General features: G+C 72.0%; 108 protein-coding genes, 1 tRNA gene, 1 other RNA gene and 1 pseudogene (2 of these 111 running past the window's edge). 30 read left to right on the top strand and 81 right to left on the bottom strand.

Annotated features, from left to right (window positions below; all coding sequences use genetic code 11):
• From ACQP04_RS07445 to ACQP04_RS07415, 7 genes are all read right to left on the bottom strand, one after another.
• Positions 1–254: the start of an MFS transporter gene (locus tag ACQP04_RS07445; protein WP_433506316.1), read on the bottom strand. Its footprint begins 1,102 nt before the window's first position; 254 of the gene's 1,356 nt are visible here — the first part of the coding sequence; the start codon lies at positions 252–254; its stop codon lies off the left edge, out of view.
• A gap of 41 nt (positions 255–295) precedes the next feature.
• Complete coding sequence (locus tag ACQP04_RS07440) at positions 296–757, bottom strand: cupin domain-containing protein (protein ID WP_433506315.1); 462 nt, start codon at positions 755–757, stop codon at positions 296–298.
• A gap of 8 nt (positions 758–765) precedes the next feature.
• Positions 766–1,953 (bottom strand): thiolase C-terminal domain-containing protein, encoded by a 1,188-nt coding sequence (locus ACQP04_RS07435; RefSeq protein WP_433506314.1) that lies wholly within the window; start codon positions 1,951–1,953, stop codon positions 766–768.
• On the bottom strand, positions 1,935–2,369 hold the full coding sequence (locus ACQP04_RS07430) for a Zn-ribbon domain-containing OB-fold protein (RefSeq protein ID WP_433506313.1): 435 nt from the start codon (positions 2,367–2,369) through the stop codon (positions 1,935–1,937). The genes ACQP04_RS07435 and ACQP04_RS07430 overlap by 19 nt, the downstream gene beginning before the upstream one ends.
• Before the next feature lie 10 nt (positions 2,370–2,379).
• Entirely contained in the window at positions 2,380–3,570 is a 1,191-nt protein-coding gene (locus ACQP04_RS07425; protein WP_433506312.1) for an aromatic ring-hydroxylating oxygenase subunit alpha, read from the bottom strand.
• Between the two features lie 238 nt (positions 3,571–3,808).
• Positions 3,809–5,224, bottom strand: coding sequence for an aldehyde dehydrogenase family protein (locus ACQP04_RS07420; protein ID WP_433506311.1), 1,416 nt, complete (start codon positions 5,222–5,224; stop codon positions 3,809–3,811).
• Between the two features lie 133 nt (positions 5,225–5,357).
• Entirely contained in the window at positions 5,358–6,110 is a 753-nt protein-coding gene (locus ACQP04_RS07415; protein WP_345384321.1) for an SDR family NAD(P)-dependent oxidoreductase, read from the bottom strand.
• 114 nt (positions 6,111–6,224) lie between these two features.
• On the opposite strand from ACQP04_RS07415, the gene ACQP04_RS07410 reads away from it, so the two are divergent.
• The 6 genes from ACQP04_RS07410 to ACQP04_RS07385 all read left to right on the top strand — a co-directional run bounded on the left by ACQP04_RS07410 (position 6,225) and on the right by ACQP04_RS07385 (position 13,180).
• The gene (locus ACQP04_RS07410; RefSeq protein ID WP_433506310.1) at positions 6,225–6,857 is read left to right on the top strand and encodes a TetR family transcriptional regulator; all 633 of its coding nucleotides are present in this window, start codon (positions 6,225–6,227) and stop codon (positions 6,855–6,857) included.
• Between the two features lie 183 nt (positions 6,858–7,040).
• On the top strand, positions 7,041–8,552 hold the full coding sequence (locus tag ACQP04_RS07405; protein WP_433506309.1) for a class I adenylate-forming enzyme family protein: 1,512 nt from the start codon (positions 7,041–7,043) through the stop codon (positions 8,550–8,552).
• Positions 8,549–9,610, top strand: coding sequence for a hypothetical protein (locus tag ACQP04_RS07400; protein WP_433506308.1), 1,062 nt, complete (start codon positions 8,549–8,551; stop codon positions 9,608–9,610). Before ACQP04_RS07405 ends, ACQP04_RS07400 begins: the two co-directional genes overlap by 4 nt.
• A 10-nt stretch (positions 9,611–9,620) precedes the next feature.
• Positions 9,621–10,736, top strand: a complete 1,116-nt coding sequence (locus tag ACQP04_RS07395) for an NDMA-dependent alcohol dehydrogenase (protein ID WP_433506307.1) — start codon at positions 9,621–9,623, stop codon at positions 10,734–10,736.
• Between the two features lie 16 nt (positions 10,737–10,752).
• Positions 10,753–11,919, top strand: coding sequence for an LLM class flavin-dependent oxidoreductase (locus ACQP04_RS07390; protein WP_433506306.1), 1,167 nt, complete (start codon positions 10,753–10,755; stop codon positions 11,917–11,919).
• A 34-nt stretch (positions 11,920–11,953) separates the two neighbouring features.
• The gene (locus ACQP04_RS07385) at positions 11,954–13,180 is read left to right on the top strand and encodes a cytochrome P450 (protein ID WP_433506305.1); all 1,227 of its coding nucleotides are present in this window, start codon (positions 11,954–11,956) and stop codon (positions 13,178–13,180) included.
• A 3-nt stretch (positions 13,181–13,183) separates the two neighbouring features.
• On the opposite strand, the gene ACQP04_RS07380 is transcribed toward ACQP04_RS07385, so the two are convergent.
• The 6 genes from ACQP04_RS07380 to ACQP04_RS07355 all read right to left on the bottom strand — a co-directional run bounded on the left by ACQP04_RS07380 (position 13,184) and on the right by ACQP04_RS07355 (position 18,469).
• A complete protein-coding gene (locus ACQP04_RS07380; RefSeq protein ID WP_433506304.1) occupies positions 13,184–14,536 on the bottom strand; it encodes an LLM class flavin-dependent oxidoreductase in 1,353 nt (450 codons plus the stop codon).
• Positions 14,533–15,468 carry an HpcH/HpaI aldolase/citrate lyase family protein gene (locus tag ACQP04_RS07375; protein WP_433506303.1) on the bottom strand — a complete coding sequence of 312 codons (936 nt, stop codon included), beginning with the start codon at positions 15,466–15,468 and terminating at the stop codon, positions 14,533–14,535. The genes ACQP04_RS07380 and ACQP04_RS07375 overlap by 4 nt, the downstream gene beginning before the upstream one ends.
• A complete protein-coding gene (locus ACQP04_RS07370) occupies positions 15,468–16,664 on the bottom strand; it encodes a CaiB/BaiF CoA transferase family protein (protein ID WP_433506302.1) in 1,197 nt (398 codons plus the stop codon). Before ACQP04_RS07370 ends, ACQP04_RS07375 begins: the two co-directional genes overlap by 1 nt.
• Positions 16,661–16,957, bottom strand: a complete 297-nt coding sequence (locus ACQP04_RS07365) for a hypothetical protein (RefSeq protein ID WP_433506301.1) — start codon at positions 16,955–16,957, stop codon at positions 16,661–16,663. The genes ACQP04_RS07370 and ACQP04_RS07365 overlap by 4 nt, the downstream gene beginning before the upstream one ends.
• Before the next feature lie 46 nt (positions 16,958–17,003).
• On the bottom strand, positions 17,004–17,990 hold the full coding sequence (locus tag ACQP04_RS07360) for a LacI family DNA-binding transcriptional regulator (protein ID WP_433506300.1): 987 nt from the start codon (positions 17,988–17,990) through the stop codon (positions 17,004–17,006).
• A 185-nt stretch (positions 17,991–18,175) separates the two neighbouring features.
• Entirely contained in the window at positions 18,176–18,469 is a 294-nt protein-coding gene (locus ACQP04_RS07355) for a hypothetical protein (RefSeq protein WP_433506299.1), read from the bottom strand.
• Between the two features lie 399 nt (positions 18,470–18,868).
• On the opposite strand from ACQP04_RS07355, the gene ACQP04_RS07350 reads away from it, so the two are divergent.
• A complete protein-coding gene (locus tag ACQP04_RS07350) occupies positions 18,869–19,072 on the top strand; it encodes a hypothetical protein (protein ID WP_433506298.1) in 204 nt (67 codons plus the stop codon).
• 391 nt (positions 19,073–19,463) lie between these two features.
• Here the strand turns inward: ACQP04_RS07350 and ACQP04_RS07345 are convergent, their stop codons facing one another.
• From ACQP04_RS07345 to ACQP04_RS07320, 6 genes are all read right to left on the bottom strand, one after another.
• Entirely contained in the window at positions 19,464–20,867 is a 1,404-nt protein-coding gene (locus tag ACQP04_RS07345) for an MFS transporter (protein WP_433506297.1), read from the bottom strand.
• 102 nt (positions 20,868–20,969) lie between these two features.
• Positions 20,970–21,902, bottom strand: a complete 933-nt coding sequence (locus ACQP04_RS07340) for an LLM class F420-dependent oxidoreductase (RefSeq protein WP_433506296.1) — start codon at positions 21,900–21,902, stop codon at positions 20,970–20,972.
• The gene (locus tag ACQP04_RS07335) at positions 21,899–22,657 is read right to left on the bottom strand and encodes an SDR family NAD(P)-dependent oxidoreductase (protein ID WP_433506295.1); all 759 of its coding nucleotides are present in this window, start codon (positions 22,655–22,657) and stop codon (positions 21,899–21,901) included. Before ACQP04_RS07335 ends, ACQP04_RS07340 begins: the two co-directional genes overlap by 4 nt.
• A gap of 265 nt (positions 22,658–22,922) precedes the next feature.
• Positions 22,923–24,068 carry an aromatic ring-hydroxylating oxygenase subunit alpha gene (locus tag ACQP04_RS07330; RefSeq protein WP_433506294.1) on the bottom strand — a complete coding sequence of 382 codons (1,146 nt, stop codon included), beginning with the start codon at positions 24,066–24,068 and terminating at the stop codon, positions 22,923–22,925.
• Positions 24,065–25,618 (bottom strand): class I adenylate-forming enzyme family protein, encoded by a 1,554-nt coding sequence (locus ACQP04_RS07325; RefSeq protein ID WP_433506293.1) that lies wholly within the window; start codon positions 25,616–25,618, stop codon positions 24,065–24,067. The genes ACQP04_RS07330 and ACQP04_RS07325 overlap by 4 nt, the downstream gene beginning before the upstream one ends.
• Positions 25,615–26,787, bottom strand: a complete 1,173-nt coding sequence (locus tag ACQP04_RS07320; protein ID WP_433506292.1) for a CaiB/BaiF CoA transferase family protein — start codon at positions 26,785–26,787, stop codon at positions 25,615–25,617. The genes ACQP04_RS07325 and ACQP04_RS07320 overlap by 4 nt, the downstream gene beginning before the upstream one ends.
• A 110-nt stretch (positions 26,788–26,897) precedes the next feature.
• Between ACQP04_RS07320 and ACQP04_RS07315 the strand changes: the two genes are divergently transcribed.
• Positions 26,898–27,497: a TetR/AcrR family transcriptional regulator gene (locus ACQP04_RS07315; RefSeq protein WP_433506291.1), complete on the top strand. Its 600-nt coding sequence runs from the start codon at positions 26,898–26,900 to the stop codon at positions 27,495–27,497.
• A gap of 3 nt (positions 27,498–27,500) precedes the next feature.
• Here ACQP04_RS07315 and ACQP04_RS07310 read toward each other — a convergent pair whose 3' ends face one another.
• Positions 27,501–28,661, bottom strand: a complete 1,161-nt coding sequence (locus ACQP04_RS07310; protein WP_433506290.1) for an aromatic ring-hydroxylating oxygenase subunit alpha — start codon at positions 28,659–28,661, stop codon at positions 27,501–27,503.
• Positions 28,662–28,700: 39 nt separating this feature from the next.
• The gene (locus ACQP04_RS07305) at positions 28,701–30,974 is read right to left on the bottom strand and encodes a molybdopterin-containing oxidoreductase family protein (protein WP_433506289.1); all 2,274 of its coding nucleotides are present in this window, start codon (positions 30,972–30,974) and stop codon (positions 28,701–28,703) included.
• Between ACQP04_RS07305 and ACQP04_RS07300 the strand changes: the two genes are divergently transcribed.
• Both ACQP04_RS07300 and ACQP04_RS07295 read left to right on the top strand, forming a co-directional pair.
• Positions 30,949–31,596 carry a TetR/AcrR family transcriptional regulator gene (locus tag ACQP04_RS07300; protein ID WP_433506288.1) on the top strand — a complete coding sequence of 216 codons (648 nt, stop codon included), beginning with the start codon at positions 30,949–30,951 and terminating at the stop codon, positions 31,594–31,596. The genes ACQP04_RS07305 and ACQP04_RS07300 overlap by 26 nt on opposite strands.
• 22 nt (positions 31,597–31,618) lie before the next feature.
• Positions 31,619–32,536 (top strand): TIGR03621 family F420-dependent LLM class oxidoreductase, encoded by a 918-nt coding sequence (locus ACQP04_RS07295; protein WP_433506287.1) that lies wholly within the window; start codon positions 31,619–31,621, stop codon positions 32,534–32,536.
• Positions 32,537–32,566: 30 nt separating this feature from the next.
• On the opposite strand, the gene ACQP04_RS07290 is transcribed toward ACQP04_RS07295, so the two are convergent.
• The 14 genes from ACQP04_RS07290 to ACQP04_RS07225 all read right to left on the bottom strand — a co-directional run bounded on the left by ACQP04_RS07290 (position 32,567) and on the right by ACQP04_RS07225 (position 47,264).
• The gene (locus tag ACQP04_RS07290; RefSeq protein ID WP_433506286.1) at positions 32,567–33,193 is read right to left on the bottom strand and encodes a TetR/AcrR family transcriptional regulator; all 627 of its coding nucleotides are present in this window, start codon (positions 33,191–33,193) and stop codon (positions 32,567–32,569) included.
• A 9-nt stretch (positions 33,194–33,202) separates the two neighbouring features.
• Entirely contained in the window at positions 33,203–33,799 is a 597-nt protein-coding gene (locus ACQP04_RS07285) for a metallophosphoesterase family protein (protein WP_433506285.1), read from the bottom strand.
• 13 nt (positions 33,800–33,812) lie between these two features.
• Positions 33,813–35,333 (bottom strand): class I adenylate-forming enzyme family protein, encoded by a 1,521-nt coding sequence (locus tag ACQP04_RS07280; RefSeq protein WP_433506284.1) that lies wholly within the window; start codon positions 35,331–35,333, stop codon positions 33,813–33,815.
• A 48-nt stretch (positions 35,334–35,381) separates the two neighbouring features.
• Entirely contained in the window at positions 35,382–36,617 is a 1,236-nt protein-coding gene (locus ACQP04_RS07275) for a cytochrome P450 (protein ID WP_433506283.1), read from the bottom strand.
• A 122-nt stretch (positions 36,618–36,739) separates the two neighbouring features.
• Positions 36,740–37,708: an aldehyde dehydrogenase family protein gene (locus ACQP04_RS07270; protein WP_433506282.1), complete on the bottom strand. Its 969-nt coding sequence runs from the start codon at positions 37,706–37,708 to the stop codon at positions 36,740–36,742.
• 119 nt (positions 37,709–37,827) lie between these two features.
• Positions 37,828–39,345, bottom strand: coding sequence for a class I adenylate-forming enzyme family protein (locus tag ACQP04_RS07265; protein WP_433506281.1), 1,518 nt, complete (start codon positions 39,343–39,345; stop codon positions 37,828–37,830).
• 48 nt (positions 39,346–39,393) lie between these two features.
• On the bottom strand, positions 39,394–40,572 hold the full coding sequence (locus ACQP04_RS07260) for a thiolase C-terminal domain-containing protein (protein ID WP_433506280.1): 1,179 nt from the start codon (positions 40,570–40,572) through the stop codon (positions 39,394–39,396).
• Positions 40,573–40,581: 9 nt separating this feature from the next.
• Entirely contained in the window at positions 40,582–41,322 is a 741-nt protein-coding gene (locus tag ACQP04_RS07255) for a Zn-ribbon domain-containing OB-fold protein (protein WP_433506279.1), read from the bottom strand.
• Between the two features lie 13 nt (positions 41,323–41,335).
• Positions 41,336–42,319 carry a hypothetical protein gene (locus tag ACQP04_RS07250; RefSeq protein ID WP_433506278.1) on the bottom strand — a complete coding sequence of 328 codons (984 nt, stop codon included), beginning with the start codon at positions 42,317–42,319 and terminating at the stop codon, positions 41,336–41,338.
• On the bottom strand, positions 42,316–43,530 hold the full coding sequence (locus ACQP04_RS07245; protein ID WP_433506277.1) for an aromatic ring-hydroxylating oxygenase subunit alpha: 1,215 nt from the start codon (positions 43,528–43,530) through the stop codon (positions 42,316–42,318). The genes ACQP04_RS07250 and ACQP04_RS07245 overlap by 4 nt, the downstream gene beginning before the upstream one ends.
• Positions 43,531–43,651: 121 nt before the next feature.
• The gene (locus ACQP04_RS07240) at positions 43,652–44,620 is read right to left on the bottom strand and encodes a PDR/VanB family oxidoreductase (protein WP_433506276.1); all 969 of its coding nucleotides are present in this window, start codon (positions 44,618–44,620) and stop codon (positions 43,652–43,654) included.
• An 84-nt stretch (positions 44,621–44,704) separates the two neighbouring features.
• A complete protein-coding gene (locus ACQP04_RS07235) occupies positions 44,705–44,926 on the bottom strand; it encodes a ferredoxin (RefSeq protein WP_433506275.1) in 222 nt (73 codons plus the stop codon).
• Positions 44,927–44,971: 45 nt separating this feature from the next.
• On the bottom strand, positions 44,972–45,832 hold the full coding sequence (locus ACQP04_RS07230; RefSeq protein WP_433506274.1) for an SDR family NAD(P)-dependent oxidoreductase: 861 nt from the start codon (positions 45,830–45,832) through the stop codon (positions 44,972–44,974).
• Positions 45,833–46,010: 178 nt separating this feature from the next.
• On the bottom strand, positions 46,011–47,264 hold the full coding sequence (locus ACQP04_RS07225) for a cytochrome P450 (RefSeq protein WP_433506273.1): 1,254 nt from the start codon (positions 47,262–47,264) through the stop codon (positions 46,011–46,013).
• Positions 47,265–47,375: 111 nt separating this feature from the next.
• Here ACQP04_RS07225 and ACQP04_RS07220 point away from each other — a divergent pair.
• Together ACQP04_RS07220 and ACQP04_RS07215 are read left to right on the top strand one after the other, a co-directional pair.
• Positions 47,376–47,912: pseudogene (locus ACQP04_RS07220) on the top strand (SDR family NAD(P)-dependent oxidoreductase); the annotation flags it as partial.
• A 67-nt stretch (positions 47,913–47,979) separates the two neighbouring features.
• Positions 47,980–48,165 carry an SDR family oxidoreductase gene (locus ACQP04_RS07215; protein WP_433506272.1) on the top strand — a complete coding sequence of 62 codons (186 nt, stop codon included), beginning with the start codon at positions 47,980–47,982 and terminating at the stop codon, positions 48,163–48,165.
• A 53-nt stretch (positions 48,166–48,218) separates the two neighbouring features.
• Here ACQP04_RS07215 and ACQP04_RS07210 read toward each other — a convergent pair whose 3' ends face one another.
• The gene (locus tag ACQP04_RS07210; RefSeq protein WP_433506271.1) at positions 48,219–50,639 is read right to left on the bottom strand and encodes a CaiB/BaiF CoA transferase family protein; all 2,421 of its coding nucleotides are present in this window, start codon (positions 50,637–50,639) and stop codon (positions 48,219–48,221) included.
• A 59-nt stretch (positions 50,640–50,698) separates the two neighbouring features.
• Positions 50,699–50,839: a hypothetical protein gene (locus ACQP04_RS07205; protein WP_433506270.1), complete on the bottom strand. Its 141-nt coding sequence runs from the start codon at positions 50,837–50,839 to the stop codon at positions 50,699–50,701.
• A gap of 148 nt (positions 50,840–50,987) precedes the next feature.
• Between ACQP04_RS07205 and ACQP04_RS07200 the strand changes: the two genes are divergently transcribed.
• The 3 genes from ACQP04_RS07200 (at position 50,988) to ACQP04_RS07190 (ending at position 54,668) form a co-directional block, all read left to right on the top strand.
• Entirely contained in the window at positions 50,988–52,889 is a 1,902-nt protein-coding gene (locus ACQP04_RS07200; RefSeq protein WP_433506269.1) for a 2-oxoacid:acceptor oxidoreductase subunit alpha, read from the top strand.
• The gene (locus ACQP04_RS07195; protein WP_433506268.1) at positions 52,886–53,944 is read left to right on the top strand and encodes a 2-oxoacid:ferredoxin oxidoreductase subunit beta; all 1,059 of its coding nucleotides are present in this window, start codon (positions 52,886–52,888) and stop codon (positions 53,942–53,944) included. The genes ACQP04_RS07200 and ACQP04_RS07195 overlap by 4 nt, the downstream gene beginning before the upstream one ends.
• A gap of 121 nt (positions 53,945–54,065) precedes the next feature.
• A complete protein-coding gene (locus tag ACQP04_RS07190; RefSeq protein WP_433506267.1) occupies positions 54,066–54,668 on the top strand; it encodes a TetR/AcrR family transcriptional regulator in 603 nt (200 codons plus the stop codon).
• A 21-nt stretch (positions 54,669–54,689) separates the two neighbouring features.
• Here ACQP04_RS07190 and ACQP04_RS07185 read toward each other — a convergent pair whose 3' ends face one another.
• The 15 genes from ACQP04_RS07185 to ACQP04_RS07115 all read right to left on the bottom strand — a co-directional run bounded on the left by ACQP04_RS07185 (position 54,690) and on the right by ACQP04_RS07115 (position 69,783).
• Positions 54,690–55,295, bottom strand: coding sequence for a TetR/AcrR family transcriptional regulator (locus ACQP04_RS07185; protein ID WP_433506266.1), 606 nt, complete (start codon positions 55,293–55,295; stop codon positions 54,690–54,692).
• Between the two features lie 47 nt (positions 55,296–55,342).
• A complete protein-coding gene (locus ACQP04_RS07180; protein ID WP_433506265.1) occupies positions 55,343–55,753 on the bottom strand; it encodes a Zn-ribbon domain-containing OB-fold protein in 411 nt (136 codons plus the stop codon).
• Positions 55,750–56,934: a thiolase family protein gene (locus ACQP04_RS07175; RefSeq protein WP_433506264.1), complete on the bottom strand. Its 1,185-nt coding sequence runs from the start codon at positions 56,932–56,934 to the stop codon at positions 55,750–55,752. The genes ACQP04_RS07180 and ACQP04_RS07175 overlap by 4 nt, the downstream gene beginning before the upstream one ends.
• Entirely contained in the window at positions 56,934–57,737 is an 804-nt protein-coding gene (locus ACQP04_RS07170) for a crotonase/enoyl-CoA hydratase family protein (RefSeq protein ID WP_433506263.1), read from the bottom strand. Before ACQP04_RS07170 ends, ACQP04_RS07175 begins: the two co-directional genes overlap by 1 nt.
• Positions 57,734–59,185 (bottom strand): aldehyde dehydrogenase, encoded by a 1,452-nt coding sequence (locus tag ACQP04_RS07165; RefSeq protein WP_433506262.1) that lies wholly within the window; start codon positions 59,183–59,185, stop codon positions 57,734–57,736. The genes ACQP04_RS07170 and ACQP04_RS07165 overlap by 4 nt, the downstream gene beginning before the upstream one ends.
• 216 nt (positions 59,186–59,401) lie before the next feature.
• Entirely contained in the window at positions 59,402–60,019 is a 618-nt protein-coding gene (locus ACQP04_RS07160; protein ID WP_433506261.1) for a hypothetical protein, read from the bottom strand.
• Positions 60,016–60,783: a hypothetical protein gene (locus ACQP04_RS07155; protein ID WP_433506260.1), complete on the bottom strand. Its 768-nt coding sequence runs from the start codon at positions 60,781–60,783 to the stop codon at positions 60,016–60,018. Before ACQP04_RS07155 ends, ACQP04_RS07160 begins: the two co-directional genes overlap by 4 nt.
• Entirely contained in the window at positions 60,780–62,129 is a 1,350-nt protein-coding gene (locus ACQP04_RS07150) for an MCE family protein (RefSeq protein WP_433506259.1), read from the bottom strand. Before ACQP04_RS07150 ends, ACQP04_RS07155 begins: the two co-directional genes overlap by 4 nt.
• Position 62,130: 1 nt before the next feature.
• Positions 62,131–63,456, bottom strand: a complete 1,326-nt coding sequence (locus ACQP04_RS07145; protein WP_433506258.1) for an MCE family protein — start codon at positions 63,454–63,456, stop codon at positions 62,131–62,133.
• Positions 63,456–64,700 carry an MCE family protein gene (locus ACQP04_RS07140; RefSeq protein ID WP_433506257.1) on the bottom strand — a complete coding sequence of 415 codons (1,245 nt, stop codon included), beginning with the start codon at positions 64,698–64,700 and terminating at the stop codon, positions 63,456–63,458. Before ACQP04_RS07140 ends, ACQP04_RS07145 begins: the two co-directional genes overlap by 1 nt.
• Before the next feature lies 1 nt (position 64,701).
• Positions 64,702–65,766, bottom strand: a complete 1,065-nt coding sequence (locus ACQP04_RS07135; RefSeq protein ID WP_433506256.1) for an MCE family protein — start codon at positions 65,764–65,766, stop codon at positions 64,702–64,704.
• Complete coding sequence (locus ACQP04_RS07130; RefSeq protein ID WP_433506255.1) at positions 65,763–66,953, bottom strand: MCE family protein; 1,191 nt, start codon at positions 66,951–66,953, stop codon at positions 65,763–65,765. Before ACQP04_RS07130 ends, ACQP04_RS07135 begins: the two co-directional genes overlap by 4 nt.
• Complete coding sequence (locus ACQP04_RS07125) at positions 66,950–68,146, bottom strand: MCE family protein (RefSeq protein ID WP_433506254.1); 1,197 nt, start codon at positions 68,144–68,146, stop codon at positions 66,950–66,952. The genes ACQP04_RS07130 and ACQP04_RS07125 overlap by 4 nt, the downstream gene beginning before the upstream one ends.
• A gap of 4 nt (positions 68,147–68,150) precedes the next feature.
• Positions 68,151–68,996, bottom strand: a complete 846-nt coding sequence (locus ACQP04_RS07120; protein ID WP_433506253.1) for an ABC transporter permease — start codon at positions 68,994–68,996, stop codon at positions 68,151–68,153.
• A 10-nt stretch (positions 68,997–69,006) separates the two neighbouring features.
• The gene (locus ACQP04_RS07115; RefSeq protein WP_433506252.1) at positions 69,007–69,783 is read right to left on the bottom strand and encodes an MlaE family ABC transporter permease; all 777 of its coding nucleotides are present in this window, start codon (positions 69,781–69,783) and stop codon (positions 69,007–69,009) included.
• A gap of 463 nt (positions 69,784–70,246) precedes the next feature.
• Here ACQP04_RS07115 and ACQP04_RS07110 point away from each other — a divergent pair, with 463 nt between their 5' ends.
• Both ACQP04_RS07110 and ACQP04_RS07105 read left to right on the top strand, forming a co-directional pair.
• A complete protein-coding gene (locus ACQP04_RS07110; protein WP_433506251.1) occupies positions 70,247–71,338 on the top strand; it encodes an ABC transporter ATP-binding protein in 1,092 nt (363 codons plus the stop codon).
• Between the two features lie 23 nt (positions 71,339–71,361).
• Positions 71,362–71,811, top strand: coding sequence for a universal stress protein (locus ACQP04_RS07105; RefSeq protein ID WP_433506250.1), 450 nt, complete (start codon positions 71,362–71,364; stop codon positions 71,809–71,811).
• A gap of 55 nt (positions 71,812–71,866) precedes the next feature.
• Here ACQP04_RS07105 and ACQP04_RS07100 read toward each other — a convergent pair whose 3' ends face one another.
• From ACQP04_RS07100 to ACQP04_RS07090, 3 genes are all read right to left on the bottom strand, one after another.
• Positions 71,867–73,417 (bottom strand): aldehyde dehydrogenase family protein, encoded by a 1,551-nt coding sequence (locus ACQP04_RS07100; RefSeq protein ID WP_433506249.1) that lies wholly within the window; start codon positions 73,415–73,417, stop codon positions 71,867–71,869.
• A gap of 67 nt (positions 73,418–73,484) precedes the next feature.
• Positions 73,485–74,309, bottom strand: coding sequence for a mycofactocin-coupled SDR family oxidoreductase (locus ACQP04_RS07095; RefSeq protein WP_433506248.1), 825 nt, complete (start codon positions 74,307–74,309; stop codon positions 73,485–73,487).
• A 358-nt stretch (positions 74,310–74,667) separates the two neighbouring features.
• Positions 74,668–75,255: a TetR/AcrR family transcriptional regulator gene (locus tag ACQP04_RS07090; RefSeq protein ID WP_433506247.1), complete on the bottom strand. Its 588-nt coding sequence runs from the start codon at positions 75,253–75,255 to the stop codon at positions 74,668–74,670.
• Between the two features lie 82 nt (positions 75,256–75,337).
• Here ACQP04_RS07090 and ACQP04_RS07085 point away from each other — a divergent pair, with 82 nt between their 5' ends.
• The 5 genes from ACQP04_RS07085 to ACQP04_RS07065 all read left to right on the top strand — a co-directional run bounded on the left by ACQP04_RS07085 (position 75,338) and on the right by ACQP04_RS07065 (position 81,416).
• Positions 75,338–76,867, top strand: coding sequence for a class I adenylate-forming enzyme family protein (locus ACQP04_RS07085; RefSeq protein WP_433506246.1), 1,530 nt, complete (start codon positions 75,338–75,340; stop codon positions 76,865–76,867).
• Positions 76,868–76,887: 20 nt separating this feature from the next.
• Positions 76,888–78,081 carry an aromatic ring-hydroxylating oxygenase subunit alpha gene (locus ACQP04_RS07080; RefSeq protein WP_433506245.1) on the top strand — a complete coding sequence of 398 codons (1,194 nt, stop codon included), beginning with the start codon at positions 76,888–76,890 and terminating at the stop codon, positions 78,079–78,081.
• Positions 78,078–78,947, top strand: a complete 870-nt coding sequence (locus tag ACQP04_RS07075; RefSeq protein WP_433506244.1) for a hypothetical protein — start codon at positions 78,078–78,080, stop codon at positions 78,945–78,947. Before ACQP04_RS07080 ends, ACQP04_RS07075 begins: the two co-directional genes overlap by 4 nt.
• Positions 78,948–79,089: 142 nt before the next feature.
• Positions 79,090–80,646 (top strand): class I adenylate-forming enzyme family protein, encoded by a 1,557-nt coding sequence (locus ACQP04_RS07070; protein WP_433506243.1) that lies wholly within the window; start codon positions 79,090–79,092, stop codon positions 80,644–80,646.
• Complete coding sequence (locus ACQP04_RS07065) at positions 80,643–81,416, top strand: enoyl-CoA hydratase/isomerase family protein (protein WP_433506242.1); 774 nt, start codon at positions 80,643–80,645, stop codon at positions 81,414–81,416. Before ACQP04_RS07070 ends, ACQP04_RS07065 begins: the two co-directional genes overlap by 4 nt.
• A gap of 7 nt (positions 81,417–81,423) precedes the next feature.
• Here ACQP04_RS07065 and ACQP04_RS07060 read toward each other — a convergent pair whose 3' ends face one another.
• From ACQP04_RS07060 to ACQP04_RS07050, 3 genes are read right to left on the bottom strand one after another with little or no spacing between them, the layout of a single operon-like run.
• Complete coding sequence (locus ACQP04_RS07060) at positions 81,424–82,356, bottom strand: alpha/beta fold hydrolase (RefSeq protein ID WP_433506241.1); 933 nt, start codon at positions 82,354–82,356, stop codon at positions 81,424–81,426.
• Positions 82,353–83,876 (bottom strand): class I adenylate-forming enzyme family protein, encoded by a 1,524-nt coding sequence (locus ACQP04_RS07055; RefSeq protein ID WP_433506240.1) that lies wholly within the window; start codon positions 83,874–83,876, stop codon positions 82,353–82,355. The genes ACQP04_RS07060 and ACQP04_RS07055 overlap by 4 nt, the downstream gene beginning before the upstream one ends.
• 60 nt (positions 83,877–83,936) lie before the next feature.
• Positions 83,937–85,391, bottom strand: a complete 1,455-nt coding sequence (locus ACQP04_RS07050; RefSeq protein WP_433506239.1) for an aldehyde dehydrogenase — start codon at positions 85,389–85,391, stop codon at positions 83,937–83,939.
• Positions 85,392–85,686: 295 nt separating this feature from the next.
• On the opposite strand from ACQP04_RS07050, the gene ACQP04_RS07045 reads away from it, so the two are divergent.
• Together ACQP04_RS07045 and ACQP04_RS07040 are read left to right on the top strand one after the other, a co-directional pair.
• Entirely contained in the window at positions 85,687–86,919 is a 1,233-nt protein-coding gene (locus ACQP04_RS07045; protein WP_433506238.1) for an acyl-CoA dehydrogenase family protein, read from the top strand.
• On the top strand, positions 86,920–88,074 hold the full coding sequence (locus tag ACQP04_RS07040) for an acyl-CoA dehydrogenase family protein (RefSeq protein WP_433506237.1): 1,155 nt from the start codon (positions 86,920–86,922) through the stop codon (positions 88,072–88,074).
• Between the two features lie 624 nt (positions 88,075–88,698).
• Here ACQP04_RS07040 and ACQP04_RS07035 read toward each other — a convergent pair.
• The 7 genes from ACQP04_RS07035 to ACQP04_RS07005 all read right to left on the bottom strand — a co-directional run bounded on the left by ACQP04_RS07035 (position 88,699) and on the right by ACQP04_RS07005 (position 94,662).
• Positions 88,699–89,301, bottom strand: coding sequence for a DUF305 domain-containing protein (locus tag ACQP04_RS07035; protein WP_433506236.1), 603 nt, complete (start codon positions 89,299–89,301; stop codon positions 88,699–88,701).
• 86 nt (positions 89,302–89,387) lie between these two features.
• The gene (locus tag ACQP04_RS07030) at positions 89,388–90,767 is read right to left on the bottom strand and encodes an LVIVD repeat-containing protein (RefSeq protein WP_433506235.1); all 1,380 of its coding nucleotides are present in this window, start codon (positions 90,765–90,767) and stop codon (positions 89,388–89,390) included.
• A gap of 619 nt (positions 90,768–91,386) precedes the next feature.
• Positions 91,387–91,638, bottom strand: coding sequence for a hypothetical protein (locus ACQP04_RS07025; protein WP_433506234.1), 252 nt, complete (start codon positions 91,636–91,638; stop codon positions 91,387–91,389).
• Between the two features lie 88 nt (positions 91,639–91,726).
• Positions 91,727–91,799, bottom strand: a tRNA-Ala gene (locus ACQP04_RS07020).
• Positions 91,800–91,868: 69 nt separating this feature from the next.
• The gene (locus ACQP04_RS07015; RefSeq protein WP_433506233.1) at positions 91,869–92,633 is read right to left on the bottom strand and encodes a DsbA family protein; all 765 of its coding nucleotides are present in this window, start codon (positions 92,631–92,633) and stop codon (positions 91,869–91,871) included.
• A gap of 1 nt (position 92,634) precedes the next feature.
• Positions 92,635–93,135 (bottom strand): MauE/DoxX family redox-associated membrane protein, encoded by a 501-nt coding sequence (locus tag ACQP04_RS07010; protein WP_433506232.1) that lies wholly within the window; start codon positions 93,133–93,135, stop codon positions 92,635–92,637.
• A gap of 45 nt (positions 93,136–93,180) precedes the next feature.
• On the bottom strand, positions 93,181–94,662 hold the full coding sequence (locus ACQP04_RS07005) for a cryptochrome/photolyase family protein (RefSeq protein WP_433506231.1): 1,482 nt from the start codon (positions 94,660–94,662) through the stop codon (positions 93,181–93,183).
• Positions 94,663–94,720: 58 nt separating this feature from the next.
• On the opposite strand from ACQP04_RS07005, the gene ACQP04_RS07000 reads away from it, so the two are divergent.
• Complete coding sequence (locus ACQP04_RS07000; protein ID WP_433506230.1) at positions 94,721–95,449, top strand: VIT1/CCC1 transporter family protein; 729 nt, start codon at positions 94,721–94,723, stop codon at positions 95,447–95,449.
• A 33-nt stretch (positions 95,450–95,482) separates the two neighbouring features.
• Here ACQP04_RS07000 and ACQP04_RS06995 read toward each other — a convergent pair whose 3' ends face one another.
• Entirely contained in the window at positions 95,483–96,580 is a 1,098-nt protein-coding gene (locus ACQP04_RS06995) for a class I SAM-dependent methyltransferase (RefSeq protein ID WP_433506229.1), read from the bottom strand.
• Positions 96,581–96,769: 189 nt separating this feature from the next.
• Positions 96,770–98,038, bottom strand: a complete 1,269-nt coding sequence (locus ACQP04_RS06990; protein WP_433506228.1) for an MFS transporter — start codon at positions 98,036–98,038, stop codon at positions 96,770–96,772.
• A 174-nt stretch (positions 98,039–98,212) separates the two neighbouring features.
• Between ACQP04_RS06990 and ACQP04_RS06985 the strand changes: the two genes are divergently transcribed.
• Complete coding sequence (locus ACQP04_RS06985; protein WP_433506227.1) at positions 98,213–99,382, top strand: class I SAM-dependent methyltransferase; 1,170 nt, start codon at positions 98,213–98,215, stop codon at positions 99,380–99,382.
• A gap of 57 nt (positions 99,383–99,439) precedes the next feature.
• On the opposite strand, the gene ssrA is transcribed toward ACQP04_RS06985, so the two are convergent.
• Positions 99,440–99,836, bottom strand: a transfer-messenger RNA (tmRNA) gene (gene ssrA, locus ACQP04_RS06980).
• Positions 99,837–99,893: 57 nt separating this feature from the next.
• A complete protein-coding gene (locus ACQP04_RS06975; protein WP_433506226.1) occupies positions 99,894–100,307 on the bottom strand; it encodes a winged helix-turn-helix transcriptional regulator in 414 nt (137 codons plus the stop codon).
• Positions 100,308–100,410: 103 nt separating this feature from the next.
• Between ACQP04_RS06975 and ACQP04_RS06970 the strand changes: the two genes are divergently transcribed.
• The gene (locus tag ACQP04_RS06970) at positions 100,411–101,319 is read left to right on the top strand and encodes an NADP-dependent oxidoreductase (RefSeq protein WP_433506225.1); all 909 of its coding nucleotides are present in this window, start codon (positions 100,411–100,413) and stop codon (positions 101,317–101,319) included.
• Positions 101,320–101,388: 69 nt separating this feature from the next.
• Here ACQP04_RS06970 and ACQP04_RS06965 read toward each other — a convergent pair whose 3' ends face one another.
• The 9 genes from ACQP04_RS06965 to ACQP04_RS06925 form a co-directional block, all read right to left on the bottom strand.
• Positions 101,389–102,294 (bottom strand): amidohydrolase family protein, encoded by a 906-nt coding sequence (locus ACQP04_RS06965; protein ID WP_433506224.1) that lies wholly within the window; start codon positions 102,292–102,294, stop codon positions 101,389–101,391.
• Positions 102,291–102,776: an SsrA-binding protein SmpB gene (gene smpB / locus ACQP04_RS06960; RefSeq protein ID WP_037042716.1), complete on the bottom strand. Its 486-nt coding sequence runs from the start codon at positions 102,774–102,776 to the stop codon at positions 102,291–102,293. Before smpB ends, ACQP04_RS06965 begins: the two co-directional genes overlap by 4 nt.
• A 28-nt stretch (positions 102,777–102,804) precedes the next feature.
• Positions 102,805–103,719, bottom strand: a complete 915-nt coding sequence (gene ftsX / locus ACQP04_RS06955) for a permease-like cell division protein FtsX (protein ID WP_433506223.1) — start codon at positions 103,717–103,719, stop codon at positions 102,805–102,807.
• A gap of 37 nt (positions 103,720–103,756) precedes the next feature.
• Positions 103,757–104,446, bottom strand: a complete 690-nt coding sequence (gene ftsE / locus ACQP04_RS06950; protein ID WP_433506222.1) for a cell division ATP-binding protein FtsE — start codon at positions 104,444–104,446, stop codon at positions 103,757–103,759.
• An 81-nt stretch (positions 104,447–104,527) separates the two neighbouring features.
• Positions 104,528–105,643: a peptide chain release factor 2 gene (gene prfB, locus ACQP04_RS06945; protein ID WP_037042721.1), complete on the bottom strand. Its 1,116-nt coding sequence runs from the start codon at positions 105,641–105,643 to the stop codon at positions 104,528–104,530.
• A 73-nt stretch (positions 105,644–105,716) separates the two neighbouring features.
• Positions 105,717–106,226 (bottom strand): PadR family transcriptional regulator, encoded by a 510-nt coding sequence (locus ACQP04_RS06940; RefSeq protein ID WP_037042723.1) that lies wholly within the window; start codon positions 106,224–106,226, stop codon positions 105,717–105,719.
• A gap of 172 nt (positions 106,227–106,398) precedes the next feature.
• Entirely contained in the window at positions 106,399–107,235 is an 837-nt protein-coding gene (locus ACQP04_RS06935; protein WP_433506221.1) for a leishmanolysin-related zinc metalloendopeptidase, read from the bottom strand.
• A gap of 62 nt (positions 107,236–107,297) precedes the next feature.
• A complete protein-coding gene (locus ACQP04_RS06930) occupies positions 107,298–108,302 on the bottom strand; it encodes an acyl-CoA dehydrogenase family protein (RefSeq protein ID WP_433506220.1) in 1,005 nt (334 codons plus the stop codon).
• 9 nt (positions 108,303–108,311) lie between these two features.
• Positions 108,312–109,580, bottom strand: a complete 1,269-nt coding sequence (locus tag ACQP04_RS06925) for an acyl-CoA dehydrogenase family protein (protein WP_433506219.1) — start codon at positions 109,578–109,580, stop codon at positions 108,312–108,314.
• 76 nt (positions 109,581–109,656) lie between these two features.
• On the opposite strand from ACQP04_RS06925, the gene ACQP04_RS06920 reads away from it, so the two are divergent.
• Both ACQP04_RS06920 and ACQP04_RS06915 read left to right on the top strand, forming a co-directional pair.
• Positions 109,657–109,899 (top strand): hypothetical protein, encoded by a 243-nt coding sequence (locus ACQP04_RS06920; protein ID WP_037042729.1) that lies wholly within the window; start codon positions 109,657–109,659, stop codon positions 109,897–109,899.
• An 11-nt stretch (positions 109,900–109,910) separates the two neighbouring features.
• Entirely contained in the window at positions 109,911–110,303 is a 393-nt protein-coding gene (locus ACQP04_RS06915; protein ID WP_037042731.1) for a hypothetical protein, read from the top strand.
• Here the strand turns inward: ACQP04_RS06915 and ACQP04_RS06910 are convergent.
• Both ACQP04_RS06910 and ACQP04_RS06905 read right to left on the bottom strand, forming a co-directional pair.
• Positions 110,300–111,058 (bottom strand): tyrosine-protein phosphatase, encoded by a 759-nt coding sequence (locus tag ACQP04_RS06910; protein ID WP_433506218.1) that lies wholly within the window; start codon positions 111,056–111,058, stop codon positions 110,300–110,302. The two genes, ACQP04_RS06915 and ACQP04_RS06910, sit on opposite strands and share 4 nt — an antisense overlap.
• A gap of 47 nt (positions 111,059–111,105) precedes the next feature.
• Positions 111,106–111,873, bottom strand: a complete 768-nt coding sequence (locus ACQP04_RS06905) for a hypothetical protein (RefSeq protein ID WP_433506217.1) — start codon at positions 111,871–111,873, stop codon at positions 111,106–111,108.
• 104 nt (positions 111,874–111,977) lie between these two features.
• On the opposite strand from ACQP04_RS06905, the gene ACQP04_RS06900 reads away from it, so the two are divergent.
• Positions 111,978–113,432 carry an AMP-binding protein gene (locus ACQP04_RS06900; RefSeq protein ID WP_433506216.1) on the top strand — a complete coding sequence of 485 codons (1,455 nt, stop codon included), beginning with the start codon at positions 111,978–111,980 and terminating at the stop codon, positions 113,430–113,432.
• A 256-nt stretch (positions 113,433–113,688) separates the two neighbouring features.
• Here the strand turns inward: ACQP04_RS06900 and soxR are convergent, their stop codons facing one another.
• A protein-coding gene (gene soxR / locus ACQP04_RS06895) for a redox-sensitive transcriptional activator SoxR (protein ID WP_433506215.1) crosses the window boundary here: on the bottom strand, positions 113,689–113,976 show its 3' portion. 177 nt of this gene lie beyond the right edge of the window; only the last 288 of its 465 coding nucleotides appear in the window; the start codon falls outside the window, past its right edge; its stop codon occupies positions 113,689–113,691.

Genomic DNA, 113,976 nt, shown 5'->3' with positions numbered 1-113,976 from the left:
GCGAGCACGATGGGCCGGCGGCCGACGATGTCGGTGAGGTACCCGGCGAGCATCGCGCCGAGCATCATCCCGAACAGCGAGAGGCTGCCGATGAACCCGGCCTCGACCGCCGTGATGCCCCATTCCTTGTTCTGGATCAGGACGGGCATCACGGCGCCGAACATCAGCAGGTCGATGCCGTCGAGGACGGTGACCGCGAGGCAGGTCAGGACGACCGCCCTGGACCCCGCGGTGCGCGCGGCGGGTCGGGACATGGTGGCTCCTCGTACTCTCTGTCGACGATGACGTTCGAGCGTCAGGTGGTGGGTGTGCGGGTGCCCCCGACGATCGTCGAGAGCACCCGCACCGGCTCCGACGACCTGTTCTGCCAGGCGTGCCTGCTGCCGTTCACCACGACGAGATCGCCGGCACGCAGCGCGACCTCGCCCTCGTCCAGCTCGAGCACGACCTCGCCGGACAGGACCACGTTCACGTCCACCGAGTCCGTCGAGTGGAAGCCCGGTCGCTCCCCCGTGCTCTGCACGATGTCGTCCGGGTCCTCGCCGGTCGTGCCCGCGGGGATGGTCCAGGTGATGACCCAGACCCCACCGGCCGGCGGGAACGCCACCTCGCCCGGGACCTCCGTCGGAGCCGGAAGGGTCGGCACGGTGTCGTTGCGCCACAGCAGGTCGAGGTCCATCGTGCCGACCTCGGCCGTCGTCGCCTTGCCGTCGGCGACAATGTACGACCGTCCGTCCGGGCCCTCGCCGGTCACCACGCGGCGCATCAGAGAGCCGCCGCGCTCGCGAACAACGCGGTGGAGACGACGGGATCGCCCGGCCCACCGGTCATCAGGGACAGGTTCGCATCGGGCACCTGATTGGTGGAGGTGCCCCGGATCTGCCGGACGGCCTCCCCGACCAGACTCATACCGTGGATGAAGCCCTCGGCGAGGTTGCCGCCCGAGGTGTTGATCGGCAGGCCGCCGTTCGGGGCGACGAGGTTGTCGAACGTGACGAACTCCCCCGCGCTCTCCGGTGTGCAGAAGCCGTGCTCGATCAGGGCGGACACGCCCATCCCGGTCATGTTCTCGTAGATCTGGGCGACGTCGACGTCCCCCGGCCCGTAGCCGGTGTCCGCCCACAGCCGGTCGGCCACGCCCTGGAAACCGGCGGACCAGTACGGGTTGCCGCTCTCCTCGAGCATCCCCCAGCCCTGCGCGGCACCCATCGGCGCGCCGAGCAGGTAGGCGGGCTTCTGCCTGAGGTCCTTCGCCCGCTCCGCGGACACCAGGATGACGGCGGACCCCGCGTCGTTCTCCCGGGAGCAGTCGAAGAGGTGGTAGGGCTCGGAGACCCAGCGGGACTCCTCGTAGGTCTCCGCGTCGAGCTCGGTGTCGCGGCCGATCGCCCGGGGGTTGCGCTTCGCGTGGTGGTACGAGGCCAGCGCCATGTCCCGCAGCGTGCGCGCGGGCACGCCCTCCGCCTCGATCAGCCGCATCGACCGCAGCGCGCACATCTGCGCGGGCGAGTCCAGGCCGTTGACCAGGTGCTGGGGCGACGTGTCGTCCTGCGCGACGTCCACCCGCAACCGGCGGCCGCGGTACTCCGACATCGCCCGGTACACCACGACCACGTTCGCCTGGCCGGTGACGATGGCCGTGGCCGCGAGGCCGAGCGCGCCCGGGATCCCGCCGCCGTGGGTCCACACCAGCGCCCCGAAGCGCAGCTCTCTCGTGCCGAGCGCGGGCATCATGCGCTGGCCGTCGTTGCGCTCCGAGCCGTAGGAGACGAACCCGTCGATCTCCGACGGGTCGATCCCGGCGTCCTCCGAGGCGGCCACGATGGCGCGCATGGCCAGCTTGAGTGCGGGCTCCCCGGAGGTGCCCCGCTTGTACCACGGGGTCTCCCCGACGCCGACGACCGCCGTCGTCCCCCGCATGATCGCGTTGACCATCAGCTCACCACGCTCCACCGCACGGCCGGGTACCCCTTGGCCTTCTCCGACGGCGGGTCGATGTGCCCGCGCACCTCCGCCCCGACGTGCACACCCTCATCGGGTCCCGCGAGCACGCCGACCACGCGCGCCCCGTCGGCCGCGGGCACCTCGGCGACGACCACGACGTACGGCAGGTCCTCGGTGCGCTCCTTGGTGCGGTCGAACGCGTAGTGGGCGCGGGTCCAGGAGTAGATGCGCCCGCTCATCTCGACCGGCTCCCAGAGCTGCTCCCACGAGCCGCAGTGCCCGCAACGGAAGTGCGCGGGCCACATCCAGCGCTTGCAGTCCGCGCAGCGGGGCAGCCGGAACTCGCCCTCCTCCAGGGACTCCCAGAAGCGGTCGTCCGCCCCGATGCCCCCGGTGATCCGGTGGGCGTGGAACTCGTACTCCACGGGTCCCTCCTCAGCCCCAGTGCCGGGGGTCGTCGAGCGCAGCTGCCATCCAGCGGTGGAAGTGCTGGTTGGCGATCTCGTTGCGGCCGAAGTAGAGCGGCCCGATGTCGGTGTTCGACACCGCCTTCTGCAGGCTCTCGTTGACCACGATGTCCTCGTCCTGGAGCACGCGGATCAGGATGTTCCAGTTCTTGTCCCAGCGCGCCTTCTGCTCGTCGGTGACGGCGGGCTCGCGGGTCAGGATCCGCATCTGCATCCGGGTGCCGACGGCGGTGCCCGGCGCGGGCACGAAGTTCAGCACCTCGAGGTGGTCCGGCTGGCGCAGCACGCTCATGTTGGGCATGAGGAAGTGCGCGACGGTGATGTGCCGGTCGATCTCGGCGGTCTCGGGGTCCTGGTCGCGGACCTTGTCGATGCTCTTGCGCGCCGACACCATTCGGCCGTGGCGGCCCATCGGCTGCCAGGTCTGGGCGTTGTTGTAGAAGTACGGCGCGACGGTGCCGGTGTGGGCGTAGGCGATGTGGTAGCCGTCGAGGAAGGCGTCCATCAGCACCTTCCAGTTGATGTCCACGTCGAAGTTGCCCGCGACGTAGCAGGTGTAGCGGTCCATCTCCAGTGCGGAGAGCGACGCCTCGAACTCCGGGCCGAGCCACTCGCCGACGTCGATCTTCCGGTCGCTCGCGGCGGAGTCGACGACCCAGACGAAGCCGTGCCGCTCCTCGACCGGGACCTCCTTGAGGCCCAGGCAGGACTTGTCCACGGTGCCGAACGTCGGCTCCTCGGCGATCGCGCGCAGCGACCCGTCCCCGGCGTAGGACCAGCCGTGGTAGCGGCAGGAGAAGAACCGCCGGGAGCCGGTGTCCTCGTTGACCAGCCGGGCGCCGCGGTGGCGGCAGGTGTTGACGAAGCCGCGCACCTGGCCGTCGGCCTGGCGGACCAGCACCACCTCGTTGTTCGGCAGCTGGGCCACGAGGAAGTCGTTGCGCTTGGGCAGCTCGCTGCCGTGCGCGGCGATGATCGGCACGTGGCCGAACAGGTCGGCCCGCTCGCGGGCCGCCAGCGCCGGGTCGGTGTAGACGCGCGCGTCGATCTCGAGGACCTCGGGTGCGAGGTCGGTGGTGCGGTTGTCGAGGTGGTCGAAGAGGACGCGGGCGAAGCCCGCCTTCGTCTCGGCGTCGTAGGGCAGGTCGGCGTACACCATCGGGGCCCTCCTCCTGAGGGCCGCCCTCCACTGTGGATCGTGCGGTGGTGGTGGGACGGCTCGGGCTCGTCGTCCGCGACGGACGATTGTCGGGAACGGGAAACGCGACCGGAAGAATCCGTTCGAGCGGCGTCGGAAGACGTATCACCCGGTCGATGGTGGCGCCGCCACGCGCTGTTTCCGGCGCGTGGTCGACGTCACCTTATTGGGTTAGGTTGGTGCGGTCAAGACGCAGGTCCTACAACTGCAGGCTCTTGATCTCGACGAACTCCTCGAGTCCGAACGCGCCACCCTCGCGGCCGTGGCCGGACTGCTTGAACCCGCCGAAGGGCGCGGCGCCGTTGAACCGGCCGCCGTTGACCTCGATCTGCGTCGCCTTCATCCGGCGCGCGACGGACTGGGCGTGGCCCTTGTCGGTGGACCACACCGCCCCGGCGATGCCGAAGATCGTGCCGTTGGCGATCGCCACCGCCTCCTCCTCGGAGTCGAACGGGATGATCGACAGCACCGGCCCGAAGATCTCCTCCTGCGCCACGGTCGCCGTGGGCGCGACGTCGGAGAGCACCGTCGGCCGCACGTAGAAGCCGGGCCCCTCGGGCGCCTCCGGCGAGCCGGTGACCAGCCGTGCGCCCTCCTCGACCCCGGTGCGGATGTAGCACAGGATCTTGTCCCGCTGCGCCGCGGTCACCATCGGGCCGAGCTTGGTGGCGTCGGCGGTCGGGTCGCCGGGCGCGTACGTCTCGGCCGCCGCCTTCGCGAGCTCCTCGGCCGCGGCGAGCCGGGCGCGCGGGACGAGCATGCGGGTCTGCGCGTTGCAGGACTGCCCGCCGTTCATGTAGCAGGCCCGCACGGTGTGCGGGACGGCCTTGGCGAACTCCTCGTCGGACAGGTCGTCGAGCAGCACGGCGGCGCTCTTGCCGCCGAGCTCCACCGACACCCGCTTCACCGTGCCCGCGGCCAGCTCCAGGATCCGCTTGCCGACCGCGTTGGAGCCGGTGAAGCTGACCATGTCGACGTCCGGGTGCACGGCGAGCGCCTCGCCGACGATCGGCCCGTACCCGTTGACCAGGTTGAACACCCCGGCGGGCACGCCGATCGCGTCGATCGCCTCGGTGAGCGCCCGCGCGGTGAGCGGGGCGACCTCGCTGGCCTTGACGACGACCGTGCAGCCGGCCGCGAACGCCGCGCCGATCTTGGCCGTGATCTGGTGGAGCGGGTAGTTCCACGGCGTGATGGCGCCGACGACGCCGACCGGCTCGCGCACGATCAGCGAGTTCCGCAGCGGCTCCTCCCACGGGAAGTCCGCGGCCGCGGCCGCCGCCTCCCGCAGGTCGACGATGCCGAGCCCGACCTGCGCCCAGCGGGCGGTGCGCCGCGGCGTGCCGACCTCCGCCACCACGATGTCGGTGATCTCGTCCTGCCGGCGCTCCAGCTCGTCCGCCAGCCGGGAGACGAGCTTGGCCCGCTCCCCCGGGTCCGTCGCGGCCCACCCCTCGAGGGCCCGGCGGGCCGCGGCGACCGCGAGGTCGACGTCCTCGGGCGAGCCCGCGGGCACGTCCCCGATCCGCTCCTCGGTGGCCGGGTTGAGCACCTCCACCCGCTCCGTGCTCGCCGAGGCGGTCCACGCCCCGTCCACGTACAGATCGAAGGTCACGACGTGCACTCCCCCTCGTCGGGCAGGCTCCGAGAATGGCGGCAGAATCGCCGCCGGCAACAGGGCCGCGACAATTCCGCGGCGACCGATCTTTACCTTACGGGTGTAGATAGAACGGTGTCAACCACGCTGCTCAGGCGACTCCCCCGCTGACCGGCAGCGTGTGCCCCGTGACCATCGCGGCGGCGGGCGAGCAGAGGTACACGACGGCGGCCGCCACCTCCTCCGGCGACACCGCCCGCTCCACGAACTGCCCGCTCGACACCTGCTCGGCGATCGCCTCCGGGCTGAACCAGGCCTCGACGGTCGGGGTGAGGGTCAGCCCGGGCGCGACGGCGTTCACCCGGATCCCCTCCGCGGCGTACTGCTTCGCGGCGTACCGGGTCAGGTGCACGACCCCGGCCTTCGCCGCGGCGTAGGCCGGCGAGGCGGTCGTCTGCGGGCTCATCCCGGCGCTCGAGGCCATGTTCACGATCGCCCCGCCGCCCCGGGCGAGCATCGCGGGGATCTCGTACTTCATCCCCAGCCACGCCGAGGTCAGGGACATCCCGAGGATCCAGTTCCACTTCTCCAGCGTCGTGGTGGTGACGGTGCGGCCGAGCTCGCCGCGCCCCACGTTGTTCAGGGCCAGATCGAGGCCGCCGAACTCGTCGACGACGCGGCCGACCATGGCCGCGACCTGCTCCTCGTCGGTGGCGTCGGTCCGCACGAAGAGGCTGCGGGCGCCCGCGGCGACCAGCTCCTTCGCCGTGGACTCACCGCGATCGGCGTCGAGGTCCGCGATCGCCACCGCCGCACCCGCCTCCGCCAACGCCCGGGCCGACGCCAGCCCGATACCCGAGGCTCCCCCCGTCACCAGCGCGATCTTCCCGTCCAGCACGCCCATGGGCCGGTCCTCCCCTCCCCGGTCCACGACGGACCCGGACGAGCGGCGAACGTACCTTACGCGAATAGGTGAGAGAAGGTCCGAACGCGATCCCCGGTGCGCCATAATCCGCACATGCCGCGGCCCGCCCAGCCCCTTCTGAGCTACCCGTCGATCGTGTCGTCGGCGTTGGCGATCATCGACGAGGAGGGCCTGGAGGCGTTCAGCCTGAAGCGACTCGCCCGCGAGATGAACGTGCAGGCGCCGTCGCTCTACTACCACTTCCCCGACAAGGCCTCGATCCTCGAGGCGGTCGCCCGGGCGATCGTGCTGGAGACGCCGCGGCCCCGCGAGCGCGATCCCGACAACTGGATCGAGTACTTCGTCGCCCAGAGCCTCAACTTCCGGCGGACGATCCTGCGGCACGCCAACGCCGCACCCGTGCTTCTCCAGTTCATGCCGCGGGACGTCTTCGCGCCCGTCTACGAGATCTCCGCGGCGTTCCTCTCCAAGGTCGGCGTGCCCGACCACCTGCAGGTTCTCGTGCTCGACGGCCTGGACCGCTTCACCCTGGGCGCCGCACTGACCGAGGCGATGAAGCGCCCGGCGACCCGCAAGGAGATCTTCCCGGACGTCGACCCCGGGTCGGAGCCGGCACTCACCCGGGCGATCGAGGCCAACGAGCTCGACCCCGAGACCCTGTGGGCCGAGTCGATCCGGACCTTCCTGCGCGGCATCGACGACCCGCGCCTCGGCCGCCGGCCCTGACGGCGACGGCGACCCTTGACACCCCTCTACCTACCATCGTAAGGTAAGTTTTCGTTCGGCTTTTCCGAGCCATTTCCGTGCGATACCTCGTCAATGCAGACAGGAGTGCGGACGAATGCCCCCGCGTCCCGATTCGCTGCGCGTTCGGCGCCACTCTCTCCTGCCCACCACCGGGAGAACCGCATGATCACCGACGGCGTCCGCTGGTGGGCGCGCAACAACCCCGACCGCCTCGCGATCGTCTTCGACGGCACGGACGAGGTGGACTACGCGACCCTCGACCGCTGGACCGACAATGCCGCCCGCCGGCTTGCCGCGCTCGGCGTCGGCGCCGGGGACCGGGTCGGGTTCGTCGGCGCGAACAGCCTGGAGTGGATCGCGTCCGCGATCGGGGCGCTGAAGCTCGGCGCCATCGCCGTCCCGTTCAACAACCGCTTCACGCCCACGGAGTTCCGCCACCAGCTCACCGACGCCGAGCCCGTGGCGGTGGTCGCGGACGAGGCGTCGCGGGCCCGGATGGCCGAGGCCGTCGGGGACGACCCGATCCGGCTGCTGCCGATGGAATCGTTCGCCGCACAGCGCGACGAGCCCCACATCCCCGTACCGCCGCCCGTGGTCGCGCCGGACGACGTCGCGATCATCGTCTACACCAGCGGCACCACGTCGAAGCCCAAGGGCGTCACGCTCTCGCACCGCAGCTTCGTCAGCTTCCTCACCGAGTTCGCGGTGACCGAGCCCGTGATGCGCCCCGGCGGACGGATGATCTTCGTGCTGTCGATGTCCGGGATGCCCGGGCTGCCCTGGCACGTCCTGCACCCGCTCACCCGCGGCATGACGCTGTTCTACGAGCGCGGCTTCGACGCCAAGGCGATGCTGCAGCGCATCAGCGAGAAGCGCGTCGAGGTCGTGTGCGGCGTGCCGCTGCTGTTCGAGCAGATGTCCGCGCTGCCCGAGTTCGCCGAGGCCGACCTCTCCTGCATCCAGCTGGCCACCGTGGCCGGTGCGCGTGTGTCTCCGGACAACCTGAAGGTCTGGCTGGACAAGGGCGTCGTGCTCCGGCAGTCCTACGGGATGACGGAGCTGCACGGCCTGTCGTCGATGAACCCCGTCGAGGAGGCGATCGCGCACCCGGAGTCGGTCGGTCGCGGCTCGGTCTTCACCCCGCACCGGGTCGTCCGGGCGGACGGCACCGAGTGCGCGCCGGGCGAGGAGGGCGAGATCGTCGCGAAGGGCCCGTCGATCACGCCGGGGTACTGGCGGAACCCCGAGGCGACCGAGGCGGCGTGGCGGGGCGGCTGGTTCCACACCGGCGACCTCGGCGTGGCCGACGAGACCGGGCTGATCCGCATGGTCGACCGGATGAAGGACCTGATCATCTCCGGCGGCTACAATATCGCGCCGTCGGAGATCGAGAACGTGATCGCGGGGCTTCCCGGGGTCGACGAGGTGTGCGTGGTCCCCGTGGCCGACGAGCGGTTCGGCGAGACCCCGGCGGCGGTGGTGCACGGGCTCGACGCGCCCGACGCGGAGGCCGTCGTCGCCCACTGCACCGAGCACCTCGCCGGTTACAAGATCCCCCGCTACGTGGTGCGCTCTGCCGACCCGCTGCCGCGCATGGCGAGCGGCAAGATCGCCCGACGCGAGATCCGGGAGCTCTACGCCGACGTCCCGACCACGCACGCCAGGGTGCGATGAGCACCGCGCTCCGGTCCCCCACCACCCTGGACGGGATCACGCCGGAGTGGCTGACCGGGATCCTCGCGCGCACCACCCCGGGCGTCGAGGTCGCGGAGGTGGCCGTCGACTCGGTCGTGTGGGGCACGGCGACGAAGGTGACGCTGAAGGTCCGCTACGCCGCGAACCCCCCGGGCGGGCCGCCGGAGGCGTTGTGCCTCAAGGGCGGGTTCGACGACGCCATGCGCGCCCTCGGCCACCGCGGCTACCGGGCGGAGGCCCGCTTCTACGCCGACATCGCCCCGGCGCTCGGGAACACCGTGCCCGGGTGTTGGGGCACGGAGGTCGACGACGAGGGCGAGCAGGGCCTTGTCGTGCTCGACGACCTGCGCGGTCCCGGGATCGCCTTCGGCCGCCCGCAGGACCGGTACACCCCGGACCAGGTCGCAGCGGCGCTGGAGCTCCTGGCGGACATGCACGGTCGCAGCTGGGACCGCACCGGCCCCGGGTCGACCCCCTGGCTCGTCGTCGGCTCGCCGCAGTACCGGACCGTCGTCACGGGCTTCCTGTCCGAGGCGCACTGGGTGGCTGCCCTGGAGCGGCCGACCACGGAGTGCTTCACCCCGGCGATGCGGGACCGGCGGCGCGTCGAGCGGGCGATGCACCGCCTGTGGGAGATCGACGACGCCGAGGTCCAGTCGCTCGCCCACGGCGATCCGCACATCGGCAACACCTACCTGGTCGACGGCGTGATCCGCTTCCTCGACTGGCAGGTCGCGTGTCTCGGACCGTGGGCGGACGACACGGCGTACTTCCTGGTGGGTGCGCTGGACGTCGAGACCCGCCGGGACAGCGAGCGCGACCTGCTGCGCACATACCTGACCGCGCTGGCCGCGACCGGCGCACCGGCGCCCACCTTCGACGAGGCCTGGGCCGCCTACCGCCGCCACCACCTGCACGGCCTGCTCTTCGCCGTGTGCCCGCCCGAGAAGCAGGGCGAGGACGTCTGCCGGCTGATGGGTGAGCGCTACGCCGCGGCCGTCGCCGACCACGACACCCTGGCCGCCCTCGGCCAGTGAGGAGGACCGAATGAAGACCAGAGCAGCTCTGCTCATGGAGGTACCCGGCAAATGGGAGGTCGTCGAGGTCGACGTCGACGAGCCCCGCGCGAACGAGGTGCTGCTGCGGTACGCCGCGACGGGCCTGTGCCACTCCGACGAGCACCACGCGACCGGCGACAGCGGCACCCAGGTCCTGCCCTACTGCGGCGGTCACGAGGGAGCGGGCGTGGTCGAGGCCGTCGGGCCCGGTGTGACCACACTGAAGCCCGGCGACCACGTGGTGACCGCGTTCATCCCTGGCTGCGGGCGCTGCCGCTGGTGCGCGAGCGGGATGCAGAACCTCTGCGACCTCGGGGCGCTGATCCCGAAGGGTGCCCTGCTCGACGGCACCTACCGGATGCACCACGAGGGCCGCGACGTCGCCCAGGCCGCCTTCGTCGGGACCTTCTCCGAGTGGAGCGTGGTGCCCGAGCTGTGTTGCATCCCGATCGGGAAGGACATCCCGCTGACGACCGCGGCGCTGGTCGGCTGCGGCGTCCCCACCGGATGGGGATCCGCGGTCAACGCGGGCGGGGTGAAGCCGGGCGACGTCGTGATCGTGATGGGTACCGGCGGTCTCGGGATCAACGCCGTGCAGGGTGCCAAGCACGCGGGGGCGGTGCGGATCATCGCGGCGGACCCGCTGCCCTTCCGCCGTTCCGGCGCCCTCGAGTTCGGCGCCACGGACGCCGTCGAGACGATCGAGGAGGCCACCGACCTCGCCCGCTCGCTGACCAACGGCCAGGGCGCGGACGTCGCGATCGTCACCACCAGCACGCTGAAGGGCGAGTACATCGCCCAGGCCTTCGACGCCGTCCGCAAGGACGGCACGCTGGTCGCGACCGCCGTCCCCGGGCGGGACCCGAGCCCGATCCCGCTCGATCTCGTCCAGCTCCCGATGTACCAGAAGCGGATCCAGGGCTGCCTCTACGGCGCGATGTCCCCGACGAAGGCCGTCCCCGCCCTGCTCGACCTCTACCGCGCGGGCCACCTCAAGCTCGACGAGCTGGTCACACGCACCTTCACCCTCGACGAGATCAACGACGGGTACGCCGCGATGTACGAGGGCAGCACTCTGCGCAGCGTCGTCGTCCACTCCTCCTGACCCTGGAGCACCCGCCATGTTGCGCTTCGGCCTGTTCATGCCGCCGTACCACAACCCCCGCCGCAGCCCCGCGGTCGCGATCGAGCAGGACCTGCGGCACATCGAGGCGCTCGACCGTCTCGGCTACTCCCAGGTCTGGTTCGGCGAGCACCACAGTGGCGGCTTCGAGTACATACCCTCGCCCGAGCTGATGATCGCCGCGGCCGCGCAGCGGACATCGCGGATCGAGCTGTGCAGCGGCGTGATCTCGCTGCCGTACCACCACCCGCTGATGGTGGCGGACCGGATCGCGTTCCTCGACCACATGACCCGCGGCCGGATCCGGATCGGGTTCGGCCCGGGCGCGCTGGTCGCGGACTCGCAGATGATGGGCATGGACTACAACCTGCTCCGGCCGCGGATGGAGGAGGCGCTCGACGCGATCATCGAGCTGCTCGGGGCCCCCGGCCCCGTCCACCGCAAGACGGACTGGTTCACCCTCGACGACGCCCGGCTGCAGCTGCAGGGCTACCGGCCCGGTGGGATCCCGCTCGCCGTCGCCGCAGCGATGTCGCCGTCGGGGCCGAAGCTGGCGGGCCGGCACGGGCTGGGGCTGCTGTCCGTCGGCGGAACCTCGGCCGCCGCCGCGGAGCTGCTGGCGAAGACCTGGGGGATCACAGAGGCCGAGGCAGCCGCGCACGGGCAGACCGTGACGCGGGACGACTGGGCGATCGTCGGGAACGTACACCTCGCCGAGTCGGACGAGCAGGCTCTCGAGGACACCCGGTTCGGGCTGGCGGACTTCATGGCCTACCGGCACGTCACGACCCCGATGCAGATGATCGCACCGGGCGAGGAGGTCTCCCACGAGGAGCTGGTGCGCCGGGTGAACGAGTCCGGGTACGGCTGTATCGGCGGGCCGGACCGGGTGGCCGAGTACGTCCGCGGGCTCGTCGAGCTGACCGGCGGCTTCGGCACCTTCCTGCTCACCGCCCACGACTGGGCGGACACCGCCGCGACGAGCCGTCAGTACGAGCTGTTCGCCGACGAGATCACGCCCCGCTTCACCGGCACCACCGACTCCCTGAACCGCTCCTACGCCTGGACGGCGGAGCGCAAGGACGGCTTCAGCGAGCGCTTCCACGCCGGCATCCGCAAGGCCCAGGCGGACTACGCCGCCGGGCGAGGCGGCTCCGCCGGCTGACCCGGACGCTCCCCACCACCGAAAGGCGACGCCAGTGCCCACCCGTCTCGAGGACGTCCCCGCCGAGCTGATCACCGACTTCGACATCACCGACCCGGCGCTGGCCGATCCCCACGACGCGCTCGCCGTGCTGCAGGAGCAGACGCCGGTCGCCTGGTCCCCGCTGCACGGCGGGCACTGGATCGTCACCCGCTACGACGACGTCCACGCCGTGGTCCGGGACTGGGAGACCTTCTCCAACACGCAGAACCAGGTCCCCGTGGTCGCGCCGGTGCCATCGATCCCCCTGCAGATCGATCCGCCCGAGCACAAGCTGTACCGGCAGATCCTCAACCCTCTCTTCAACCCGGGCCGGATGCGCGCGCTGGAGGAGGCGATCCGGCACACCACCACGTCGCTGATCGACGGCTTCGCCGGGCGCGGGCGCTGCGACGTCGTGCAGGAGCTGGCGCACCCGCTGACGATGGCCACATTCGTCTCCCTGATGGGCTGGCCGCTCGACGACGGCGAGCGCTTCACCGAGTGGACCGAGGCGATCCTCGTCGGGAAACCCGGTGCCCCGGCGGAGGAGGACGCGGCGTTCCGCCAGAAGGCCAACGAGGAGGTCTTCGCCTACTTCACCGGCGTGATCGCCGACCGCCGCGGCGGCGACGGCCAGGACCCGACCTCGCAGATCGTCAACGCGGAGTTCGACGGCCGGCCCCTGACCGACGACGAGCTGCTCCGGATGTTCTGGCTGCTGATGCTCGGCGGGCTGCACACCGTGCGCGGTGTGCTGGGGCTCGGGCTCATCCATCTCGTCCGCAACCCGCAGGAGCGGCAGCGACTGCTCGACGACCCGTCCCTGCTGGGCGGGGCCGTCGAGGAGCTGCTCCGGGTCGAGGCACCGGTGGCCGCGGGCCGGGTCGTCACCCGCGAGACGACGCTGCAGGGGGTGACCCTGCAGCCCGGCGACATGGTGCTGGTCATGCTGTCCGCGGCCAACCGGGACCCGCGGGAGTTCCCCGCGCCCGATGAGCTGCGGATCGACCGGACCCCGAACCGGCACCTCGCGTTCAGCGGCGGCCCGCACCGCTGCGTCGGCTCGCACCTCGCCCGGATCGAGCTCTCGGTCGCCCTCGCGGAGGTCCTCCGCCGGATCCCGGACTTCGAGCTGGACCCCGAGCACACTCCCGAGCTGCACCACAGCCAGGTGCGGGGGATCAACTCGCTCCGCATCCGGTTCACCCCGCGCGCCCCGACCGCGGTGGAACGACACTGAGGTTCAGCTCGGCGGGGTCCGTGTCCCCACCGTCGGCGTGGTGACCCCGAGGTGCGCGCGCAGAGTCGCTCCCGCGTACTCGCGGCGGAACAGGCCGCGCTCCTGCAGGATCGGCACGACCATGCGGGTGAGTTCCTCGAAGGCGCCCGGGAGGTGGGTCGCGGCGAGCACGAAGCCGTCGCAGCCGCCGGAGGTGAACCACTCCTCCATCTGGTCGGCGACCTGCTCCGGGGTGCCGACGAAGCGCGGGCCCTGCAGCAGGGTGGCCCGGTGCGCCGCGAGGTCGCGGAGGGTGACCTCGCGGCCCAGGTGGTTGCGGATCCCTTCGGCGAGGCCGCGGATGCCGCCGCTCGCGGCCATCAACTCGTCGGAGATGACGTCGTCGAGGTCGTGGCGCGAGAAGTCGTAGTTGAGCACCTCGGACAGCAGCGCGAGCGACGCGACGGGATGCACGTAGGCGTCGAGGAACAGACGTTCCTTCTCGCGCGCGATAGCCTCGGTCTCGCCGACCACGGTGTAGGCCATCGGCAGCAGCTTCACGTCATCGGGGTCGCGGCCCGTGTCCGCGATCTGCGCCTTCTGCTCGGCGTAGTGCTTCTGCGCCACCGGGAGCCCCGGGTCCGCCGTGAAGATCATGTCCGCCCAGCGTCCGGCGAACCGCCGTCCCCGGCCGGACGACCCCGCCTGCAGGATCACCGGTCGCCCCTGCGGGGTGCGCGGCACGGTCAGCGGGCCGCGGACCGAGAAGTACTGGCCCTTGTGGTTCACCTCGTGGACCTTGCCCGGGTCGGCGAACTCGCCCGAGGCCCGGTCGAGGACCAGCGCATCGGGTTCCCACGAGTCCCACAGCGCGGTGACGGCCTCGAGGAACTCCTCGGCACGGTCGTAACGTTGATCGTGGTCCAGATGGGACTCCAGCCCGAAGTTCTGCGCCTCGGAGTCGTTCACCGAGGTCACGACGTTCCACGCGGCGCGGCCACCCGAGAGGTGGTCGAGCGTGGCGAAGGTGCGGGCCACGTGGAAGGGGGCGTAGTAGGTGGTCGAGTAGGTCGCCCCGACCCCGATGCGGGAGGTCGCGCCGATGATCCCGCCCAGCACCGCGGTGAGGTCGAGCTTGATCGGACGGGCGCCGTAGCGGACGGCGCCGGCGACCGAGTCGCCGTACACGCCGGGCATGGCGAGCCGGTCGTCGAAGAACACGCAGTCGAACTTCGCCGCCTCCAGGACCTGGGCGATGTGCGTGTAGTAGGGCATGGTGAGGAACCCGAGATCGGCGGACGGGTACCGCCACGATCCGGAGTAGACGGTCACGTTGCCGGCCTGCATGAAGCCGACGAGCGTCATCTGCGTGGTCACGAGTGGCGTCCTTCCCCTGTCAGGCCTAGCAGCGCGGCCTTGCGGGCGATGGTGTCGGCATGGCGCAGGTGGGCGGCGTCGACGAGCATCCCGTCCAGCGAGGTGGCGCCCCGGCCCGCCGCCTCGGCCTCCCGGTAAGCCGCGACGACCGCCTCGGCGTGCGTGATCTCCTGGGGTGTGGGGCTGAAGACCTCGTTGGCGATCGCGATCTGGCTCGGGTGGATCGCCCACTTCCCGACGTAGCCCTGCGCGCTGGCCGCGGCGCAGGCGGCGCGGTACGCGTCCGGGGCCTTGAAGTTCGGGAACGGAGCGTCGATCGCGTCGATCCCCGCGGTGCGGGCGGCGACGATGATCCGGGCCCGCGCGTAGTGCCAGATGTCGCCCGGGTACGGCACGACCGGGTCGAAGTTGACGTCGACCCGCGCGCCCTGGGAGGCGGAGAAGTCCCCGGCCCCGAAGATCACCGCCTCCAGCCGCCTGGACGCGGTGACGATCTCGTCGACGTTCTGCAGGCCCTCGGTCTCCTCGATCAACACCTCCAGGGCGATCCGCTTGGGCGGCAGACCGAGGGTCTCCTCCAGCTGGTCGAGCAGCACGTCGACCCACCACACGTCCCGGGCGCGGCGGACCTTCGGCACGATGATCACGTCGAGCGCCTCGCGGGCCTCGGTGACCACCTCGATCACGTCCCCGTGGGCCCACCGGGTGTCCACGCCGTTCATCCGGATCGCCCGGGTGGTGCGGCCCCAGTCCAGCTCGCGCAGGGCCCGGGCGGCTTTCCCGCGCGCCTTCTCGCGCTCCGCAGGCGCGCAGGCGTCCTCGAGGTCGAGGAACACCAGGTCCGCGTCGGACACGGCGGCCTTGGCGAACATGTGCTCGTTGCTGGCCGGGGTGGCCAGCTCGGAGCGCCGGGGCCGGACAACGCGGGCCATCAGATCACCCCTTGTTCCTGCAGCTCACGACGGCGTCCGGCGTCGACGCCCAGCAGCCCGCCGTAGATCTCCTCGTTGTGCGCGCCGAGTTCGGGACCCAGGTGGTCGATCGACCCGGGGGTCTCCGAGAAGCGTGGCACCGGGCCCTGTACCCGCATCTCCCCGAGCTCCGGGTCCGGCAGCCTCGGGTACACGCCGCGGGCCCGCACCTGAGGATCGTCCAGCAGCTGAACGGCGTCGTAGACCGGGGCGGCGGCGACCTCGGCCTCCTCGAACACGGCCATGGCGTCGTCGAGCGTGTGCTCGCCGATCCACTCCGCCATGAGCCGGTCGATCTCGGGGGCGTTGCGCAGCCGCTGCTGGGCCTCGGCGAAGCGCGGGTCGTGCGTCAGCTCGGGGCGGCCGATGGCGCGCAGCGCCCGCATCGCGATGGTCGGCGCGCTGCCGGACATCGCGATCCAGTGCCCGTCCTTGGTCAGGTAGGTGTTGCGCGGCGCGCTGATGTCCCAGCGGTTCCCGGTCCGGGCCGGGACCGTGCCGAGCTGGTCGTACGTCAGGACCTGCTGCTCCAGCAGCCGGGCCAGCGGCTCGATCAGGTTGACGTCGATGAGCTGGCCGGTGCCGCCGTGCACGTCGCGGTGGTAGAGCGCCATCATCACCGCGTACGTGGCGGTCAGCGCCGCGACGCCGTCGGCGAGCATGAACGACGGGAGCGTGGGCGGGCCGTCCGGGCTGCCGGTGAGGTGGGCGAAGCCGCTCATCGCCTCGCCCAGCGTGCCGAAGCCCGGCCGGTCGGACTTCGGTCCGCCGGCCCCGTAGCCGGTCACGTGCACCGTGACCAGCCGGGGGTTGGTGCCCGCCAGGCTCTCGTGGTCGAGCCCCCACCGGCGCAGGGTCGACGGCCGCAGGTTGAGCACCACGACGTCCGCCCGGTCGGTCAGCGACCGCAGCAGCTCCCGGCCCGCGGCCTCGCGCAGGTTGAGCGTCACGCACTTCTTGTTTCGCCCCAAGCTCTTCCACATCAGCCCGACGCCGTCGCGCTGCGCACCCCACTGCCGCAGCGGGTCCCCGCCGTCCGGCTGCTCGACCTTGATCACTTCCGCGCCGTGCTCCCCCAGCCAGGTTGCGATCAACGGTCCGGCCGCGAGCGTCGCCGCGTCGATCACCCGGAGACCTGCGAGCGGTCCTGTACTCATCCGAACTCCTTCACCGGCATGGGGACGGTGGGGGCGACGGGGGTGCTGCGCATGCCGATCCCCCACGCCAGAGCGCCGAGCAGGGCCAACGCTGCGGCGAGGCCGAGCGGGACGAGGAACGAGCCGGTCGCGTAGGCGACGGCCAGCAGCAGCCCCATCACCGCCGCGTTGGTGTGGAACTCCTCGGTCAGCACCGGCGCCGCCACGGAGAGGTTGACGCGGTCGACGTAGGCGATGGCCGTGATGATCAGGACGAAGGTCGCGACGAGCCAGCGTCGTCGGTTCCTCAGCATGTCTTTCCTCCTCGCACTGCGGTGCGGTCCGGAACGGATGTGACTCTTACGGCACAGCCCCCGGCGGCGCGGTGGATCCCGCGAGGCGCAGGACGGGGGCGACGAGGGTGCCGCCGCCGGTGGCGCCGCCCTCGAGCGCGTCGAGCAGCAGCCCGGCCGCTCGGCGGGCCAGCTCGGCGTAGTCCACCTGGATCGTCGTCAGGGGCGGGTCGGCCAGCGCGAACCACGCCGGATCGCCGTAGACGACCAGGGAGAGCTCGTCTGGGATGCGGCGGCCGCTGTGCCGCGCCGCCTCGGCGGCGCCGACGGAGAGCGAGCCGCCGCCGACGAGCAGTGCGGTGGCCCCCGCCGCGATGAGCTCCGCGGCGCCCTCCCTGCCGAGCTCGCGGGTGGGCTCCACCAGCCGCATCGCCATGGCGTCGCGGTCCAGGCCGGCGAGCTCCATCCCCCGCCGAACGCCGCGCAGCCGGACGGTGCCGTTGGAGAGCTCCCGCGGCGTGCCCAGGTAGGCGATGTCCGTGTGTCCAAGGGCGGCGAGGTGCAGCACGCTCTCGGTCAAGGCCTGCTCGTCGTCCGAGAAGACCCCGGGGGCGTCGATCCCCGAGGCCCGGTGCAGCTCGACGACCGGAAGGCTGCCGAGCAGCCGCCGGGTCTCGTCCAGCACCCCGGTGCTCGGGGAGATCACCAGTCCGGCGCACCGGCTGGCGATGAGGTCGCGGAGCTGCCGCAGCTCGCGCTCGGGGTCGTTCTCGGTGATCGTGAGGATCATCTGGGTCCCGTCGGCGGACAGCAGCCGTGCGCACTCCGCGGCGACCGCCGAATACGCCGGGGTGTCGACGTACGGGATGACGAATCCGACGAAAGCGCGGCTGGAATTCGCCGACAATGCGCGTGCGAGGCGATTCGCGACATATCCGCGGGCCTCGGCGTGCGCCCGCACCCGCTCCGCGAGCTCCGGCCGCACCGCGGCGCTGCCGTTGAGCGCCCGCGAGACCGTGGCCGTCGAGACGCCCAGCTCACGTGCGAGGTCCACGACCCCGAACGTCGACCTCCGACCGCGCGCCGCCATGACCCACCACTTCGCTGTAAAGGTTTACATTGCATTCTTTGTAAAGGCTTACATCGCGTTGTTCCCTGAGTACAACACACGCCATTTCCCGGCGTCAACGGGCGCACCGGCGACCCGACCGGCGTGCGGTCGGGTCACCGGGGTCCGGCTCAGGCGTGCGCCTCCCGGGCCGGCGGGGCGAGGAGGTCCTTCGGGATCGGGCAGACGTAGGGCGTCACGGCGGTGACCGCGGCGTGCTCGGCGCGCGCCGCCGCGAGCAGCTCGGGGCGCGTGACCAGCTCGAGCGCGGTCGCGGCGATCACCGTGGCGGCGTGCGTCATCGCCTTGTGCGCGGCCGGGAGCTTGCCCTGCGCCACGTACTGCCAGGAGTGCCACGGCGTGCCGAAGGCGGCGGCGCAGCTCAGGGTCTGCACCGTCGGCGTGATCCAGCTAGTCCCCGACATCGCTGGAACCGTTGTTCAGGTGCCGGTGCTCGGGCGCCGCGAGCTCCGGGACGCCGTCGTGCAGGCAGCGGGGATCGTCCGCGGCCAGCACCTCAGCACCCGGGTGATCACCGAGGGATCCGGCTGGCGGCTCCCGGCGCTCACCGAGTCCGAGCAGGCACGTCTGCGCGAGACCATCGGGCCGGTGGACCGCGCCGCGACCGGCGTGCTCAGCGCGGACGAGCGTGCTGTGCTGGGCGGCCTGGTCGCCGACGGCCGGGCGTCGACCGCCGAACTGGCCGCCTACACCGGTCTGAATCCGCGGCGGGTCCGCGACCTCGTGCGGGACCTGCTCCGCTCCGGCCGGCTGATCCTGCGGACCGAACTGCAGGCCGAGGCCAGCGGGTGGCCGATCTACGCGTGGTTTTCCTCCGCGTGCCCGCGGCCGCGGCGACCACGATCAGCCCGCGGCTGGGCAGCCTGCCGGAGATCCGCACGGTGCTGCAGATCGCCGGTCCCAGCAATGTGATCATGGCGGTGTGGCTGCGCGAGCTCACGGACGTGAGCAGGCTCGAGGCGGCCGTCGAGAGGCAGCTCAAGGAGGTCGAGATCGTCGACCGCTGAGTGGTCCTGCGCTGCACGAAGCGGGTCGGCGTGGTCCTGGACGAGACGGGACGACGCGTGCGCGGCGTCCCGATGCTCTAGTCCCCAGGCCCGCGGCGAGCTCGCGGTGGACGCCATCGGTGTGGCCCGCTTTTCGCAGCCGCCGTGATCACTCCGCCCCCGGCAGAATGAGCCCGGCATGGCGTCGAGTACTGCCGCGGACGGGGTGGCTGGCGGGCGAAGCGGGCGAGCAGGCCCCGCTCGGCCTCCACGACGTCCTGATGTCGGCCCCGCACTACTACTTTGTCGACCGGCATCGGATCCCGCAGGGGCGACTGAGCTCCGACAACCCGTCGCCCGTCCCGTTCACTCGCGAGCGATTGGGGCTGCGATGTGGAGGAGGACAGGGCGGTCAGGCCCCAGGTGTTGGGTCGGCCGGAACGACGGTGTTGCTGTCCGACGATCCGCTCAGAGGCTGCGACGCGCCCTTCCGTTGCGTCCCCCGCAGCCGGGTGACGAGCAGTGTGATGGCGATCGCGGCGACCAGCGTCGGCACAATGGCCAGTCGGAACATGGTGACCTCGGAGATGCCCTGGCTCAGCAGGAGCCCACCGAGGATGGGGGAGATCAGCGACCCGACCCGCCCCATCCCCTGCATCCAGCTCACGCCGGTGGAGCGGGCGTGCGACGGGTACATGGCCGCGGCGACCGGGCTGAGCGCGTTCTGGGTTCCGATTCCGAAGAACCCGACGGCGATGAGCGAGATCAACACGAGGGCCGGGTAGTCCAGGGTGACGCTGGTCAGATAGATGAACACGCAGGCCAGGGGGAACCCGATGACCATCACGCGGTAGTCGCCGGAGCGCCGATCGGCGACAGCCGCCATCGCCAGCCCACCCGCGATCGTGGCGAGTAGCGTCAGGGACATCGCGTTGGCAGACGTGGCGGGAGACAGCCCGGCCTGGCCGAGCAGCGTCGGTACCCAGGTGAAGAGGAAGAACGTGAGCACGTAGGCCGAGAACGACGCCGCCCACAGCAGGATCGTGCCCGGACCGTGTCGGTCGGTGAACAGCGCGGCGACGGGCGCCTTCGGCGCGCCCTTCGTGACCTCACCTACGGCTGCGAGCGGTGCGCCGGAGTCCTTGGGGTCGATCTGGAGCAGGAACCGCTGGGCCTCGGCCTGCTTGCCCTTGGCCAGGAGGTACTCGACCGACTCGGGCAGCATCCACATCGCCACCACGGCGAGCAGAAGCGGGATCACGGCGCCGACCACGAAGATCGAGGTCCAGCCGAAGGCCGGCAACATGACCTGTGCGACCAGTCCGCAGACCACGCCGCCCGCCACTGCGCCACTCCCGACCAGCGTGGCGACCTTCGCCTTCGATCGCCTCGGGACCAGCTCCACGGCGAGGGCGATGACGTTGGCCAGCGCCGCACCAAGCCCGAGGCCGGCGAGGAACCGGAGCGCCGAGAGTGCCTCGACGCTCTGCACGAACACGATCAGCCCCGTGAACAGCGCGAAGGTCGACGTGCAGACGATGATGACGATCCGGCGGCCGAGCCGGTCGGCCACCGGCCCCAGCGACACCAGGCCGACGATCATTCCGATCGACCCGGCGGTGACGGCGACACCGAGCTGCCCGGGCGAGATCGCCCATTCCTTCGCCATCGACGGGATGAGGTAGCCGATGGCGAGGGTGTCGAAGCCCTCTGCCATCGCGATGAGGGCGCACAACGCGACGATCGCCTTCTGGCGACCCGTGAACCCGATCCGGTCGAGTGTCTCATCGAGCGCACGTGGGCGGCTCTCGTTCATCGATGGCTCCTAGGATCGACACAGCTTCGGACGGCCTCGACCGCCACGGATGCGGCGAGGTTTCGTGCGGTGCGGGCGCCAACGCCGCGAGGTGCGGGCCGGTCAGGAGGCGCCGATCGCGGCGGTCGGAGTGGCGGCCCACCACTCAGCGAAGTCCGCGATGGCGGCGATGTGGTCGTCGACGGTCTCCAGTGGCCGGACCTGGAGCCCGATCGCAGCGGCACTCGCCATCGAAGTCCGGACAGCGAGGCGGGCTCCGCCTGCCGCGATCCATCGGTCCCGGTCGACGGTCCAGGCGTCGGGACCCACTCCGTAGGAGAGAAAGAGCTCGGCGGGCACGTCCGCCGGATCTCGTCCTGCGGCGCGCGCGGCGTCGGCGAGCTCTCCGACCTGGTCGAAGGTCTCGTCGCCGCCGAAGGCGAAGAGGAACCCGTCGGCGATCCTGCCCGCGCGGCGGACCGCGGCCCGCGTCCGGCCGCCGAGCAGGATCGGGATGCGGTTCGCCGGTAAGGGGACCAGCGCAGCGCGGTCGACGCGGTGGAAGGTACCGGTGAAGTCGACGACGGGCTCGCTCCAGAGTCGACGGAGCAGTGCGACCTGCTCCTCCAGCCGCTCTGCCCGACCGGAGAACTCGATCCCCAGCGCCTCGAACTCCACATGGTTCCAGCCGATCCCCAGCCCGAGCGCAAGCCTGCCCCCGGAGAGCCCGTCGAGCTCCGCGGCCTGTTTGGCGAGCAGCGCGGTCTGCCGCTGCGGTGCGACCACGACGCCGGTGGCCAGCTCGATACGTGTGGTGACCGCCGCGAGGAACGCGAGCAGCGTGAGCGGCTCGTGGAAGGGGACGGTCTCGTCGTACGGTGCGGCCAGAGGTGGGTTGCGATCGTCCTGGACCACTCCGAGGACGTGGTCGTAGACGATCACCCGGGAGTAGCCGAGATCTTCGGCGGCTTGGGCGAACGCCCGGACGGCTCCCGGCTCGACGGGGAGCTCCTGGCTCGGAAAGACGACGGATCGGTGCAGCGCGGGCCCGGTCATGGCACGGTCCAGCCCGCGTCGGCGACGACAGCAGCGCCGTTCATGAACGAGGCACCGTCGGAGGCGAGGAAGTGGCAGATGGAGGCGACCTCGTCCGGCAGGCCCCGGCGGGGCATGGTCGCCCGGAACTCGGCGACCAGTCGGGCAGTCTCCTCGTCCCCGGGCACGCCCGCCTGCATGCCGGAGTCCACCCCGCCGGGGCACACCGCGTTGCAGCGGATACCGCGGCCGCCGTACGAGGCGGTGATGCTTCGGGTCAACCCGACGACGGCGTGCTTGCTGGCGGTGTATCCCGCACCGGCCCGGCGGCCGCGGAGGCCCGCGACGGACGCGACGGTCACGATGATCCCGCCACCCCGCTCGAGCATGCCGGGCAACACGCGCTTGGACAGGAGGAAGGGGCCCTTCACGTTCACACCGAAGTCGGTGTCCCAGGCTGCCTCGTCGACATCGACGACCCCGGCCAGACCCTCCGCCGCGAGGCCCGCATTGTTGATGAGGACCTCGACCGGGCCGACCTGAGACTCGATCGCGTCGACGGCTGCGTCGACCTCGTCGCTTCGCGAGACGTCCGCGCGCACGGAGAAGGCGTTGTGGCCACTCTCGCGCAACTCGAGCGCCGTCTTCTCGGCAAGGTCGTCGGCGATGTCGAGGATCGCGACGGTGTCGCCGCCTGCCGCGAAGGTGCGCGCGATGGCGGCGCCTATGCCGCGACCTGCACCGGTGACGAGGACCGTGCGGGGGGTGGGGGACACAGGGTCCCTCCTCTCGGATTCAGAGGGTGCTGGACTCGCGACCGGCGAAACGGGATGACGGACCGCGCAGGATGGGCGCCTGTCGACGGCAGGCAGCCCGCACCATGCTCAACGGAGAGGGCCCCGGAGGTCGCGGAACCATTCGGGCAGGCCTCGGCATCCGCGAGGTCGCCGTGATCGGGACACCGAGCTGCCCGCGACCCCACCGGGAAGGTCCTCAAGGGCGAGTCGCGGACGATGACCGCGACCAGGCCCTGAGCCGGATTCAGTTCCCCAGGTCTGCGGCGAGCTCGCGGTGCAGGTGCTGGCAGGACTGCTCGTTGCGCCCGTAGAGGAACGTGCCGTGCGGGTGCGCCTTGGCGTTCTGCTGGATGGTCAGCTCCATCGGCCAGTCCTCGTTGACCGCGGCCTCCTGCAGGATCTCCCAGCTGCGCCGGATCCGGCCCTCGATGCGCTCGTCGCGCTTCTCCGGACGGACGAGGAAGCGGATCTGTGTGGTGGACCGGGAGGCGGTCTCGGTGTCCGGCCACACCGTCCAGAACTCGACGTGGTCCGGCGTCGAGATGACCATCGAGTTCGGGTAGAGGAACAGGTTGCTGCCCATGTGCCGGAAACTCGCGTCGACCTCCTCGCCCGCGCGGGCCTTGTCGCCCATGCGGGTGCGCGGGCTGAAGGACTGCCCGTGCCGCCCGTACTGCCGCCAGACGCTGGTGTTGGTCTCGATCAGTTTGCCGACGCCTTTGGGGTGCAGGAACTTCGGGTGCAGGACGTCGATCGCGCCGTCCAGCACGAGCTTCCAGTTGATGTCCAGGGTGAACGACTCGTCGAGGAAGATCTCCGCGCCGTCGAGCCCGAAGGGCGTGAGCTGGGTGTCGACGTCCGGGCCGAGCCAGGTGTCGATGTCCCAGTCGGCGGTGCCCGACAGGTCCGCGAACAGGAACCCGTGCCGCTCCTCGATCCGTACCGTGTGCAGGCTGCGCCGCTCCCGGTCGACGTGGGTGTAGAAGTCGTCGTACGGGACGCCGCGCAGGCCGCCGTCCTCGCGGTTGTAGCTCCAGCCGTGGTAGTGGCAGGTGAAGTAGCGCTGCTTGCCGCAGGCCTTGTCCTCGACGCGGCCACCGCGGTGCCGACAGATGTTGTGGTAGCCGGCCACCGTGCCGTCCGACCTCCGGACGACGATCAGCGGCAGGCCCAGCACCTCGCGGGTGACGAAGCTGCCCCGCTCGGCAATCTCGGAGCCGTGGCCGATGATCACCGGCAGCCGGGTCATCAGCTCGCGCTCCCGCGCGGCGCGCTCGTCGCTGACGAAGTGGGAGATGGGCACCCGCAGATCGGTGTCCGCCATCTCGGTGGTGCCGGCGCGCAGGTGCCCGGCGAGCAGGTCCGCGACGTCGCTGTTCAGCAGGCTCATGACTCGTTCCCCCGAGTGGTGAGGGGCACCGCCTCGGGCGGCACCTCGGGATAGGCCGCGCGGATCTCGCGCTTGAGGATCTTGCCGCCGAGCGTGCGCGGCAGCGGGGCGCCGGTTCCGACGATCCACTTCGGACGGCGGTAGTCGGCCAGGACCGTGCCGACGTGCGAGCGCAGCTCGTCGACGTCCACCCGGTCCATGTCCGGCACGACGAGCATCGGCACCTCGCCCCAGCGCTCGTGCGGGACGCCGACGACCGCGCACTCCTCCAGCCCGGGCCGCCCGGCCAGCACGGTCTCGATCTCCGCCGGGTACACGTTGAGCCCACCGGAGATCAGCATGTCCTTGGCCCGGTCGACCAGCGTGAGGAAGCCGTGCTCGTCGAGCCGACCGATGTCGCCGGTGTGCAACCAGCCGCCGGCGAGGGTCTCGGCGGTGGCCTCGGGACGCTTCCAGTACCCGGTCATCACCGACGGGCCACGCAGGAGGATCTGGCCGGGCTCGCCGACCGGGACGTCCCGGTCGGCGGAGTCGACGACCCGGATCTCGTGGTGCATGATCACGCGCCCGACCGAGCCAACGTGGTCCGCGGCCTCGTCCTCGTAGAGCAGGGTGGCGTAGCCGCCGGCGAACTCGGTCTGCCCGTAGCCCTGCCGCATGCCGACGCCCAGTCGCTGCCAGGCGCGGATCACCTCGATCGCCATCGGCGCGCCCGCGCCGACGCCGGCGCGCAGCGCGGAGAGGTCGGCGTCCTTCAACGAAGGCAGCGCGAGCACGCCCTCCCACACCACCGGCACGGCCGAGCACACGGTGATCCGCTCGCGTTGGAGCAGCTCCAGGATCTGCGGCGGGTCGAAGGTGCCCTGCACGATCGCGGGCGCGCCGGTGGTCACCGACTCGCGCAGGTAGCTCGACGAGCCGCCGGTGAACGCCATCGGCACGATGATGAGGACGCGGTCCTTCCAGGTCAGCGCGTCCGCGACGGCCCGGGCGTTCCCGTTGGCGATGATCGCCCGGTGCGGCAGCATCGCGCCCTTCGGGACGCCGGTGGTGCCGGAGGTGTAGGCCAGCAGCGCCGTCTCCTCCGGGTCCGGACGACGGGCCGGCGGCCGCTGTCCGGCCAGCCGCAGGTCATCGAGCGGGGTGCAACCCTCCACCGGCTCCGTCGTGAGCACGGTGAGGCCAGGCACCGCCGCGCGGGCGTCGGCGAGCACCGGGACCAGCGCGGGCTCGGTGACGACCATCCGGGTGCCCGCGTCCACGACCGGGTGCACCATCTCGGCCGGCGTGAACCGGATGTTCAGCAGTTCGACGGCCGCGCCGACGCGGAACGCGGCGTGCATCGCCTCCACGAACTGGACCCTGTTGGTCATCAGGACCCCGAGCACGTCGCCGGGTCGCAAGCCGGCGCGGTACAGGCCGGCGGCCAGCTCGTCGGTGGCCCGGTCCAGCTCGGACCAGGTGTAGTCGCGCTCGGCGAAGCGGACGGCGAGGTGGTCCGGCAGTCGCCGCGCCCAGAAGCGCAGCAGCTCGGAGAAGTGGCCGCTCACGACAGCTCCCCGAGGACCTCGTCGGTGTGCTGCCCCAGGTCCGGCGCCAGGTCCGGGGCGAACTCCTCCCCCACAACGCGCACCGGGCTGGCGGCGAACCTGAGTCGTCCGTGAGGCCCGTCCTTCTCGTACGTCGTGGCGCGCGCGGTGAAGTGGGGGTCCTCGAGGAGCTCCTCGACGGTGTTGACCGGCCCGCCGGCGACGTCGTGGGCGAGGAAGAGGTCGACCCAGTCCTGCTTGGTGCGGGTGCGGAACAGGGCGTCGAGCGCGCGCCAGACCTGCAGAGCGCGCTCCTCGCTCCCCTCGTCCACGGTCGACAGGTCGATCTCCAGCAGGTCCGGGCGGCCCACGGCCTCGCAGAACGCGCGCCAGAACTTCGGGTAGTGCGAGCCGAGGACGATCGCGCCGCCGTCCTTCGTGGCGTAGGCGTCGAGCAGCGGCCAGTCCGGCAGCCTGCCGTCCGGAGTCCAGCCCGGGCGCGCGTAGGTGTGGTCGACGTTCAACGCGGCGTCGATCCTGTCCGGCATCCACGCCGTGGCCACGTCGACGCTGCTGATCTGCAGCCGCGCGCCGACGCCGGTCTCCCGGGCCCGCAGCACCGCGGCCAGGATCGCCATCGCCCCGTACGCGCCGATGGCGTACATGGCCTGCGGGACCTCGGCCGAGCCTCCCATCACCCCGGGCGGCGACGGATGGTCGGTGTCGACCGTGCGCATGCCCGCGTAGGCGTCGAACCACATGCCGCCCGTGGCGAGGTCCCGGTACGGGCCCTCGGCACCGGTGCCGGACACCTCGCACAGCACGGTCTGCGGGCGCACCTCGCACAGCGCGTCCCAGCCCAGGCCGAGCCGCTCGAGGTGACCGTGCCGGGTGCCCTCGATCACCGCGTCAGCGGTCGCGGCGAGCCGCAGGAAGGTCCGTCTGCCCTCCTGCGACCGCAGGTCCAGGGCCACGCTGCGCTTCCCGCGGTTCCACCGCAGGTGCATGAAGCCGGGGCCGTCCGGGGTGCCGACGGCGCGGGCCCCGTTGTGCCGCACGCCCTCGCCCGCCCCGCTCTCGACCTTGATCACGTCCGCGCCGAGGTCGGCCAGCTGACCGCCGACGGACGACGGCGCGAGTTGTGCGACCTCCAGGATTCGCACGCCTGCCAGCAGGGAGTAGCCGCTCACGTCTTCGACACCATCGTCGACGCCTCCAGGTCCGGGATGCATCGACGATGGCACATGAGACATTATTCGTCAAGCGTCTCATGTCGCAGGCCTGGCCTAGACTCCGGCACATGGCCACCCCACGCGCGAGCACGGTCGAGGAGCCGGCCGGCATGCAGGCGCAGCTGCTCGAGGCCGCGGAGGAGTGCTTCGAGCGCTTCGGCATCGCGAAGACGACGATGGAGGACGTCGCGAAGGCGGGCGGCGTCTCGCGCGCCACGGTGTACCGGTACTTCGCCGACCGGGAGGCACTGGTCCTGGCCTCGATCACCCGGCGGGCGCGCCTGAACATCCCGCGCGCGCAGGCCCACATCGAGCGCTGCGCGAGCTTCGCGGACAAGCTGGTGGAGGGCCTGATCTACAACGTCGACCGCGGCCACAAGGACCCGGTGGTGCAGCTGCTCGTCACCGGCGACCAACCGGGCCTGGCCGCGCGGATCCTCGGCGGGGAGGGCGTGTCCCACCAGCTGACCTACGAGCTGTGGGAACCGATCCTGCAGGCGGCGCAGCAGAACGGCGAGATGCGGGCCGAGCTGGACCTGCACGAGGCCGCCCGGTGGCTGGCCCGCATCACCACGATGATGGTGTCGCAGGAGGAGGGCATGCGCCTCGCACCGGACGAGCTCCGGCGCGAGTTGCGCACGTTCCTGGTGCCCGCGTTCCTCGCGTGAGGATCAGGCGAGCAGCTTCCGCAGCTCGCGGTGGAAGATCTGGTTCACGACCTCGTTGCGGCCCAGCACCATCCCGCCCGCGTTCGCGCTGACGAGCCCGGTCTGGGCGGCCCGCAGCAGGGGGAAGTCCTCCTGGTGCAGCACGGCGAGCAGGATCTTCCAGTTCTTGTCCCAGACCTCCTCCCACTTCTCCTTCGTCATGCCGCTGGCCTCGAGGCTGGGCACGAGCAGCCGCATCTCCATGCGGCAGCGCCCCGGGTCGGTGGGGTGCGGACGGAAGGTGAGCAGCTCGAAGTGGTCGTCGGGCTGGCGGAGCAGGGTGCTGTTGGGCAGCAGGAAGTGCCCGTCGATGACGTACCGGCCGAGGTCGCGGTCGCCGGGGTCCTCCTCCAGCCAGCGGTCGATCTTCTTGCGGGGCGAGAGCATGCGCGCGTGCCGGCCGAAGTCCTCGACGACCTGCACGTTCGTGTGCACGTGCTTGCCCGCGGTGTTCGGGTGCGCGTACTGGATGTGGTAGTTGTCCGTGAACGCGTCCTGCATGAGCTTCCAGTTGGCGGGCTCGTCGAAGCCCTCGGACCGGACGGCCAGCAGGTCCTGCAGCCGGTAGCCGGCCAGGATGTCGTCGACCTCCGGGCCCAGCCAGGTGGCGACGTCGATCTCGGCATCGGCGTCGTCGACCATCCAGATCAGACCGTGCCGCTCCTCGGTCGGGAGCTCGATCAGCCCGAACCGCGTCCGGTCGATCTCGCCGAACGTGTTGTCCCGTGTGATCGCCCGCAACGAGCCGTCCGTGTCGTACGACCAGCGGTGGTAGCCGCACGAGAACAACCGGCACCGGCCCTTCTCCTGCTCCTCCAGCAACGCCCCGCGGTGCCGGCACAGGTTCACGAACGACTTCACCGAGCCGTCCTTCTGCCGCACCACGATCACCTTGTTCCGCGGCATCTGCAGCGTGAGGAAGTCGCCCGGCTTCGGCAGCTCGGTCGCGTGCGCCACGATGGACGGCACCCGACCGAAGACCAGGTCGCGCTCCCGCTGGGCGATCCCCGGGTCGCGGTACTGCTCCGGACCGAACGGGACGACCGAGTCGAACTCCTCGGTGGTGTCGTTGCGCAGGTGGTCCAGCGCCCGCCGGATCCGGTCCCCTCGAGGCGCAGCTGTCATGGCGACCCCCTCGTCGACGTTTATCTACTACATCTAGGTTTACACCACCGAGGGCTCCAGCGGAAGCCGGAGCGGGCGTACCTCGACGGGGATCCCGGTCAGCCGGGCCATGTTCGACTCCGGCTCGTAGCTGCCCGGCCCGTGCGGCATCAGCCGGTTGACGTTCACCCCGGGGCGCTCGCGGGACAGCCGCAGTCCCGGCTGGAGCCCCCAGCCGTGCTCCATCGCGACGACGCCCGTGCGCAGCCCGGGATCGAGGGCGACGGTCGCCCGGGCCTCGCCCCACGCCGAGCGCACGACGGCCTCGTCGCCCGGGGACAACCCGAGCCGCACCGCGTCGTCGGGGTTGAGCGTGAGCGGATTGCGGTCGCGTGGCCCGCGCTTCATCTCGGGCACGTTCGCGTACCAGGAGTTCTGCGCCTTGGTGTCCCGTCGGGAGATCAGCTTGAGCTGGTCGGGGCTCTCGGCCGCGAGCTCGGCGAAGATCCGGGCACACCGCGCGATCGCGGCGTCGAAGGCGGCCGGGCGGCAGTCCACGCGGCCGTCGGCGGTCTGGATGTGTCGGGCGAACAGCGACCCCGGTTCGGCGTCGCCGACGGGAAGCCCGTGCGGGCGGGACGTCACCTGCTCACGGGTCAGGCCACCCGCGGCCAGCATGTGGTCGACGCGGGACCAGCGCGCGGTCTCGGGGTCCTCGGCGTCGAGCACCGAGGGCAACCCCATCTCCTGGGCGATCCTTGCGAGGATCCACCACTCCTCGCGCCGCTCGTGCCGCGGCGGGACGACGGCGGGCGTCCACTGCACGAACGTGCTGGCCGCCATGCCGAGGGTCGCGACGTTGACGTCGGCCCGCTCGTACATGTCGGCGGCCGGCAGCAGCCAGTCCGCGTACTCGCCCGTCGCGTTCGGGTAGAGATCGATCACGACGAGCAGTTCGAGCGCCTCGAAGGCCTTCCGCAACCGCTCCTCCCCCGGGATCGTGAGCAGCGGGTTACCCGCGATCACGACGAGGGCGCGGATCGGCCGCTCGGCGTCGAGGACGTAGTCGGCCAGCAGCGCGCCGGGCAGGTGCCCGCGGCGCATCGGGCCGAACTCCCCGTCGACGACGTCGCGCGCCAGGTCGCCACGGGCCTTCCGGGCCGCCGGGTAGACCTCGCGGCCGGGGATGTTGCCGCCCTCGCGGTCCAGGTTGCCGGTGACCAGCACCAGCATGGTCATCAGCCAGTACGCGAGCATGCCCTGCCGGCCCATGTTGACGCCGGTGGACATGTGCGCGGCGGCGCTCGGGGCGGCGGCGAAGTCCCGGGCGATCCCGCGGATCCGGTCCGTCGGGATTCCGCAGACCTCGGCGACCCGCTCGGGCGGGTAGCCCGCGACGAAGGCGCGGAGCCCGTCGAGGTGCGCCCCCTGCTCGTCGGCGACCGGATCGAACCCGCACGTGCGGTCGATCTCGTGGATCAGCGCGGCGAGGAGGTAGACGTCCGTGTCCGGCTTGATCGGGACGGTCTCGCCGGTCCGCGGACCCGCGGTCTCGGTGTCCCGCGGGTTGACGAACCAGATGCGCGCCCCGCGGGCCGCTGCCTCCGTGAGCTCGCGGTAGGCGTTGGGCACAACGAGGAAGCTGCCCTTGCTCACCCGCCAGTTCGAGCCGAGCAGCAGCAGGGCGTCGGTCCGCCGCAGGTCCGGGAGGGCATGCAGGGCGGAGGTGCCGAACATCGCCGTGGCGGCCGCGAACTTGTTGCTGCAGTCCTGTGTGGCCGAGTTGAACACGCGGGTGACGCCGAGGCGCGCGAACAGCTCCGGCGTGCCGATGCCGATCTGGGAGTTGAAGCTGGCCGGATTGCCCATGTAGAGCCCGATGCTCTCCGGGCCGTACTCGTCGAGGAGCGAGGTGAGGGTGGCGGCGATCCCGCCGACGGCATCGTCCCAGGACCTCACCTCGGCCTCGCCGTCGAAGCGGTGCAGGGGATGGTCCAGGCGGTCGGGGTCCGAGTGGATCGCCGCGCCGGCCATGCCCTTCCGGCAGGCGAAGCCGCGGGAGACGGGGTGGTCGCGGTCCGGCTCCAGGGCGACCAGCTCGCCGTCGCGCACCCTCGCGACGAGGCCGCACGCCGGTTCGCACACCCGGCAGTAGGTGGCCGTACGTCGCTCTCCGGACATCCCCGCCCCCTCCGCGTCGAGAAATCTAAAGGTAATAGGCAGCGTGGCGCGCGACAAGTGCGGGGCGGGGTCGCGGATAATGGCGCGCATGCCCCGCCCGGCGAAGCCGCTGATCAGGTACGACTCGGTGATCGAGATTTCTCTGCGGATCATCGACACCGAGGGCCTCGACGCCTTCAGCCTGCCGCGGCTGGCGCGCGAGCTGAACGTCCGTGCCCCCTCGCTCTACCACCACTTCCAGGACAAGGCCGAGATCCTCCGGGCGGTCGCGCGGGCGATCGTGCTCGAGGCGAAGTGGCCGGACGAGCAGAGCGTGCCGAACTGGGTGGAGTGGTTCGTGCGGCTGAGCCTCGACTTCCGCAGCGCGGTGCTGCGGCACCGGAACGCCGCGCCGGTCCTGCTCCAGTTCATGCCCCGCGACGTCCTCACACGCACCTACGACACCAGCGCGCGCCTGCTCGCGGAGCTGGGCGTGCCGCCCGAACAGCGGGTGCTGATCCTCGACGGCATGGACAAGCTCACGGTCGCGGCCGCCATCACCGAGGCGGTCAAGGGCCCGGACGAGCGGGGCCGGGCGTTCGCGAACGTCGACCCCGCGACCGAGCCGACGCTGGCCGAGGCCGCAGAGCTCAACCCACGGTCCGTCGAGGACCTGTTCGCGGAGTCCATCCGCTGCTTCCTGCGCGGCGCGCTCCCGTACATCGACGCGGACGCCCCGGCGCCCAGCCGCGCGGCGATCGCCGTCCCCGGGCCCGGGACGTCCGCCGCATCCTGAACTAAAGCCATAAGGTGAAGGGGTGCACCCCTTCCGCTTCGGCGTCATGAGCACCGGCCGCCCCGACGGCTGGGCGCACTTCGCCCGCCGGGTCGAGGACCTCGGCTACGACGTCCTGCAGGTCGCCCAGCACTTCAGCCTGCGCTCGGTGCCGCCGCTGCCCGCGGTGGCCCTGGCCGCAGCCGCGACGAGCACCCTGCAGGTGGGCACGCTGGTACTGGACAACGAGACGACGCATCCCGCCGTCGTCGCCCGGGACGCGGCCTGGTTGGCGGCCGAGACCGACGGGCGGTTCGAGCTGGGCATCGGCGCGGGCTGGCTGGGCACGGATCACACGGTCGTCGGAGCGCCGTGGCGGTGCCCGGCCGACCGGGTCGCACGCCTCGACGAGGCACTGTCCCTGATCCGCGCCTGCTGGGCCGGTGAGCCCACCACGTTCACGGGCACCCACTACCGCGTCGACGGACTGGCCAACGGCAGTGTGACGCCGGCACCACCCCGCATCCTGGTCGGGGGCGGCGGGCCGCGCCTGCTGGCCGTGGCCGCCCGCCACGCCGACATCGTCGGGATCGCGCCCGACATGCGCAGCGGCCGCATCGGCGGTGCCGCGGCCCGCACCGTCGCCCCGGACCAGGTCGCAACCAAGATCGAGCGGGTCCGGGCCCTCACCGCAGAGCGGGTGCAGCCGGTCGTGCTGCACGTCGCGCTGACCGCGGTGCTCGACCGGGCCGCCACGTCCCGCATCGAGAAGACCGCAGCTGCCTTCGGCCTCCCACCCGAGGAGATCGACGACGTGCCGAGCGTGCTCGTCGGCTCGACGGCCGAGATCGTCGAGCGGCTGCGGGAGCGCCGGGAACGCCTCGGATTCAGCTACGTCTCGGTACCGGAGTCCGCACTGGACCGCCTGGCCCCGGTGGTGGCCGAACTCGCGGGGACCTGACCACTCGCGAGGATCGGCCGTTGAGGGGACTCAGCTGGTGGCGAGTGCGGCCGAGATCCCGGCCAGGTAGAGCCGCACCGACCGTTCCAGCAGCGCCTCACCCTCCGCCCCGCCGGACTCGATCGCCTCGACGAGGTACGGGTACCGCTCGCGCTCCACTCCCTGCGGGATGTGGGTGCGGCCGTGCACCGCGTCGCCGGCGTCGGCGAAGGCCATGCCGAACACGAGCTTCTCCAGCCCGCGCATGATCACCCAGCGGTCACCGGCCGGCACCCCACCCTCGGCCAGGACCCGGGCGCCCCGCTCGTGCGAGGGCATGATCACCGTGTTCGGGAAGTAGGCGTAGAGCAGCCCCGCGGCACGCGGATGGTCGAGGAGCAGGCGGTAGGTGCCGAGGCAGAGCGCCACGAACCACTCCTGCCACTCCCCCGGCGCCGGGGCCGGCGCGAGCCGCACCGAGGACAGCAGCGCCCGCGAGGCCTCCGTGAGCAGGTCGGAGCGGTTGGCGAAGTGGTGGTAGAGCGAGGGGCTGCGCACACCCATCTCGCGGGCCAGCTTCTCCAGCGAGAAGCTCTCGTAGCCCTGCTCGTCGATGAGCCGCAGCGCGGCCGCGACGGCGGCGTCGCGGGAGATCAGCGGCTGCTTCGGACGGGGCATCATCGCAGCCTAGACGGCCGCGCGGCGCGGGTTGTCGAAGGAACGGAAGATCACCTCGCCCGAGTCGGTGTCCACGATGGCGTACCCGACCTGCTCGCCGCGGGCGGGCTGGTCGCTCATCCCGACCGACCCGGGGTTGACGATCAGGGTGGGGCCCACCCGTCGGGCCATGGGCAGGTGCGTGTGTCCGAGGACGACGAGGTCGGCGTCGAGCTCACCGGCGCGCTCGAACTCCGGGCTCTCCGGATCGAGGTAGCGGGCGTAGGGCGGGAAGGGGCTGCCGTGCACCATCAGCAGGCGCACCCCGCCGATGGTGCACCGCAGCTCGGTGGGCGCCGCCTCGACGTACGCCAGTTCGGCCCGGGAGACCCGCGGCGACTCGCGAGCGCGGGCCCCACCCGGGCCGAGGAAGGACAGCTCGTGGTTGCCGAGCACGTAGAGCGCATCCGCCTCACGGATGGCCCGCACGATGTCGTTCGAGAACCGGTGGTCCGAGAAGGCGTCCCCGGCGACGAGCAGTGCGTCCGCCTCCCCGGCGAGCTCACCGAGCGCACGGTCGAACGCCGCGGCGTTGCCGTGCGCGTCGGCGACGATCCCCAACCTCACGTCGACAAGGGCCTCACGCCACCGGCTGAGCAGGTGCTGCCAGCTCGGGGTGCGCCTCCCGGATCTGCCTCCGCGCGATCTTGCCGCTCGCCATCCGGATCAGCGGCTGCTGCTGCACCACGACGTGCCGGGGCACCTTGTACCCGGCCAACCGCTCCCGGCAGAACTCCGTGACCGTCTCCGGCTCGAGGTGCGCCTCCGCGTACACGATCGCCGCCGGGGTCTCGCCGAACTTGGGATCGTCGGCCGAGATGACGCACACCTCCACGACCTCGGGGATCTCGGCGATCACCGCCTCGATCTCCGACGGCGCGACGTTGTAGCCGCCGGTGATGATGATGTCCTTGAGCCGGTCGACCACCCGGATGTAGCCCTCCGCGTCCTTGATCCCGACGTCGCCGCTGTGGAACCAGCCCGCCCGCATGGCGTCGGCGTAGGCCTTCTCGTTGCGCCAGTAGCCGGGCGTGACGCCGGGTCCGGCCACGATGATCTCGCCGGGCTCCTCCGGGTCGCAGTCCGTCCCGTCGGGCCGGACCACCCGGTGCCGGGTGAAGACCGTGCCGCGGCCGATCGACTCGGGCCGGGCGACGGCCTGGTCGGCCGGGTTCAGCGTGGAGATCCCGCCGAGCTCGGTCATGCCGTAGGCCTGCCGCAGCAGCACGCCCTTGTCCAGCCACGCCCGGATCGTGCCGACCGAGGCCCGGGCCCCGGCGATCGTGACCAGCTCCAACGACGACAGGTCGGCGTCGGCGAACGCGGGCTGCTTCGCGATCTGCTCGAACAGCACCGGCACGCCGCACATGATCTGAATTTTCTCGTCGGCCAGCCGCCGCAGGGCGGTCGATGCGTCGAAGCCCTTCTCGTAGTACATCGACACGCCGCGCGTCAGCGGGTGCAGGAAGTGCCAGAGCAGCCCGGGTGCGCCGGACATCGACAGCAGGTAGATCATCCGCGCGCCCGGCCGGATCGCGGGCTCCGCGAAGGCGAAGTCCGCGATCAGGTTGAACGTGCTGCGGTGCGTGAAGATCACGCCCTTGGGCCTGCTGCTGGTCCCGCTCGTGTAGATGATCTGCGTGACGTCGTCCGGCCCCGCGGTCGGCCGCGGCACCGGGGCCGGGTCCGTGTCTCGCAGACCGGTGAACTCCGACAGCCCGAGCAGGCTCACCGACGTGCCCCCGAGGGCGGCGGCGATCCGCTCCCGGTGGGCCTCGTCGGCGAGCACCACCCGTGGCTCCGAGTCCTCGACCAGGTAGCGCAGCTCGTCGCTGGTGAACCGGTTGTTGAGCGGGACGACGATCGCGCCCAGCTTCAACGCCCCGATCCCGGCGACCACCCACTCCAGGGCGTTGTCGCCGATGATCGCGACCCGGTCCCCGGGCACGACGCCGCAGGCCGCGTGGAAGTGCGCCGCGGCGTCCGTCCAGCGGTCCAGCGTGCGGTAGTCGACGACGTCCGTGCCGTCGAAGACGATCGCCGGCCGCTCCGGCGCGGCCGCCGCCCAGTAGCCGAGACCGTCGGTCACCAGCTCCGTCATCGGGTCTCCTCGAGGGGTGTCAGCGCTGCGGGGGGTCAGCGCCGGGGGTCAGCGCTCCGGGGTGAACAGGATCGGCAGCTCGAGCACACCGCGCACCTGGCTCGGGTGCGAGACGACCTGCTTGTCCGTGTCGATCCGGTAGTCCGGGATCCGCTTGTGCAGCTCCTCGAACACCAGCTGCAGCTCGACGCGCGCGAGGTGCGACCCGAGGCAGCGGTGCGGGCCGGAGCCGAAGGACAGGTGCCGGTTGGGCGTGCGCTCGATGTGCACCACGTCCGGATCGTCGAACTCCCGGCCGTCTCGGTTCGCCCCGGCCAGCACGAGCAGCAGCTGGTCGCCCTCCTTGAGCTCGATCCCACCGAGGGTGGTGTCGTGCCGGACTCGCCGGCCCGGGGACACCGCGGCCTCGATGCGCAGCATCTCCTCGACCGCCGCCGGGATCAGGGACGGGTCGTCGATGAGCCGCTGCCGCTCGTCGGGCCGGTCGGCCAGGTGGAGCACGGACCAGGCGAGCGTGCCGGTCACCGTGTGGAGGCCGGCGATCAGCAGGAGGAAGAACATGTTGCACAGTTCCTCGTCCGTGAGCGGCCGGACCTGCCCGTCGAGCTCGATCGACTGGTGCACGATCTTCGCGGTGATGTCCTCCGCCTCCGGGCCGCGCGCCCGGCGGTCGGCGACTACGCCGGCGAAGTAGGCGAACAGCCGCCCGGCCGCGGCCTCGCGGGCGGCGTTGTTCTCCTCCTCGGTCCCGCCCGGCACCCCGCGCAGGGTGGTGTCGGTGGCCTCGGTGAACATCGGCGCGTCGTCGAGCGGCCAGTCCATCAGCGCGAGGAACACGCGGGCCGGCAGCTCGTGCGCGAACTCCGAGATGTACTCGGCGGACCCGCGGGAGGCGAACCCGTCGATCAGCTCGTTGATGATCTCGCGGATCCGCGGCTCCAGGGCCCGCATGCGGGTGGGATTGAACAGCGGCTGCAGGGCCTTGCGGAAGGCGGTGTGCTCGGGCGGGTCGACCTCGAGCGGGAGGAACTTGCCGGCGCCGTGCGGCACGAGGTTGTTGGGGAAGCTGGAGAAGGTCTCGGGGTGCCGCAGCACCTCGTGGATCTCCTCGTACCGGGTGACGATCCAGTGGCCGCCGTACTTCTCGGAGTACACCAGCGGCGACCGATCCGCGATCTCGCGGACCTTCGCGTTGATCCGGTCGGTGGGGAACGTCAACGCCGGGTCGTAGATGTCGAAGTCGGTCCTGAGGTGCTCGGGGACCGAGGTCAGGCTCGTGGTCATGGTGGGACTCTCCTGTCGGCATTGAGCAGGGAGGAGCACTGCCGGAAGCGTCTCGGCAGGTGGGTTCGGGAGGGTGGGAGCGCCACCGTCGCAGAAACCTTATACACCTAGGTTCTGAGGTGTCAAGCGCCACATCCGACGACGTTCCCGCTGGTCAGGACGCCGGACGGCCGAGCTTCCGGCGCCAGTCGTGAGCGCCGAGGAACCGCACGACCTTCGCCGTGAGCTCGCTCTTGGCGGGCACGACGGGGTACCAGTTCGGCTCGGCCTTGAGCGCGATCCGCTCCTCGACGACCGACTTCTGGCGGCAGTACTCGAGCACCCCCGTTCGCGCCGCCGAACCGCGTCCCCAGCCCGGACCGCTTCCACCCGCCCATCGGCACGGGCGTCTGGAACGTGGCGATGACGGTGTTGTTGACCGACACCGATCCCGCCTCGATCCGGCGCGAGAGTCGGTCCGCCCGGCGTCGGTCGCGGGTCCACAGGCTGGAGCTGAGCCCGTAGTCGGAGTCGTTGGCCAGCCGGATCGCCTCGTCCTCGTCGGCGACCTTCATGATCGGCAGCGTGGGCCCGAAGGTCTCCTCGCGCATGCAGACCATGGAGTGGTCGACGTCGACGAGCACGGTGGGTTCGAAGTACGCCCCTTCGCGCTTCCCCCCGACGAGCACGCGGGCGCCCTTGGCGAGCGCGTCGGCCACGTGCCGCTCCACGATGTCGGCCTGTGCGGACGTGACCATCGCCCCGATCTCGCTGGCATAGGAACCCGGCGCGTCCATGCCCTGCCGGATCGCCTTCACCTTCTCCACGACCTTCGCGACGAACTCGTCGTAGACGGGGGCCTCGACGTAGACGCGCTCGACCGAGACGCAGGCCTGGCCGGCGTTCATCATCGCGCCCCAGACCGCGCCGCCCGCGGCCCGCTCGACGTCCGCGTCGGAGAGCACGACCATCGCGCCCTCGGCCGCCGCGACCTCGGCGGGACCCTGCGCGGGGACGGAGCCGACGAGCCGTCCGTCGGCCGGGCAGTGGACCTGCAGCCGCGGGCCGCCCGCCTCCTCAACGGTGCGCGCCTGCTCGGTCGCCGTGCTCATTCCGCCTCCGCAAGGTCCGCGCCGACGTCGGTGCCGGCTCCCCGGAGGCAGGGTAGAGATGAATGACACGAATCGTCAATCTGTCTCATCGGTTCGTGCGGGTGAACGATCCCCGCTGCTCAGCGCACCTTGGCGTAGCGCTCGGAGACGTCCGAGTACTCGTCCCGGATCGCCCGCTTGGAGATCTTGCCGCTCGGCAGCCGGGGCAGGTCGTCGCGACGCAGCACCACGTAGCGCGGGACCTTGTAATCGGCCATCTGCGCCCCGCAGGCTTCGATGATCGCCGCCTCGGTCACGCTGTCGTCCGCGGCGACGATCGCCGCGGGCGTCTCGCCGAACCGGTCGTCCTTCGCCGCGATCACCGACACCTCGCGCACACCCGGCACCCGGCCGATCACGGCCTCGATCTCCACCGGCGAGATGTTGATCCCGCCGGAGATGATCAGGTCCTTCATCCGGTCGACGAAGGTCAGCCGCCCCTCCGCGTCCCGGACACCGAGGTCGCCACTGTGCAGCCACCCGTCCCGGAACGCCCGGGCCGTGGTCTCCGGGTCCTGCCAGTACCCGGGCGAGACGCCCGGCCCCTTCAGCAGGACCTCGCCCTGCTCCCCCGGCTCGCACTCGCTCCCGTCCGACCGCACGACCTTGAGCTCGGTGAACGCCGAGCCGCTGCCGCAGGAGTCGGGGTGCGTCTGGGCCTCCGACGGCCAGGTGGCCGTCGCGACCCCGCCGGCCTCGGTCATGCCGTAGATCTGGCGGAGGTTCACGCCCTTGCTCCCCCACGCCTCCAGCAGCGGCACGGACACCGCGGCGCCGCCCACGACAGCGGTCTTGAGGTGTGACAGGTCGGCGTCGGCGAACTCCGGCGCCTTCGCCATCACCTCGTAGATCAGCGGGACCCCGAAGATCGTCTCGATCTTGTGCCGGTCGAGCTGGCGGACCGCGCGGGACGGGTCGAGCTGCGCCTCGACGACCAGTGTCCCGCCGAGCACGACCTGCATGACCAGGCCCCACACCAGGCCCGGCGTGAAGCACAGCGGGAGCAGGAGCAGGCTGCTGCCGCCGGGCCGCAGACCCTCCTCGCACAGCGACGCCTCGAAGACGATGTCGAGCAGCGTGCGGTTGGTGCAGATGACCCCCTTGGACAGGCCCGTGGAGCCGCTGGTGAACAGCAGCGCGACCGGCTCGGCCGGGTCCCGGTCGATCCGGAACTCCTCGTGGCCCGCTCCGCGCAGCGCGGCGAACTCGGGCAACGGGATCGTCTCGACGCTGCTACCGAGCTCCCGGGCCTGGTCCAGCGTGCCCGCGAACTGCGGGTCGGCCACGACCACCCGCGCCCCGGAGTCCTGCAGCAGCTTGTGCAGCTCGGCGCCGACGAGACGGGGGTTCAACGGGACGAGCACCGCCCCCGCCTTCATCACCCCCAGCGCCACGGCGGCCCACTCGGGAGTGTTGCCGCCCAGCAGACCGACGCGGTCACCCTCGGCCACGCCGCGCTCGTGCAGGGACCGCGCGACCGCGCCGGACCAGTCCCGGAGTGTGCGGTAGTCCACGGTGTCCTCGCCGAAGACGAGGGCCGTGCGGTCGCCCTTCGTGCGGGCCCACCAGTGGAGGGCGGATCCGACCGACGTGGCCATGGTGGGTCTCCTCACGCGTCGTCGCGTACGTCCGGGTTGGGGAAGGATCTAGAGCACGGCGTCGGAGCCGAACAGCGTGGCGCCGACGGAGGGGGCCATCGGGCCCCCGAGCAGGAGCGACAGGGCCGCGTCCGGCACCTGGTTCGGCGAGGTGCCGCGGATCTGCCGCACGGCCTCGACGATCAGCCCGAAGCCGTGCACGAAGCCCTCGGCGATGTTGCCGCCCGCGGTGTTCACCGGCAGGGAGCCGGTGGGGGCGATGAGGTTCTCGAAGGTCATCACGCGACCGGCGTCCGGGCCGCTCGGCACGAAGCCGAAGTCGATCAGCGACGCCACCGCCGGTCCGGAGAAGTTCTCGTAGACCTGCACGACGTCGACCTCGCCGGGCTTCACCCCGGCGCCCTCCCACAGCCGCGCCACCATCGCCGGGTGGAACCCGGCGCTGGTGTAGGCGAGGTCGTTCTCGACCGACTCCGACCAGTCCGGGCCCGCGCCCTGCACGCCGGAAAGGACATACGCGGGCTTCTGCCGGAGCTCCCGGGCCCGCTCGGCGGTGGTGACGAGCACGGCTCCCGCCGCGTCGTTCTCCCGCGAGCAGTCGTAGAGGCGCAGCGGCTCGGAGATCCAGCGGGCGTCGTCGTACACCGCCGGGTCCAGCGGCCTGCCGTACGCGACGGCGTCGGGGTTGTTCTGGGCGTGGTGGTACGCAGCCTGGACCAGCGCCTTCATCGCCGAGGCCGGGACCCCGTCGACCTCGAGCATCCGCTGGGTTCGCAGGGCGCAGATCTGGGCCGGCGCGAACACGCCGTGCCCGGAGAGCAGCGGGCCCATGTGCCCCTTGCTGTAGCTCTGCCGGCCGGCGTCGGCCTCGGAGATGCCGCGGTAGACGCAGACCATGTCCGCCTGGCCGGAGGCGACCGCCGCCGAGGCCGCGTTGACGGCCGCGGCGACCCCGCCGCCCCCGCCGCCCCACACCATCGTGGACCAGCGGATCTCCTTGGCGCCCAGTGCCGCGCCGATCGCGAGGCCCTCGTTGTCGTCGTTGGCGTAGGAGACGAAGCCGTCGATGTCGTGCGCGTCGATCCCGGCGTCGGCCGCCGCCGCGAGGATGGCCTCGCACGTGAGCTGCGCCGAGGTCTGGGTGGCCGTGCCCCGCTTGTGGAAGGGCGTGTTGGCGATCCCGACCACGGCCGTGGCGCCGCGGAACGCGCGGTCCCTGCTTGTCATGTCAGTCCCTCACACCAGTCGCCAGCGGAGCAGCGGGTAGCCCTCCGGGTCCGCGGCGGGTTCGATCTCGCCCTTCACCTCGGCCCCGATGCGCACGTCCGCGCCGTCGCCGTCGAGCAGCACGCCGAGGAGGCGCCGGCTGCCCGCCCCGGGCAGCTCGACCACGACCACGACGTAGGGCAGGTGGCCGGTCACCTCCGGCGAGAAGGGCTGCCAGGTCCGCGTCCAGGAGTAGATCCGCCCGACCGGATCCACCACGGGCCACTCGAGGTCGCTCGCGTGGCAGCCCGGGCAGATCGGCCGCGGCGACCAGGTCCACCGGTCGCAGTGCGGGCAGTGCTGCATCCGCAGCTCGCCGCGACGCAGGCCTTCCCAGTGCGGCGCGTCGAGCCCGTCGTCCGACGGGTGCGCCATCGACGTGCGCGGCGGGGTGTCCGGGACGTTCCGGACCTGGGTGACCAGCCACGTGCCGTCGAGCTGGATCCACCGCGACCGGAAGACCGCCTCGCCGCCGGTCCCGGTGTAGCGGATGAAGGCGGAGAACAGGCCGTCCGGGCCGGGCTCGATGTCCAGCAGCTCGGCGGAGTGCATGCCCTCCGGCGGCCGGGCCGAGGCCAGCAGCTGCCCGACCCGGTCCGGGCGGAAGTCCGCCAGCACGGTGGCGTTGTCGCCGGCGGCGACGGCGTGGCCGTGCCGCTCGACGACCTCGGCCAGGTCCGCCGGGACGCCCGGGAACTCCTTCGCGGTCACCCTGTCTCCTCGTTCACCGGAGGGCCCAACGTGGCTCGGTCGCCGTGTTGGTCACCGTGTACTGCACGTCCGTCTGGTCGTGCATCAGGCCGAGGCTCCTGGCCTCGTGCACCTGCGAGCGGTCCTGCGCGTCGACGGTGATCATCCCGGCCCGCACGCCCGCGTCGCGCAGCCGCTCGAGGCCGGCGACGAGCAGTGCCCTGACCAGCGGGTCGTCCTCGTGCTCGCGGTCGCCGTCGCGGGTGACCAGCGCGACGAGCCGGCCCGCGGCGCCCCATTCGGTGGGCTCGCCGGAGTCCGGGTCGATCCACACGGCACCGTCCGGCGCCTCCGCAGGGCCGCTGACCAGCAGTTCAGCGTCCGCGGGCGGCTGGTGCCGGCGCCCGCTCGCGGTCCACAGTTCGGCGGCGGCCACGCGCTCGGCCGTGGTGGTCGCCTCGCGCACCTGCGGGCCGCCGGGCTCGGCACCGGGGTCGATCTCGCGCCCCGCCCGCAGCGGTATCACCAGCTGCCAGCGGCGCAGGGCCGTCCTGATCCCGTAGCGGCGGAAGCGCAGCGACATGCGCAGCGCGGCGGGGTGGTTGCCACGTGCCCACACCTTCAGCGCCCGCACACCCGTGCCGCACCAGCCGTCCGGCTGCCCGAGCTCGAGCCCGATCTTCTCGACGAGCAGGGTGGTGATGCCGCGCGACCGGTAGTCCGGCCGCACCACGTACGAGACCTCGCCGATGCCGGCATCCTCACCCTGCAACGGCTCGACGCGCAGGTAGGCGGCCAGGCTCGGGGCGAGCGGGACGTTGCGGCCCGAGCGCTCGTCCGGCAGGAGCCACACGAGGAGCTGCGTCGTGCCGGGCTCCGTGTCGTCGTCGAGGGAGAGCTGCGGGAAGCCCGCCTCGGCGTCGGCCTCGGCGGCCTCGTGCAGCATCTCCTGCAGCTCGGCCTCGACCTCGGGCGGGAAGCCCTCACCACCCGCCGGGTACCACTCGAAGTCGATCACGACGTCAGCTTCTTCAGCTCACGGTGGAAGATCTGGTTCACGTACTCGTTGCGGCCCAGGACCATCCCGCCCGCGTTCGCGCTCGTCATGCCCGCCTGCGAGCTGCGCAGCAGCGGGAAGTCCTCCTGGTGCAGCACGGCGAGCAGGATCTTCCAGTTCTTGTCCCAGATCCGGTTCCAGCGCTCGGAGTCCATGCCGGAGTCCTCGACCGTGGGCACGACCAGGCGCATCTCCATCCGGCAGCGGCCCGGGTCGGTGGGGTGCGGGCGGAAGGTGAGCAGCTCGAAGTGGTCCGGCTGGCGCAGCAGCGTGCTGTTGGGCAGCAGGAAGTGGGTCTCGGTGACGTACTTCGACAGGTCCTCGTCCGGCGCCGGGGGCTCCTCGAGGAACTTGTCGATCGTCTTGCGCGGCGCGATGAACCGGGCGTGCCGGCCGAAGTCCTCGACCGCCATCACGTTGGTGTGGATGTGCTTGGCCGCAGTGTTCGGGTGCGCGTACTGGATGTGGTAGCCGTCCAGGAACGCGTCCTGCATGATCTTCCAGTTCACGGGCTCGTCGAAGCCCTCCGCGCGGGCGGAGACCAGCGTCTCCATCCCGTAGCCGCCGAGGATCTCGTCCATGTCCGGGCCGAGCCAGGCGGCGACGTCGATCTCCGCGTCGGCGTCGTCGACCACCCAGACGAAGCCGTGCCGCTCCTCCGTGGGCAGCTCGATCAGCCCGAACTTCGAGCGGTCGATCTCGCCGAAGGTGTTGTCCCGCGTGATCGCCCGCAGCGAGCCGTCCGTGTCGTAGGACCAGCGGTGGTAGCCGCAGGAGAACAGCCGGCACCGGCCCTTCTCCTGCTCCTCCAGCAGCGCCCCGCGGTGCCGGCAGAGGTTCACGAAGCTCTTGACCGAGCCGTCCTTCTGCCGCACGACGATGATCTTGTTGCGCGGCATCTGCAGCGTGAGGAAGTCGTTCGGCTTCGGGATTTCGCTGCCGTGACAGACGATCGACGGGACGCGCCCGAAGACCGCGTCGCGCTCGCGGCGCGCGATCTCCGGGTCGGTGAACTCGACGGCCGTGAAGCCGTTGACCCCGTCGAACTCGTCGGTGCTGTCGTTGCGGATGTGGTCGAGCGCCCGCCGGATCCGGTCGTTGCGCGGGGCGTGGGGCCTGCGCTCCTCGCCCGTCGCCGGCCCGGTGGTCGGCACGGTGTCCTGAATGGTCATCGTCGCCTCCTGGCTCCGCGCGCCCTTGCGCCGCGGCTCGGGAAGTCGTTCGGTCGTAATCCTACAGGCTTAAGGTTTACCACGCGAGGGCTCTCTCCAAACCACCCTCCCACCTGCACGTTCAGCGGTCGATGACCAGCTTCGGGGAGGCCGCACGGGACACGCAGGGGAACATCACGTCGTTCTCCGCCTGCTCCTCGGGAGTGAGGAGGGAGTCCCGGTGCTCGGGCACCCCGCCGAGGACCGCGGACTCGCAGGTGCCGCACGTGCCTTCCCGGCAGGACGTCTCGATGGTCACGCCCGCGTCCGCCGCGGCGTCGACGATGCTGACACCGGGCGGCACCGTCACGGTGATCCCGGACTGCGCGAACTCGACCTCGAACGAGCCGTCCTCCGCCGTGCTCGGGACCTCCTTCGGCGCGAACCGCTCGACGTGCAGGGCGCCCGACGGCCAGGCCGCGCAGCGCTCCTCGACCGCCTTGAGCAGTGCCTCCGGGCCGCAGCAGTAGACCAGCGTCCCGTCGCTCGGGGCGCCGAGCAGCGCCTCGAGGTCGAGCAGACCGACCTCGTCCTGCGGCCGGAGCGACACGCGGTCGCCGTACCGCTCGACGAGCTCGTCACGGAAGGCCATCGACGCCCGGGACCGGCCGCCGTAGACCAGCCGCCAGTCCGCGCCCGCCTTCTCCGCCTCGGCGATCATCGGCACGATCGGGGTGATGCCGATGCCGCCGGCGAGGAACAGGTACCGCGGCGAGTCCGCGAGGACGAAGTTGTTGCGCGGGCCGCGCACGCGCAACACCCGTCCGACCTCCATGGCGTCGTGCACGTGGGCGGACCCTCCCCGCCCGGCGGGCTCGCGCAGCACGGCCACCTGGTAGGTCTCCCGGTCGTGCCGGTCGCCGCAGAGCGAGTACTGGCGCACGAGGTCCGGGCCGAGATCGAGGTCCAGGTGCGCTCCCGGTTCCCACTCCGGCAGCTCGGTCCCGGCCGTGGGGCGCAGGGTCAGCCGGACGACGCCGTCGGCGACGGCCTCGCGCGCCGCCACCTCGACGTCGATCTCGTGCTCCGGCGCTCCGGTCGTCCTGCTCACGGCTTGACTCCTCCGACACGACCGGACCGCCCGCGGGCTCCCACGGGCGGTCCGGCCTTCACGAACCTGCTGCCACGCGTCCGGTCAGGCGGACGGCGACGCCTGCAGCGACTCCTGCAGGGCCAGCGCCCGCTCGGGACAGATGTCCACGACGTGCTCGGCCTGGCCGAGCATCGCCTCGGGCACGGGCTCCGCCAGGATGATCGGGTCTCCCTGGTCGTCGCAGTCCACGATCTCGGGCGCGGCCCCGTAGCAGAGGCCGTGCCCCGCGCAGGCGCCGCGATCGACCGTCAGGTACCGGTCCATCTCGGGTCCTCCCTGGTCTGGGTCCTCGTGGTGGGTGGGCGCGGGTCAGGCCTGGCCGAGGTCCTCGGGGAACCAGATGGCGACCCGGCCCATGGTGCCGCCGTCGCCGGAGGAGATGACCTGGCCGGAGGTGTAGCCGGCGTCGTCGGACACCAGCCACAACGCGACCTTCGCGTTGTCCAGCAGCGACGGCGGGCGGTCCAGCTTGAGCGGGATCGGGGTCACGCTCTTGTCCCAGGGGCCCGCGACCTCCTCGTAGGACTGGCCGACGACCGGGGCACCGGCCTCCATGAGGAAGTTCGGCGACATGCCGTGGGTCGGCGCGATCGCGTTGACCCGGATGCCCCACTTGCCCAGGTCCAGCGCCAGGCCGCGGACCATGCCGTTCACGCCGGCCTTGCTGGCCGAGTAGGACGGGATCTGGTGGTACGCCACCATCGAGGCGGCCGACGAGGTGATCAGGATCGTGCCGCCGCCGTTCTCGCGCAGCGGCTTCACCGCGTGCTTCGCGCAGAGGAACGGGCCGGTCAGGTTGGTGTTGATGACCTTGTGCCAGTCCTCGATCGGGAAGTCCTCGAACTCGAGGTGCTCGCCGCCCATCACGCTCGGCACACCGCCGCGGGACACGATGCCCGCGTTGGCCCACATGATGTCCAGCTTGCCGAACTCGTCGAGCGCGGTCTGGACCGTGCGCTCCACGTCGGCCTCGACCGTGGTGTCGGCCTGCACCGCGACCGCGGTGCCGCCCTGCTCGCTCACCAGCTTGACGGTCGCGTCCGCACGGTCGCCGTCGATGTCCATCACGACGATCTTGGCGCCCTCGGCGGCGAAGAGCTGCGACGACTGGCGCCCCAGCCCCGAGCCCGCACCGGTGATGATCGCGACCTTGTTCTCGAGCCTCGCCATGACGTGTCCTCCCTGAGACGTCCAGCGGATGGGGTCCGCGGCCCGGACCGCTCGGGGAGCGGACGGGACGGCGGCGGAAATCGCGCGCCGACCCACCGGGGAATGGTGATCGAATTGCGGTGCGGCGTTTCCGACCGCCGCACCTTATAGCGTTAGGTTCCACTCCGTCAACGCTCGTTCAGGACGACGTGACGGGCGTGAAGAGCAGCGGCAGCCGGGCGAAACCGCGGACCTGACTGGGCAGCACGACGGCCGGGTCCTCGGGGTCGAGACGGTAGTCCGGGATGCGCTTGTGGATCTCCTCCATGGCGATCCGCAGCTCCACGCGGGCCAGGTGGGAGCCGATGCAGCGGTGCGGGCCGGAGCCGAAGGACAGGTGCCGGTTCGGGGTCCGGTCGACCTGCAACGACTGCGGGTCGGCGAACTGCGAGTCGTCGCGGTTGGCGGAGCACAGCAGGAGCAGCAGCTGGTCGTCCGCCTTGATCGTCACGCCGCCGATCTCGACGTCGCGCACGGCGCGGCGCCCCATGGCGACCTGCGCCTCGTAGCGCAGGACCTCCTCGACCGCGGCCGGGATGGCGTCCGCGTCGGCGATCACCGCGTCCCGCTGGTCGGTGTTCGTCGAGAGGTGCAGCATCATCCAGCACAGCGTGCCCTGCACGGTGTGCAGGCCCGCGATGAGCAGCAGGAAGAACATCCGCGCCAGCTCGTCGTCGGTGAGGTCGCGTTCCACCCCCTCGGCGTCCTTGATGCGGGTGTGCATCACGGCGGTGGTGATGTCGTCGAGCTCCTCGCCCGCCTCGGCCGCGGCCCGGCGTGCGTGGATGACCTGCATGAAGTAGCCGAACATCTGCATGGCGGCCTCGGTCCGCGACGCCACGGCCTGCTCGGGGGTGTCGCCCGGCCTGCCGTTCATGGCGATCTCGGTCGCCTCGGTGAACATCGGCGCGTCCTCGAGCGGCCAGCCCATCAGCGCGAGGAACACCGTGGTGGGCAGCTCGTGGGCGAACTGCTCGACGAACTCGACCTTGCCCGCGCCCTGGAACTTCTCGATCAGCTCCACGACCAGCTCGCGGATCCGCGGCTCGAGCGCCCGCATCCGGGTCGGGCTGAACAGCGGCTGCAGGGCCTGCCGGTACGAGGTGTGCTCCGGCGGGTCCAGCTCGATCGGCAGGAACTTTCCCTGGCCGGCGTCGACGAGGTTGTTCGGGTAGCTGGAGAAGGTCGCGGGGTCCCTGAGGATCTCGTGCACCTCGTCGTAGGCGGTGACCAGCCAGTGGCCCCCGTACGCCGGCGACCAGACGATCGGCCCGACCTTCGCAAGCTCCGCCGTCCGCTCCTGCATCCGGTCCACCGGCATCGTGAGCGCGGGGTCGTAGATGTCGAAGTCGACGACGAGATCCGGTCTGACGTCCGCACGCGTGGTGGGCATGGCACTCTCCTGTCGGGTCGCCTGTGACTCGCTGACTTTACAAACGACGAGATGTGTCAGCTGGTAACGTAGCCGAACGGGTGAACGTCGTCGAGACCCCAGGAGGCCCCCGTGCCCGAGATCCCGCCCGCCACCTCCGGCTCGGTGCTGGACCTGTTCCGGCTCGACGGGCGGGTGGCCCTCGTCAGTGGCGCCAGCGGCGGACTGGGCGCCGGGTTCGCCTGCGCGCTGGCCGAGGCAGGAGCCGACGTCGTGCTCGCCGCCCGACGGATCGACGGCCTGGAGAAGACCGCGGCCGCCGTGCGGGAGCGCGGACGCCGGGCGCTCCCGGTCCCGACGGACGTGACGGATCCCCAGGCCTGCGAGGCAGCGGCGCAGGCGGCCGTCACGGAGTTCGGCCGGCTCGACGTACTCGTCAACAACGCCGGGATCAGCACGGTCTCCCCCGCGCTCAAGGAGGACCCCGCGGACTTCCGGCGCGTGATCGACGTGAACCTGGTGGCGGCGTACCAGCTGGCCACGGCGTGCGCGGGGGTGATGGAGCGGGGCGGCAGCGTCGTCAACGTGGCCAGCGTGCTGGGCTTGGTGAAGTCCGTGCTGCCGCAGGCCGCGTACGCCGCCAGCAAGGCGGGCATGATCGGGCTGACCCGCGACCTCGCCCACCAGTGGACCGAGCGCCGCGGGATTCGCGTGAACGCCCTCGCCCCCCGGATTCGTGGCCACGGACATGAACGCCGAGATGCCCGAGGAGTGGCTCGACCGCTTCCTCGCCACCGGGTCGCTGCACCGCCTCGGCACCCAGCGGGAGATGGACGCGGCCATGCTCTTCCTCGCCTCGCCCGCGTCGAGCTACGTCACCGGCGCGACGCTCGCCGTCGACGGCGGCATGTCCGGCCACTGAGCGAACGGCGCTCTCGCTCACTACTTGTGAGCGAGGGCGCTGTTCGTGTCTCCTCAGGCCGACTCCTCCGACAACGCGGGGTCGTCGGGCGGGGGCTGTAGCACGCCGGATCGAACGAGCCCGTCGATCTGCCGGTCGTCGCGACCGAGCAGGCTGCGGACGATCTCACGCGTGTGCTCCCCCGGCGCCGGGGCGGGTCCGAGGTCCGGGTCCGGGACACCCGAGAACCGGGCGATGCGCGCCGCGGCCGGGACCGGCGCGGACAGCAACGGGTGCGCGAGGGTGTGGAAGGAGTCGCGCGCCACCAGCTGCGGGTGGGTCAGCTCGTCGGGCAGCCGGAGCATGCCCGCGGCAGGCACGCCGGCCGCCTGCAGCAGCGCGGCCACCTCCTCCGGGGCCCGCTCCGCGGTCCACGCCGCGAGCTGCTTCTCGATCTCCTCCCGGCGGGCGAGCCGGCCGTGGAGGGTACGCAGATCCGGCTCGTCGGGGAGCTCGGTGGCCTGCGTGAGCCGCCGCCAGTCCTCGTCGTCCCGCACCTCGATCACACACCACTCGTCGTCGCCGGCGCAGGGGAAGACGCCGGCGGGCGCGACGTCCGTGCGGGAGTTGCCCTCCGCGCCCACCGTCCCGGGCTCCAGCGAGGCGCGGGCCAGAGTCGGTCCGAGCGCGACGACGGCGACGTCCGCCTGCGCGATCTCCACCGCCCGCCCCGGCCCGTCGGCACCCCGGCCGATCACCGCCGCCAGGGCCGCGACGGCGCCGACGTGCCCGGCGACGTGGTCGGGGTAGACGGTCGAGCCGTCGCAGAAGGCGGCCGGGTCGCTCACGTCGCGGTCAGGGTCGCGCCAGAGCGCGGAGACCCCGCACGAGGCCCGCACCAGCGGCCCGTACCCCATGCGCGTGCGCCAGGGGCCGCGACCGCCGAAGGCGCTGCTGTCCGACACCACGATCCGCGGGTTGATCTCCGCGAGCTCGGTGTGCGAGAAGCCCAGCGACTCCAGCGTGCCCGGCTTGAAGTTCGCCGCCACCAGGTCCGCCTGCGCCACGAGCTCGCGGAACAGCCGCGCGCCCTCCTCGCTGCGCAGGTCCAGGCCCAGGCCCCGCTTGTTGCGCTGCCCCCAGGCGAACGAGGCGTTCATGCCGCCGCCCTTGCGGGTCTGGCGCAGGCCGTCGGGGAACGCCGAGTTCTCGACCTTGATCACGTCCGCGCCCTGGTCGGCGAACAGCCGGCTCAGCTCGGCGCCGAACACGATGACTCCGAGGTCGAGCACCCGCAGCCCGGCCAACGGCCGCGCCCCCTCGTCGAGGGCGGGCAGTCCGAGGTCGGGTTGCTCGCGGGTCTCCGCGTGGTCGCCGGGCAGCGTGTCGTGCTCCCCGAGCCGGGGCGCCGGGGTCCGCAGACCCGCGCGGACGCCGTCGACCGACACGAACCCGGTGGGCACCCGCGCCCGCAGCCCGTCGCCGAGCTCGGCGTCGACCAGGGTGCCGGTGAGGGTGAAGTGGTCCGCCTCCAGCACCTCGTCGAGGGTCAGCATCCCGGCGACCGGGATGCCGCGGCGGCTCCCCTCGAGTGTGAGCTCCTCGCGGGTCCGGTCCGCGAACAGGGCCGCGATCAGCGGGTTCAGCCGGTCCGACGCCTCGAACCGGGCCGGGATGGCGTCGTAGCGCGGGTCGGCGAACTCCGCCGGCTCGCCGAGCCACTCGAACATGGCGCGCCACTGCCGCTTGGCCAGCAGGCAGATCCGGACGTGCCCGTCGGCACACGGGAAGACCGGGTAGTAGTTGGCCGCGTCCGGACGGTCCCTGGGGAAGGTCTCGGACCGGCCGGCGGCCGCCGAGCCCTGGGTGCCGAAGCCGGGGTCGAAGCCGTGCACCACCGCCTCGAAGGCCGAGACGTCGACGTGTTCGCCCCGCCCTGTGCGGACCCGCTTCACATAGGCGACGAGGGTGGCCCACGCGGCGTGGACGCCGACGGTCTGTGCGACGAGTCCCGCCGGCGGCAGCAGCGGGGTGCCGCCGGGCAGGCCGGAGCGCGAGAGCACACCGCCGGCGGCGGCCAGCACGTCCTCGGTCGCCACCCGGTCGGCCCACGGGCCGGTGCGACCGAAGTCGGTGATCGACACGACGACGAGGGCGGGGTTGGCGGCGTGCAGGTCCGCCGGCGCGAGGCCCAGGGCGTGCGCCTCGGCTCCGCCGAAGGACTCCAGCACGACGTCGGCCCGGCGGGCCCGACGCAGCAGCTCCGCGCGACCCGCCGGGTCGGTGAGGTCGAGGACCACGCCGAGCTTGTTGGCGTTGCGCAGCGCGAACCCGACGACGTCGCGCCGGCCGGGCGACCCGCCCGGCGGCTCCACGCGGACGACCTCGGCCCCGAGGTCGGCGAGGAATCGGCCGCAGGACTCGGCCGCCCCCTCGGTGAGGTCGAGGACGCGCAACGCGCGCAGGGGGAGCGTCGGAGCCGACCTGTCCGTCATGGCACCCTTCCGGTCCCGGCGGGGCCGCCGCCGTGTGCTGTCGTGGGAGCGAGCGCGCCTCAGCGGAGCGCGTGCCGAGCCGCCCGTCTGCGGCGGCGCTGCGGGCCGTGCCCACAGCCGGGCCACACGCGGCCGGTGGCCGGTGCGGCCGGCCGGCCGATCAGCCGGACGAGCGAGCGGTACAGAGTGACCACGGCCATCCTCTCGTCGTTGATACAGATGACGTAATCTGTTTCTAACGGTACTAGGTTGAAGTCCGCGGCGGCAATCGGCCCGGTGCGCGTCACAGCGCGTCGCGGTCTCCGCCCCTCACCACCCCACCGGCGGTCGCCGCCGAGGAGGACGAACGTGACGACGAACCAGGCGGGCCCTGAGGTCCGCGCGAAGGACCGGGTGGTCATCCGGTTCGCGGGTGACTCCGGCGACGGCATGCAGCTGACCGGTGACCGGTTCACCTCGGAGACCGCGACCTTCGGCAACGACCTGTCGACGCTGCCGAACTACCCGGCCGAGATCCGGGCACCCGCCGGGACGCTGCCGGGCGTCAGCAGCTTCCAGCTGCACTTCGCCAACTACGACATCCTGACCCCGGGCGACCGCCCGGACGTGCTCGTGGCGATGAATCCCGCGGCGTTGAAGGCCAACCTGGCCGATCTGCCCGCAGGTGGCGTGATCATCGTGAACACGGACGAGTTCACCAAGCGGAACCTGACCAAGGTCGGCTACCAGGCCAACCCGCTCGTGGATGACTCGTTGGCCGACTTCCAGGTCCACGAGGTCGCCATGGCCACCCTCACCAGGGGGGCCCTGGAAGACACGGGCCTGTCGAAGAAGGACGCCGAGCGGGCGAAGAACATGTTCGCCCTGGGGCTGCTGTCGTGGATGTATCACCGCCCGCACGAGGGCACCGAGCGGTTCCTGCGGGAGAAGTTCGCCCGCCGCCCCGACCTGGCCGAGGCCAACATCCTGGCCTTCCGCGCCGGGCACGCCTACGGCGAGACCACCGAGGCGTTCGCGGTCACCTACGAGGTCGCCCCGGCCAAGCTGGAGCCGGGCACCTACCGGCAGATCACCGGCAACACCGCGATGGCCTACGGCATCGTCGCGGCCGGGCAGACCACCGGGCTGCCGGTGTTCCTGGGCTCGTATCCGATCACCCCGGCCTCGGACATCCTGCACGAGCTCTCCAAGCACAAGGCCTTCGGCGTGACCACCTTCCAGGCCGAGGACGAGATCGCCGGGGTCGGCGCCGCCCTGGGCGCGTCGTTCGGCGGCGCCCTCGGGGTGACCACCACGTCCGGGCCGGGGATCAGCCTCAAGTCCGAGACCATCGGGCTGGCGGTCGCGCTGGAGCTGCCGCTGCTGGTGATCGACGTGCAGCGCGGCGGGCCCTCGACCGGGCTGCCCACCAAGACCGAGCAGGCCGACCTGCTCCAGGCGATGTACGGCAGGAACGGCGAAGCCCCGCTGCCGATCGTCGCGCCGCGCTCGCCCGGGGACTGCTTCCACGCCGCGGTCGAGGCCGCCGCGCTCGCCGTCCGCTACCGCACCCCGGTGATCGTGCTCTCGGACGGGGCGCTGGCCAACGGCTCGGAGCCGTGGAAGGTCCCGGACGCCGCCACCCTGGAGCCGGTGGATCCGGACTTCGCCACCGAGCCGAACGCCCCGGACGGATCGAACGAGTTCTGGCCGTATCTGCGCGACACCGAGACCCTGGCCCGGCCGTGGGCCATCCCGGGCACCCCGGGCCTGGAGCACCGGGTCGGCGGGCTGGAGAAGGCCGACGGCCGCGGCTCGATCAGCTACGACCCGGACAACCACGACCGGATGGTCCGGCTGCGCCAGGCCAAGATCGACAGCATCGACATCCCGGACCTACAGGTCCACGACCCGTCCGGACAGGCGGAGCTGCTCGTGCTGGGCTGGGGCTCCACCTACGGCCCCATCGAAGCCGGCGCCCGCCGCGTCCGCGCGCTCGGGCACGCCGTCGCCACGGCGCACCTGCGCCACCTCAACCCCATGCCGCGCAACCTCGGTGAGGTCCTGCGCCGCTACCGGACGGTGCTGGTGCCGGAGATGAACCTCGGCCAGCTCGCGCTGCTGCTGCGCGGGCGCTACCTGGTCGACGCGAAGTCCTACACCAAGGTGTCCGGCCTGCCGTTCAAGGCCGAGGAGCTCCAGAACGTGTTCCTCGAGTACGTCGACCCGGACTTCCTCAGCACCACCGCGCGTCAGGAGGCGCACGCATGACCACCGACCTCGGAATGCCGGGGCTCGCCCTGGTCCCGACCACGGACGCCAAGCAGACCGCGAAGGACTACACCTCCGACCAGGAGGTGCGCTGGTGCCCCGGCTGCGGCGACTACGCCGTGCTCGCCGCCGTGCGCCAGTTCCTCCCCACCCTGGGGATCCGCCGCGAGAACACCGTGTTCGTCTCCGGGATCGGCTGCTCGAGCCGCTTCCCGTACTACCTGAACACCTACGGGATGCACTCCATCCACGGCCGCGCCCCGACCATCGCCACCGGCCTGGCCGTCTCCCGCCCCGACCTCAGCGTGTGGGTCGTGACCGGCGACGGGGACGCCCTGTCCATCGGCGGTAACCACCTGATCCACGCGCTGCGCCGCAACGTCAACCTCAAGATCCTGCTGTTCAACAACCGGATCTACGGGCTGACCAAGGGCCAGTACTCCCCCACCAGCGAGGTCGGGAAGATCACCAAGTCCACCCCGATGGGCTCGCTCGACCACCCGTTCAACCCGATCTCCCTCGCGTTGGGCGCCGAGGCGAGCTTCGTGGGCCGGGCGCTGGACTCCGACCGCAAGGGGCTCACCGAGGTCCTCGGCGCCGCCGCCGCGCACCGCGGCTCCGCCCTGGTGGAGATCTTCCAGGACTGCCCGATCTTCAACGACGGCTCCTTCGACCTGCTCCGCAAGCCCGAGACCAAGGACCAGCGCCTCGTCCCGGTCCGCCACGGGGCACCCATCCGCTTCGGACCTGCCGGCGACGACGGGCTCGGCCAGTACGCCGTCGTCCAGCGCGGCTTCCGGCTCGAGGTCGTCGACGGCGCCGGCTTCGACCCCTCCGACATCGTCGTCCACGACACCACGAACCTGGAGCTCGCCTTCGCGCTCTCGCGGCTGTCCGATCAGGACTTGAACCACACCGTCACGGGCATCTTCCGCAACGTCGACCGCACCACCTACGACGACGCCGCCCGCGCCCAGCTCGAGGAGGCCCGGAGGGGCGGGGCCCCGCACCTCCAGAGCCTGCTCGACGGCCGCGACACCTGGACGATCGCCTGATATGGGGACGGTCACGGATCTGTCCGGCGAGTCCCGTCCGGTAGCGTCGACGGGCGCACGGAGGGGGAAGGCGATGGCGACGGGCTCGGAGGGAGCGCGGAAGCGGGCACCGCGTGCCCGGGTGACGGACCCTGCCACGGCGATCCTGCTCGCCGCGGAGTCCTGCTACCTCCGCCTCGGTATCACGAAGACGACGATGGACGACGTCGCACGGGAGGCCGGCGTCTCCCGCCCCACCGTGTACCGGCACTACGCGACGCGGGACGACCTGATCACCGACGTCCTGCTCGCCCGGGCCCGGGACCTGCTGGACCGGGCCCGCCGGTTCATCGACACCCGGTCGACCATCGACGCGAAGCTGGTCGACGGGATGATCTTCCTGGTGGACAGCGGGCGGCGGGACCCCATGGTCCTGCAGCTCGTCAGCCTCGAGTTCCTCGAGGTCGCGAACCGCGTCAGCGACACACCGAAGCTGGCCACGGACCTCACCGCGGAGCTCTGGGCCCCGATCCTGCGGGAGGCCAAGGAGGCCGGTGAGGTCCGCGCGGACCTCGACGTCGACCGCTTCTGCGCCTGGCTGACCTTCGTCGAGCTGATCCTGGTGGGCCGCATCGAGCGACTCGGCGCGGAGGACCCCACCCACCGGCGTCTCATGGAGCGGTTCGTGGTGCCCGCGCTGCACCACGTCGTGGAGTACGACCGCAGCGCGGCCCGGGCGGGCTGAGCAGGGCTCGCGCCCGCGGGTTCAGCCCGCGGGCGCGAGCGCCGGCAGCAGGAAGTCGCCGATGAGGTCGCGGGCCGTGGGCCCGTCGGGGTCGAACAGGTCCTCGCGGCTGACCATCATCAGCTCGAGGTCGGCCATCAACGCGCAGAACTCGTGCAGGTCGACGTCCGAGCGCATCTCCCCCGCGGCCTGGGCGGCCGACAGGATGGGCTCCCAGATCTCGTAGGTGAGGTTCTCCGCCACGTTGCTCGACGTGAGGATCCCGCTGGCGGCGCCGAGGTTCTCCGGCCGCAGCAGGGCCCGTAGGATCGGGTCCTTCCGGCCGCCGTCGATGAGGAACGCCAGCCCGTCGACCAGCTTGTCGGCGAAGGTCGTGCGGCTGTCGATGAACTCGCGCGCATGCCCGCTGAAGGCCCGCGAGCGCCGGGACACGACCTCGACGATCAGTGCGTCGCGGTCGGCGAAGTACCGGTAGACGGTGGGCCTCGAGACCCCGGCGCGCTTGGCGATGTCGTCCATCGTGGTGCGCTGCACGCCGTAGGCGAGGAAGCACTCTTCCGCCGCGGCGACCAGCCGGCGCCGTGCCTGCTCCGGGCCGCCCGCGAAGGGCCCCCGTCCTCGTCCCACGTTCATCCCCCCGCCGTTCGGACCGTCAGCGTACCGGTCGGCACGGCTCAGACCGGCTCGAACACGGGCAGGACCTCGCCCGGCTCCTCCTCGGAGCCCGACGGGACGAACCGCACCCGGACCTGCGCACCGGCACGCAGCCCGGCCGGATCGTCGGCCAGTAGCCGGACCATCAGCCACGGCCCCTCCGCCAGCTCCACGACGGCGGTGACGTACGGCACGGCCTCGGCGAGCGCCGGTAGCGGCGCCTGGTGCACCACGACCCAGCTGACCAGGGTGCCCTTCCCGGACACGACGACGGGCTCCAGGTCCGCCGAGCCGCTGTCGGGGTCGGTCCGCGCCTCGGGCGGCAGCACGGCGCCGGACGGGCCGCGCTGCATCAGCAGCTCGCCGCGGGCCGCGGCGTCGTAGAACGCCGCGCTCGCCTCGTCCCGCTCGACCAGGGGGAAGCTGCTCACGACGCCGTCCTCTCGTGCGGACTCAACACAAGTGTGGAGTGGTGCTCGAGGATCCCGCCGTTGCCGCTGACCAGGACGACGTCGTTGCGCGGGGCCTGGCGTGCTCCCCCGTCGCCGCGCGCCTGGATGACCGCTTCCGAGAGCGGCGTGAAACCCCACATGTAGTACGAGGACAGCTGCCCGCCGCCGGTGTTGCACGCCAGCTTCCCGCCCGGCGCGAGCCGCCCCTCGGACACGAACGCCCCGCCCTCGCCCTTGGCGCAGAAGCCGTAGTCCTCCAGCGTGACCAGGACGGTGTAGGTGTAGCAGTCGTAGAGCTCGGCGATGTCGACGTCGTCGACCCCGATGCCGGCCATCCGCATGGCCGCCGGGCCGGACCTTCCCGCGGGGGTGACCAGCCCCCAGTCCGACCCGGCGTGCATGCGGCGGGGGGCGTGGGCCTGGCCGTACCCCCACACGTGGACCGGCGGCTGCGCCAGGGACGCCGCGCGGTCCGCCGCGGTCACGACGACCGCGACCGCTCCGTTGCTGACCAGGCAGCAGTCCAGCAGGTGCAGAGGATCGGCGATCCAGCGCGACGCCTGGTGGTCGGCCACCGTGAGCGGCTCGCGCATCTGGGCACGCGGGTTGTGCACCGCCCACGCCCGCTGGGCGACGGCGATCTCGGCGAGCTGCTCGGAGGTGGTGCCGTAGCGCTCCATGTGCCGCCGTGCGCACAGGGCATAGAGGATGTTCGGGTTGGTGGCCCCGGAGTTCACGGACCAGCCGGTCATGCCCCGCAGGTTCCGCGGCGCGCCGGGCCGCTTCGCCCCGGAGCCCCAGGCCGCGCCGGCCGACTGCTTCGGCTTCAGCGGGGTGTCGGCGAACACGCAGGCCACGGTGGTCGCGGCACCCGCGGCGATCGCCTGCGCGGCCTGCGCCACCATGACCCCCGCCGTGGCGCCGTAGGCGTTGACCTGGTTGAGCACCGACAGGTCGTGCAGGCCGAGCACGGCGGCGAGGTTGACGTTGACGTCCTGCTTCACCCCGGCGCTGACGAGCAGCCCGTCGAGGTCGCCGAGCGCCAGACCGGCGTCCGCGACGGCGAGCCGTACCGCCTCGGCGGCGAGCGAGGTCGAGGACCGCCCGTACACCTTGCCCGTCTCGGTCAGCCCGAGACCGGCGATCGCCGCACCGGTCATCAGCGCCCCTCCCAGACCGGCTCGCGCTTCTCCGCGAAGGCCGTGGGACCTTCCTTGGCGTCCCGGCTGGTGAACACGACCTTCACCGCGTCCCGGTTGATCGCCCAGGTCTCCGGGCCCCAGTCCGAGCCGGCCGACCAGGTCTCGTGCACCACCCGCTTGCTCTGCTGCACCGAGAGCGGGGCGTTGGCCGCGACGACCTCCGCCAGCTCCAGCGCCACGTCGAGGGCCGTGCCCTGCGGGGCGACCCGGTTGACCAGGCCCAGCTCGTAGGCGCGCGCAGCCGACATCGGCTCGCCGGTCAGGATCGTCTCGAGCGCGATCTTCAGCGGGATCTGGCGCTGCAGTCGGATGACGCCACCGGCGGCCGCGAACAGTCCGCGCTTGACCTCCGGCAGCCCGAGCGAGGCCGTCTCGTCGATCACCGCGAGGTCACAGGACAGCATGATCTCCGTGCCGCCGCCCATGGCGTAGCCGTTCACGGCCGCGATCGTGGGCTTGCCGATCCAGTGCTGGACGATCCCGCCGAAGCCCCACTCCGGGTGCTCCCGATCGTCGATCCGGTTGCCCTTGGCCAGCTCCTTGAGGTCCGCACCCGCGCAGAACCCGCGCCCGGCGCCGGTGATCACCACGACCCGCACCTCGGGGTCCTGCTGCGCCTGCTCCAGGGCGGCGCCCGCGGCGATCGACAGCGCGGCGTTCACCGCGTTCATGGCCTTCGGCCGGTTCAGGGTGACGACGCCGACGTGACCCCGGCGCTCGAAGAGCGCAGCGGGCTCGGTGGTCGTGTCCGGGCTGGTCATCGGGCCTCCGGGGGCAGGTAGACGGACTTCAGCGCGACGTACGGGGTGAGGCCCTCGGGCCCCAGCTCCCGCCCCAGCCCGCTGGCCTTGACGCCGCCGAACGGGCCGAGGACGTCCAGGGCGTAGTGGTTGACGCCCACCGTGCCGGTCTCGATCCGCGCGGCCAGGGCCTCGCCGCGCTCCTGGTCCGCGGTCCAGACGGTGCCGCCGAGGCCGTACTCGGAGTCGTTGGCCAGGGCGACGGCCTCGTCCTCGTCCGAGTAGGGCGTCACCACCAGGACGGGCCCGAAGATCTCCTCGCGGGCGATCGGGCTGGTGTTCTCGACGTCGGCGAACACGGTGGGCTCCACGAACCAGCCCTCGGGCAGGGCGGCGGGAATGGACCCGCCGGCCGTCAGGCGCGCTCCGCTCCGACGGCCGGCGTCGACATGGGCGAGCACCCGCTCGCGCTGGGCCGCGCTGACCAGCGGCCCGATCTGGGTGGTCTTCTCCAGCGGGTCGCCGACACGCAGGGCCTTCACGGTGTCCGTCACGGCGTCGACGATCTCCGCGTAGCGCGAGCGCGGCGCCAGGATCCGGGTGCTCGCGTGGCAGGTCTGGCCGTTGTTGGCCAACGACACCTCGGGCAGCGCCGCGAGGAAGACGTCCAGGTCGGCGTCCTCGGCGACGAGGGCCGCGGACTTTCCGCCGAGCTCCAGGGTGACCGGACGCAGCAACCGCCCGCAGACCTCCCCGATCGCGCGCCCGGCCGCCGTGGACCCGGTGAACGCCACCTTGTCCACGCCCGGGTGCTCCACCAGGTGCGCCCCGGCCTCGCGGCCGCCGGGGAGCACGTTCAGCACTCCCGGCGGCAGCCCGGCCTCCAGGGCCGCGTCCGCGAAGGCGTAGGCGTCGAGCGCGGTCTCCGGCGACGGCTTGAGCACGACCGTGCAGCCCGCGGCCAGCGCCGGCGCGAGCTTCATCGCGGCGAGGGCCTGCGGGTAGTTCCAGGGGGTGATCGCGGCGACGACGCCGACGGGCTCGCGACGGACGCGGGTGCGGGCCAGGGGGCCGTGGCGCACGTCGTCGGCGTCCAGCCCCGCGGCCAGCCCGGCGTAGTAGTCGAACATGATCGCCGGGGCGAACCCGTTCGCGCCCACCGACAGCGCCCGTGGCATGCCGTTCTCGCGGCTGACCAGCCGGGCCGTGTCCCGGCTCCGGGCCTTCAGGGCCGCCCCGAAGCGGCGGATCACCTCCGCCCGCTCGGCACCCGTCGTCCGGCCCCACGGACCGCGCAAGGCGTCGCGTGCGGCCGCCACACCGGCGTCGACGTCGGTCGACGCGGCCAGCGCGGCGGTCCCGAGCGGCTTCCCGGTGGCGGCCTCGAGGACCTCGGTGACCACGCCACCCGCGGGGGTACGCCAGTCGCCGCCGACGAAGAAGCCGAGACGGTCGAGGGTCGCTTCCACTGGTCGTTCTCCGTTCCGCGTGCCGCCTCCGTGCGGCCCGGTCCCCCGGACCGTAACGACGCACATCCGAGACACGCAACGTTTTCTGTCTCACCATCTCGCCCCTTGACGCCGCGAGGCCGGGCGGCCGGGTGCGGGGGCCGCCCGGCCTCACGGACCGGGGAGACGGGCTGGGGACCTCCCGTCCCCCGGGCTGCTCGCTCCGACGAGCTCCGGTCAGACCGGGGTCAGCTCCGAGACGAGCCAGGCGCCGTCGACCTCCTGCATCGTCACGCGGATCCGGCTGCCGGACAGCGTCGGGTCCGGCTTCGCCGCGGACTGGGTGGTCTGGTTGAGGAACATCAGCAGGGTGACCTGCTCGGTTCCCTCGGTGCCGACCACCGAGCTCGTCACGACCGACGACCGGGTCGTCAGCTGCTGCTGGGTCGCCGCCGGCCCGACGATGTCCGCCAGGAGCGAGCCGTAGTCGTCCTTGAACTGTCCCGTCAGCATCGCGGACCGGTCCTGCTGGTCGTTCTGGATGGTCCGGTAGTCGTAGGACAGCAGTTCGGTGACCTTCTGCTCGGCCGCTGCGCTCGCGGCGCCCCGGGCACTCTCGATCTGCGCCTGCCGGAGCGCGAAGAACCCGAACAGTCCCGCGACCACCGCCAGCACGACCGCGACCACGCCGAGCACGGTGAACGCCCGCCGTGGCCTGCGCCGGGCGTCGGCCCAGGCAACGCCGGGCAGGTGCACCGCGACCTTCGCCCCGGTCCCGACGGCGCGGGCGCCGCCCACGATGCCGGTCCTGATGCCGCCGCGCGTGGCGGTCAGCGCTCCCCCGAGCCGGCTCACGGCACGAACTCCACTCGCGACACCAGCCACCTGCCATCCTGGTGCTGCAGTTGCTCGACGAGCCGGTAGAAGCGCTGCTCGCCGTCGGGCACCGTCTTGTTCTTCACCGTGGTCCTCACCGCGACGACCGCGGTCGCGGTCTCGCCGTCGTACTTCTCGATGCCCGCCTCGGTCACCTCGCCGGTGGTGACGACCTCGCCGTCCTTCACCACACCGACGTACGAGTCGAGGTTCTGGGTGAACAGCCCGCCGAAGTCGCCGGTGGACCCGTCGAGCACCCGCCGGACGTCGTCCTCGGCGTGGCTGAAGTCGATGGTCGTCAGGTTCACGGCGGTCTGCCGAGCGGCGGACAGGGCGTTCTCCCGCCCCGCGTCGGTCGCCGCACCCTTCGCCCAGAACACCCCCGCGGTGATCGCGGCACCGAGCAGGAGCACGGTCACGACCAGCAGGGCGACCAGGCCCGCGAGACCGCGCCCACGCAACGTCGGGCGCTCGTCGCCGCTCTGGTCGGCGTCGTCCGTCCCGGCGGCCGCGGCGGGCTCCTCGCCCGCGGCGGGCAGGACGGCGGTCGGACGCTCGTCCGTGTCCTCCGCGGCGGTGAGGGCCGCGGTCGGGCGCTGCTCGGCGTCCGAGTCGGTGCCCCGGTCGGCGTCGGGGGCGGTGTCGGGGGCGGTGTCGGGGGCGGTGTCGGTGTCGGTCTCGATGTCGCTGTCCACCACCCCGTCCCAGACGGGTGCGGGTGGGCTCGCTCCGCGGCGGGTCATGCGCCCGCCCCGGTGAGCAGAAGTGATGGCCATGTCATCTCCTCGGGCGTCGGTGCCGGAGTGCTGTTCGCCCCCAGTGCGGCGAGGGGTTCGAAGAAGGCGGGCTGCCCGTTGAGCGCCGTGCCCGGCGCGAGGGTCAGCCGGCCCGCCTCCTCCGTGCTGTAGCCGGAGCCCCGGCACTGGAAGATCGTCGCCGCACGCCGTCCGGGGGGTGACCCGGGTTCGAAGCACGGCAGGTTCCGTGCGCTGCGCGCCAGCGTGGGGTCGGACTGGGGCAGCTTGCAGTAGCTGTTCTGCGGCAGCGGGAGGTCCCCCAACTCGGCGGAGTTCCGAGCCCCGCCGGGCTGGTCCGGCGGCGTCCAGCCCTCGACACAGGACGGCGGGTTGACGTTCGTCTCGAGGTTGAACCGCAGCGCACCGGGCTGGTCCTCCGGCACGATCATCTGGTTGACGACCGCCCACATCGGATAGACGACCAGGACCTGCTCGATCGGAGCGTGGTAGGCCTCGGCGAGCCGGGTCAGCACGCCGGTCGTCGACAGCAGGGTGGGCGTCGTCCGGCTCAGGTCCTTGAGCAGGTCGGTCGCCTTGCCCGCGGCCGCCGAGCCCTCGGTGAGGACTCCCCGCAGAGCGGGGTCATTGTCCCGTAGGGCCTGCGAGAAGCCGGCGAGGTCCCGGCTCCAGCCCCGGATCGCGTCGCTGGAGACCAGCTGGGGGTCGGCGAACGGCTGGAAGTCCTTCAGCAGCCTCTCGGTCGGCTCGTAGTTGCCCTGCGCGGTCCGCACCAGCGTCTGGGTGTTGTCGATCAGCCGGCCCAGGTCGGGCCCGATGCCGTCGAACGCGGCGGCGAACTCGTCGAGCGTGCTCTGCAGCTGCTCGTGCGGCACGGACGACAGCAAGGTGTCCGCGGACTGCAGCACGTCCGCCGTGGGCGGCGGGATCGACGTGCGGGACAACGGGATCACGTCCCCGTCCGCCAGCGCGGGACCCGTGTCGCCGGGCGGCGGGATCAGGTCGAGGTACTGCTCGCCGATCGCCGACACACTGTGCACCTCCGCCGTGCTGGCCGCGGAGGGCAGCCGGTCGGCGTCGATCGACAGGGTGGCCACGACGTGGCCGTCGTCCAGCTGGACGTCGGTCACCTTCCCGATGGTCACGCCCCGGTAGGTGACGTTGGCGTTCGGGTAGAGCCCGCCGGCCGCCGGGAGCTGCGCGGTGGCGGAGATCCGCCCGACGCCGAGCAGGCCCGGCACCCGGACGTAGACGAACACGATGAGCAGCGCCGCGACCAGCGTGAGCACGGTGAAGACGAGCAGCTGCACCTTGACGAAGCGGGAGATCAGCACGTCAGTTCCCTCCCGTCAGGCCGCCGACGAGGCCGCCGATCGGACCGGGGCCGGGATCGCCCGGCGGGCGCTCGTCCGGCGGGATGGGCGCGCCGGTCTCCGGCGCGGGCGGGTCGGTCGGCCGGGTGGCGGGCTGGGAGCCCGCGACCCCGCCGCCGTGCGGCAGCAGGTCGCCGGCGACTTCGGGCACCGGCACCGGGGCGGGCTGCCCCTCCGGGCCGCCCTGAACGGGCGCCAGCAGCGGGTTGGCGTTCTGCAACGCCGCCCCGCCCGTCCCGGCCAGAACCTTCTCGAAGTTGCCGAGGCTGCCCGCGAACGGGGTACCGGTGAGGAAGTTCCGGTCCAGCGTGGACAGGGTGAGGTCCAGGGTGAGCCAGAAGTTCACGTAGTCGCCGCGGAAGGTCTCCGAGAAGCCCTTGAGCGGGAACACGATCGTGCCCAGCAGACCCAGCGAGTCGGTGAGCGAGCGGCCCGAGTCCGCGAGGCCGCGCAGCGCGGGCTCCAGGTTCGCCACGTTCGCCGCCAGGTCGTCCGAGGTCCGCCGGACGACGTCGTCCGCGGCCACGCCGAAGTCGCCGAGGGCGGTGAGCGTCCCGGTGAGCTTGTCCCGCTCCCGGTTGAGCACCTCGAGGGCCGGCGGGATGGAGTCCAGCGCGTTCTCGATCGTGGAGTTCTGCTCGGCGAAGCGCGCCGACAGCCGGTCGAGGCCGTCGATGGCGCGGACGATGTCCGCCTTCTGGTCGTCCAGCCCGCCCGCGAAGGTGTCGAGCTGCTCGAGGAGGCTGCGGTAGGTCTCCTCCTTGCCGTCCAGCGCCTTGTCCAGCTCGGTCGTGATGGTCTTGAGCTGCTGCAGCCCGCCGCCGTTGAGCAGAGCGGCCACGGAGGCGAGGACCTGCTCGGTCTCGGGGTACTTCCCCGACTGCGCGAGCGGGATCCGCGAGTCCGCCGCCACCAGGCGGGGAGCCGGGTCGGCGGGCTGGTCGAGCTGGATGTACTTGGCGCCGAGCAGCGAGACCTGGCCGACCTTGGCCGTCACGTTCTCCGGCAGCCTGACGTCCGGGTTCAGCGTGACGGTGACGAGGGCCTTCCAGCCGTCCAGCTCGATCTTCTGGATGTTGCCGACCGTGACGTCGCCGATCCGGACCGGGTTGTTCGGCACCAGGTCGGCCACGTCGTTCATCTCGATCCGGACGCTGTAGGAGCCCTCCTTCGTGCCCTCCGCACCGGGGAGGGTGAAGTCGTTGAGCCCCTTGTAGTCACAACCGGACAGCAGCAGCGTGGTGGCGGCCACCGCGGCGATCGCGACGGACCTGCGGACCGTGCGCATCAGTTCCCCCCGTTCGGGACGAGCAGGCCCCCGAGGCCCGGGACGTCGACCGGCGGCGGCAGCTCGGCCGGCGGGCCCGACGCGACGGGCGGGGCGGGGTCGACGGGACCGGGGTCCGGCTGGTTCGCGCCGCCGCCCGGAACGAGCAGCGGGTTGACGTTCACCGGCGGCTGCTGCACGCGGAGCACGTTGAGCAGCGGTCCCAGGTAGCTCTTGCAGGACTTCACACCCTCGTCGACGCTCTGGTACGCCACGCTGTAGGCGGAGCAGACGAAGTCCGCGGGCGTGTTCAGGTTGTCCACCACCAGCACACCGGAGAGCGATCCGGAGCGCGGGGAGTAGATGTTGAACAGGTTCATCAGCGTGCTCGGCCCGACGTGCATGATCGTCGCGAGGTCGTCGCGGCTGTTGGCGAGCGTGCGGGTGAAGCGGCCGAGCTTGTCGACCGACTCGTTGAGCGGGGCCCCGTTGGTGTCGACGAACTCCTGCACGGCCCTCGCCGCGGCGTCGACGCCCTGCAGGGCCGCCGAGAGCTCGTCGGTGTTGTCGTTCAGGAAGGACGAGACCGTCGACAGCCTGCCGTTGAACTCGACGATCTGGTCGTCGAGCGCGGACAGCGCGGTGACGAAGGCCTGCAGGTTCCGGACCGTGCCGAAGAGGTCCTCCCGGCCGTCGGTCAGCGTCTGCACCGCGGCCGAGGCCTGGCGGACCATCTCGTTGAACTTGGCGCCCTGGCCGCCCGCCGCGTTGGCGGCGACGGTCTCGGAGAAGCGCTTGAGCGCTCCGTCCTTGTCCATCCCGCCCGGTCCGAGGGCCTGCGAGATGGTGCCGATCTCCCGCTTGAGGTCGTCGAACTCCAGCGGCGAGGCGGTGCGGTCGGCGGGGATGATCCCGTCGTCCGGTAGCACCGGGCCGCCGGTGTAGGCCGGGGCCAGCTGCAGGAACCGGGTGGCGACGAGCGTCGGCGAGATGATCGCCGCCTTGGCGTCGGCGGGCAGGTCGTACTTCGCGTCGTAGTCGAAGCTGACCTTCACCGTGTCGCCCTCGGGCTCGATCGCGGTGATCTCCCCGACGTCCACGCCCTGGATGCGGACCCGGTCCTTCGGGTAGACGTTCTTGACCGAGGCGAAGTACGCGACGCCGCTCTTCGTGCTGTTGTTGACCACCAGCACGACGGCGGCCGCGACGACCATCGCCACCACGAGCACCCCGAGCACCTTGGTGACCATTCCGGTGGCACGCATGTCAGTTGCCCCCCAGTCCGATGAGGCTCGACGGCGCGGGCAGCTCGGGCACCGCGCCGGCGACCGGGTTGTTCGGCACCGTCAGGCTCGGGATGTAGTCGCTGACCGGGAACAGCGTCGGGACCAGTCCGGACAGGTCGCCGTGCCCGGTGAAGTACGGCCCGGTCGACAGACCCTCACCGAGGCCGGTGATGAAGCTCGAGACGCGCTGCACCGAGGAGACGATGTTGCCCTCGTTGCGCTCGATGACCACCATGGCGTCGTTCAGCTGCTTCAGTGCCGGGGCCAGCCGGTCGCGCTGCTCCTCCGTGAGCCCCACGATCTGGTCCGCGACCGCCTTGGTGTTCACCAGCAGCTCGTGCAGCACCGCGCGGCGCTGCTCAAGCTCCTGCAGCAGCGTGTTCCCGTCGACCAGCAGTGTGGTGAGCTGACCGGTGCGGCCCTTGAGCACCTCGGTGACCTTCTCGGCCCGGTCGAACAGCGCGCGCAGCGCCTCGTCCCGGGAGGCGATGGTCTGCGAGATCCGGGTGATGCCCGCGAAGGCCGGTGCGATCTCGTCCGGGGTGTCGGCGAAGGCGTCGGAGAAGGTGTTCATGGCCTGCCCGAGCTGGTCCATGTCCACCTCGCCCGTGCGCCGGGTCAGGTCCTCGATGCCCTGGGTGACGCTGTAGGGCGAGGTGGTCCGCTCCAGCGGGATCGTGTCGCCGGAGGACATCTCGCCGTCGCCCGCGGGCTCGATGCCCAGCTGGCGCTCGCCCAGCAGCGTCTGGGTGCGGATCGACGCCCGGGTGGCCTCGCCGAGGGACACGTCCTTGGCCGTGAACGTCACGACCACGTCCGCGCCCTCGAGGTCCACCGAGGACACCTTGCCGACCTCGGTGCCGGCGACCGTCACGCGGTCGCCCGCCTTGAGGCCGCCCCCCTCGGCGAACCGGGCCTCGTAGGTGGTGCCCGCGAAGACCGGGAGCGCGGCGAGCTGGAAGGAGCCGAAGAGCACCGCGAGCAGGCCCACCAGGCCGGCGATCGCGATGACGACCGGGTTCTTCTCCCGGAACCGGAGCTTCACCGTCCACCCTCCTCACGGGACGCGGGGGCGTCGACCGGGTAGGGGTTCTCCCCCGGCCCGGTCCCCGGCGGGTTCTCCCGGCGCTCCTCGACGACCGGGTCGTGGGCCTCGCGCTGCTCGGGCGTCTCGAGCGGCTCGATGTTCGGCTTGCAGCGGTCGACGTTGTCCGACGGGCCGACCCACGGCGTGTACATCGGCTGCCCGTCCGGCCCGGTGAGCTTGAGCCGCAACGAGCAGATGAACAGGTTGTAGGTGGCGCCGCGCGAGCCCAGGCGGGAGACCCGCAGGTAGGCGCCGGGCAGCAGCGACAGGTTGGTGTCGACGGCCTCCTGGCCCTCGTTCACCAGCGTCGCCACGCGATCGACCTGGTCGACCGTGCCCTTGAGAGGGCCGCGCAGGTCACCGAGCAGCTTGTCGGTGCCCGTGACCAGCCGATCGATGTCCGCGAAGGACTGGCCGAGCGGGCCGCGGTCGGAGTTCAGCCCGCTGATCAGCTGCTGGAGCTGGTCGATCGTCTGCTCCAGCTGCGGGGCGCGCTCGTCGAGTGTGCCCAGCACCGTGTTGAGGTTGGTGACGACCTGGCCGATCACCTGGTCGCGGTCGGCGAGGGTGTTCGTCAGCGACGCCGCCCGGGCCAGCAGGGACTCGATCGTCCCGCCCTCGCCCTGGAAGACCTGGATGACGTCCTGGGTGAGCGAGTTGATCTTCTCCGGGGCCAGCCCCTCGAACAGCGGGTTGAACCCGGCGAGCAGCACGTCGAGGTCGAGCGCGGGCTTGGTCTGCGCGATCGGCAGCGTCGCCCCCTCGGCCAACGGCGCGGTGCTGCCCGCGCCCTCGCTGAGCGCGAGGTACCGGTCGCCGGTGAGGTTGAGGTAGCGGGCCGAGGCCTGCATCCCCTCCGGCAGGGTCCGGTCGGCCTCGACCTGGAAGCTGACCTTGCCCTGGGTGTTCTCGTAGACCTCGACGTCGGAGACCTTGCCGACCTTCACCCCGGCGATCCGGACGGAGTCCCCGGGCCGCAGCCCGGAGGTGTCGCGGAAGACCGCCGAGTAGGTCTTGGTGGCGGAGAACCAGCCGCCGCCGGACAGCTCGAACCCGATCAGGCCGAGCACCATGAGCGTGACGACCACGAAGACGATGCTCTTCGTGAGCGGCGCGGCGATGGCCTGCGCGTTGCTGCTGCTCATCGCTCACCTCCCTGCTGCGCCGTGCCCTGGGCGGCGAGCGGGCCGAACAGCTGGGCCACGAGCGGCGGGTCGCCGATCCGGAGGGTGTTGTCGCCGGGCTCCGGGTTCGGCTCGCCGCCCTCGTCGACGTTGCGCAGCAGCTCCGGCGGCGTGCTCAGACCGTCGACGGAGGGCAGCCCGTTGCAGTTCGGACCGCCCGTCGCCGCGACGACCGGCGGCCCGTCGTAGGCGCGGTCGCCCGGCTCGAAGGTCGTGTTGCCGACCAGGCCGGGCACCGTGTCGCCCTGGGTCTTCTCGAGGCGCTTGCGGCCCTCGTCCATGCCCTGGAAGAAGCAGGCGAACTCCGGCGAGTACTCGCGGAGCAGCTCGGTGGTCGGCAGGCCTGTGCGCACGACCTCCTCCAGGTCGTCGCCGTTCTGCCGGAAGAAGTCCGCGCCGACCCCGGAGAGGCGGGTGACCTGGTAGAAGAAGCTGTCCAGCTGGGCCTGCTGGTCCACGACGGTCCGGCTGGTGAAGGCCGCGTTGTCGAGCAGGTGCGTCAGGTCGGGCGCGATGTCGGCGTAGAGGTTGGTCAGGTCCGCGCCGCTGGCGAGCGTCCGCTGCAGGTCGGGCAGGTTCTCGTTGAACCGGCGCAGGTAGGCCTCGAGCTCGCCGGCGGTCTCGCCGATCTGCGCGCCGCGGCCCTGCAGGGCCTGGGCCATGTTCCCGAGGAAGGCACTGACCTTGTCCGGCTGCAGCGTGGTCAGCACCGAGTCGAGGTGGTCGAACAGGGTGTTGACCTCGACCGTGACCCGGTCGGTCATGAGCGTGTCGTTCGCCGCGAGGCGCACGGACGAGGGCTGCTGCGGGACGGTGATGCCGACCGTCTTCGCCCCGAACGCCGTGAGCTGGTTGAGCTGCACGCCGGCGTCGGCCGGGATCTCGTCCAGGCTGTCCGGGTCCATGTCCAGGGTGATCAGCACGGAGCGCCCGCCGTCGTCGAGGGCCACGTTCCCGACCTCGCCGACGTCGACGCCGAGCAGCTGGACCCGGTTGCCCGGGTACATCTGCAGGCCGGTCCGGTCGGCGCGCACGTAGACGGGCACGGTCGAGGTGAAAGCCTTGTTGTAGACCGCGACGCAGAGCGCGGCGAACCCGCCTATGACGCCCAGCAGGATCAGCGCGTAGACCTTGAGCTTGATCGAGTTCGTCATGCCGCTATCCCGAGATCCGGAAGGCGTCGGAGTCGGCGTAGAGCGCCATGGAGATGGCCAGCTCGACGGCGAGGACGGCGATCAGCGACGTGCGCACGGCCTTGCCGACCGCACGTCCCACGCCGGCGGGGCCGCCGGAGGCGGTGTAGCCGTAGTAGGTGTGGATGAGGATCACCACGACGGCGATCCCGACGGCCTGGGCGAAGGAGTAGAGCACGTCCTGCCACTGCATGAACGTGTCCATGTAGTGGTCGTAGGTGCCCTCGGACAGCCCGAAGAAGTTGACCTGGGTCAGCTTCCAGCCGATCCACGCCCCGCACATCGCCATCGCGAAGATCGGGATGATGGTGATCATCCCCGCGACCAGGCGGGTGGTGACCAGGTACGGCAGCGACCGGACGCCGATGACCTCGAGCGCGTCGATCTCCTCCGACACCCGCATCGCGCCGAGCTGCGCGGTGAACCCGGAACCGACCGTGGCCGCCAGCGCGGCGCCCGCGACGATCGGGGTGAGCAGCCGCGGGTTGATGATCGCCGAGGCGAACCCGCCGAGCGCCTCGAGCTGCAGGTTCTGCAGGGCGTCGAAGGTCTGTACGCCGCCGGTGACCCCGGCGAACAGGGTGATGAACAGAGTGATCACCGAGGAGCCGCCGATGACGGCGAGCGCACCGGAACTCATGCCGACCTCGGCGATGAGGCGGACCTGCTCGGTCTTGTAGCTCTTGACCGCCTTCGGGGTCCAGGCGATCGACTTGCCGTAGAACTCGGCCTGCCGGCCGAGGTCGTCGAGCAGCCGCAGCGGGCCGGTGAGGATCCGCTTCGCGCTCTCGGCGACCGAGCGCGCACCCATCTGCGCCATCTCAGTGCCCTCCGACGATGCCGAGCGAGTAGGGGATCTGCGTCAGCAGGATGTTGATCGGGAACAGCGCGAGGAACGTGTAGACGACCGTCTCGTTCACCGCGTTGCCCACGCCGCGCGGCCCGGCGGCACACGTCATGCCCCGGTAGCAGCCGATGAGCGCGCCGACCACGCCGAAGACCACGGCGCGGATCTCGCCGTGGACCAGGTCGGGGAAGCCGACCAACAGCTTCATCGAGTCGACGTACTGGCCCGGCGAGGCGCCCTGCAGGAACACGCCGAACACGAACCCGCCGGACAGCCCGATCAGGATCATCACGCCGTTGAGCAGGAAGGCGTTTACCGCCGTGGCCAGCACGCGTGGGACGACGAGGCGCTGGACGGTGTCGATGCCGAGCACCTCCATCGCGTCGAGCTCCTCGCGGATCTTGCGGGCGCCGATGTCCGCGCAGATCGCCGTCGAGCTGGCGCCGGCGATGATGAACGTCGTCGCGACGGGGCCGATCTGGGTGACCGTGGCGAAGCCCGAGCCGGAGCCGGACAGGTCGATCGCGCCGATCTCGACCAGGATCAGGTTGAACTGGAAGGTCACGAGGGCGACGAAGGGGATGCCCAGCAGGATCGCGGGGCCGAGCGAGACGCTCGCGACGAACCAGGTCTGCTGGATGAACTCGCGCCACTGGAAGGGCGGCTTGACCATCGCCACGAACGTGTCGAGCGTGAACGCGAAGAAGCCGCCGATCGGCTTGACGACGCGGGTGAGCGTGGGTGCGGCCATCACGCCCCCGTCCGGGAGGACGGAGCGAGGCGCGGCCGGCATGCGGTGGGGAGCTGCTGCATCTGGGCCTCTGCACTGAGACTGCGGGGACTAACGCGGGGACGGGCCTTGCGCGTCGGGCGCCACGATCGGGGGCTCGGCGTCCGTTCGGAGGGCTCAACGACGACCCACGCAACAAGTTACGTTCTTCGTAACGCCGGCTTGCTGTAGCTGACGCGCGGCCGGCGCGGTGAGCTGGGAATCCGCCGCGGATTCTCACACGTCCAGGTGAAAGCCGCCGCGCTCGCGCTGCTTCATCTGACAGATTGCGTTGTACGTATCAAACCCACCCGGAACCGCAGGTCAGAGCCCCGCCGGAGAGCCCGGGACGACCGCTGGTGACGCGCACCACAGCGTACCGCACGTCCCTAGGGCCTTTAGGTTGGGTGCCGAACCCGCGCGACGAGCCCACGGAGGTGCTCCCATGGCCGGTGTCGAGGTGACCGTCGAAGGATTGTCCAAGTCCTTCGGCCGCGCCAACATCTGGTCCGACGTCACCCTCACCCTGCCCCCGGGCGAGGTGTCGGTCCTGCTCGGACCCTCGGGCACCGGCAAGTCGGTGTTCCTGAAGTCGCTGATCGGGCTGCTCAAGCCGGAGAAGGGCTCCATCGTCATCCACGACACCGACCTGGTGCGGTGCAACGAGTCCAAGCTCTACGAGCTGCGCAAGCTCTTCGGCGTCCTCTTCCAGGACGGCGCCCTGTTCGGCTCGATGAACCTCTACGACAACATCGCCTTCCCGCTGCGCGAGCACACGAAGAAGAGCGAGTCGCAGATCCGCGACATCGTCATGGAGAAGATGGACATGGTCGGCCTCAAGGGCGACGAGATGAAGCTGCCCGGCGAGATCTCCGGCGGCATGCGCAAGCGCGCCGGCCTGGCCCGGGCGCTGGTGCTGGACCCGGAGATCATCCTGTTCGACGAGCCGGATTCGGGCCTCGACCCGGTCCGCACGGCCTATCTCAACCAGCTGATCATCGACCTGAACGCGCAGACCGACTCCACGTTCCTCATCGTCACCCACGACATCAACACCGCCCAGACCGTGCCGGACAACATCGGCATGCTCTACCGCAAGCACCTCGCCATGTTCGGGCCCCGCGAGGTCCTGCTGACCAGCGACGACCCCGTCGTCGCCCAGTTCCTCAACGGTCGCCGGCAGGGCCCGATCGGCATGTCCGAGGAGAAGGACACCGCCCAGGCCGCCCGCGAGATGGCCGAGGTCGACGAGCTCGCGGGGCTGCCGCCGATCAAGCCCCAGCTGACCGCCACCGCGGGCCTGCCCGAGCGGAAGGCCGTCGCCCGCCGGCAGGAGCGGGTGCGGGACATGCTGCACACCCTCCCGCCCGCGGCCCAGGAGACCATCCGCCGCTCGTTCGAGGAGAACGGCGCCCCGCAGGAGCGCGCGCAGGCCGTCGGCGCGGCGCCCTACGGCCGGCCGGACGCCCCGACCCGCACGCTCCCGAGGATCACCCCGGACGACGACCCGACCACCCGGCTGCCGCGGGTCCGTTGAGACCACCCACCCAGGAGGCACCGATGCCCGCCTACTCCACCGTCGTCGTCGGCACCGACGGCTCCGACACCTCCTACGCCGCGGTCACCCGGGCCGCGGCCGTCGCCCGCGCCCACGACGCCGGCCTCGTGATCGTCTCCGCGTACCACCCGACCGAGAAGGACACCGGTCCGGCCGACGACGTCCTCAAGGAGGAGGCCCACCTCGTCCACGGCTGGACGCCTGCCGAGGAGACCCTCCGGACCGCGCGCGACCACGCCGCCCGCGAGATCGCGGCCGACCGGATCAGCACCTCGGCCGCCGGCGGCGATCCCGTCGACGTCCTGACCCGGGCGGTGCAGGACAACGCGGCGGACCTGCTCGTGGTCGGCAACCGCGGGCTCGGCAGCCTGGTCGGCCGCCTGCTCGGCTCCGTCCCCTCCGAGGCTGCCCGCACCGCAGGCGTCGACGTCCTCATCGTCCACACCACCTGACTCCGGACACCACGGAGCCGCCGCCCCTCGCTCCGGGCGGCGGTTCCGTCGTCGGTCACCGTCCGAGGCGGCGGCGCCAGTCGTGCGCTCCGAGGAGGCGGACGACCCGGGCCATGAGCTCGCTCCTGCGCGGCACGACGGGATACCAGTTCGGTTCGGCCCGGAGCGCGATCCGCTCGGAGACCACCGTCTGCTGCCGGCAGTACTTCAGCACCCCGTTCGCCCCGCCGAACCGGGTGCCGACTCCCGACTGCTTCCAGCCGCCCATGGGCACCGGGAGCTGGAAGACCGCGACGAGCGCGTTGTTGATCGACACCGACCCGGCCTCGATCCGCCTGGAAAGCCGGTCGGCCTTGCGCCGGTCCCGCGTCCAGATGCTGGAGGAGAGACCGTAGGCCGAGTCGTTGGCCAGCCGGAGGGCCTCCTCCTCGTCCTCGACCTTCATGATCGGCAGCGTGGGCCCGAAGGTCTCCTCGCGCATGCAGGCCATCGAGTGGTCGACGTCGACCAGCACTGTGGGCTCGAAGTACGCGTCGCCGAGAGGCGATCGCCTGCCCCCGAGCAGGACCCTCGCCCCCGTGGCGACGGCGTCGGCCACGTGCCGCTCCACGATCTCGGTCTGGGCCGGTGTGATCATCGCACCGATCTCGGTGGCGTAGGAGCCGGGCTCGTCCATGCCCTGGCGGACCGCCCGCATCTTCTCGACGACCTTCGCCACGAACTCGTCGTGGACCGAGGCCTCGACGTACACACGCTCGACCGAGATGCACGCCTGGCCGCCGTTGGTGAGGGCTCCCCACACCGCGCCGCCCGCGGCCCGCTCGACGTCCGCGTCCGCCAGGACGATCATGGCGTCCTTGCCGCCGAGCTCGAGGCTGCACGGGATCAGCCGTTCACCGGCTCGGGCGGCGATTCGACGGCCGGTCCGCACGGACCCGGTGAACATGACCATGTCCACCTCGTCGACGACCGCTGCGCCGGCCGCGCCGTCGCCGGTGATGCAGGCCAGGACCGGTGGCGCGCCGATCTCGTTCCAGCCCTTCACGGCTTCCGCCCAGGCCAGCGGGGTGACCTCCGAGGGCTTGCTGAGCACCGCCGCGCCCGCGACCAGCGCACCGACGACGTCCATCATCGGCCCGGCGAGCGGGCCGTTCCACGGGGTGATCAGGCCCACCAGCTGGTGGGGCCGGACCTGCACGCGCAGCCTCCTAGCCTTGTTCGGTAGGCCCGCGGGCGCGACCCTGCGGTCGGCGAGGAACTCGACGGCGTGCGTGGTGAAGTAGTTGATCACGTCGACGGCGACGGTCATCTCCACCGTGCAGTCCGTCCACGACTTGCCGGTCTCGGCCTGGACGAGTCCGACGATGCGGCGTTCGTTGTCGAGCAGCCAGTTCAGCCAGCGCCGCAGGTGAGTGCTGCGCCCCGCCGGCCCGAGCGCCTCCCAGGCGGGCTGAGCGGCCCGCAGTGCCTGAGCCGCCGCGGCGACCTCCGCGGGACCCTGGTCGGGAACCGATCCGACGAACCGGCCGTCGGCAGGACAGTGCACCCGGCGTTCGGCCCGGTCGTCCGCAGGAATGGTCCCCTGCTGCTCGATCGTCGTGCCCATATGTCTCCTCGGCGGTCTCGTTGTGGTCCCGGTCCGGCCGACGGACCGGGGGATCCGGCGGGTCGGCTCAGCGGTTGAGGTAGCCGGCATCGACCGGGAAGGTCACGCCGGTCACGTAGCGGGCTTCGTCCGACGCCAGGTAGACCATTGCGTTGCTGACGTCCTGCGGTTCCACCAGCGGGACCGGCATCGGGTTCTGGTAGTTCGGGCTCCCGGCGATCTCCGGGAACTCCTGGACGAACCGGCCGTACGGCTCGTTGACCACCATCGGCGTGTTGACCCCGGTGGGGTGCACCGTGTTGACCCGGATCGAGTGCTTCGCCAGCTGGGAGGCGTAGAGCCGCATCAACCCGACGACACCGTGCTTGGCCGCGGTGTACGCGGCCTGTCCCGGGAGGGTGTTCAGCCCGATGCTGCTCAGCCCGGCCGCGGAGCTGGTGATCAGGATCGATCCGCCCCGCCCGCGCTCGACCATCCCCGGCAGGCAGACCTCGATCGTCTGCCAGACACCGGTCAGGAGGGTCGCGATGCCGTCGTGCCAGGCCTGCTCCTGCTCACCCTCGTTGATCACCGGCATGATCCCCGCGTTCGGCAGCACCGTGTCCACGTGACCGAACTCGGCGATCCCGGCCTCGTACGCGGCCTGGAGCGCCGACCGGTCGCGGACGTCGGCGACCTGGGCCACGATGCGCCCGTCGACGGCCTCCACCTGCGCGACCGTCTCCTCGAGGTCGGCCTTCGTGGCCAGCGGGTAGAACACCGTCGGGATCTGCTCGCAGATGTCCACGGCGATGATCGAGGCACCCTCCTCGGCCATGCGGACCGCATGGGACCGGCCCTGTCCGCGCGCCGCACCGGTGATGAAGACGACCTTGCCGTCGAGACGTCCCATGTCCTGCTCCTCCTCGAGCTCGCGATGTCCGCGCCGCCGTCCGGCGGCCGGAGCAGGGCAACGAACGGACGCGGTCCGCCGTCGGGGGAGGCGCGACGGACGGACCGAGAACTCCGCCGGGGGCTCCGCGTCCGAAGAGGACCGCGCGCCGCCTGGTGGATCTCGTTGCCGCCGCGGGGCGGGAGGCTAGCGACACAGGGGCCCCCGCGCAAGGCGTCCGGACGCGCAGAGGACGGACCTGGTGCTTCTTGACCAGCTTTTACTAATGCTGTTAGCTTACCGGCAGCAGTGCGGTGCCGCCGCGTCGCACTGCGTGGCCCGATCCGCCCCACCCGACCCCTACGCCCCGGCCCGCCGCTCAGGGGGGCAGGTCCACCCCACGCACGAACGCCTGCACCATCTCGACGAAGCGACGCTCGTCCTCGGCCTCCGACGCCGGCCGGGGATGGCCGTCGTCGTCGAGATCGAGGCTCTCGAGGGCCGCACGCCCGGTCGCCGCACTGATCGCGGACCCGAGAGTCATCCGATGCGCTGCTTCGAGGAGGAAGAGATGCATTCCCTCCGGCACCCCGTTGGCCGCGAGGAGCCGCGAGGACTGCCGGTAGAGCCGCACCAGCAACTGCTGCGGGAGGTACTCGACCACCAGCGGGACCGCGTGCGGGTGGCGCAGCAGGGAGCGCCGGAAGAGTGTGGCCTCCTCCACCAGCCACTCGCGCCACCGCCCGGGCTCGGGGTCCGGGACGCGCCCGCTGTCCAGCACGACGATGCGCGCCACCTCGCCCAGGATCTCGGCCTTGTCCGCGAAGTGGTTGTAGAGCGACGGCGCGCGTACGTTCAGCGCCGCCGCCACCCGGGCGAGGCTCAGCGCCGCCGGACCGCTCTCGTCCACGATGGCCAGCGCGGCGCGTGCGGCGCTGTCCCGCGTGATGCTCGGCTTGCGGCCCATCCCCCTCCCCTCTCCTCGGCCGGAGCCTACGGCCGAGCCGTTCCCACCGACTCCACCCACCACTGACGGAGGAAGCCCGACGATGCGCACCACCACCATCCTCGACGCGTTGTCCGCGTGGGCGTTCCGGCAGCCCGACTCGCCCGCCCTCCAGGACCCCGCACGGTCGTTCACCTGGCGGTCGCTGGTCGAGGCGCAGGACCGGGCCTGCCGACGGCTGGTCGAGGCGGGGATCCGGCCCGGCGACCGGGTCGGCGTGCTGGGCCCGCTGTCGGTGGACTGGGCCGTCGCGGGCCTCGGAGTCCTGCGGGCAGGCGCCGTCCTGTGTCCCCTGAACGAGCGGCTCGGTGCCTTCGAACTCACCGACGTCGTCGACCGGCTCACGCCGGCGCTGGTCCTTGCGGCCGAGCAGCACGTCACGGTCGTCGAGCAGGTCGGGAGCGACAAAGCCCCGGCCGTCCTCCCGCTGGAGTCCTTCGACCTGCACGGCGGCGTCGCCCCGCTCCCCGACCTGCCCCGGGACCCGACGGCCCCCGTCTGCATCATCCCGACGTCCGGCTCCACCGGGCGCCCGAAGGGCGTCGTCTACACCCACGAGTCGATGCTCGGTGCATTCTTCGACTGGGTGCTGCAGGCACCGGAGCTCCTGCGCGGCCGGGCCCTCAACGTCAGCGCGATGTCGTTCGCAGCAGGCCTGCTCAACGGCTTCCTCGGCCCGCTCGTGCTGGGCGGCAGCGTGGTGCTGCTCCCCCGCTGGAACCCGCAGACCGCGCTCGAGCTCGTTCGCGACGAGCGCATCAGCACCTTCGCCGCGACCACGATCTTCTACGAGCAGATGGCGGCGCTGCCCGCCTTCGCCGACGCCGACCTGTCCTCGCTCACGGTCGCGTTCACCGGCGGCAACCCGGTCACCCCCGAGCTGATCACGGCCTGGTCGGCCAAGGGCGTCGGCCTGCGCCAGGCCTACGGACTCACCGAGTCCTCGTCCAACGTCACCTTCCCCACCGTCGACCTGTCGATCCGCAGCCCCGAGTCGGTCGGGCAGGGCGGAATCCTCACGCGCGTGCTCGTCACCGACGCCGACGGCACCCCCTGCCCGCCGGGCGAGCCCGGCGAGATCCGCATCTCCGGCCCGGGCGTCGCCGCCGGCTACTGGAACGACGCCACGCTCACCACCGAGACCTTCGGCGACGGGTGGCTGCGGACAGGGGACGTCGGCGTCGTCGACGAGGACGGCGCCCTGCGGATCGTCGGCCGGACCAAGGACATGATCATCAGTGGTGGCATGAACGTCTACGCGGCCGAGGTCGAACGCGCCGCGATCACCCTCCCCGGCGTGCTCGAGGTGGCCGTCATCGGGGTGCCCGACGACGAGTTCGGCGAGACCCCCGCGCTCCTGCTGCGGACCGCGGAACCCGTCACGGAGGAGGCCGTCCTCGCCCACTGCCGGGAGCGACTGGCCTCCTACAAGATGCCGCGCTACGTCGTGTTCGTCGAGGACCCGCTGCCCCGCACGCCCAGCATGAAGATCGACAAGGCGGCTGTGCGCCGAGACCACGCGGACATCCCTGTCCGCCACGTTCGCCACGGCCGCAAGCCGCTCCCCGCCTGAGAGTCCCCGAGGAGGACACCATGACCCTCGACAGCGAGATGCGCGCCCGCGCGTTCCGCACGATGCTGCGCCACGTCGAGAAGGAGACCACCGACGAGTACGGCGGGATCGCCCCCTCCGAGGCGATCGACTACCGCGACCCGGAGCTGGCCGTGCTGGAGCGCGACCGGGTCTTCGGTGAGGTGCCGTTCATCGTCGGGCACTGCTCGGAGATCGCGAAGCCGAACGAGTTCCTCACCCGCACGCTCCCCCGCAACGACGCCATCGTGATCCGCCAGCGCGGCGGCGGTGTCAAGGCCTTCGTCAACGCCTGCCGGCACCGCGGCGCCCGGCTCGTCGAGGAGGAGTCCGGTCGCTGCAGGCTCTTCTCGTGCCCCTACCACCGCTGGTCCTACGATCCCAGCGGCGAGCTGCGCACCGTCACCCTCGACGACACCTTCGGCGACTTCGACCGCAGCGCGTTCGGACTCGTCGAGCTGCCCGTCGAGGAACGTCACGGGTTCCTCTGGATCATCGACAACGCGCACCGGTCGATCGACGTCGAGTCCTGGCTCGGCCCGGAGATGGACGCCATCCTGGCCGGCTACCGGATCCAGGACCTGGTCAGCGTGACCCCGCACTCGTTCGACCGACCCACCAACTGGAAGATCATGCAGGACGGCTTCCTGGACAACTACCACGTCAAGTACGCGCACCCGAACACCGCGGGCAAGGTCCTGCACACCAACAAGCTCGCCTTGGAGGACTTCGGCCGGCACTTCTGGTTCCTCGCCGCCCGCAAGAGCATCGACCGCTACATCGGCGAGGATCCCACCGGCCCGGCGGACGCGGAGGTGGAGAAGCACACCATCGAGAGCTGTTTCCTCGCCCCCAACAGCATGCTGCTCAAGCACGCCACCCACATCGAGCTGCTCACCTTCCGGCCCTACGGCGCCGACCCCGCGAGCTCGGTCATGGAGATGCGCATCATGGCCCCGACCACCGAGGCCACCGGGCTCGACCAGGAGGCCTGGGACCGGCTCTGGGCGAAGAACTGGAGGATCATGATCTCGATCATCCACGACGAGGACTTCCCGATCCTGGCCGGCTCGCAGCGAGCCATGCGCAGCCAGGACGCCGGGACCATGCTGCTGGGGCGCAACGAGCTCGGCAACCACCTCTTCCGCCGCGAGCTCGACCGTCTCGTCAGGACCGAGCCCGCCGTCGACCGATGATCTCGGCTGCGACCACACCCGACCTCGTCCGCCTGCGTCACGGCACCGCGCCCTCGCCGGAGGCGGCACGGCTGCTCGACCGGGCGGCCCGCTTCGACGCCGAGATGGGATTCGGTCCCCCGCCCCGCGCGGCATCCGGATCGTCGTCGCGGGTGTGGGTGGCCGAGATCGAGACGTGCCTGCACCGGCACGGTGTACGGCACGACGACGACTTCGTCCTGGCCGCCGTCCTGACGATCCGCGAGACGTCCCCCGGGAGGGGTCTCGTGGACCTGGTCGTCGATCCGGACCGTCGGTCGATCGGGGTCGCCACCGCGGTCGTCGAGCGTCTCGGGGTCGCTCCGCCGGCCGGCGAGGGGTGGGCCGGCACGGGCCTGCGCACCCTCTGCGCCGTCGCGTACGGGAGCCATCCTGCGGCCGAGCGCCTGGCCCGCCGGTTCGGCCTGGGCACCACCGCGGCGCGCTCGCACCTCGTCCGGCCGGCCGACGAAGGGTCGCCCGACGGCGCCCCGCCCGCCGAGGTCCTGCCGCTCGACCGGGACGGCCTCGCCGCGCCGCCGGTCGACGATCTCGAGGACGAGGATCCGGCGACCGTCCGACTCGGTACCGCCGACGGGTTCGCCCGGGTACGTCCGGCCGGGCCGGACGGCGCCGCTGCGATCCGCGGGATCGTGACGCGTGGGCCGGCAGCTCGGCGCCGGGCGTCTGCCGTCGCGGTAGTCGGGGCGGCCGTGGCCTGGCTGCACGACCGGGCCGGCAGCACGATCGAAGCGCTGGTGGACGCCGACGACGAGGTCCTCCTCGAGGCGTTCCGGACCCTGCACTTCGAGCACGACCGCACCGACCTGCTCTTCCCGCTCGACTGACGCCGCAGCGCCGGACGTGTCGGGCCGAGACGATTGACGCTCGTTGTCTCATGTGTCACCGTGCTCGCGGGCCCGCGGACGGGTGACACCGCCCGAACCACCGTCCCGATCGAACCGTCGACGCCGACTGGAGTGGTGCGCCGTGAACCTCGCCGAGCTGGTGCGCTTCTGGGGCCATTGGCGGCCCGAGCACGAGGCCCTGATCTGCGGGGACCTGCGGCAGAGCTGGGCGGAGCTCGACGCGGTGACGGACGCCGTCGCCGCCGGCCTCGCCGCCCGCGGGGTCCGGCCCGGCGACCGCGTGGGTGCCCTGATGGGCAACCGCCCCGAGCTCGTCCACGTGATCCTCGGGACGCTCAAGCTCGGCGCCGTCAGCGTGCCGCTCAACGTCCGGCTCACGGCCGGCGAGCTCGCTCCACTCGTGCTCGACGCCGACTGCCGCGTCGTGGTCACCGAGGAGGCGCTGGTCCCGGCCCTGGAGGTCGCGGCCGCCGCGCAGCCCCTCGACGTCGTGTGCCTCGGCGGCGCCGACCTGCCCGCATACACCGAGCTGCTGTCGGCAGGGACCACGCCGCCGGCCGTCGAGATCGCCGACGACGACGCCGCGTTCCTCTGCTACACCTCCGGCACCACGGGCGTGCAGAAGGGCGCGGTGCTGACCCACCGCAGCGTCCTGGCGCCCGCCGAGGCCAAGGTCGTCTCCGAGGGGCTGAGCTGGCGGGACCGGATCCTGGTCGCCGTCCCGCTCGTCTACACCGGCGCGGTGATCTCCTGCTTCATGCAGTTCACGGTGTACGCGGGTGGCACGATGGTGCTCGAGCGGGACTTCGACCCCGACCGCTACCTCGACATGATCGAGCGGCACCGGATCTCCGCGCTCACCACCGTGCCCGTGCTGTGGGAGCGCATGGCGAGGTCCTCGGACTTCGCCCGCCGCGACCTCTCCTCCCTGGTGTCCGCCGCGGTGGGCGGGGCGCCGGTGCGGCTGGACCTGCTGGAGACCTACCGCGAGCGGGGTGTCTCGCTGGTACAGGTCTACGGCATGACCGAGGCGTCGGGACTGATCAGCGCGCTGCGCGCGGAGGATGCCGCGGCGTACCCGGGCTACGCCGGCAAGGCGATCATGGGAACGACGATTCGCATCGCCGGGACCGATCCCGCGGAGACCGCCGCGGCTGGTGAGGTCGGCGAGATTCTCGTGCGCGGGGCGCACGTGATGCGCGAGTACTGGCGCAACCCGGAGGCCACCGCCGCCACCATGCTCCCCGGCGACTGGCTGCGATCCGGGGACCTGGGCGTGATGGACGAGTGCGGTTACCTCAAGGTGGTCGACCGCACCAAGGACATGCTGATCTCGGGCGGCATCAACGTGTACCCCGCGGAGATCGAGCGCGCCCTGGCCGGGGTCGAGGGCGTCGCCGAGCTGGCCGTGATCGGGGTGCCGGACGAGCAGTGGGGCGAGGTCCCGATGCTCGTCGTGCAGTGCGCGGGAGACCCGGTCCCGGTGCTCGACCGCCTGACGGAGAAGGCGCGCGTCGACCTCGCCGGGTTCAAGCGTCCCCGCTTCGCGGTGACCACCGGTCCGCTCCCCCGCACCTTCTCCGGCAAGATCGCCAAGCCGGAGCTGCGCAAGGTCTACCCCACCGTTCCGGCCGACGCCGTCGCCCTGCGCGTGTCGTCGGCGGAGGGGTCGGCGTGAGCGACCTGGTCCTGCGCGCGGATGCCGGGTCCGTCCGCACCCTCGTGCTGAACGACCCGGACCGGCGCAACCCGCTGAGCGTCGCGCTGCGCACGCACCTGCTGGAGGAGCTCACCGAGGCGATGGAGGACCCCGAGGTCCGGGCGGTGGTGCTCACCGGCGCCGGTGCGGTCTTCTCCGCGGGCGGGGACCTGTCGGCGATGCGCCGTCGGCCCGCCGCCGAAGCCCTGGAGCTCCTGGAGTCCGCCCAGGCCGTCGTCCGGACGATCCTCGCCGGGCCCGTGCCGGTCGTGGCGCACGTGGAGGGGGCGGCGTTCGGTGCCGGTGTCGCGTTGGCCGCGGCCTGCGACCGGGTCGTCACCACGACGACCACCCGCTTCCGCGCGACCTTCACCGGGGTCGGGCTCTCCGGCGATATGGGGATCTACTGGTCGCTGCCGCGGCGGGTAGGTCCCGCCTGGGCGCGACGCATGCTGATGTTCGGCGACGAGGTGGACGGGTCGCGTGCGGTCGACATCGGACTGGCCGACGTGCTGGCCGAGCCCGGCGAGGCGCTCGCCGTCACCGCGGCCGAGGCCGCCCGCGTCGCCAGGGGTCCGCGCGGCGCCCTGGCCGCGGTCAAGGACATGCTCGGGACGGTCGGTGACCGCGACGCCGTGCTGGACGCCGAGGCCCGGACCCAGAGCTCGTTGACGGACACGGACGACTTCGCGGAAGGCGTCGCCGCGTTCCGGGAGCGACGCGCCCCGTCGTTCGGCGAGCCGAGCTGAGCTCGAGTCAGGTCCACCAGGGACCGAGCGAGCGCAGGAACCCGAGAATCGCCTCGGTGACCTCGGCGGGCCGCTCCTGCTGGATCCAGTGCCCCGCGCCCGGCAGCAGCACCGTGCCGCGCAGGTCGTCGAGGTGGCGCTCCTGGCCGGCGTGGGGCATCACGACGAGGGCCGGGTCGTCGGTCCCCGCGACGAACAGGCAGGGCGCGGTGACGCGGGCCCCGGCCAGGTGCGGGGTGGCCGCCCAGTTCCGGTCGATCGCCCGGTACCAGTTCAGCGGGCCGGTGAACCCGGTGCGGGCGAAGGGCTCGGCGTAGTGCGCCAGGTCGGCCTCCGCGAACCAGGACGGCAGGTCGGTCTCGCGCAGGCGGTCGAGGTAGACGCGGCCGTCGTCGGGGCCCAGCAGGGCCTCGACGGTCAGTCCGCCGAGGACGAGCCGCATCGTGCGCTCCGGGTCCTTGGCCAGCTCCGCGTCGGCCACGCCCTCGTCCTGGAAGTGCCGGATGTAGAAGAACCGGTCCGCCAGGCGCTCGCGCCAGATCTCGAGCGGGGGTCGGCGGGCGCGCGGGGTGAACGGGACGCTGAGCGCACAGACGCCGGCGACCCGGTCGGGGTGCAGCAGGGCGAGCTGCCACACCACCGTCGCACCCCAGTCGTGCCCGACGAGTACGGCACGGCGGTATCCGTGCGCGTCGAGCAGCCCGACGAGGTCGCCGGTCAGCGCCTCGATCCCGTAGGCCGCCGGCTCCGCCGGACAGCTCGATCCGCCGTAGCCGCGCATGTCCGGCGCGAGCACCCGGAACCCGGCGTCGGCCAGGGCCGGCTGTACGTGCCGCCACGAGTACGCGAGCTCGGGGAAGCCGTGCACGAGCACGACCGGTGGGCCGGAGCCCTGGTCCCGGACCGACAGCGCGACGTCGTCGAGCAGGACCGTCCTCATCGGACCCTGGGGAACCGCTGCGGCGCGTCGGCGTAGACACCCCGCAGGTCCCGTTTGGCGATCTTCCCGCTGGCCATCCGGGGCAACGGGCCCTCGTGCGGGATCACGTACCGCGGCACCTTGTAGTCCGCGAGGCGGTCGTTGCAGAAGGCCACCAGCGCGGCCGGGTCCAACTCTCCCTCGGAGTGGACGACGGCGGCGGGGGTCTCGCCGAACTTCTCGTCCGGTACCGGGATCACGGCCACCTCTGCGACGCCGGGCGCCTGCTGCAGGACCGTCTCCAGCTCGGCCGGGGAGATCTTCAACCCGCCCGAGTTGATCATCTCGCCCATCCGGTCGACGTAGGTGAGCAGGCCCTCCTCGTCGAGGGTGCCGAGGTCGCCGGTGTGCAGCCAGCCGCCGCGCAGGGCCTTCTTGGTGGCCTCCTCGTTGCGCCAGTAGCCGGGGAACATGCCCGGGCCCCGCATGACGATCTCGCCGACCTCACCCGGGGCGCAGTCGTGGCCGTCGGCGTCGACGACCCGGATGCGAGTGAACGGGCCACCCCAGCCACAGGCGTTCGGGTGCGCGAGCGCGCCCTCCGCCGACATTGCCGTGCCGGTGCCGCCGATCTCGGTCTGGCCGTAGATCTGGCGGAGCGCGACGCCGCTGGGGCGCCACTTCTCCAGCAACGGCACGGGGACGCGGGCGCCGCCGACCCAGGCCGTGGTCAGGTGCGGCAACCGCGCCCGTTCGAAGCCCGGGACGCGCGAGATCTGCTCGAACAGGATCGGCGGCCCGGTGAAGGTGGTGATCCGGGCCTCCTGCAGCACCTCCAGGGCGCGAGCCGGATCGAAGCGCGGCTGCAGGTACATCGTGCCGCCTTGCACGAGGCTGCGGGCGAGCCCCCACACCACACCCGCCCCTGTGAACATCGGCAACACCATCAGGACGCGGAGGTCGTTGGGTGCCACCGGCTCCGCCAGTGACCACTCGTGCATGATCCCGGCGATCGTGCGGTGGGTGAACACCACGCCCTTCGGCGTGCCGGTCGTGCCACTGGTGAAGACGATGGCGGTCGGATCCTCGGGCTCCGCGTCGAAGCCCGGGACGCACGGATGGTCCTCGCCGCGGAGCGCTCCCACGGCGGGCTCCAGGCCGACCGGGGTGAACACGGCACCCGATGCGGCCACCTCGTCGAGGAGCGCGAGGTGGGCCGCGTCGCCGAAGACCACGGCGGGCTCGCACAGCTGCACGAGCGCCCCGAGCTCCGCGGCCAGGAAGCGCTGGTTGAAGCCGCACACGACCGCGCCGACCTTCCACGCGGCAACCGCGGCGACGCACCACTCCAGCGTGTTCGTGCCGACGATCCCGACCCGGTCCCCGGCCGCGACGCCGCGGTCACGCAGCCCGCACGCCACCCCGTCCGACCACGTGTCCAGCTCGGCGTAGGTCACGACGTCGCCGTCGAAGTCGATCGCGGGATGGTCGGGGACGGTGCGGACCCACCAGGTCAGGGCGTCGACGACGGTGCCGCTCACGGGGCCTCCAGGTGCGGTGGGACCGGGGCGGCGGGTCGGTGGCCGCCGCCCCGGCGGACTTCAGGAGAACAGGGGTGCGACGTCCTCTGTGAGGTTCACCGTCTTCAGCTCGTAGTACGCCTGGACCGCCTCGGGGCCGGTGTCGCGGCCGACGCCCGAGCACTTCACCCCACCGAAGGGGGCCTCGGTGTTGTAGGTGAAGGAGTTGACGCTGAACGTGCCGGTTCGCACCCGCCGCGCCACGTCCGCCGCCTTCTGCGGGTCCGTGGTGAACACCGCGCCGTGCAGGCCGTACTCCGAGTCGTTGGCGATCGCGACCGCCTCGTCGACCGTCTCGTAGCGGAGAACCGACGCGACCGGGCCGAAGATCTCCTCCTGAGCGATCTTCATGCCGTTCTCGACCCCGGTGAAGACGGTGGGCTGGACGTACGCGCCCTTCTCCAGACCGGCCGGGATGCCGCCGCCGGTGGCCACCGTGGCGCCCTCGGCCCTGCCCGCCTCGATGTAACCGAGCACCCGCTCCTGTTGGCGCTTCGACACCAGCGGCCCCATGGTCGTCGCCGGGTCGAACGGGTCCCCGACCACGAAGGACTCCGCGGTCGCCACGAGGGCGCCGACGACCTCGTCGTAGCGCGAGGCCGGCACGAGCACCCGGCTGTAGGCGGCGCACACCTGCCCGGTGTTGAAGAACGAGCCCATCGCCAGGCCGGCCATGGTGGTCTGCAGGTCGGCGTCGTCGAGCACGATCGCGGCGGACTTGCCGCCCAGCTCCAGCTGCAGGCGCTTGAAGCTGCCGCCCGCCTCCTGCCCGATCTGGCGACCCGCGGCCGTCGAGCCGGTGAAGCTGATCTTGTCGACGCCCGGGTGTGCGACCAGTGTGCGACCCGCGTCCCGGTCACCGGTGATGTAGTTGAAGACGCCGGCGGGAACGCCCGCCTCGTGCAGCGCCTCGGCGATGAAGAAGCCGTCGAGGGGGGTCTCCGGCGCGGGCTTGTAGACCACGCTGCATCCGGTGACCAGGGCCGGCCAGATCTTCGACACGGCCATGTTGAACGGACCGTTCCACGGCGCGATCGACGCGACGACGCCGACCGGTTCCTTCACCACGGCGGCCGGGCCGTACATGGTCTGCCGGACCTCGGACAGCGGCGTGTTGCGCGCGACCTCGAGGAAGTACTTGCCGACCGCGAGCGCGCCCGGGATCTGCATTCCGGCGATGGAGGTCGGCAGCCCCATCTCGGAGGTCACCAGCCGGCCGATCTCGTCGAGCTTCGGCTCGATCAGGCCGAGCGCCCGCTCGAGCACCTCGGCGCGCTCCTCGACCGACCGCAGCCGCCACACGCCCTCGTCGAAGGAGCGGCGGGCGGCCTTGACGGCGGCGTCGACGTCGTCGGCGTTCGCGTCGGGCGCCTCGCCGATGACCTCCTCGGTCGACGGCGAGACGACGGGGATGCGGGTCGACGAGCTGGGCTTGCGCCACTCGCCGTCGATCAGGAGCTCGTCACGGATGGTCATGGTCGTCCCTTCGGGGCCGCGGTGACTCGGGGGTGGCGGTCCGCTCGACCGGGAGGCACCGGCAGGTACGACGTCACCGGTGTCCCTTCGTCGGGCCGGACGGGTGTGCGGACGGACGACGGCGGCGGGGTCGCTCGCTCGACGTCGCGGTGGCGCGAGCCTAGAGGCTTTAGGTGAGCGGTGTCCAGAGTCACCCCTTCTCGCGGCCGCGGTCCGCGCACAGCACACTTCCGACAGGCTTCGTCACCTACCTACATCTGTTAGGTTGGATCGGACGTCAGCCGGAGGAGCAACGATGGACCTCGAGTGGTCAGCGGCCGACCTCGCCTTCCGCGACGAGGTCCGCGCCTTCCTCGACGAGCGGCTCACGCCGGACCTGCGTCGGGCGGGGCGCCTCATGACGAGTGTGTACGCCGACCACGAGGCGAGCATGCGGTGGCAGGCGATCCTGCACGAGCGCGGCTGGGCCGCGCCGGCGTGGCCGGTCGAGTACGGCGGCTGCGACTGGACGGTCACCCAGCACTACCTCTTCAGCCGGGAGTCGATCCTGGCCGGCGCTCCCCCGCTGTCCCCCATGGGGATCAGCATGGTGGCGCACGTGCTGATCGAGTTCGGCACGCCGGAGCAGAAGGAGTTCTTCCTGCCGCGGATCCTGACCGGTGAGGTGTTCTTCTGCCAGGGCTACTCCGAGCCCGAGGCCGGCTCGGACCTCGCCGCGCTGTCCATGTCGGCCGAGGCCGACGGCGACGACCTGGTGTGCACCGGGAGCAAGATCTGGACGACCCACGCCACCGAGGCGAACTGGATGTTCTGCCTGGTCCGGACCTCGCGGGCGGCGAAGAAGCAGCAGGGCATCACCTTCCTGTTGATCGACATGAGCTCGCCGGGCATCGAGGTCCGGCCGTTGGTGATGACGTCCGGGGAGCAGATCCAGAACCAGGAGTTCTTCGACCACGTGCGGGTGCCGAAGGCCAACGTCGTCGGCGAGATCGACGACGGCTGGACCGTGGCGAAGTACCTGCTGGAGTTCGAGCGGGGCGGATCAGCCGCCGCGCCGAAGCTGCAGGTCATGGCCGACCAGGTGGCTCGGGCCGCCGCCGGGCAGCCCGGGCCGGACGGGGGCACGCTGCTGGAGTCGCCGGCGTTCGCCGCCAAGCTCGCCGACGCCCGGATCCGCATCGACGTGCTCGAGGTGCTGGAGTTCCGCGTGCTCTCCGCGGCGGCAGGCGGGAAGAACCCCGGGACCGCGTCCTCCATGCTCAAGATCCTCGGCACCGAGCTGAGCCAGACGCTGACCGAGCTGCTGCTGGAGGCCGCCGGGCCCCGCGGGCGCGCCTACCAGCCGCACGCGACCCGACCGGGCGGCCCGCTCGCGGGCTTCGCGCCACCCGCCGACGGTTACGTCAGCGGGGAGGAGTGGCAGGCCGTGGCGCCGCTGCGCTACTTCAACGACCGTGCCGGGACGATCTACGCCGGCAGCAACGAGATCCAACGCAACATCCTCGCGAAGGCGGCTCTGGGGCTCTAGATGGACTTCTCGCTCACCGCGGAGCAGCGGCTCCTGCGCGACTCGCTCGCCGACTGGCTCGCCGACCGCTACGACCTCGCCCGCAGCCGGGAAGCCGCCTCGGAGACCGGCTGGCAGCCCGAGGTGTGGCGCGCGTTCGCCGACGACCTCGGGATCCTCGGCGCCACACTGCCCGAGGAGGTGGGCGGCTCCGGCGGCGGCCCGGTCGAGGCGATGGTGATCGCCGAGCAGCTCGGCCGGGCCCTGGTCGTCGAGCCCTACGTCGACACGGTGGTCCTTGTCGGGGGCGTGCTGCGACGCCTCCCCGGCACCGGTGACATCCTCAAGGGCATCGTCGCGGGGTCCGTCCGCATCGCCCCGGCCCTGCTCGAATCCACGTCCGGACACACCGCGCACTCCGTGACGACCACGGCTCGACGGGACGGCGGGGACTGGGTTCTGACCGGCGTCAAGACCGTCGTGCCCGGCGTCCCGCAGGCGACCCACCTGCTGCTCACCGCCCGCACCTCGGGTGAGCAGCGCGACCTCGACGGGATCTCGCTGTTCCTGCTCCCCGCCGATCTCCCGGGCCTGCAGGCGCACCGCTACCGCACGATCGACGACCGGCACGCGGCCGACCTGGTGCTCGACGAGGTGCGGGTGCCGGCCGACGCACTCGTCGGCGAGGAGGGTCGCGGCTGGACGGCGCTCGCCCCCGCGCTCGACGAGGCGCTCGCCGCCCTCGCCGCCGAAGCGGTGGGCTGCATGCACACGGTGCTTGCCGACACGGTGGAGTACGCGAAGCAGCGCCGGCAGTTCGGCCAGCCCATCGGCTCGTTCCAGGCGCTGCAGCACCGGATGGTCGACATGCACCTCGAGGTCGAGCAGTCCGTCGCAGCCATGTATCTCGCCACCCTGCGACTGGGCGCGGAGCCGGCCGAACGCGCTCGCGCCGCCTCCGCCGCCAAGGTGACCGTCAGCCGCGCCGCCCGCTTCGTCGGCCAGAACGCCGTTCAGCTCCACGGCGGCATGGGCATGACGCAGGAGCTCGCGATCGGCCACTACTTCAAGCGGCTCACCGCGATCGAGTACGAGCTCGGCCCCGCCGACCACCACCGGGCGCGCTACGCCGCCTTGACCTCGGTGCCAAGAAGCACAGGACCTCGCATCGGCTGATCGGGTGGGACCACCCCTTCCGGTGGCGTGCTCTCCCGCGGTGTAGGACCAACAATGACTCACCGCATCCGTGCGCCGGAGGTGTACGGACCGAGAGGTGCGCTTCGGCGTCCTTGACGAGACGCTCAGAGCGCCGTCTCGGCCTCGCCGCGAAAGCCGCAGGGACGGTCTGTCCCGGATTTCTGCGGTTCCTGCGGTTTCGGTGACTGGCGCCGGAACGCCTTCTCAGCCCTCGACAAGAAGTCGTCTGATGCCGCTTCGACAGCACATCGAACTCGTCGGCTCAGCCTCCGCCGGGAGGCCGGCGGTGCTGCGTGCGGCTGTCCTGCTCGGCGCCGTTTGCGCGACGGTGACGGGACGCGGCTGGCCGCGGACATCGCCGCCACCTCGGCTGCGCTGCGGCTCTGCACCGCCGCGAGCACGATCCCTGCCCGCCGCGGCCGGACCCTGTCCCGCGCCTCCTGGTGATCTTGACCAGACGCTCGTCTCTCGTTCGGGGTCGACCACGCTCGAAGACCTCGGACTGTCGTGGCATGCCCACGACCTCCGGCGGACAGCCTCCGGCAGCTGACCGGAACTGATCGAGCCGACCCGGTTTCCGCTCCAACCTTCATGGGCGAGGCACTATCTACCGGAGAACCGCTCCATGAGCCTGGCCATGCCTCGGATCTCCTCCTGCTGCCGGAAGGAGATCGCCGCTGCAAAATCGCGGATCTGAGGAGTCAAGGCGTGGCGGCTGGCGTAGTCGGCCATCTCGACGGCTCCCCGATGATGCCTGATCATGAGGGTGAGGTAACGGCGCTCGACTCCGCTGCCGGCCTCACCCAAGTGGTTGAGCTCCTCCTGGGTCGCCGTCCCCGGCATCGCCCTCGATGGACCCGTCCCCGAGGACGCGGTGTGGTGGCCGCCGGGTTCGTCCTCCATCCACGCCATCGGGGCGCTCGTCGGAACCGAAGGCTGGTGCCAGAGGTCCAGGTAGCCCTCCATCCGGCCGATCTCGCGCAGTTGGTCGGAAGCCACGGTCTGGGCGAGGGAGGCGATCTGAGGATCTGCTCTGCCCTGGATCAGCTGGCTCATCACGACGGCCTGCTGGTGGTGCTGAATCATGTCCTGCACGAACCCGACGTCCACCGCCCCTTGGGCGACGGACTCCCGGGTGACTCCGTGGACCAGGTACCCGCCGATGAGCCCGACCAGCAGGGCGAGGAGGACTGCGGCGGCCGGCACCAAAGTCGCCGCGACGGGACCCCTGCGGGCCGGAGGTAGCTGGTCCACAGCGTTCCCCTCCGGCCCGCCGACCTCCTGGACCGAGGTCAAGCGGTGACCCCGTTGGTGAATCTCAGCGCCAGGAACCCATTGTCCTGGCACGTCACCCAGAGCTGGTCAGAGCCGACGAACCGTGGCGGCGACGCGCACCAGTCAGCCGTGAGGTTGGGCGGGGCGGCTGCCTCGAGCGGGCGGGAGAGGTCGCCGAGGTTCAGGTTGGTGGCATCCGACGCCGAGGCTCCAGTGGCGGTGACCAGCCCGGCCGCATGCTCCGAACCCAGCAGCTCGGAGTTCCGTCCGACCTGCGCCGGCGGGTTGAAGTACGCCAACTCCTTGGGCTTGCTCAGGTCGGTGATGTCGAACACCCGTACGCCGGACTGGAACTCCCCGCAGGCGAGCCTCGTGGGCTCGGTCCGCTTGTTCACCGCGCAGTAGTGGCTCTCGTAGCCGAACAGTCCGTTGCCAGTGGTGTCCTGCCGACGTTCGTTGACGTAGGGGGTCGTCTGGATCTCCAGGCGGAGGTTGTCGGTGACCACCGGCCGGATCTCGTCGCTGATGTCGACGAACCGGACCCCGCCCGCGCCGAACTCGTCGGCCACGACCAGATACGGCGTGCCGTCCTTGACTATTGGGATGGTCTGCTGAGAGATCAGCCCATCCGTCCAGGCCACAGACCCGACCTGTCTGATCACCGGGAGCGGGTCCCGCCGCTGTATGGAGCTGACGTCGAGGATGTCCACGCCCGCCGGCGCGTACCGGGTCAGGTACAGCCGGTTGCCGTCGGGGCTGAACGAGAACCCGTGGTTGAGCGGCAGCCCGGCGACTCCGGTGTACACGACCCGAGGACGGGCGGGATCCGACACGTCGATCGCGGTCAACGAGCCCGCCACCGAACCGCTGGCGTAGTACGTCAGCCCGTCCGGAGCCCACTCCCCCTCGTGGCCCAGGACATTGGCCGGGAGGGTGAGGTTGGTGGCGTCGAAGGAGTTCAGCAGCCTGGGGTGGGCGCAGTCCTGCGAGATGTCGTAGACGTCGAAGAACAACGCACCGACCGCGGGGCCACCCGAGACCGCGGCCAGAAGACCGCGCTCCTCGCTCACCTTCAGGCTCTCCCAGCTGTCGGTCAGCATCGCCGGAGAGGTCAGGTTGTCGGTCAGCACCGGCCGCCCGGGATCGGAGACGTCCACCACCTGCGTGCCCTCGGACTTCTTCCGGCCCAGCCCGCCGAACGCGGTGCCCATGTACGCGCAGTGGTCGTACGACGGGTTCACCCAGGTGGATCCTTCGCCCTGGTACTGACCCAGCAGCTCCATGTTGCAGCTGTACCCCTGCTGGCTGCGTCCCGACTGGCGGTCCGCCAGGGGCACCTGGCCCTGCAGCCCGGTCTCCGGGTACGAACCGGGCCCGCAGTCCGCCCGCTGCGCCACCCCCTTGTCCGCAGGTGCCAGGTCCGCCTGCGCCCAGGCAACGGAGATGCCGGTGGTGGCGCCCAGCAGTACGACTGCAGCAGCGGCAATCGCAACCCGTGTCCGCCTCTGGCCGGCTCCCTTGCCGGGACCCCATCCATGCCTAGGAGCCACTGCCACCCGGTTCCCCTCCGTGGTATTGCGCTACTTTAAGTAACCTTATCGTCTTAGCCGATCAACGACCCCTCAGGCGTGGGGTTACGCCCGCTTCAACCACCACGCCCGACCGAAGCGACACTTCGCCCCCGAGTGCGAGATCCGTAGGCCCGGTGATCTACCGAACGTGCCTGACGAGGCACTTGCGACTAGCTCCGTCCACTGCCGGCGACGGGCATGCGAGCGGACGGCGGCGAAGTCGGGCCTGGGGGTTGAGCGAACCGCTCCACCGCCCCACCCGGTGCGTCACCCGGTGGCGGGCGGAAGCGGAAGAGGCGGGCGACTGCGCGCCCTCCGGCCGGGATGAGCATCGGACCCGCCCAGCAGGCGAGGAGAGTTCGTCTCGGCCGGGCGACGGCGACGATCACCAATGGTGCTCGACGGGCGTGGCCGGGAGAGGAGATCTCGCCCGGCCACGTCGTCCTCAGAGGATCCGGATCGTCGTGCACACCTGCCCGATCGCAACGCGGTCGAGCAGAACGTCGGTGACCGGGTCGCCCGGCGGGAGCTCGGCGGGCGCGTCGACGGGCCCCTTGCGGACGATCTCCTGCAGGTGGTGACGCCTCCTGGTGATCGGGTCGCGACTCGCGTACACCCGGATGCGGTACGAGCCGCTGGGCAGCTGCGTGATCTCACCCCGTTGGCGGATGCGACGCTGGTGCTGGCTCGACGGCATGTCGCGGATTGGGCCGACTCGCGCCACATCGGCGCCACAGAACGCCGCGCCGAGGGGTCAGGCGGGATGAACCGCCTGGTCAGAAGGGTGGAGCTGAGGGGATTCGAACCCCTGACCCCTTGACTGCCAGTCAAGTGCGCTACCAGCTGCGCCACAGCCCCTTGCGATGAGGAAACACTACAACACCCCGTGGGGACCCGTTCGAGGGGGGTCCCCACGGGTGCGGGGCCTCAGGCCTGGATGGCCTTCTGCAGCCAGTCCGTGTCGTTGACGTCGACCTTCGTGCCGTTGACGGCGATGGTCGGGGTGCCGAACTGACCGTTGCTCTGCAGCGCCGGGGTGGCGGCCGCGGTGTTGGTGGCGTTCTCGATCAGGCCGGTGTTGGCCTGGGCGGCCACGCACTGGCCGAAGGCGGGGCCGGCACCGAGGGCGGTGCCCTTGGCCGTCAGCTCGTCGTTGGAGAAGCCGGCACTGCCCTCGGCGGGCTGCTCGGCGTAGAGCTGGGCGTGGTAGGCCGGGAAGATGCCGGCGTCGGCGGCGCAGATGGCGGCGTTGGCGGCGCGGGTCGAGTAGCCCACGGGGTTGCTGGCGCGGTCGAGGATCGAGATCGCGTGGTAGTTGACCTTGATCTGGCCGGCGTTGAGCGCCGTCGTCAGCTCGTCCTTGTAGGTCGTCTCGAAGCGCTCGCAGTAGGGGCAGAGGTAGTCCTCGTAGATATCCACGGTGACCGGTGCCGCGGCCTGCCCGGCGGTGATGGCGGCGCCGTTGCGCGCGACCGGGTAGGTCGGCGCGGCCGCGGCCGTGTCGGAGGCCCTGTTGTTCATCGTCACGACGACCCCGACGACGATCGCCGCGATCACGACGACGGCTACGATCGTCAGCACCAGGCCACTGCCGCCGAGGCCCCGCCGCTTCGGGGTGATCCCCGCCGCCCGCAGCCGCGCCTCGGCCGCGGCCTGCCGCCGCTTCCGATCGCTGCGATCCGCTCCGCCCACGTCAGTTCCTCTCCGCACCCGAACCCGACGTGACGAGGGATCCGGCCAACCGGTCCTCCACGGCGAACAGCGTCCGCGGCCGCACGATCAACCAGGCCGCCAGCAGCAGGAACCCGGTGTCGCGGAGGATCTCCTGGACGTACTGCGTCTGCCCGGGCGCCACCGCCCCGCCGCCGCCGAAGCAGCCGCAGTCGATGTTCAGCCCGCGCGCCCAGGCCTGCGTCACGCCGGCGACGAACACCAGCAGCAGGCCGGCCGAGAGCCAGGCGACCGCGCGGGTCCCGATGCCGAGCAGGAGCAGCACGCCGAGCGCCAGCTCGAACCAGGGCAGCACCCCGGCGACGACGCCGACGGCCTCCCGGGGCAGGACGTCGTAGGCCCGGACGGCCACGTAGGTCTGCGCCGGGTCGAGAGCCTTGATCAGCCCCGACGCGAGCCAGACGGCCGCGAGGCCGAGCCGCGCGAGCGTGCCGATCCCGTCGAGAACACGGCCCCTCGTCACGTCGCGAACGGTAGCGGGGCCACCTGAGACCCAGGTGAGCGACTCTCAGAAGTGCTCGCGCGCCGACTCCTGCTCCAGGACGGCGTCGAGGTCCTTGAGCCGGTTCATCCCCGAGACGGCCCGCGCGGTGCGGTTGTTGACGGCGAGCAGCCCCTGGTGCCGGTGCACCCACTGCAAGTAGCCCGCGGTGAAGGGGCAGGCGTCGTCGCCCAGGCGCTTCTTGGGGTCGAACGCGCAGCCACGGCAGTGGTCGCTCATCCGGTCGATGTAGGCGCCGCCCGCGGAGTACGGCTTGGTCGCCATCTTCCCGCCGTCGGCGTGCTGGCTCATGCCGATGACGTTGGCGGGCATGACCCACTCGAAGCCGTCGACGAACGCGGTGCGGAACCACTCGTTGAGCTCGGCCGGCCGGTAGCCGCGCTGCAGGGCGTGGTTGCCGAGCACCATCAGCCGCGGGATGTGGTGCACCCAGCCGCGGTCCCGCACGCCCTCCAGCGCGCTGCGCAGGCAGGCCGCGGTGACGGCGTCGGCGTCGAGTTCGGCCCACCAGTCCGGCAGCGGGGTGCGGGCGCGCAGGGCGTTGCGCCGGGTGTAGTCCTTGCCGAAGTGCCAGTAGAGGTGCCAGACGTACTCGCGCCAGCCGAGGATCTGCCGGACGAACCCCTCGACGCTCGGCAGGTCGACGTCGCCGGCGCGGTAGGCCTGCTCGGCGGCGTGCACGGCCTCGAGCGGGTGCAGCACGCCGTGGTTCATCGGCACCGACAGCAGCGAGTGCGACATCGCCCAGTCCTGCTCGAGGATCGCGTCCTCGTAGGGCCCGAACGTGCCGAGCCGGTGCCGGACAAAGTGCCGCAGCGCCGTCACCGCCTCGTCGTACGTGATCGCGAACCAGCGCGGCCCGTCCCGCCCGACGGTCGGGTACCCGGCGTCGTCGAGCTCGCGGCGGACCTCGTCGTCGATCCGGTCCTCCTTCGGCTGCCACGGCCCCTTCACGCCGAGCGTGCGCGCGCCCCTCGGCGGCGGTTCGCGGTTCTCCGAGTCGTAGTTCCACCGCCCGCCGACGGGCTTGTCGCCGTCCATCAGCACGTCGAACCGCTGGCGCTGGGCCCGGTAGAAGTCCTCCATCCGGAACCGGCCGCGGTCGCCTGCCCACTCCTCGAACTCGGCGCGCGGCAGTGCGAAGGTCGGCGTGGGCAGGACCTCGGCGACGAGCCCGTCCTTGCGCAGCCGCTCGACGAGCTCGGCCGCGGCGAACGACGTCGGCTCGTGCACCACCACCGGCTCACCCACCTGCTCGAGGGCCTCGCGGTAGGTGTCGGCGCGGACGTACCGGGCGCGGTCGCCCAGCTCGGCGGCCAGGTGCCGCATCCCGGACAGCACGAGGTGCAGCTTCTGCCGGTGGAACCGCTTGCGGCGCAGCGCCCGGCCGGACTCGACCAGCACCACCTCGCGGTCGCGCATCCCGTCCGTCTCGTGGACGTGGGGGCCGAGCTGGTCGGCGAAGAGCCACAGTGGTTCCCGTCCCATCCGTTCAGTGTCGGTTCGCCGCACGGCCGCCGCGAGTCGGCGGATTAGGCTGCCCCGTGTGAGCAATCCGGCATTCGACGCCGAGCTGGCCGCGCATGAGCACGACCACCAGCACCGTGACGTCTCGGGCGGCTGGCTGCGCGCCGCGACCTTCGGCGCGATGGACGGGTTGGTCACCAACATCGCCCTGATCGCGGGCGTCGGGGGTGGCGGCGCGGACCGGCAGACGATCGTGCTGACGGGCATCGCGGGCCTGGTCGCGGGCGCCTTCTCGATGGCGCTCGGCGAGTTCGCCTCGGTGGGCACGCAGAACGAGGCGATCGACGCCGAGGCGGAGGTCGAGCGCCGCGAGCTCGCCCGGCACCCGCACGCCGAGCAGGCCGAGCTCGTCGAGGAGTACCGCAAGCTCGGGCTGACCGACGAGACCGCGCGCCGGGTCGCCGAGGAGATCAGCGCGAACCCCGACATCGCGTTGCGCGTGCACGTCAGCCAGGAGCTCGGGGTCAGCCTCGACGACAAGCCCTCGCCCTGGGTGGCGGCCGGCTCGTCGTTCCTCTGCTTCGCGATCGGCGGGATCATCCCGCTGCTGTCGTTCCTGTTCGGCTCGCCCTCACTGCTGCTCGGGCTGGGCATCGGAGCGGTGGGGCTCTTCGTCGCCGGCGCGCTGTCCTCCCGCTTCACGGTGCGCACGTGGTGGGGCGGCGGGCTGCGGCAGCTGATGTTCGGCGCGATCGCCGCCGGGGCCACCTACCTCGTGGGGATGCTGATCGGTGTGACGGCCGCCTGACCCGCGGGTGTGACCGGAGAGGCTCGCGGACCGTCAGGGCTTCAGCTCGTAGATCAGGTTGAAGGGGGTCGCGGTCGCGACCCTCGCCCTCCCGAACCCCGCCTCGCGCGCGAGGGCGCAGGTCCGCGCCGGCCCGGCCTGGTTGCCCAGCCCGGCCTGCGGCGGGCCCGACAGCCCACTCGGCAGGCAGACGTACAGCGACGCGGCGGCGAACACCTTCCCCAGCGGGTTGAGCCCCTCGGCGACCGTGTCCCAGGACATCGGCTCGACGAGCATCACCGTGCCCCCGTCGGCCAGCGCAGACCGGGCGGCCCGCAGGGCGCCGACCGGGTCGGGCATGTCGTGGAGGCAGTCGAAGAAGGCGACGAAGTCGTAGGCGCCGGACAGTCCGCCCGCCGCACCCACCTCGAAGGTCACGTTGCCGAGTCGGGCGGCAGCGGCACGCTCCCGGGCCGCCTCGATCGACGGCGCGTGGGAGTCGACGCCCGACCAGGTGCTCGCCGGGTAGGCGCGAGCCATGATGATCGTCGACGCGCCGAACCCGCACCCGACGTCGACCGCCCGCACGCCGGCCCGCAGCCGTTCCTCCAGGCCGTCGAGGGCCGGGATCCACTCGCTCGTCAGGCTTGCGGTGTACGCGGGCCGGAAGAACCGCTCGGTGCCCTCGAACAGGTCCGGGTGGTGCTCGTGCCAGCCGATCCCGGCGCCGGTGCGGAAGGCGTCGGTGAGCCGGTCCAGCACGCGGAGGGCCGCCGCCATGCTCTGGAACCCGCCCGCCACGGCCGCCGAGCTGTCCGGATCGGTGAAGGCCGCGGCCTGCTCCGGGGTCAGCCGGTACCGGGCGGCGGCCGGATCGTCCCCGGACACGTGCTCGACGTACCCCGCTGCCGCCATCGCCCGCAGCCACTCCCGGACGTAGCGCTCCGCCAGTCCCCCGGCCGCGGCCAGCTCCGCCGGCGTCGCCGGCCCGACGTCGCGCAGCCGGGTGAAGAGGCCCAGGCGGTCCCCGATCAGGGCGAGCGGGACGACGAGCGCGCCGCCGAGATCGGTGATCACTCTCCCGAGCAGGTCGTCGAGGGCCTGCTCGTCGAGGACCGGCGCGGCGTCGGTGGGTGTGATCGGAGTGCTCATGTGCCGCTCCCGTGCACGGATCGGAGGGATCGGATCCGGGCATCGCAGCGCTCACCAGCAGGTTCGTCGATACGCAGAAATGCGTACGCCGTCACAGGGATGGGATCGTGTGCGAGGGCTGGGCCGCCGGGACGGCCCGGGACGTCACGGCGCACGGCAGCTGGCCCGCCTACATCGCCGCCCGGTGAGCTACTCCGCCCCGACCGCGCGCTCCCCCGCGACCGTCTCGGCGGTGGCGTCGCAGTGGTCGTGCGGGCGCGGGAGGGTCTCGGGCGCGCGCAGCCAGAAGCCCAGCGCGATCACCGAGACCACGCCGGTGAGGGCGAAGGCGAGCCCGAACCCGGCCGCCTGGGCCACGGCACCGGCGGCCAGCGGCCCGACGATTGCGCCGACGTCGGCGGCCATCTGGAAGCCCGCCAGCACCGTGCCGCCGCGGGCCCGGCTGCCGATCACGTCGGCGACCGCGGCGGTCATCGGCGGGTTGACCAGCCCGCTGCCGACCCCCGCGACCAGCGACAACGCCAGGAAGAGCCCGGACGACGGCGCGAACCCGAGCAGGCCGGTCGCGATCGCGGACACCACGAGACCGGCCAGCACCGGGGGCTTGCGGCCGCGGCGATCGGCGAGCCGGCCGGAGACGAGCAGGGTCGCGGCGTTGCCGGCGGCGAAGACGGCGAGCGCGAACCCCGCCCACGTCTCGCTCTGGCGCAGCGCCTCGACCACGAACAGCGGCACCAGGGCCACGCGGACCCCGAACACGGTCCAGCCGTTGGCGAAGCTCGCCACCAGCGCGGCGCGGTAGGCGGGGTGCCGGATTGCCGTCGGGAAGGTGGCCGCGACCTCGGCGGGATCGGTCCCGACGCGATCGCCCGTCCGCCCCCGCAGCAGCGGCACCGAGACCAGCATCGCGCACAGCAGCGCTCCCGCGTACACGAGGAACGGCGCGCGCAGGCTCACCGCGATCAGGCCGCCGCCCGCCAGCGGCCCCGCGATGTTGCCCAGCAGGAATCCCGTCGCCCACATGCCCGACGCCCGCCCGCGGGCCTCGGGCGGGGCGAGCCGCACCAGCAGCGAGATCGCGGAGACCGTGAACATGGTGGAGCCGATGCCGCCGACCCCTCGGAACAGCAGCAGCTGCCAGTAGCTCTGCGCCGCCGCCGTCAGCCCCACCGAGGCCGCGGCGATCACCAGCCCGACGGTGTAGACGCGTAGCTCGCCGAACCGGCCGACCAGCCGCCCGCTCACCGGGGCGAAAGCGAGCCGGAAGGCCGCGAACAGGCTGATCACCGCGGAGGCGGCGGCCACCCCGACGTCGAACGTGCGGGCGAAGGCCGGCAGCGCCGGGGCCACGATCCCGAAGCCGATGGCGACCACGAAGGCCGCCACCACCAGTACCCAGATCTCCCGCGGCATGCGCACCCGCGTGCGCGCCGGCACGGCGTCCCCCGTCGTGGCCACGTCGCCCCTTCCGTCCCGATCGTTGGCAACGCTACGCGATCGGGTGAAGGGCCGGGTTCGTCACCGGGTCCCGGGAAGGGCGTGCGCGCCGCGGACGACCCTCTCGTCCCGGAACCTGCGGCGCCCGGACCGACGCCCGCCCCCCAGGCTGGTCGTCGGTAGCCTCTCCCGGCGGTGGACACGGACGAGGTGCTGGCTCGCCTGCACGAACTGGCGGGGCCGACGGGCGCGGAGCTCTTCGCGGCGATCGCGGCCGGGCTCGGGGGGCGCCCACTCACCGACGACGCCGCCCTCCGGCTCGGGACCGCACTGCGCCGCACCTACCCCGCGCCGCTGGTCGCGGAGGCCCTCACGCAGGCGCAGCTGCGCGAGCGGGCCGCGGGGAAGTTCGACCGGGCGGGCGCGATGTTCCTGACGCGCGCGGGCTGGGAGCAGGCGTCGCCGGAGATCGTGGCGCGGCACCGGGCGGCCCGGTTCGCCTCCGCGCGCCACGTCGCGGACCTCTGCTGCGGCGTCGGCGGCGACCTCCTCGCCCTCGCCCCCGGCCGGGACGTCCTGGCCGTCGACCGCGATCCGGTGCACCTGTGGATGGCCCGCCACAACGCCGCGGTTCACGGGGGCGAGGCCCGCACCCTGCTCGCGGACGTCCGGGAGGTCGACCTGGCCGGCGTCGACGCGGTGTTCGTGGACCCGGCCCGGCGCTCGGCGCGCGGCCGGATGCGGACCGGCGACAGCGAGCCGCCGCTCGACTGGTGCGTCGGCCTGCCGGTCCCCGCGATCGGGATCAAGGCCGCCCCGGGCCTCGACCACGACGTCGTCCCCGAGGGGTGGGAGCTGGAGTTCGTGGCGGTGGACCGGGACCTCAAGGAGGCCGTGGCCTGGTCCCCCGCCCTGGCGACGACCCGGGCCCGGGCGACCGTCCTGCCCTCCGGCGACACGCTCGTCGCCGCGGAGGGCGAGCCGGTCGCGGTGCGCGACCCGGGTCGGTACCTGCTCGACCCGAACCCGGCCGTCACGCGGGCCGGCGCCGTGGAGGAACTCGCCCGCCGCACCGGGACGTGGAAGATCGACGAGCGGATCGCCTTCCTGTCCGCCGACGAGCCGGTCGCGACGCCGTTCGCCCGCACGCTCGAGGTGATCGAGTCCGGGCCGTGGGACCAGAAGCGGCTCCCCCGCCGGTTGCGCGAGCTCGACATCGGCGCCGTGGACATCCGGCGCCGCGGCCTCGCCGGGGACGTCGACGCCCTGCACAAGCGGCTCAAGCTGCGCGGATCCCGCCGCGCGACGCTCGTGATGACGCGGGTCCGGGACCGGCCGTGGGGCCTGGTCTGCATGGACCCGTGACGGGAGCCGAGAACGGTCAGGGCCCCGACCCGTCCGGATCGGGGCCCTGAACTCCAGGGGTGGAGGTGCCGGGAATCGAACCCGGGTCCTCCTTCGCATTGCGAGGGCTTCTCCGTGCGCAGTCCGCTGTGTCTCTACTCGGATCCACCGGTCTCACGGACGAGCCGGTGTGACGATCCCAGTCGCTGTTTGATGTCCCGTCCGACCCCGGCGACCGGGCCGGACGGTGAAGTCCCCTAGCTGATGCCGGGCACCGGGGCGGGAACACCCCCGGGCCGACAGTCCCTTACTGGATCAGGCAGCGAGCGCGAAGTCCGCGCGGGCGCCCTGAGCCGGGACAGTGCGACTCTCGTCGGCACTTATTTTGTTACGACGCATGGTTAACGAGCTCATCGTCGTCTTCCTCGGCACGCTTCCCCTCGGTCCGCCTCAGGAGTCGAGACCGTTCACCCCCTTGTCGCGACCCGCACGCCGGGCCGTCGATCCATTCTAACGCCCGCGCCCCCACCGCTCATCCCGATTCGGTGTCGACCCGCGAGTCGTACCGGTCACGCGCCGCGAGCACCTCCTCGACGTGCGCCTCCGCCCAGTTCTTGACGTGCAGCACCGCCCGGTGGAGCCCCGCACCGAGCGGCGTGAGCCGGTAGTCCACCCGCACGGGCACGGCCGCGGTCACCTCGCGCTCCACCAGCCCGTCGCGCTCGAGGCCGCGCAGGGTCTGCGTGAGCATCTTCGGGCTGACGCCGGCGACGCGCCTGCCGAGCTCGGAGTACCGCTTCGGGCCGTCGGCCAGCGCGGCGAGGAGCAACCCGACCCACTTGTCGCTGATCCGGTCCAGCACCATCCGCGAGGGGCAGGCGGCCAGGAAGGCATCGTAGGCCGCGCGGTCGGCCTCGCGACGCTGGGCCGCGGTCGTGGTCGCCATGGCTCTCCTCCGGCTCTCCTACGCACTTCCAGGTAACTACTACCCGCTGGATAGTAACGCTCCTAGCGTGAGTTCCGGAAGCACGGACGACGAGGAGAGCGACATGCGTGCAGTGGTGTTCCGCGAGTTCGGTGGCCCCGAGGTGCTCGAGGTCGCGGAGGTGCCCGAGCCCGAACCGGGGCCGGGCGAGGTGCGGATCGCGGTGGAGGCCGCGACCGTGAATCCGGTCGACCTGGCGACCCGCTCCGGGTTCACGGTTCAGGCCGGACTGGCGCCGGCACCCGAGGGGCCGTTCGTGCGGGGGCTGGGCTGGGACGTCGCCGGGAGGGTCGACGCCCTCGGCGTCGGCGTCGAGGGGCTCCGGCCCGGCGACGCGGTGATCACGGTGCTCCCGGCCTTCGCCGTGCCGGTCGGGGCCCAGGCGGAGAAGGTCGTCGTGCCGGCCGCCGACGTGGCACCGGCGCCGGAGGGCGTCGACGTCGCGGCGGCCGCGACCCTGCCGCTGAACGCCCTCACGGCCGCCGCGGCGCTCGACGACCTCGCTGCGCCGGAGACCTCGTCCCTGCTGGTCGTCGGCGGAGCCGGCGGGGTCGGGGCGTTTGCGGTGCAGCTGGCGGTCCGCGCCGGGCTGAGGGTCGTCGCCACGGCCTCGGCGCGCGACGAGGAGGCCGTGCGCGGGTACGGCGCCGAGGTCGTCCGCCGGGACGCGCTGCCCACCGGCGTCGACCGTGTGCTCGACACGGCCGGGATCGGCGCCGCGGCGCTCGCGCCGGTGCGGGATGGTGGAACCCTCGTGACCGTCGCCGGGCCCGTGCCCGCCGAGCGCGGGATCCGCAGTGTGCAGACGATGGTGCGACCCGACGGCGTCCGGCTGGCCGAGCTCGCCGCGCTCGCGGCCAAGGGCGAGCTGACCCTGACCGTGGCCGGCACCTACCCGCTCGACGACGTGGCCGCGGCCCACGAGCGGCTCGCCGGCGGCGGGGTCGGCGGCCGGCTGGTCCTGCTCGTCTGACGCTGTTCGCGCAGGTCACCCGGGGTCGTGAGTGGCGACTGCCCCTAGAGGGCACTCGCCGCTCACGGGTCAGAGGCGCAGGAGACGGGTGCCCGTGCCGTGGAGGACCGAGCGGAGGAAGGGTTCGCCGAGCCGGTCGTCCGCGGCCGCCCAGCCGGCGATGGCGCGGAGCTGCTCGGCGTAGGGGTACGGGATGTTCGGGAAGTCGCTGCCCAGGACGACCCGGCCGGGGATCTCGGCGAGCCGCGCGGGCCAGTCCGCCGGCAGCGGCGCGAACGCCTCGGCGTAGGGCGTGCCGACCATCGTGGTGTCGAGGTGCACGTTCTCGTAGCGGTGCACCAGCCCCAGCGCGGCGTGGAAGTCCGGCATCCCGGCGTGGGCGAGCACCGCCGTGAGCCGTGGGTGGCGGGCCAGGACCTCGCCGAAGACGTCGAGCCCGGTGTGCTCGCCGGGGATGGGCCCGTGCCCGCAGTGCACGATCACCGGGACGCCGGCCTCGGCCAGCAGGCCCCACGCCCCGTCGAGCAGGGGGTCGCGCGGGTCGAAGGCCCCCACCTGGACGTGCACCTTCACCGCCCGCGCCCCGCCCTCGACGGCGGCGCCCAGGTACTCCTCGACGCCGGGCTCGGCGTAGAGGGTGGCCGTGCGGACCGCGGCCGGGGTGGCGGTCGCGAACTCGGCCGCCCACTCGGTCAGCCACGCCGCCATACCCGGCTTGTGCGGGTAGACCAGCGGCGCGAACCGCAGCACGCCGAGCTTCTCCAGCGTGGCGACCCGCTCGGGCTCGGGCGTGCGGTACTGGATCGGCCAGTCCATGCCGTAGTGCGTGCGGGCCTGGTCGAAGTAGGCCCACACCTTGTTCAGGACCCGCTCGGGCAGGAAGTGCACGTGGACGTCCACGAGCCCGGGCAGGCCGAGGTCGGCGATCCAGCGGGGGACGTCGTCGTCCGACGTGGGCGGCGCAGGGAGCGTCACGAGAGCGACCTCGCCCGGCCCTTCGCGGCGCGGCCGATGGCCCGGGCCATGTCCCGCTCGGCGTCCTTCTTCGCCAGGTCCTGCCGCTTGTCGTAGGTCTTCTTGCCGCGGGCCAGCGCGATCTCGCACTTGACCTTGCCGTCGCTGAAGTAGAGCGACATCGGGACGAGCGTGAGCCCGCCCTCGCGGATCTTGCCGATCAGCCGCTCGATCTCGTACTTGTGCAGCAGCAGCTTGCGGGTGCGCCGCGGCTCGTGGTTGGTCCAGCTGCCGTGCGTGTACTCGGGGATGTGCAGGCCGCGCAGGAACACCTCGCCGTCGTCGACCGTGGCGTACGCGTCGACCAGCGAGGCCCGGCCCAGCCGCAGGCTCTTCACCTCGGTGCCCATGAGCGCCACACCGGCCTCGAACTCCTCGAGCACCGCGTAGTCGTGACGCGCGCGCCGGTTCTGCGCGATCACCTTGCGGCCTTTCTCCTTCACCCCTCCAGCCTACGCGGAGGTGGTCACCTCACACCTTCACATAGAGACGCAGGGTGACGTAGCCCGTGATCCCCGCGATCACGGCGCCGATCGGGACCAGGTACGCCGAGACCGTCAGGACGTCGGCGAGCGTGACGGGCGGGATCACGCCGTTCTGCGCGATCCCGGCCAGCAGGGAGTCGATGAAGGCGACCTTCCCGACGAGCAGCCCCACGCCCGCGAGCACCGCACCGACTACGCCGGTGATCACGGCCTCGACCAGGAACGGCAGCTGGGTGTACCAGCGGGTGGCGCCGACCAGCCGCATCACGCCCACCTCGGTGCGGCGGGTGTAGGCGGAGACCTGGACCGTGTTGGAGATCAGCATCAGCGCCGCGACGGCCTGCACCAGGGCCAGCGCGAAGGTCACGTTCCGCACGCCGCCGAGGAAGTCGAACAGCTTGGCGACGACGTCCCGCTGGTCGATCACGGTGCGCACGCCGACCTGGTTCTCCATGGCCTGCTTCACCGCGGCCGCGCCGGCCTCGGTCGACCCGTCCTGGTCGACGAGCTTGACCCGCAGCGTGGCCGGCAGCGACTGCGGCCGGGCGAGCTCGGCGACCGACTGTCCGGCGAACAGCTCCTGGAAGCGCTCGTACGCCTCCTGCTGGTTCTCGTACGTCACGCCCGCCACCAGCGGCGAGTTCTCCAGGGTGGACCGCAGGCCCGCGCAGATCGGCTGGGTGCAGTCCGTGTCCGCGGTGGACACGTCCTGGGTGAGCGCGACCCGGATCTCCAGGCGGTCGGAGTAGATGGCCTCGGTGGCGTCGATCGTCTTCACCGCGAGCAGGCCGGTGCCGACCATGAGCAGCGAGATCGCGGTGGTCAGCACCATCGCCACGGTCATCGTGACGTTGCGGCGCAGGCCGCTGGCGACCTCCCGGACGACGAAGTCGGTCCTCATGGCGCCTCCGCGGGGAGGAGTACGTCGACGGTGCCCACTACCGGCCCACCCCGTACACCGCGTGGGCCTCGTCCCGGACGACGCGGCCCATGTCCAGCTCGACCACCCGCCGTCGCATGGAGTCGACGATGGAGTGGTCGTGGGTCGCCATGACGACGGTCGTGCCGGTGCGGTTGATCCGCTCGAGCAGCAGCATGATGTCCTGGCTGGTGTCGGGGTCGAGGTTGCCGGTGGGCTCGTCGGCCAGCAGGACCAGCGGGCGGTTCACGAACGCGCGGGCGATCGCCACGCGCTGCTGCTCGCCGCCGGAGAGCTCGTGGGGCATCCGGTCGGCCTTGCCCTCGAGCCCGACGAGCTCGAGCACCTCGGGCACGACCTTGCGGATCGTCGAGGGCGACTTGCCGATCACCTCGAGCGCGAACGCGACGTTCTCACCCACGGTCTTGTTCGGGAGCAGCCGGAAGTCCTGGAACACCACGCCGATGCGCTGCCGCAGCCGGGGGACCTTGCGCCGCGGCAGCTTCGCGACGTCGAGGTCGGTCACCCAGATCTTGCCGCGGGTCGGGACGTCCTCCCGCAGCAGCAGCCGCAGGAAGGTCGACTTCCCGGAGCCGGACGGCCCGATGAGGAAGACGAACTCGCCCTTGTCCACCTCGACCGAGACGCGGTCCAGCGCGGGCCGCGTCGAGGTCTTGTACATCTTGGTGACGCGCTCCAGCCGGATCACGGCCGGGACGTTACCGGCGGATCATGACCGGGCCGTCACCCGACAGGCCCCCTCGGCGCAGCAGCGCTACCGCTCGTCCGATTACGCGTTCTCCGCCTCGAGCTGCTGGTTGCGACGCCAGCGGATGCCCGCCTCGATGAAGCCGTCGATGTCGCCGTCGAGCACCGCACCCGGGTTGCCGACCTCGAACTCGGTCCGCAGGTCCTTGACCATCTGGTACGGGTGCAGCACGTAGGAGCGCATCTGGTTGCCCCAGCTGGAGCCGGAGTCCTTGAGCGAGTCCATCAGCGCCCGCTCCTCCTCGTGCTTGCGCGCGAGCAGCTTGGCCTGCAGCACGACCATCGCGGTGGCCTTGTTCTGGATCTGGGAGCGCTCGTTCTGGCAGGACACCACGATCCCGGTGGGGATGTGGGTCAGCCGGACCGCGGAGTCCGTGGTGTTGACGCCCTGCCCGCCGGGCCCGGAGGACCGGTAGACGTCGACGCGCAGGTCCTTCTCGTCGATCTCGACGTGGTCCGTCGACTCGACGACCGGGGTGACCTCGACGCCGGCGAACGACGTCTGGCGGCGGCCCTGGTTGTCGAACGGCGAGATGCGGACCAGCCGGTGCGTGCCCTGCTCGATCGACAGGGTGCCGTACGCGTAGGGGGCGTGGACCTGGAAGGTCGCGGACTTGATGCCCGCCTCCTCCGCGTAGGAGGTGTCGTAGACGTCCACCCCGTAGCCGTGCCGCTCGGCCCAGCGCAGGTACATGCGCATGAGCATCTCGGCGAAGTCCGCGGCGTCGACCCCGCCCGCCTCGGAGCGGATCGTCACCAGCGCCTCGCGCTCGTCGTACTCGCCGGAGAGCAGGGTCCGGACCTCGAGCGAGGCGATCTCCTCGCGGAGCTTCGTGCGGTCCCGGTCCGCGTCGGCGATCGCGGACTCGTCCCCCTCGTCCTCGGCCAGCTCGTAGAGCACGGGGAGGTCGTCGAGCCGGCGGCGCAGGTCCTCGACCCGGCGCAGCTCGGCCTGGGCGTGCGAGAGCCGGCTGGTGACCTTCTGCGCGGCCTCGGTGTCGTTCCACAGGTCGGGGGCGCCCGCCTGCTCCTCGAGGTCCGCGATCTCCGCCTTGAGCGCGGGGACGTCGGTGACCGCCTCGATGCCCTCCAGGGTGGTTGCGAGGTCCTTCAGGTCGGCTGCCACGTCGGGGTTCACAACGCTCCAGGCTACGCGGGCACGCGAGGGCGGTGCGGCGGGAGGGTTGGGGCCCGGGTGCGTCGCCGGGGTGTCAGTCGAGCGGGATCGCGTCGAGCAGCTTCACCATCGCCCGGGTGTGCGCGACGGTGAAGTCCGCGACCGCCTTGCGGTACGGGTCCTCCTCGCCCCGGGCGGCGGCGCGGGACTCGGCGAGCCGCGCCGTGTAGACCTCGCGCGAGGTGCCGACCAGCTCGGCCCGCTGCTTCACGGTGAGCTGGCCGGCGTGCAGCAGCCGCAGGACGAGCGGGCTGCGTAGCGCGTCGCCGCCGCTGCCGTGGTGCAGCCACGCCTTGAACGCCCGCTTGCCCGCCGCCGTGATCACGTACTGCTGCGACGCCCGCGGCCCCTGCTTGCCCAGCCGCAGCAGGCCGGCCTCGGCCATCACCGGCAGCTCGCGGTAGACCTGGCTGCGGGTCACGGTGAAGAAGGAGCCGAAGCGCTCGCCGGCGGCCGCGACGAGCTGGCCGCCCGTCATCGGACCGCTGTGGAGCAGTCCGAGCAGAGCCGCGGCTGTGGCGTTGACTGCGGGTGGGGCCGGCATCTCCCAACGGTCCCACGAGCGGCGGGGTTCCGCATTCCACAGTGGCCCCCGACCTGCGAGTTCGGACGATCACGACGGCTGTGCAACCGGGGTGCGTACCCCGCGGACGCGGGCCCACACCTCCCCTCGACGGGTGGCGTGAGCGGGCTGCGGGGCGACCGGTGCGGCGCGGTCAGACGTGGAGGGCGGCCTCGGGCAGGACGTGCGCGGTGGGGCGCCCGACCCGGCACCGCCGCCCCGACCGGCCGACGATCGCGGCGGACCCCTCCGCGCCGGCGGGCAGGCGGTAGCGCTCGGCCGCCTCCAGGTCCACGACGTACCCGAGATCGCCCAGGCCGGCCACCGTGACCCGCGAGATCGGGTTGCCGGCCTCGGCGATGAAACCGCTCATCAGCTCGTCGCCGAAGACCGACTCCCGCCAGTGACCGTCGCGCGTGCCGGGTCCGCCCGTGTTCTCCACGGGCACCCCGCCGCTGCCGCCGAGCGCGGTCCACTCCGCGACCGCGCCGGTGCCGGTGAAGACCGGGTCCGCCGTGCCCGCGCCCGACAGCAGGCCGAGCCGGGACCAGAGGGTGCCGATGCCGAGGACGTGGCCCATCTCGTGGGTGATGACGTCGTCGAGCGTCCCCTCGCTCTCCATCCGGGCGAGGTCCGCGGTGTCGAACTGCATCTGCCCGACGGCGGGGAGCAGCCCCGCGGAGACCGGCCGCAGCTGCGTCGGACCGGCCTGGCCGAGGATCTGTCCGGAGCCGTCGATGTCCGCGCCCGAGGCGAGGATCAGCACGTCGTCGATCGTCTCGCCGTCCACGACGGCGGCCGGGAGGTCGCCGACGATCATCCGGGTCCAGCGGTCCGCCGCGGCCGCGAAGGCCTCCTGCTGGCGCGCGTCGAGCCCGCCGGTGAAGCGGACGTCGATCGTGAACGGCGACGCGGCGGCGGCGACGCCGGGCGTGCCGGCCGCGGCCTCGACTGCGCGGGCCGCGTCGGCGACCGCCCGGTAGCTCTCCATCCCATGATCGTGCCGGGGCCCGGCGGCGGCCGCCACGGGGCGCGCCGCCGGCTCCGCCGACGTCAGAGGGTGAGCGCCGCGATCCGCTCGCGGTGCTGGTCCACCCCGCCGTACAGCCCGGCCAGCCGCTTGGCGCGCTTGTAGAAGAAGTGCGCCTCGTGCTCCCAGGTGTAGCCGATGCCGCCGTGGTACTGGATCATCGCGGCGGTCGACTGCAGTGCCACGTCGCTCGCCTTGGCCTTGGCGACGGCGACGGCCAGCTCGGCGTCGTCGAGCCCGGCGTCCACGGCGTGGGCGGCGTAGAGCGCTGCGTGCTCGGCCATCGTCACACCGACGTGGATGTCCGCCAGCGCGTGCTTGAGCGCCTGGAAGGACCCGACGGGCACGCCGAACTGCTCGCGCTCGCGGTCGTAGGCGACCGTCCGGCTCAGCGCCTCACGGGCGATCCCGACCAGGTCGGCGGCGGCGAGCACGGTGGCCCGGGCCGTCAGCTGGGCGGCGGCGTCGCCCGGCAGCGGCTCCACGTCCGCGACGTCGAGCGTGGCCAGCCGGGTGGTGCGGTCGTAGGACCCGACCGGGCTGGCCTGCGCGTCGGTGGCCAGGCCGAGCCCGTCGGGGGTCCGGACGACCACGACGTCGGCGATCGCCCCGTACTCCACCGCGGGGACGACGCCGGGGGCGTCGCCGCGCAGCCCGACGGCGCCGGTCGCGTCGCCCGAGGCGAGCCGCGGCAGCCAGGCCGCCTTCTGCTCGTCCGACCCGGCGAGCCGGATCGCCTCGGCGGCGAGGACGGTCCCGCGCCACGGGCCGGGCGCGACGCCGGCGCCGAGCGCCCGCGCGATCACCTGTGCCTCGACCAGGCCGAGGCCCAGCCCGTCGTGCTCCTCGGGGACGGTGACGGCGAGCCAGCCCTGCTCGGCCGCGGCCTTCCACAGCGACCCGGGGTTGCCGTCGCCGTCGGCGTCCTCGAAGACGCGGCGCACGGCTTCCATGTCGAACCGCTCGGCGAGGTAGGTCGTGACCGCCGCGCCGAACTCCTGCTGGTCCTCGGTGAGGGCGAAGAACATGCCGGGCTCCTACCGGGGCAGGCCGAGCACGCGCTCGGCGGTGACGTTGCGCTGGACCTGCGACGAGCCGCCCCAGATCGTGACCGACCGGGACCACATCGCCTGCGCGTTGAGCGGGCGCAGGTCGAGGTCGCCGAGCGCCTCGAGGGTGTCGTCCTCGCCGAGGACGTCGTCGTAGACCTCCCAGAGGTCCTGGAAGGCCTCCGACCACTGCAGCTTGGTCATCGACGCCTCGAAGCCCAGGTCGCGGCCCCGCTCGGTCTGCGTGAGGACGTGCATCGAGTGCAGCCGCAGGCACTCCAGCTCGGTGAGGACGCCGGCGAGCTTGTTGCGGATCACCGGGTCGGTGTCGCGGCCGAGCTTCTTCGCGACGGCGGCGATCTCGTCGTACTGCCGGCGGAACTCGGTGTACTGCGAGATGCCCGAGGCGCCGCGCTCGAAGGACAGCAGCAGCATCGCGGTGCGCCAGCCCTCGCCGATCTCGCCGAGGACGTCCGTGGCCGGAACCCGGGCGTCGTCGAAGAAGACCTCGCCGAACTCGCTGGCGCCGGACATCTGCTTGAGCGGCCGGGCGTCGACGCCGGGCTGGTGCATGTCGATGAGCAGCATCGAGATGCCGCGGTGCTTCTGGCTGCCCGGCTCGGTGCGGACCAGCGTGAAGATCTTGTCGCCGTGCACGGCGTTGGTGGTCCACACCTTCTGCCCGTTGACGACGAAGTCGTCACCGTCGCGGACGCCGCGGGTGGACAGCGCCGCGAGGTCCGACCCGGCGCCGGGCTCGGAGAAGCCCTGGCACCAGATCACCTCGTTGCGCAGCATCGGGCCGATGATCTCCTTCTTCTGCGCGTCCGTGCCGATCGCCATCACGGTGGGCGCGAGGAAGGTGAGGCCGAGCGGGTTGACCGTGCGCGGGGCGTCGGCCAACACCATCTCGACGTCGTAGATCGCCTTCATGCCGGGTGTGCCGCCGCGGCCGCCGAACTCCGTCGGCCACTGGATGCCCGCGAAGCCGGCGAGCGCCTTGTCGCGCTCCCAGTCGCGGCGGAGCCGGAAGCTCTCCTCGTCCGGGAGCGACTCCCAGAAGCCCGGGCGGCGCCACTCGTCCGGGATGTTCGCCGAGAGCCAGGAGCGCAGCTCGCTGCGGAACTCCTCCTCGGCGGCGGTGAAGGTGAGGTCCATCGTCGAGACCCTCCTGCGTGCGGAACCGGGTACGGCGAGCCGGTCCTCGTCGACCGCCGCGCCGCCGCCCAGCCTGACATACCCGTCGGTAACCTGCATCGGCCGAGGTGGCCCTCATCCGGACGCGCACCGCCTTCCGGTCGACGGCCCGGTATGCGCCCAGTAGCCTGACGGTATGCGCAGCGAGCGGGTGACCGTCACCCTGCCGGCCGAGCTGGTCGCGGAGGCCCGGGAGGCGGTCCGCAACGGGAGTGCGGCGAGCCTGTCCGCCTATGTGGCGGAGGCCGTGCAGGCACGGCAGTCACGCGATCGGTCGCTCGCTACTCTGGCCGACCTGTACGGAGGTCCCCCACCGGCGGACGAGCTCGACGCGGCGCGCAGGTCGCTGCGGCTCGTGCCTCCCGTGGCCGTCGGCTGAAGGGCGCGCACATGATCGGCGGAAGAGTGCTGGACGCCAGCGCGCTCCGGGCGTTCGCGACCGGCCGGCCCGTCTACATGCGCGCCCTGGTGTGGGCCGCCGTGGAGGAGAACCTCGTGCTCGCGGTGCCGTCCGCGGCGCTCGGCCGCGCGTGGTCGCAGCTCGAGCCCGAGCACCACGCCGCCCTGCAGGTCCTGCTCGGCCTGCCCAACACCGTGATCCACGACCTCAGCCCGGCGATGGCCCAGGAGTCCGGGCTGCTGCTCGCCGCCACGGGGCAGGACGACATCGTGGCCGGGCAGGTCGTCACCACCGCCCGGCACCGGGGCTGGCCCGCCGTCACGGGCGACCCCGGCGCCCTCCGCAAGCTCGACGGCGCGGTGCCGATCGAGGAACTGCCCTAGACCAGGCGGTCGCGCAGGGCGGAGAGCTCGTCGCCTGTGAGGCCGTTGGCCTGCAGCCAGCCCGCTGCACCGCCGTCGCGCTCGTCGAGCGTGGCCAGCACCTGTTCCATCGCGACCGCGCGCGGGCTGTGCCGGTCGATCTCCTCCGGCCCGGGCATCTCCGCGCCGGACAGGGAGGTCCAGCGCCGGAACATCGCCTCGATCTTGGTGGCGGACAGCGCGTAGTCCTCGACGACGGCCTCCCGCTCGACCCCGACGGCGTCGAGCACCATCGCCACGAGGGTCCCGGTGCGGTCCTTGCCCGCGGCGCAGTGCACCAGCGCGGCCCCGTCCGCGGCCGCGAGCCGCCGGACGGCGCCGACGACGTTCGGGCCGCGATCGCGCAGGTAGCCGAGGTAGTTCGCGACCATCGGGTGGACGTCGTCGCCCACCTCGGGCAGCTCCCGCCCGGACTCCGGGATGAACGTGAACTGCACGGTCTCCACGCCGGCGCGGGCGAGCTCGGTCTCGCCGTGCTCGGCGATCTCGCGGTCGGTCCGCAGGTCGAGGATCAGCCGCAGGCCGAGGCCGTCGACGAGCTGCCGGACGTCGCCCGGCGTCACGTGGTCGAGCGACTCGCTGCGCAGCAGCACACCGGTGCGGGTGTACCCGCCGTCGACGAGTGGCAGGCCGCCGACGTCCCGGATGTTGCTGAGGCCCTCGAAGCGCAGCCAGCGGTCGGCGGAGGTGGTCGGCACGGCGGCGGCGTCGGTCACCACCCCACGGTAACGGCGGTTCCTCCGTATCGCGGGTGACCGGCGTCTCACCCCAGGAGCTTCTGCGCACCCGCCTGCGCCACCGTGAGCGGGTCCGGGAGCGCGGGCAGCCCGTCCTCGGGGGCGAGCACGGTGAAGTTCATGACGACCTCGCCCTCGCGGACCGAGATCATCACGACGTCGAAGCCCTCGCCGCCGATCCGCCAGCCGGTCGCCTCGTCGTGGCCCAGGTCGGCGCGCAGGTCCTCGGCGGGCGCGATGACGGCCGGGCGCCCGTCCACGTGGCCCTCCGAGCAGGACATGCTCGCGACCGACGCGCGGTAGGCCTCGGTGGCGCCCGCCTCGTCGCCGTAGACGCTCACGGTCTCCTGGACCAGGCCGCTCGTGCTCTCCGCGGCGGCGCCGACCCGCACGGCGAACGGGAACTGCGCGACGACGCCGGGCCCGCCGCACAGCGCGGGGGTCGCCGGGTCCGGCCGCGGCTCGTCCCCCGCCGTGAACTCCGGACCGATCTCCGCGGGCGTGAGCAGGAAGGGGCGCAGGCCGTCGGCGGCGGCGTCCATCCCGGGGTCGGAGACCGGGGCCCGCGACGCGCCGCCCGACGACACGGGGCGCGGCGGCGCGGCCGCCTGCCGCTGCGGCAGGACCTCCTGGGCGGCCGCCGGGGCGGCCGGGGCCGCCTGAGCAGCCGGGACCGCCGGGGCCGCCGGAGCCGGCGCGTCGACGCGGGGATCGGCGGAGGCCGCGCCGCACGCGCTGATCGCGAGAACGGCACCGAGCACGGCGGCGGAGAGGGCGGCGGGCAGGAGTCGCACACCGGGAAGTCTTCGCCGGCCGGGGCGGCACGTCGGGGAGGCCAGCACCACCTCGGCACGGCGGAGGCATGTGCATTATCACCGCGAGGGCGCAGGATCGGGTGGTGATCCCCGACGAGACCCCACTCGGCTGCACGATCGACCTGCTCGCGGAGCAGGACCCCGACGCCGTCGCCCTCCTCCATCCCGCCGGCACCACCACCCGCGCCGAGCTCGCCGCCGGCTCGAGCCGGGCCGCCCGGGAGCTCGCCGCGCTCGGGGTGCGCGAGGGATCGCTGGTCACGATCGGGCTGCCGAACAACGCCTCCTTCTACGCCGCCGTCGTCGGGGCGTGGAAGCTCGGCGCCGTCCCGCAGCCGGTCTCGGCGAAACTGCCGCCCGCCGAGCTCGCGGCGTTGATCGAGATCGCCGACCCGCCCGTCGTCGTCGGGCTGCCGACGCCGGACGGGCGCCCCTCGCTGCCCGCGGACTGGGTGCCCGACCCGACCCTCGACCCCGGCCCGCTGCCGCCCGCGGTGCCGCCGACCTGGAAGGCGCCGACCTCGGGCGGGAGCACCGGGCGACCGAAGATCATCCTGGCCGGGAACGAGGGCCGGTACGGGGTCGTCACGCAGGCGGCCGAGCGGCTGCGCCTCGAGGGCGAGGGCGAGGTCTTCGCCGTGACCGCGCCGCTCTACCACAACGCACCGTTCATGTTCTCTCTGATCAGCCTGCTGCGCGGGGGCACGGTGCTGGTGCTCGACCACTTCGACGGCGCCACCGTGCTCGAGGCCGTCGACCGGCACCGCGTGACCTGGCTCTACGCCGTCCCGACCCTGATGGGCCGGCTGCTGCGGCTGCCGGAGGAGGTGCGGGCCGCCGCCGACGTGTCGTCGGTGCGGACCCTGCTGCACGTCGGGGCACCGTGCCCGGAGCACGTCAAGCGCGGGTGCCTCGAGTGGTTCGGACCGGAGACCGTGCTCGAGCTGTACGCGGGCACCGAGTCGCAGGCCAGCTGCATGATCGACGGCGTGGAGTGGCTGGCCCACCCGGGCTCGGTGGGACAGGTGGTGTCCGGCGAGATGCGGATCGGCGACGAGGATGGGAGGCCGCTGCCCGTCGGCGAGGTCGGCGAGGTGTGGATGAAGGTGCCCGAGTCGCCGTACCGGTACCTCGGCGCGGTCGCGCGGGGCCGCGACGGCTGGGAGTCGCTCGGCGACATGGGCCGGATGGACGCCGAGGGCTATCTCTACCTCGCCGACCGGCGCAGCGACATGATCCTCGTCGGCGGGTCCAACGTGTACCCGGCCGAGGTGGAGGCGGCCCTCGACGCGCACCCGGCCGTGCTGTCGTCGTGCGTGATCGGGCTGCCCGACGACGACCTGGGCTCGCGGGTGCACGCGATCGTCCAGCTCGACCACGGCTCGACCGTCACCGACGAGGAGCTGCGCGCACACGTCGCGGGGCGGCTGGCCCGGCAGAAGGTGCCCGCGACGGTCGAGCGGGTCGACCACCCGCTCCGCGAGGACACGGGCAAGGTGCGCCGCTCCGCCCTCCGCGCCGAGCGGCTGCCGGGCTGAGGCACGGCGCGACTCGCGCGGGGCCGGAGCCCGACTCGCGGCACCCCGGTCCCGCGAGTCGGCACTTTCACGTCACCGAACCACACATCTCCGTCGTCTCCCGGGAACGCACACTCGGTCGCCTGGAACTGCCGACTCGCGGTGCTGGAACTCCCGACTCGCGGTGCTGAAACTCCCGACTCGCGGTGCTGGAACTCCCGACTCGCGGGGTGGGAGGTGCCGATTCGCGGGGTGGGAGGTGTCGACTCGCGCGGCGTCAGATGGTGGGGCCGCGGCGGAGGGCGGCGGGGAGCATGCGGGCGCCGTCGCCCGCGGAGGCCGCGCGGTCCTCCGGGTTCATCAGCCGGCAGCGGGCGAGGGAGAGGCAGCCACAGCCGATACAGGAGTCGAGCCCGTCCCGCAGCGCGACCAGGGCGTCGATCTGCTCGTCGAGCCGGCCCCGCCAGGTCTTGGACAGTCGGGTCCAGTCGGTCTTGGTCGGCGTGTGGTCGGCGGGGAGCTCGTGGAGCGCGGCACGGACGTCGTCGAGCCCGATGCCGATCGA

Source organism: Pseudonocardia halophobica (assembly GCF_050948485.1).
Classification (GTDB): Bacteria; Actinomycetota; Actinomycetes; order Mycobacteriales; family Pseudonocardiaceae; genus Pseudonocardia; species Pseudonocardia halophobica.
Note: the sequence above shows the minus strand (reverse complement) of the source record. Positions and strands in the feature narration are given on the sequence as shown.

Coding starts and splice junctions, on each gene's coding strand:
- ACQP04_RS07110 (WP_433506251.1), top strand. CDS start 70,247: ATGGCCGGTGTCGAGGTGACCGTCGAAGGATTGTCCAAGTCCTTCGGC.
- ACQP04_RS07315 (WP_433506291.1), top strand. CDS start 26,898: ATGGCCACCCCACGCGCGAGCACGGTCGAGGAGCCGGCCGGCATGCAG.
- ACQP04_RS07090 (WP_433506247.1), bottom strand. CDS start 75,255: ATGGGCCGCAAGCCGAGCATCACGCGGGACAGCGCCGCACGCGCCGCG.
- ACQP04_RS06940 (WP_037042723.1), bottom strand. CDS start 106,226: ATGCCGGCCCCACCCGCAGTCAACGCCACAGCCGCGGCTCTGCTCGGA.
- ACQP04_RS07340 (WP_433506296.1), bottom strand. CDS start 21,902: ATGACCGGGCCCGCGCTGCACCGATCCGTCGTCTTTCCGAGCCAGGAG.
- ACQP04_RS07025 (WP_433506234.1), bottom strand. CDS start 91,638: ATGCCGTCGAGCCAGCACCAGCGTCGCATCCGCCAACGGGGTGAGATC.
- ACQP04_RS07345 (WP_433506297.1), bottom strand. CDS start 20,867: ATGAACGAGAGCCGCCCACGTGCGCTCGATGAGACACTCGACCGGATC.
- ACQP04_RS07275 (WP_433506283.1), bottom strand. CDS start 36,617: ATGACCACGAGCCTGACCTCGGTCCCCGAGCACCTCAGGACCGACTTC.
- ACQP04_RS07355 (WP_433506299.1), bottom strand. CDS start 18,469: ATGTCGGGGACTAGCTGGATCACGCCGACGGTGCAGACCCTGAGCTGC.
- ACQP04_RS07390 (WP_433506306.1), top strand. CDS start 10,753: ATGTTGCGCTTCGGCCTGTTCATGCCGCCGTACCACAACCCCCGCCGC.
- ACQP04_RS07410 (WP_433506310.1), top strand. CDS start 6,225: ATGCCGCGGCCCGCCCAGCCCCTTCTGAGCTACCCGTCGATCGTGTCG.
- ACQP04_RS07375 (WP_433506303.1), bottom strand. CDS start 15,468: ATGGCCCGCGTTGTCCGGCCCCGGCGCTCCGAGCTGGCCACCCCGGCC.
- ACQP04_RS07270 (WP_433506282.1), bottom strand. CDS start 37,708: ATGAGCACGGCGACCGAGCAGGCGCGCACCGTTGAGGAGGCGGGCGGC.
- ACQP04_RS07170 (WP_433506263.1), bottom strand. CDS start 57,737: ATGACCAGCCCGGACACGACCACCGAGCCCGCTGCGCTCTTCGAGCGC.
- ACQP04_RS07225 (WP_433506273.1), bottom strand. CDS start 47,264: ATGCCCACCACGCGTGCGGACGTCAGACCGGATCTCGTCGTCGACTTC.
- ACQP04_RS07195 (WP_433506268.1), top strand. CDS start 52,886: ATGACCACCGACCTCGGAATGCCGGGGCTCGCCCTGGTCCCGACCACG.
- ACQP04_RS07140 (WP_433506257.1), bottom strand. CDS start 64,700: ATGCGTGCCACCGGAATGGTCACCAAGGTGCTCGGGGTGCTCGTGGTG.
- ACQP04_RS07080 (WP_433506245.1), top strand. CDS start 76,888: ATGACCCTCGACAGCGAGATGCGCGCCCGCGCGTTCCGCACGATGCTG.
- ACQP04_RS07265 (WP_433506281.1), bottom strand. CDS start 39,345: ATGGCCACGTCGGTCGGATCCGCCCTCCACTGGTGGGCCCGCACGAAG.
- ACQP04_RS07425 (WP_433506312.1), bottom strand. CDS start 3,570: ATGGTGTACGCCGACCTGCCCTACGACGCCGAGACGAAGGCGGGCTTC.
- ACQP04_RS07230 (WP_433506274.1), bottom strand. CDS start 45,832: ATGGCGAGGCTCGAGAACAAGGTCGCGATCATCACCGGTGCGGGCTCG.
- ACQP04_RS07005 (WP_433506231.1), bottom strand. CDS start 94,662: ATGGGACGGGAACCACTGTGGCTCTTCGCCGACCAGCTCGGCCCCCAC.
- ACQP04_RS07205 (WP_433506270.1), bottom strand. CDS start 50,839: ATGGCCGTGGTCACTCTGTACCGCTCGCTCGTCCGGCTGATCGGCCGG.
- ACQP04_RS07310 (WP_433506290.1), bottom strand. CDS start 28,661: ATGACAGCTGCGCCTCGAGGGGACCGGATCCGGCGGGCGCTGGACCAC.
- ACQP04_RS07280 (WP_433506284.1), bottom strand. CDS start 35,333: ATGACGGAGCTGGTGACCGACGGTCTCGGCTACTGGGCGGCGGCCGCG.
- ACQP04_RS07085 (WP_433506246.1), top strand. CDS start 75,338: ATGCGCACCACCACCATCCTCGACGCGTTGTCCGCGTGGGCGTTCCGG.
- ACQP04_RS07235 (WP_433506275.1), bottom strand. CDS start 44,926: ATGGACCGGTACCTGACGGTCGATCGCGGCGCCTGCGCGGGGCACGGC.
- ACQP04_RS07145 (WP_433506258.1), bottom strand. CDS start 63,456: ATGCGCACGGTCCGCAGGTCCGTCGCGATCGCCGCGGTGGCCGCCACC.
- ACQP04_RS06975 (WP_433506226.1), bottom strand. CDS start 100,307: ATGGCGACCACGACCGCGGCCCAGCGTCGCGAGGCCGACCGCGCGGCC.
- ACQP04_RS07400 (WP_433506308.1), top strand. CDS start 8,549: ATGAGCACCGCGCTCCGGTCCCCCACCACCCTGGACGGGATCACGCCG.
- ACQP04_RS07330 (WP_433506294.1), bottom strand. CDS start 24,068: ATGAGCCTGCTGAACAGCGACGTCGCGGACCTGCTCGCCGGGCACCTG.
- ACQP04_RS07155 (WP_433506260.1), bottom strand. CDS start 60,783: ATGACCCGCCGCGGAGCGAGCCCACCCGCACCCGTCTGGGACGGGGTG.
- ACQP04_RS07100 (WP_433506249.1), bottom strand. CDS start 73,417: ATGGGCACGACGATCGAGCAGCAGGGGACCATTCCTGCGGACGACCGG.
- ACQP04_RS07040 (WP_433506237.1), top strand. CDS start 86,920: ATGGACTTCTCGCTCACCGCGGAGCAGCGGCTCCTGCGCGACTCGCTC.
- ACQP04_RS06920 (WP_037042729.1), top strand. CDS start 109,657: ATGCGCAGCGAGCGGGTGACCGTCACCCTGCCGGCCGAGCTGGTCGCG.
- ACQP04_RS06995 (WP_433506229.1), bottom strand. CDS start 96,580: ATGAGCACTCCGATCACACCCACCGACGCCGCGCCGGTCCTCGACGAG.
- ACQP04_RS07415 (WP_345384321.1), bottom strand. CDS start 6,110: ATGGGCGTGCTGGACGGGAAGATCGCGCTGGTGACGGGGGGAGCCTCG.
- ACQP04_RS07050 (WP_433506239.1), bottom strand. CDS start 85,391: ATGACCATCCGTGACGAGCTCCTGATCGACGGCGAGTGGCGCAAGCCC.
- ACQP04_RS07305 (WP_433506289.1), bottom strand. CDS start 30,974: ATGATCCGCAGAGAAATCTCGATCACCGAGTCGTACCTGATCAGCGGC.
- ACQP04_RS07210 (WP_433506271.1), bottom strand. CDS start 50,639: ATGACGGACAGGTCGGCTCCGACGCTCCCCCTGCGCGCGTTGCGCGTC.
- ACQP04_RS07290 (WP_433506286.1), bottom strand. CDS start 33,193: ATGCCCCGTCCGAAGCAGCCGCTGATCTCCCGCGACGCCGCCGTCGCG.
- ACQP04_RS07405 (WP_433506309.1), top strand. CDS start 7,041: ATGATCACCGACGGCGTCCGCTGGTGGGCGCGCAACAACCCCGACCGC.
- ACQP04_RS07045 (WP_433506238.1), top strand. CDS start 85,687: ATGGACCTCGAGTGGTCAGCGGCCGACCTCGCCTTCCGCGACGAGGTC.
- ACQP04_RS06930 (WP_433506220.1), bottom strand. CDS start 108,302: ATGTTCTTCGCCCTCACCGAGGACCAGCAGGAGTTCGGCGCGGCGGTC.
- ACQP04_RS06925 (WP_433506219.1), bottom strand. CDS start 109,580: ATGCAGGTTACCGACGGGTATGTCAGGCTGGGCGGCGGCGCGGCGGTC.
- ACQP04_RS07395 (WP_433506307.1), top strand. CDS start 9,621: ATGAAGACCAGAGCAGCTCTGCTCATGGAGGTACCCGGCAAATGGGAG.
- ACQP04_RS07060 (WP_433506241.1), bottom strand. CDS start 82,356: ATGAGGACGGTCCTGCTCGACGACGTCGCGCTGTCGGTCCGGGACCAG.
- ACQP04_RS07245 (WP_433506277.1), bottom strand. CDS start 43,530: ATGACCATTCAGGACACCGTGCCGACCACCGGGCCGGCGACGGGCGAG.
- ACQP04_RS07130 (WP_433506255.1), bottom strand. CDS start 66,953: ATGAGCAGCAGCAACGCGCAGGCCATCGCCGCGCCGCTCACGAAGAGC.
- ACQP04_RS06935 (WP_433506221.1), bottom strand. CDS start 107,235: ATGGAGAGCTACCGGGCGGTCGCCGACGCGGCCCGCGCAGTCGAGGCC.
- ACQP04_RS07075 (WP_433506244.1), top strand. CDS start 78,078: ATGATCTCGGCTGCGACCACACCCGACCTCGTCCGCCTGCGTCACGGC.
- ACQP04_RS06915 (WP_037042731.1), top strand. CDS start 109,911: ATGATCGGCGGAAGAGTGCTGGACGCCAGCGCGCTCCGGGCGTTCGCG.
- ACQP04_RS06970 (WP_433506225.1), top strand. CDS start 100,411: ATGCGTGCAGTGGTGTTCCGCGAGTTCGGTGGCCCCGAGGTGCTCGAG.
- ACQP04_RS07115 (WP_433506252.1), bottom strand. CDS start 69,783: ATGGCCGCACCCACGCTCACCCGCGTCGTCAAGCCGATCGGCGGCTTC.
- ACQP04_RS07120 (WP_433506253.1), bottom strand. CDS start 68,996: ATGGGTGCGCGCTCGGTCGCCGAGAGCGCGAAGCGGATCCTCACCGGC.
- ACQP04_RS07260 (WP_433506280.1), bottom strand. CDS start 40,572: ATGACAAGCAGGGACCGCGCGTTCCGCGGCGCCACGGCCGTGGTCGGG.
- ACQP04_RS07125 (WP_433506254.1), bottom strand. CDS start 68,146: ATGACGAACTCGATCAAGCTCAAGGTCTACGCGCTGATCCTGCTGGGC.
- ACQP04_RS07095 (WP_433506248.1), bottom strand. CDS start 74,309: ATGGGACGTCTCGACGGCAAGGTCGTCTTCATCACCGGTGCGGCGCGC.
- ACQP04_RS07105 (WP_433506250.1), top strand. CDS start 71,362: ATGCCCGCCTACTCCACCGTCGTCGTCGGCACCGACGGCTCCGACACC.
- ACQP04_RS07370 (WP_433506302.1), bottom strand. CDS start 16,664: ATGAGTACAGGACCGCTCGCAGGTCTCCGGGTGATCGACGCGGCGACG.
- ACQP04_RS07365 (WP_433506301.1), bottom strand. CDS start 16,957: ATGCTGAGGAACCGACGACGCTGGCTCGTCGCGACCTTCGTCCTGATC.
- ACQP04_RS07175 (WP_433506264.1), bottom strand. CDS start 56,934: ATGACCGGTGCGGCGATCGCCGGTCTCGGGCTGACCGAGACGGGCAAG.
- ftsX (WP_433506223.1), bottom strand. CDS start 103,719: ATGAGGACCGACTTCGTCGTCCGGGAGGTCGCCAGCGGCCTGCGCCGC.